This is a genomic window from Prosthecobacter sp., assembly GCF_044222565.1.
Taxonomy (GTDB): Bacteria; Verrucomicrobiota; Verrucomicrobiia; order Verrucomicrobiales; family Verrucomicrobiaceae; genus Prosthecobacter.
Genome location: NZ_JBGANA010000017.1, coordinates 1 through 114,949, shown reverse-complemented (window position 1 = coordinate 114,949; position 114,949 = coordinate 1). Strand labels below are relative to the sequence as shown.

Genomic DNA, 114,949 nt, shown 5'->3' with positions numbered 1-114,949 from the left:
CGTGGACATGTCCAGCATCTTCAGAATGGTGCCATCCCGTTCTCCCAGGGTCGGATGCTGAATTTTTTCCTGACGGCTGCTGATAATCTTGAAGCGGTTGATTGTGGTTCTCTGGCCGGGATCTGCGAAACCGAATTCCTCACCGACCTTCTGAAATTTGCTCACGGGTTTGCCTGGAACCGTCCGCGCAATCTGGAAGGAGCCTTCCGAACCACCCTTCAGCAACAAAATGTAGTCGTGGCTGATGCGCTTGGTCAGGAATAGCTTGTTCGTGTAGGGGGGATGGGACTCGGGATCACGCGGATCCGTCTTGCCGTTGAATTCCTCCAAGTTGAAGAACCCGTCGTTGTCCTCATCGAGATCGCCCACATTGGGAGAGTAGATGCCCGCAAGCTCCTTCTCCGGCGGCACCTTGGATTTGTCTCCCGTGAGGAAGATATTGGTCATGGGAGGACGGAGCATTGGCTCAGGCAGCGTGATGTCGAAGAGCGCGTTGTCCTTCATCAGAATCATCACCGACTTATTCAAGGGCACAGGCTTGCCGTTGCGCACAGGCGCAATCCACTGGTATTTCTTCTGGATGGTGGTGATGGCGTCCGCAACCTTTGCCTGGTCGGGAGGATTTAATTCATTTCTGGAGGTGGCCTGGCCGAGAACAAGGCCATCCTCAAATGCCTGCGATTCCAAGATCAAAAAGACCGCCACGCCAATGGCGAGGAGAGAAGAGATGATCAGGATAGTTTTTTCGTAGTTGCCCTTTCGATTCTGCATGGTGCTGTAAGGCTGCGGATTGGATGGTAAATGTTATCAGTTTCCGGCTGGAGCCTGGGCCGCAACTCCTCGGGCGGCAGGCAGAAATCTCACCAGATCGATCTCCATTCTGACTCTCAGAAGCTCGTTGCCAAAAACTGGAACGACATCCACCGGAGCAGCTGGCGGGGGCTTGATCTCGTCCGAAGGGGCCTCTGCCTTTTTGTTCGGGTCCTGGACCGGGCTTGCATTGTTGAGCTGTGTTTGATCTGGCGGGGCGATCCTGACATCTTTGCGCAGAGGCCCATTCTGCACCTGGCTCTCGATGCGCAGCAGCCGCAGGGTGGTGAAGTACTTCATGTCCTCGGGGTTTGTGAGCTTGCTCACCAGCAGCTGAAGCGGACCCTGATCCAAGGTCAGATTCAACACGATCTGCCGTTTGTCCAGAATGGGGGCCGCTGTCTGCATCGGCCGGCCAAAGTTGTTGTTGGCAGGCTGCACAGGCGCAGCGTTCTGAGTCTCAGCCGCCAGCCTCGACCGCTGAAGCAGATCCACTGACTTCACGCCCGATTTCATAAGGACCTGCACCAACTCATTGAGAGCGTCGAGGTAGCCGGAGAGTTCGGTGGCGGCTGCGGCGGAGATGGGCAGCTTGCCGGTGTATTCCTCAAATCCAAAGGCGAAGTCTTCCGGAAGCTGCAGACCGGCTGCCGCCGCCTGAGTGCGCGTTTCAGAGATTTTGGCTTTCAGCTTGGCCTGAAACTCGATTTCCTTGATCGGCTCCACTGCGGTCTCGAGAGTAACCAACGCTGTGCCGAGTCTGTTTACTTCGGTGGCATATGCCGCCACGGCTGCCTGCTTGCTCTTCAGATTGGCATCGGTGGGGGCGAGCTTTTCACTTTTCAGATTATTGATCTGAACGCCGACAGCCTGGTAGGTGTCGCTCGATTCGGAGTAACCGCTCCAGGAAGAAAAGACCATGTAGCCCAAGGCGAGGGAGCCGAGGAGGGTAACGCCAAGAATGGCTGCGAGGGGTTTGTTATCACGTATCCAGTCCATGGTGCTTTATTGAAATTGAATGGGCTTGCGCAGAGGCAGTTTGATTTCAAAATTATAGGCAAAACTCGCGCCATCGACGCCGCTGTCCACCTTGACGACATACTTCTCGCGTTTCGTCTCGAAATCCGGCATTTCGAAGAGGTCGAGCTTGGCAAGTTTGGCGGCATAATCATACACCACCTTCTGCTCACCTTCCTTGTTGGTGCGGTAAAGCCCCTTCAAGTGCAGCTTGTAAACCGGAGCCACCTGGGCGCCATTCCTGCTGGCATCTGCGGGAGCAACCTTTTTGTCCTCCGCGTTGCCCCAGAGGGGGGCTGTGATCGGCTTGTCGTCCTTGAGGATTTCAATGGTCGGCAGCCAGATCAAGTCATTGTCATACTGCTGATTGAGCTCGTTGAGGAGACGAACCCACCAGGAGCGGTCGGTCACAGCCTGCTCCAACTGCACGCTGCGCACACGAAGCTCCTCCTGCATGGCGTCCAGCTTGCGGATCTCCCCACTCAAGCGGGAAAGCTCGGCCTGCTCGATCTGCATTTTAGCCGTCCGGGTGTCGATGGCTTCTTTGGCGGTGCCGAACCAGTGGTTAGCAGCACCGAGAGTGCCGAGGATGCACAAGCCGGCGAGAACCAGTGCGGGCGCACGGCGGGAGGCGTCCCGCGAGGCAGCCAATGAATCTGGAACCAGTTCAATCTCGCAGGGGCAGGCGCCCATGCCACGCAAGGCGAGGCCGGCCAGCTCTCCGAGCGCTGGAGCGTCGATCTGAGCTGCGTCCGCGCTGACACCACGGTCCAGCTGCACTCCGCGGAGGCCATTGAAGACCTCCACCGGGAGCTTGAGTTTTTCGGTGAAGAATTCCGCGACGTATCCAGCCGCCGAACCACCGCCTGCGAGGAAGACGCGCTTCGGGGCGCTGCCGCCCTGCTGGCTGCGATAGAAGGTGATCGTGCGCATGATTTCGGCATGCAGACGAGTCATGGAATTGCGCATGACCTTGGACATGGCGTTCACGCCTTCATCGGGATGGTCCTCCACGGCTCCCCCGAGTGCGATGAAGCCCTGGGAGCGCTTCTGGTTTTCGGCCTCGGCGAACGAAATGCCGAATTCCTTGGCAATGGCGTTCGTGACCGCGCCGCCGCCGACGAGCAGATTACGGGTGAAAAAGCGCTCTCCGTCGATGAAAACGAGGTTTGTGGAACGAGCGCCCATGTCCACCACGAGGGAAGGCTCATCGACGTCCGGGTAGCTGTAGCGGAAGGCATTGTAGAGCGCGAGCGGCCCGACGTCCATGCCCACGACATTGACCCCAGCGGAGGCGACTTCCTGATGCAGCTCATTGAGCAGCTCACGCTTCATGGCGGCCAGCACCACTTCGATTTCTCCGACTTCGGCAACGACCTCGTAGTCCCAGGAGACTTCATCGAGCTGCCAGGGCACATTCTGGCGTGCTTCAAACTCGACGATTTGCGCCAGCTTGTCTCCCTTTACAGGGGGCAGCTTCACAAAGCGACTGAAAACGGGATGCCCAGGAACGCTGCACCACGTCTTCTGGCCCTTGATCTTCAGCTTTCCAATGAGCTCATCCAAGCCTGCCTTCAGCTTTGGCAGATTGTTGACGTCCAGCGTGGGATCACCGTACAAGTCAATGATTTCATAGCGCTTCAGGATGAGATCTCCTCCTGCCGTCTTGCCGAAGACCGCTCCGCCGACACGTTGGGAGCCAAGACTGATAACTGCGATGCTAGTGGGGTCTGCCATGCTGAAAAAGGTGAAAATCGCTGATCAATGGAAAGCTTGCGGGGACGCGGATGTCACTCACTTGACCCGCACCGGCACATCATAGTCGCCGAACACCGCCGCGAAGGGGGTCTGCATCTTGTTGAGTACCATGTTCGGCATCATCGCAAAAGCATCTTTGTTTTCTTCCCACCAAGGCTTGCCGGACTTCATCGGGATGCTCGACTTGGTGGCGACAACCTGACCTTCCGCGATGAATTCCACACCCCATCCCTGAATGTCAGAGGAGGCGGTCACGAAGTCTTTCTGGAAAATGGACTTCAGAGTGGCTGGAGCAATGTAGGCCAGTGCATGGCAGGGCTCATCAGCGGGGATGTCGAGCAGTTCCAAGGTGCCGGTAAGGACTTCGCGCTTCGGCGGGGTTTCCTTGGTCATGTGCTGCAGCACGACGTAAACATTCATCGTCATGCCGGCATAGGAGCCTTTTCTGCCGCCTGCGGACTCCGGCAGCTTGATGTCAAACTCGACATCGATCTCGATCCAGTTTTTGGGATTCCAGCGCTTCATCTTCACGTTGCTCACCTGAAGCATGGGGGTCTGCTGCTCCTCGACTTCCACGCCTTTGACGCGAACTTTGACACCCGGGAGTTTGTCAGCGGTCGCAGGGGCTTGTGCGTGCACGGCACCAGTGATGAGAAGAGAGGCGAGAAGCAGGCTGAGTGATTTCATAGTTGGGCTGGTTGTTCCTGTATTTTAAAGTTTTATCAGCAAAACACCCCGCGCATCAAGCAGGGATTCTCAGAAAGTCGCGAAATTACCTCTCCACAAGTCAATTCCCTTCGAGTGATGGTCATGGTTTGATGGTTCATCGCGAAAGGCTTGCGGACTGGGAGCGCGGAGTTTGGGACAATCCCACCAGAGTGCAAGCAAAAGACTGCCGGGCTTTTCATGAACATCTCAGGCTTGTGCTTGTCTGGCATTGGAGCCTAAAATGCCCTCTACCATGATGTTCTCCCGCCTCCGTCTCTCCGCATTGTTTTTTGCTCCTCTGATCCTGTCCGCCTGCGGCCCTTCGGATGAGGCTGTCGTGGAAAAAGCAGCCGCCGAACTGAAAAAGGACGGCGCGCAGAAGGCGGCGCCCGCAGAGTCCAATGGCGCAGCCCCCACCGGGCTGCTGGCCGCCACGGGTCTCGCCGCCAAGGACGAACGTGCCGAGATCATCCTCCTTCTGCCAGACACGCGCATTCCCCTGCAGGAGTTCCAGCGCAACGGTCTTTCCATGCTCGTGGGCAGGCAGGCGGGCTACCAGCTGACCACCCAGGACGCCGCCGGCAGCAGCGCACAGCAGATGGAGCAGTTCCGCCAGGCCATCGCGGCGAAACCTGCCGCCATTTTCATCAGTCCCATCGATCCTCCAGCGGTGGCGGCTCTCATTGTCGAGGCCAAGACTCATGGGATCACCGTGATCGGTCTCGACAAACGCATGCTCAACGAAGGGTGCGCCAGCATCGTTTACTGCGACCAGAAGCACGTGGGCCGCATGGCTGCGGACACGGTGATCGAGGCCCTGAAACGCAAGGCCGCCGAAGAAAAGCGCAGCGACGTCACCGGCCGTGTGGTCCAGCTTCGCGGGACTGCGGACAGCTTTGCAGCCAATGAACTTGCCGAAGGCTTCAGCGAAGGGCTGAAAACCCAGCCGGGCGTCATCCTCGTCCACGACGCCCCGGCGGACTGGAGCACTGAAAACGCCACCAAGCGGACTGCGGAAGCATTCGCGCTGCAGAAGAATTTCGACGCGGTCTTTGCCCACAATGACGCGATGGCCTCCGGCGCAGCCAAAGCGGCAGAAACCGCCGGGCAACGCGAAAACGTCTTCATCCTGGGCACCGACGGCCTCTCCGGCCAGAAGCGGGGCCTGGAGCTGGTACGCGTGGGGGAGCTGGACGCCACTGTCGTGCAGCCTGCGCTGGTCGATCTGGCCCTGCAGATCGTGATGAGGGTCCGCACGGACAAAACTTTCAAGCCACAGCCCTTCTATGAAATCGAGCCGGTGGTGATTCTCCCCAAGAATGTGGAGCAGTCCATCCGTGTAGGTACCTACAACCTGCCCAAGCTGTAAGCGCATCTACATTCCCCTCACCCTCCCTGCCCCACCCATGCCTGCCTCCCACTCTCCCGACATGCTGCGTCCACTTGCCACCGCCGCCCTGCTGTTTTTCGCCCTGGCAGACCTCCACGCTCAGGCGCCCGCGGCTCCCCAGCCCAGTGACAAGGGCGCGCCTGATGCCAAGGCGCAGATGGAAGCCGAGCAGAAGCTGGTGAAAAAGATCTCCCCCGGGGTGTACGACCTCAATGGCATCCAGATCACCGCCGCGACCCGCGAGATCCGCATTCCCTGCGACATTCTCCATCAGAAGCTACCCATCGAATACGCCCTCTGCCATGAGGCCGGAGAAAAGGTCCACGAGACGATCCTGGAGACCAAGGTGAAGCCCATCCAAGTGCAGCTGGCGCTGCTGCTGGCCAATTACCAGCCCGGCACCTTTGGGATCCTGGAAAAGCTCGACCCGAAGGAAGAACGCCCGTACCGGGCGGAGGATACCAAGCCCCAAACGCCGGGAGCGAACCGACTGGCGATCCACATCGAGTGGAAAGAGGGAGAGAAAACCAAGAACGTCCCCCTCTCCGACTTCATCCAGAACGTGGATACCCGCAAGACGCCTCCTGATCTCGACACCTGGATCTTCAATGGTTCGTTCATTGATGAAACGGGCTTCGCTGCAGAGCAGACGGGATCCATCATTTCCACGTATGTGGACCGGAGCGCGATCATCAACTCCGCCGCCAAAGGCAACCACCGCGACGATTTGTGGATCAGCATGCCTGCCAACATTCCCGCGGAAGAAACGAAGGTGACGATGATCATCACGCCGGGGAAGTAGATCCGCATTCTCCGTCTGCCGCCGCCCTTTTCCCGGACAAAAACCGCTCCTTTTTCCGCGTGGGTGGTCAGGAATTGTCCGCGCACGAAGAGGCGTCCCTTGCCCATTGACGGCGCTCTCTTTCCATATCCAGTTCTCTGCATCATGAAAATCCCAACCCTCCTCCTCACACTCGCGCTCGGCACCGCCACCGCATTTCCCCAGGCCGCAACGCAGGTCTCGCGCAATGAATCCCTCAAGCAGGAGCTCCGCCTGAGCGTGGAGCGCGGCCTGAATTTTATGAGGTCCAAGCAGAACCCCACCACCGGACAGTGGGGGGAGGCCGAGCCCGTGGCCATGACAGCACTCGGCATCATCGGTTTCATGCTGGACCCGAACCGCAAAGCTGGAGACGCCGTCCCCGCCGAAGTCGAGAAAGCCACCAAGTTTCTCGTCAGCCAGGCCAGGCCGGACGGCGGTATTTTCACCAAGGGGCGTGGCAACTACAACACCGCGATGGCACTGACCGCCCTCCTGCTCAATAACAAGCCGGAAAATGAGGAAGTGATGCTCAAGGCCCGACGCTATCTGGTCCACTGCCAGGTGGACCTGGATGAAAAGGGCAAGCAGGACAACCCGCTGGATGGCGGCGTGGGCTACGGCGACGAGAAAGGCATGCACGCGGACATGTCCAACCTCACTTTCGCACTCGAAGCCCTCTACTACTCCCAGTCCCTGCTCGCCGACAAAGGAGACGCGGCCAAGAACGAGCCGCAGCTCAATTACAGTGCTGCGATCGACTTCATCCAGCGCTGCCAGAACCGCCCTGAGAGCAACAAGTCCGCCTGGGTAAGCAAAGACCCGGACGACGCCGGCGGCTTCATCTACAACCCCGCTGAAACCCGTGGCGAAAAGGTCACGAACCCGGATGGCAGCATCTCGCTGCGCAGCTACGGCAGCATCAGCTATGCCGGGCTTCTGAGCTTCATCTATGCCGGTGTGGACAAAGACGACCCGCGTGTGAAAGCCGTGATCGAGTGGCTGCAGAACCACTACAACCCAGATGAAAACCCCGGCATGGGCGCCAAGGGCCTCTACTACTACTACCAGACGATGAGCAAGGCGCTCAGCATCGCCAAGATCGACTTCATCAAGACCAAGGACGGCAGGACCATCGACTGGCGCGCTGACATCTCCGCCAAGCTGCTCGGCCTCCAAAAAGGCGACGGCTCCTGGACCAACGCGGAAGGCCGCTGGATGGAGTCTGACCCCGTGCTCGTCACCAGCTACATGCTGATGGCGCTGGGGCGGATTCATCAGACGCTGTAAAAAGTTGCCGAGTTGCGCCGCAACTGGTGCCGTTCTTTCCAAACGCCGCGCTGTCCCCAGCGCGGCGTTTTTTTAGCGCCCTTCCGCCAAGCATGCCCACGAACAAATCAACCATTCTCTACGAATAACAAAACCTCGTAGAAGCACTCTGGACATCTCACCGAGCTTTCCGTTATCCTCCTCGGAATGTCGCATCGCGTCCGCTGCCTCTGCCTGTTTCTCGCACTCGCCCTGCTTACCCGAGCTCTGCAAGGACAGCCCCCCTTCGCTCCCCAATGGCCGGCTGCTGCCAGTGATGCACGAAAAATCGACCAGATCGTCATCCCTCACCTTCATTTCAAAGGAGCCACCCTTGAGCAGGCGGTTGATCTTCTCCGCGCCAAAAGTCGCGAGTTCGACAGATCGCCCTCTCCAGCCGGTCGAAAAGGCTTCAAAATCATCCTTCGCCAAGGCGATACTCCAAACAAGTCATCCATCAGCCAGGAATTTAAAGATGAGCGGCTATCCGAAATCCTCCGTTACGTCACCGAGCTTTCCGGCACCCAATACAGAGTCGAGGAGAATACCATTCTCATAGTCCCCATCTCGGAAGAGTTCGACAAGATTGATCCCAATCTCCACACCCGCACGTTCAAAGTGCCGCCGGATTTCCACTCCAATCCTGCCCTGGCGGCGGCTGATACTAGCACCGGTTCAGATCCATTCGCCCCGTCGTCTCCGGCACCAGCGCCTTTAGCAGATCCTTTCGCACCTCCTGCTCCCGAGGCCTCGCCATCTCCAGCGCCCGCCAAATCTGCCCCCGCCTCGCCAGCAAAACCTTTGCCCACCCGAACCCAGCAAGTTCTCGAAGACATGGGCATCCCCTTCCCCGAGGGAGCCAGCGCCAGTTTAAATCCGCTCACCAATCTCCTCACCGTCACCAACACATCGCGAAATCTCGACCTCATCGAGGCCTGGGTGGAGTACGAAAGGCAGCAGGCACCCGCCACAGTCGCATTTACCCTCACCATCATCGAAGGCCCCGGAGATCGCATCCGCCAGGCCAATGCTACAGCCACAAAAACCGCGGATGCTTCCCAAGAACTGGCCACACTGCTCGAATTAGCCAGGCAGCCCGGCTCGACCGTCCGCGTCATCGGCGAAGCCTTTCTCGAAACCCAATCCGGTGCGAGAGCCTCTGTGGAAGTCGTGCGCAGTCACAAACTTCCCGCCCTCAGCACACCCGACGTTAAAAGCGCCCCTCAGCCCCCGCAGGCTGAACCCCAGATCGGCCTGCGCCTGGAACTCGAACCCACGGTAAGCAACGACAAAAGAAGTCTGACCGTCTCCCCATCTCTCTGGTTCGCAGCCATTCCCACTTCACCGTCCCCTCCCACAGCGGGCGAGTCTCCTGCCGTAAATCATTCCCCGCCGCCACCTGCCGCAACAACTTTGGCCTCTTTCTCATCCACCAGTGTCAGCCTCAAAGCAGGCGGCACCAAGCTCATCGCCATCACCAAATCCGTCCGTGCGCCGCAGGAAAATGCAGACATCCTCTGCGCCGCTTTTCTCACGGCCACCCTGCGTCACGTCATTCCTTTGCCGGAACCTGCTCCCACAGCCTCCGCCCCTTCCTCCATCCCGTCTGGCATGATCTTCACCTCCTTCCCGGTGCCAGAAGGCTTGCTTGACGAATCGCCGGACCCCGCGACACCTGAAAACACTCTGCAGACCTCGCTGGCCCAGATGGGCCTCACCACCATTCCAGGCTCATCGTTCGATCATCGCGAGGGCATCGTGCGCCTCGTCAACACACCGGACAACGTCGCTCTCATCAAAACGCAAATAACTCATTGGCTCAACTGCACACCAAAAACAGTCTCCTGCACCCTGCACACTCTGGAGGCTCCCGCCCCCTTCCTCCGTGATCTCGCGCAGCGGTCCCTCGCCACGGCGGATGATGCCGCCATGCTCGCTGCCATCGAGGCCGCCGTCGCCCGCGGAGAGGCCCGGTTCATCAGTTCCAGCTTCTTGAACGGCAAGTCCGGCAATCGCACTTCTTTCCAATCCGCCCGTGAGCACTCCTGTTTGGATGAGATCAAGATCGATGCCCGCGGAAATTCCATCCCCCATTTCACCACACGCCTCGTCGGTTCCATCATCGAAATCGAACTCTACATCGGTGCAGACAGCCGCACAGTGGATCTTTCATTGAGTCATGAGCTTCATACCGACGCCCCGCTGACACACCGCCACGAGCTTCGGCTTCCTTCCTCGACTCAGCCCTTGGATGTGCCCGTCATCGATTTTAGCATCCAAAAAACCTCCACCTCACTCCGTCTCACCAAAGGCAGCACCAAGCTCATCTCGCTCAATGCTCCAGCAGGCCTTAACAAGACCGGCACCCTCTGGGCCACATTCCTGAAGTGCGATTTGAACCACGCCTTCAAAGCCAGAAAAAAACTTGCTCAGGTCCAGCCGCCAAAAGCGCCCTCTTCCCCGCAGCCTGAAAAAATGATCGTTCGGCGTTTTGGTGCCGAAGAGAGATGTCCGGAACTGTTGAACCATCCGGGCTTTCAGACCTCATATTTTCTTCCGAAACCACCTCCCCGGTCAAACAACGGTCTGGTGGTGCATGGTTACCGCCCGCCCACTTCCGAAACACTTCGGGCATCCTTTGTGTCAGCCGGCGTGGAGTTTCCCCCGGGAGCCTATGCGCAACTTCTGGATGACTCCGTTAGTTTCATCGTTCGCAACACCCCGGAAAACATCGCCAAAATTCAAGCCGCTTTCCAAAGGCCTGCCGTACCCACCACCGCCGCTTTCACCTTCCACGTCATCCAGGCTCCCGGTCCCTTGCTGCGCCGAATCACCGCTCAAGCAGCCACCACAAGCGATCACAGTGCCGTGCTCGCAGAACTCCTTGCTGCCGTAAAATCAGGCTCTGCCCAGGCACTCGATATCGCCCGTATCGAGACTCAGTCCGGCTCCCGCGCCACGTATCGAGTCGGGGCGGAACACCCCTCGCCTCCGAATGACAAAAGCACTCCAAAAGGCACACCAGCCCCCCGCACCACCGGCCTCAACCTCGAACTCGAACCCACGATCGGCGCAGATGGCGTCACCGTTGACCTCACCCTCGATCCCGAATTCCACACCGCCCCGCCCTTCGAACATCGCGAGCACATCATCGATACCCAGGGCCACCGCCTCGAATTTCCCCTCACCGACTACTTCACCGCCAAAGTCACCACCGGCATCACCATTCCCGCAGGCAGCGCTCGCCTGCTCTCCCTCCACAAACCCACCGGCAAACCTGAGTTCGAAAAGGAAGACATCCTTCAGGCCATTTTCATCACCTGCGATCTTCTGCGTGCCGAGAAGTAGTCTCGACATTCTCTAAGAGCATCCAGTAATGTCCCCGCATGCCGTTCCGCGCCTGTTTTCTTTTCCTGCTTCTGGTACTTGGCACGCCTTCCGAAGGTCAGGAAGCAGGCTGGGACAAAAAAGCCGCACCTGCAAACAACGCTGCTGCGGACTCGGAGGCGAAAGCAAGGCTGATGAAAAAAATGGATGAGATCATCATCCCTTCGGTTCATTTCAAGAATGCCACGCCTGAGCAGGCGCTCGAGTTTCTCCGCAAGAAGAGCCGTGAACTGGACAAGTCTCCCGAGGGTTCAGGTGCGAGAGGGGTGGACATCAATCTGCGCCAGCCGGGGCACAAGGACGGGCCGCGCATCACGCTCGATCTGAAAAATGTGACGCTGGCCAAAGCGCTGCTGGCGGTCGTGGAGAAGGCGGTGATGATTTACCGGGTGGAGGCGACGGGCGTGATGGTGGCCGACATGCATGCCTACCGGGATGAGAGGCACACGCGCTCTTTCAAGGTGCCGCCAGATTTCCTCGCTTCTGGTCAGACGAAGCCGGGCGAGACAGCTCCTGCTGATCCGTTCGCCGCGCAGCCGACCACCCCCTCCTCGAACTCCCCTGACGGCGAGAATAAATGGAAAACCGCGCAGCAAATTCTGGAAGCTGCGGGGATCCCTTTCCCGGAAAAAAGCAGCGCGTCCCTCAATCCGCTCACTAGCGAACTCACGGTGACCAACACGCTGCCCAATCTCGATCTCGTCGAGGCTTATGTCGAAACAGGGCATTCGCTTCGTGCTTCCGTCGCATACACCCTCTCCGTTTTTGAAGCACCCGGTGAACTCATCCGAGAGGCCTGCACGCAGGCTTCGTCAAACGGCGATGGCGCAGCAGCTCTGAGCAAATTGTATGAGATGGCGAAAAAGCCGGACTCCAAGGTCCGCGTCATCGGCGATGCGTTTCTCGAAACCAATTCCGGAACCCGAGCCGTCTGCGAGAATGTATGCGAGCACCGTTATTCAAAAGTTTGGTCGCTTGATGAGAAGGGCCGCGCCACGGTCGATCAGGAGACGCAGCAGATCGGACTGCATCTGGAGATCGAACCGTTCGTGGGAGCAGACGGGGTCACCATTGAAACCGATCTGGATTTGAAACTCAATGAGGCGGCACCGATCCAGCGGCAGAACAAGGTCAGCATCCCGCCCAGCGAGCACCTGGTAGATTTTCCATTCACCGATATTCCAGGAACGCAAATCAAGACTGGATTACGCATCCATGGTGGCGGCACCAAACTTGTCGGTGTGACGAAACCTGCGGGAGCGGCCCGGGAGCAGGAGGACGTACTCTGCGCCATGTTTCTCACTGCAACGGTGCGGCGTGTTGAACCTCTGCCAGGTGCACTGCTGAAGGCGGATGCACCAGCCCATGTGCCGTCTGGCATGATGTTTGCCGCCCTGCGCGCGCCAGACGCCTTGTTTGATGACGCGATGCTTGAGTGCAGCCCCCGGACGGTTCATGCGTACATGGCGCAGGCGGGCGTTTCGTTTCCGCAGGGCTCTGTTTTCGAGCACCACGACGGCGTGCTGCGTTGCATGAACACGCCGGACAACCTCGCGCTCATCATGGCGCTGGTAGAGCAAAGGCTTGCGGGCGCACCTAAAACAGTTGCCCTCACATTCCACACTGTTGAAGCGCCCGCCCAGCTGCTGCGCGATCTCTCGAGGAAGACTTCCGTCTCAGGCAACGACGCGGCCATTTTCGAGGCGGTGGAGGCTGCTGCAGGCCGTGGTGAGGCACGATTCATCAGCTCCACCTTTTTCGAATCCAAACCCGGCACCCGCACCGCGCAGCAGGCCACGCGCGAACATCGCCACCTCGAAAGCCTGGAAACGGACGCGAAGGGAAATCTCGTCTTCAGCTTTGAGACGCGGCGAGTTGGATCACTTTTTGAAGTGGAGCCGGTCGTGGAAGCAGACAGCCGCACGATCAAGCTGGTCCTCAGCCATGAACTCCATTCCGCCCCGCCTGCATTGCAGGTCCAGCGTCTGGCGAATCCAGGTTTGCAGCAACCCCAGGACATACCCACGACCGATTTCAGCATTCACAAGACCACGAGCAACATCAACCTCACTTCAGGAAGGACCCGACTGCTTTCACTCAACCCGCCAGCCGGTCGAAATGAAACCGGCGTGCTCTGGGCTACGTTTGTCAGATGCGATGTCGTTCCGCAGGTGGCGAGATCTCCTTACTTCCGGCTCACGCCTCCAGAGGCCGCCGCAGATGCCAAAGAAACGCACACCCGAGCCTACCGCGTGCCCCCTGATTTCATGGGTGCAGGAGCAGATGCCTCTGAGCCCGATAACCCGAAAAAAACTGCCACAGCCAAAGCGTTCCTTGAAGCGGCAGGCATCTCATTTCCACCGGGTACGGACGCCTCCTATGATGCGCCCACGAGCCGGCTGTTGGTCACCAACACGAACGAAAATCTCGGTCTGGTGGAAGCTTACGTAGGCGGAGGCTGCTACTTCCCTCAGCGGCCCGTGGCACTTTCCGTCCATGTCCTGCAAGGCCCTGGTCATCTCATGCGCCGCCTCACGGCTCTGGCGAGTGGGAAAAGCAACCACCGGGCGGAACTCGACGCGCTCCTTGCCGGAGTGAAAGCCGGCAACGTAAAGCATCTCGGCATGGCCCGTATCGAGACCAAGTCAGGCATCCTCGCCACTTCGAAACAGGCCACACAGCACGCTGCCATCACCGAAGTGGCCATGAACGAAAAAGGCGAGACGTTCTTTTTTCAGGATACGCGTGAAGTGGGGCTCGGCCTGGAACTCCAGCCATCCGTGGGAGCTGACTCCGCCACCGTGGATCTCACCTTCTCCGCCGAATTTCATACCGCGCCGCCGTTCGAACACCGGGAGCATTTCACCGACTCTCAAGGCCGCCGCCTGGAACTCCCGCTCACGGATTACTTTGCCTCGAAGCTTTCCTCCAACGTCATCATCCCCAGCGGCGCGGCGCGACTGATTTCGCTCTATAAACCGGCCGGCAAACCTGAATTTGAAAAGGAGGACATTCTGCAGGCCATCTTCGTCACCTGCGATGTTTTGCGCCCCGGGGAGTGATTCAACAGAACATCCTTCTCGACACCCAGGGTTGCTTCACAAAGAAGGAAAACCTCGACACCGAGCCGCTGCCGCCGGTAAAATCTCTTACATGCACGGCCTTCGCCTGTTTTTGCTCATGCTCTTCGCCGCTTCCTCCTTGGGAGCGACCAAGCCCGCGATGAAGTCTCGCACTTTCAAAGCTCCTCCTGATTTTCTTTATTGGACGGATTCGACGGACAAAAAATCTGCTGACAACGGAATCGACCCGTTCGGGCCGGCTCCAGTGCCAGCCACATCGCTTCCGGCCGACGCGCCGCTGAAGCATCCGGTTTCTGCCAGGGAGACGCTGGAAGCCGTGGGTATTTCGTTTCCGGAGGGAGCCACCGCGAGCTTCAATCCCTTTACGGGCGCACTCAACGTCACCAATACTCAGGACAATCTCGACCTCACCGAGATCTACATCGAATCTTTGCGGAAAGTCGAACCCGCCACGGTCGCCTTTGCGCTCACGGTTATTGAAGGTCCGGGAGACCTCATCCGGAAGACGAATGACGAAGTTTCCAAAGTGACGGATTGCTCCCCGCAGCTCGCCGCTTTGCTCAAGCAGGCCAAAGAGCCCGGATCCAAGATCCGCGTCATCGGAGACGCCTTTCTCGAGGGGAAGTCCGGCGTTCACGCCACGCTGGAAGCCGTATGCGAACACAGGCACGCCACCCAGTTTGCGCTGGATGCCAAAAGCCGCTCTTCCATCACTCAGGAGGTGCTGCCCATCGGCCTGCGGCTTGAGGTAGAGCCCATCGTAGGAGCCGACGGCAGCACCATTCAGACCAGGCTGGCGCTGAAGCTGAATGCGGCGCCGCCTGAACAAAGGAAGGTCAGCGCCGACGATCCTGCCACGGGGCATGCGGTGGAATTTCCCGTCACGGACTTTCCGGAGATCAACCTCTCGAACGAAATCAGCCTCGCCTCCGGGCACACCCGACTTATTGCCGTGGCCAAACCCGTAGGCACTGCGCAGGAGGGCGCGGACATCCTCTGCGCCGCATTTCTCACAGCCAAGGTACGCCGCCTGGAGGCTCTGCCCATGGCCCAGCTCAAGGTCGCAGCTCCATCCTCGCTGCCATCCGGCATGACCTTCGCTGCCCTGCCTGCCCCTGGCGTCTTCCTCGGCCCTGGCCTGGACGACCCTGAGCATGACTCCCTTGACGCATGGCTGACCAAACAAGGCGTCACCTTCCCGAAAGGTTCCTCGCTTGAGCATCGCGACAATACGCTGCGCTGCGTTAATACGCTCGACAACATTGCTCTCATCGCCGCCATCACTGAATGGGAGCTTGGCCTCCAGCCCCGGACAGTGGCCCTCACTCTCCACACCGTGGAAGCGCCTGAGCCTTTTCTGCGCGACCTCGCGCGTAAGACGCTCGCCGCAGCGGATGACTCGGCCATGCTGGAAGCTGTGGAGGCCGCCGCTGCGCGTGGAGAAGCCACCTTCATCAGTTCCGCCTTCCTCGAAACCAAATCCGGCAACCGGGCCACCTATGAGTCCAAACGCAATAACCACTACCTGGATGAGTTTGGCACCGATGCCCAGGGCCGCACCAAACTGACCTTTTTCTACCGACCTGTCGGCACCGTCTTTGAAGTCGAACCGGTCATCGGCGCTGACAACAGCACCGTGGAAATCAACTTCAGCGTCGAACTTCATCCCACGGCCCCCGCCATCCACCGGGCTCATTTCCGCGATCCCGCCTCGCAGCAAGCCTTCGACATTCCTCTGACGGATTTCAACGCCCACAAGACCGTCACCTCTCTGAGCCTCACCAAAGGCGGTGCCAAGCTTCTCTCTCTCAATGCGCCCACCGGCCGAGAAAAACCGGGCATGCTCTGGGCCACATTTCTGAAATGTGATGTGGTGCCGCAGCTGTCAAAGCCACGTCATGTCAAAGCCAAACCGGCCACCGCTCCCAAACCCGCCGCCGACCCGGAAGCCATCCATACCCGCAGCTTTCGTGTGCCGGCTGATTTTCTTTCGTGGGCGTCGGACTTCTACGCTAAGGACGGCAAGAAAAAAGCCACCTCCGCCAAAGCCCTCCTGGAGGAACACGGGATCCCATTTCCTGAAGGAGCCGCCGCCTTTTACGGCGCGCCAACGACAGTGCTCGTGGTTACCAACAAGAACAAGAACCTCGATCTCATTGAGATATACCTCGACTCCATTTCCGATTTTGCATCGCCTCCGACACTTGCCTTCACCACCCATGTCATTCAAGGCCCCGGTCCGCTGCTGCGCCATCTCACCGCACAAGCCGCGACGAAGTGCGATCACCGTGCTGAACTTAACGAACTACTCGCCGGTGTGAAAAGCGGCTCCGTGCAGCATCTCAACAGCGCACGCATTGAAACCCAGCCCGGCGCCCGTGCCACCTGCCAGCAGTCCAAGATGCACAACGCTTTCAGTGACATGCGCGTGAATGAGAAAGGCGAACTTGTGTTCGAACAAAAGACACAGCGCGTGGGACTGAACATTGATCTTGAGGCCACACTAGACAGCGACGGCCGCACTGTGGAGGTCAACCTCGCCCCCGAATTCCACACCGCGCCGCCGTTCGAACATCGGGAGCAGATCATCGACACGCAGGGGCGCCGCCTTGAGTTTCCCCTGACGGATTACTTTACCTCCAAAGTCACGACCGGCATCGCCATCCCCGATGGCGCGGCGAGGCTGGTCTCACTTTATAAACCCACGGGCAAAGCGGAATTTGAAAAGCAGGACGTGCTGCAGGCCATTTTCATCACGTGCGATGTCATCCGGCTAACGGAGTAGCGTCTCCATCTACCTTTGGCTCATGGCTCGCCGAACTCCGTGTAATGCCTCCTGCGCGGCGGCTCGGTGACGAGGGCTTTTTGTTTCCAGAAGGTGGCCTGGTTTGCATCCTTTTCGCACGCCACGCCTTCGAGATAGCACTGGGAGAGATTTTTCATGGCCTCAACCACGCCTTCCTCGGCGGCGGCTTTGATCGCGGCAAAGCCGGTCTTTCGCTCTCTAATGTTCTGACCGTGATTGAGCAGCACCATGCCGGCCAGATTTTTTGCCGGAGGAAACTGGGTGGCAACGCGTGAGAGCGAGTCATAGACTTCCTGCCAGAGCGCGGGATCGTGCTCGGCCTTGCGCCACAGGAGATGCGCGGCCAGATAGGCCTCCAGCGGATGTTTTGAGCGGCTCATGAAGGCGAGCACGAGAGCACCTGCTTTCTCGACGTCCTGCGGCACGCCGTTCCCCTGAAACAAGGCCTCCGCATAGTAGAAGCGCGCATCGCGCCGCTTTCCTGCTTCAAATGCTTTTTGATACATCGCCAGGCTGCGGGCGGCATCGCGAGGGCAGCCATAGCCGGCTGCGTGCAGGTGGCCCTCCAGCAGCATGGCCGAGATGCTTCCACGCTCCGCGAGCTGATGCACCGGCTCCGTCCACGAAACGTCCAGCCATTTGCCGTACATGAAAAGCTGCCGTGCCATGCGATCGCACAGATTGTCCGCAAAAGGCTGCCAGAAGGTTTCCTGCGGAAACTCATAGACTGCGTTCATGACGACGGTGAGGGCCGGCTTGAAATCTTCGGTCGCCTCCAGCCCGCGCATCTGCTCCAGGATTTCCAGGCGGCACTCCTCCACCTGCTCAGCCTGCGTGAAGGCGGGCTTGAGCTCATGCAGCGATGTCGCGCTCACGAACTGCTCCTTGCCCGGGAGCATTTCGCTCAGCTCGATTTTGTCGCTCGCCCCGGTGATCCGCCAGTGGTCCTCCACATCACGCTGTACCGAGCAGACGAGAAGACCTTTGCCACGCGCGATGCGCTCCCCGCGCTGCACTTCGAACTGAAATGGCTGCGTGACTTTGATCTGGTCAAAGGTCTCCACCTCGGCATTTGCTCCCGCAGCCACGCTGATGCGCCGCACGGGCCAGCGGGCGCGCATTTCCTCCTCCAAGCGCAGGAGCACCTCCAACGAAGGATGGTCCAGCATGAAAAACTTCCCCTGCCCCGCCGCGACCTGCTCCAGCAGCTTTGCCACAGACACTTCGTTCCATGAGCGCAAATACGCCGCCACACACTCCAGCGCCTCCTGCTTCGCCGAGAGTTTGCCAGCAGCGCGTTTGTCCCCTGCCTCACGCGCTTTTTCGTACGCGGCCAGGGCGAGCTTGATGTCGGGCTGGATGCCATTGCCGTGCTCGTAGCGCTCTCCCAGCGGCATCCAGGCGCTTTTCTCCCCCAGATCCGCCGCGAGCTGGAGCTGCCTGAACGCTGATTCTGAATACCGCGCTGGATTCTCTGGGTCATCCACCACGCTGACAAAATCTGCCAGCGCTTCGAGGCGGCCGCCAGCGACCGCCTGCTGCAGCAGCACCACGATCTCCTCTCCGAAGCTGCCGGTGGAACGCAGCGCAAGCGCCAGCTGCTGCATGGCCTTTAAATTTCCATTCTCAGCGAGGGGCATGAGCATTTGCGCCGCCAGCACCGGTGCTCCCAGGCGCAGCAGATCCTGGCATGCGCGCACCCGTTCTTCCGCCGGAACCTCGCGCAACACTTCCTGTGGTTTCTCAGTCACCACTGATCTGCCCTCAAACATGCGGTCCAGATGCTGCGGCCAATACACAATCGCTGCGATCATCACGCCGCATATCAGGAGGCCCGCTGTCAGGAGCGAGGAGGCGCCCTCTTCCTCGCGCTGGGAATTCGTTTGAGCAGCTTCCTCCATGGCCTCCTTCTGACCTAAGGCGGACGGACTTGCGCTTTCGGGTGTGAGCAAACTCAGCGCCGCAGGAGCCTGCGCAACCACAGCTTCAGGCGGCGGCGCAGGCGGCAATATCACCTCTCCCAATCGCTCGCCTCCGCGAGGCTTCAGGGTGATGGGCTTCAGCAAATAACCACGGCGGCTGGTACGTGGCCCTGCCGCCGGCGCTGCATTCTCGGCCGTGTTCTCAGATTTCGTGCCCGTTTCCGCCACCTCCCATTTTTCTTCTGGAAGCGCGTCCTGATCTTCCACCAGATCCATCTCAAAGACTTCTCCGCCGATGCCGAATTTAAACGGCACGTTTACTTCCAGCTCGCTCGATATCACGTCGTTCACGGAGAACTGCGCCGCAGCGAAGACACCGATGATCTGAAAAGTCCGCTCCGACGTCCGATAGAACACGCAATGTTTTGGCAGGATGCCGACGCCTTCAAATCTGAGGTCGCACTCCGCACTGCTGCCGAGCGTCAGCGAGCCCAGCAAGGGGCATGAAATCCGGTGCTCAGCATCTAGGCTGCGCAATGTCAGAACCGTCAGGGCCATCGCCTCAGTATGCTAAACAACTGTTTAGCGTCGAGTCGGCATTCCACGAAAAAAACCTCAGATGTCCTTACTTTCCAGCACCCAGCTCCTGGTAGTAGCGCTTCACGAGATCGCGAAATTCCGCTGGCACTGGATCACGGTCCACTGGAGCCAGATTTTTGCCCGCGTCCTTCTTTGAAAGCTCCTCGACCACGCGGTCACGAAGCTCAATCAGCGGCTGCGTGATGCGCGTGTTCAGGTGCGCCACCTGCGGAGCCTCGTTGCTGCGCTTGAGCTCGATGCGAAGAGAACGCGCGCGATCCAGCACCTTCGCCGCATCGTTGCGCAGTTCTGGATTGTTGAGCAGTTCCTCCACGTTGCGCAGGCGGTCGCTCCACTGCTCGTAACCGTTTCCGGTGAAGACACCGGTGTCTGGCTGCTCTTTGCTGTCTTCAAAAAACAGCGACTCGGGAACCGCTCCGCCGGCGATTTGAGGGCGCACGCGGTCGTTGTCTGAGTCCCGATCTCCAGTGCGACCAATTCCCATGTCGGCACCGGCGGTTTGCTGCGCCTGCCCTCTGCCCTTTCCAGGCTCCGCATTTCGGCCCTGCTGCTGGCGTTCGCCCGGCTTGCCGCCATTTTCTGCCGTTTGCGCTTCACCCTGCCCCTGGCCCTGACCCGGCTGCGTACCCTTTCCTTGGCCTTGCCCTTGTCCAGGCTGCTGCCCCGGCTGCTTTCCCTCGCCCTGCTGCGCTGAAGCCTGCTGCGGCATGCCCTGGCCCTGCCCCTGCCCCTGCCCTTGTCCGGGTTGCTGCCCTTCTTGTCCCTCACCCTGCCCGGGCTGCTGGCCTTCTTTTCCCTGCCCTTGTCCGGGTTGTTTGCCCTCCGCAGAGGCCTGCTGCTGCTGGCCTTTGGCCTGCCCTTGACCTGGCTGCTCCCCATCTTTGCCCTGCTCTCCGGGCTGCTGACCTTGTCCTTGGCCCGGCTTTTGGCCCTGGCCCTTCTCGGCGGTTTGCGCATCCTTGGGCTCACCCGCGCCCTCTTTTCCTTCCTGCCCCTGGCCGGGCTTCTGGCCTTGGCCGGCCATTTTGGGGTCTTGGCCTTCGCCCTGGCCTTCTTTGCCTTGCTGGGCTTCGCCGGGCTTGTCGCCTTTTTCACCATTCTGGCCTTTGTCCGCCGTCTTGGCGCCCTGCGGCTGACCCTGGCCCTCCTGCCCCTTCTGTCCTTGACCAGGCTGCTGCTTTTCCGCGTCCTGGGAATTTGCGGCTCCGGCCATCTTCTGGCCCTCCTGGCCCTTGGCTCCTTTTTCCCCTGGCTTTCCTTCCCCGGCAGCTTCCTGCTCCTGGGCTTCCTTGATCAGCTTGTCCAGTTCGGACTTGGCCACACGCAGTGCCTCGCTCTCGCTGCCCAGCACGCTCTCCGCGGCCTTCTCCACGCCTTTCCTGAGTTCTTCCACCGCATTGGCGGCCTTGCGCTCGGCGTCCTTGGCTTCCGCCTGCGAGCCGTATCGGAGTTGATCGCGCGCTTCCTGAAGGTTCTCTTCCAGCCCGCTCGTCTGCGCCTTGCGTACTGCATCGTAGAGGTTCCGGTGAAGGAGAGGCTCACTCTGCTCTGCCTGCTCGCTCAGCTGGCGCATGTCGTTCAGCAGCTTTTGGATGTTTTGCTGCTGCTCTCCCATCTGCCGGCTCTGCGCCGCATTCTGCATGTTCTTCTCGATGTCAGAGCCCGCCTCACGCTGGTTTTCCAACGACTCGCTGATCTTCTTCTCGTTCTCGGCGGCATCACGCGCCTGCTGGCGGATCTGCTTCACCTCTTCGGCGAATTTCTTTGAAGTCTTCTGGCGGAAATCCTCCTGCATTTTTTCCAGCTCGCGCTGCGCACGCGTGGCGGAGTTCGCGGCATCCGCGAGCTTTTCATCCTTGAGCTGTTCCGCCGCCTCCCGCACCTTTTCGCGGGTCTGCTCCAGCTGCTCCTTGGCCTCCGCCATGTTCTGCGCGTTTTCAGGTTTCTCCATGCGGTCCACGAGTTCGTCCGCATCCCTCAGCAGCTGCTCCTGCTCCGCTTGCAGGCGCTTGAGCTGATTGTCCAGCTCCTGCTTCTCCTGCTCTGTTTTGGCCTGCGCCATCTGGTTCTGCAGTTCCTTGATCTTCTCCGCCAGCGCCTCCTGGCGGCGCGCCAGTTCCTTCAGACGGTTCAACACCTGGAGGTTCTCCTGCTGCTCGGCGGTCTTCTCTTCAGCGGCGGCCTTTTCCTCTTCGTAGCGCTGCTCCTTCTGCTTCAGTTCCAGATCCATGATCTGGTTCTTGTTTGCCTGCTGCCCTGCTCCGGGCGGCGGCGGGCTGTTCTGGCGCATGACCTGGTGCTCGCGGCTCTGAGCGCGGTGCAGCCATTCCAGCGCCGTCTGTTCAAAGGTCAGCGCCTGGTTCAGCGGCGAGCGCTTCTTTTCCGCGGAGGCCTGCTGCAGCGGGGGCTGCGCATCTTTGAGGCTCTTCCACGCCTCCGTCAGCGACTGCTTCACCTCGGCATCCTCCGTCTTCTCCATGCCCTCCTTTACCTTCTCCATCGCGATCCCGGTGGACTGGTGCACCACGTCGATGTCCGGCGTCGCGGCTTCGATCACGCGTCCCGCGTTGGTGTCGCGGATGATCTTCCAGGTGGCATTCACAAGTTGTTTCACCAGGTCCACCAGCTCATCGCTCTGAGCCTTCGGCTGTCCTGGCTCGCCGGGCGGGGCCTCCATCTCGCGGAAGATGTCTTCAAAATGCCGCACGTCGGCAAAGAACATCTCGCTCATGTTGCGGCGCACTTCGCCCTTCGGCCCCGTGTCCTCGGCCCACACGTAGTAGCTGACCAGCTGTCGCGGCTCCGCATGTTCTTTCTCCAAGGCCAGCTCCGCCTTCACCGCCTCCTTCTTCAGCGGTGCCGTCACCGCATGCTTGAAGATGACCTCCTTGCTGTTGCCATTGATGCTGAAGACCGCGCCAGACTTCGTGACTCCCAGATCATCCGAGACCTTTGCCTCCACCGGAAGCTGCTGAATGCTGGACACCTGCAGGTCCCTCTTTGGAAACACCACCTCGATCTTTGCCAGCTGATTGGACTGCACCGACACCGTGAACCATGGCGGATTTTTGTTTCCACGCTCAGCCTCGTCCACCAGATGCAGGCGGTACTTCTGCGACTTCTCCGCCATCAGCTCGCCTTCCAGAACTGTGGGATCCGCCGCCGTTGGCTTCAGCGCGATCACGCTCTGGTCCTCGCCGAAAAGTTCCGCTGCAGTCAGGTGCGGAACAAAGGGCGAGACGTTTTTGCGGTCGGTGGCCTCCGCGTTCTCTTCTGCGTCCGCCAGCAACGGCTTGTTCACCTTGAGCTTCCACACAACCTTTGAGCCCTCCAGCGCCGAGACCTTCTGCGTTTTCTTTGTCTCCTTCGCCGGCAGCTTGGTGTACTCCGGCGGGGTCACCAGCACGTCGCTGCTCACCAGCCGCGGAAAGTCGAAGACCGAGACCGTGTGCATCTCCGACTTCTGCCCGGCAAACTCGGCGTGGTATTTTGTGTCATGATCTATTTTGCTGATCATGCCACCGTAAACCTGGGCATCCACGGTCAGCTTCATAGGCAGGCGCTCACGTTCCTTGCCATCCGCGTCGGACACCACCAGAACAGCATCCGCAGGCACCGGGCCGTTGAACTTGGCCTCGACGATCAGGTTTGTGCCGCGTTCCAATTCGGTATCCCCCGGGTTCAGCGTCGCCTTAAACTCGGTCGGCTTCGCGGAATCCTGCTGCTGTTCTGCTTTCACGACCGTGGTTTTGCGAGGCCAGGACTGCACACGCAGCGCCACATCCGTGGCCACAAAGGCGAGCACTGCCACCCACGCGGCGACCAAAGCGCGCATGTAGGGCTTGTGCGCCACCGTCACGGGCCAGTTCTGCGTGGCCGCGCGGCCGAGCGCATGGTCGATCAACCGCTCGTGCATGAAGCCGTCTGGCGACTCCTTGTCACGCTTATGCTCGATGGCGGTCAGCAGAAGAGCATCCAGCGAGGGATGTTTCTTCTCGATCACCCGCGCGATGTCGTGGTCGCTCCAGATGTTCCGCCGCCCTTTCAACCACGCGATGAAGACCAGCGCCAGCAGCACCAGCATCGACCACCGGTCGAGCTTTTTTGAAACATGAAATCCGTTCAGAGTCGCCAGCAGCAGGCTGCCCCGCACCAGAATGCCGATGGCAAAGACGGCGGCCAGATGGCGCAGCAGCCGCGCGCGTCTCAGCGCCTCGCGGACTTCAGCAATGCGGGCTTCGAGGATGTTGCGTGCGATCATGATCGGATGGTATTACGCGGTTTGGAGGACGGTCTGTCTCGCGCGACCTGCAAACCAGGTTTCGAGCAGGAGTACGGCCAAAAGCACGAGAAGAACATACCACCACGTCTGCTGCCGCTGCTCCGTGTCGGTGGAAGTAAGGCGCTGATCGGTGGCTTCCCCGCCTGCGGAACTGTCTTCGCTGCCGGCCAGCTTGATCCCGTATTCAGCCAGCTTTTGCGGTGCCAGCGGCAGCACCCGCCCCTCGTCTGGCGGAAGATTGACGGCCACCGTCCGTGTATGCGCGGCGTTTTCGACCTTGAACAGCCCGACCTCTTTGGCTGTGAAACTTTCGCCCGCTTTGAGGCGGTGGGTCTTGCCGCCGGGCTCTGTGACCGTGTGGGTCGCTGCGGAATCCAAAGGCAGAGCATCCCCCACCAGCAGGGTCGCCGCGGGATCATGGCTGAATCCTGCCGCGGCAAGCCAGCCGTAGAGCAGCGGCACAAACTTGGTGCTGAGCGCAAACTGGCTGTCCCCGGGGTGCCAGCCGGAAGCAAGAACCACAAGCGTGCCTTTGCCAATCCGCGCGCTGAGGATCGCCGGCAGGCCGTTGTCAAACTTCGCCAGCGTTTCCAGCTTGTCACCCGCATCTTTGAGCTCGATCTGGCGGTGCTTCCAGAAGCGCAGCTTGGTAAAGTCCCGCAGCTTTGGATCGCCAAACGGCCTGAGCAGCGGATGCTCCGTTTTGACATCCGCCAGCATCCGGTAGTCGTCGGATTCAGCTCCGTCTTTGACGGTGATTCCCGGAATGCCGGTGAGGGTTTGGAGCAGTGGCGCATCGGCTGGGGAGGTGGCGACCTCGATGAGGAACCCGCCAGACGTCACAAAGTCGCGCAGGGCGGCATGCCTGCCCGCAGGCGGCGTGCCGCCGGAAATCACCAGCAGGTCAGGAGCCTGCGCGGGCATCTCTTTGGCGGCCGTCAGCACGGGTGCGAGGGTCGCCGTCGGCTGGAGGGCGCGCGCCAGGTAGTACAGCGGAGCGGCCGCCTCGTCCCGCGTCGCTTCATCTCCCAGGAAATGGATGCGTACCGCACGCGGCTGAGGCGGCGCGATGTAAAGGCGGTTGTCAAAGTCATGCTTGTCCCCGCTGAGCGCCAGCAACGTGGCGTTGGTAGAATTGGGCGGCGCAGAAAAGATGCGCGAGGCTCCGGCCGGAATTTGAGCGCTGATGGCCTCGGCCTGCGGCGCCTTTTGCCACGCCAGCGTGAAGTCGCGCAACGCTGACTCGCGCGTGTTGCTCAGGCGCAGGCGCACCAGCGTGTCCGCCTTTGCCTCCTCGTCCCGAGCTGCGAGCGCGATGGAAAAGTTGTCGTTCGTGGCCGGGTCCAAACGCTGCACTTTGAGCGTGAGCTCCGCCGGCCATGCGATGGTGCGCAAGGCATCCAGCCGCGTGCCCTCCTGCAGATCTGTGATGAGATGGATGCGTTTTCTGAGCGTGGTCGTGCTGGAATCAAACGACGGCACCGCGGCGATCAGCGCACGATCCAACTGCGTGGCGCCCCAGCCCGGTGCCAGGTCCGCCAGCCGCGATTTGAGCGCCGTGCTGCGACTGGCTGGCGTGTTGCGATCCTCCTCGAAAGTCCAGACCGGCGTCAGTTCACCATCAAATACCGCCAGTGCCATACGGTCCGTGATTTTTGCCTCCTTGAAGAGCCGCTCTGCTTCATCCATCCCGCGCTTCCAGAGACCCTCCCGCCGCATCGAAGCACTGTGGTCCAGCAGGATCAGCGTTGCCTGATTTCCAGAGGTGGGCGCCGCGCTCTCACTTTGGATGAAGGGCCGAGCAAACATGAGCGCCAGCAGGATCAGCGCCAGGCAGCGGAGCAGCAGGAGGAGCCAGTTTTCCAGCCGCCTCTTGCTCACCGGCACCGGCGTGCTGGCATCCAGAAACATCAGCGTGCTGAACTCCACCCTGTCCTGCGGCGGCTTGCGCCTCAGATGCAGCAGGATGGGCGCGATGACCGCGGCGGCGCCTGCGAGATAGAAGGGAAAGAGCCAGGACATGCGAGGTGAAAGAGTAAATCAGAATGTCGAACGTCAAATCAGGCGGAAATGCGTGCCGCAGAGGATTTGGAGGCTTTTTTACGCTGACGCGCGCTGAGGAAGTCGAAGAGCACTTCTTCGAGCGGCTGGTCGGTGGGGCAGAAGTGATACTCGACGTTATGACGATCCGTCGCCGCCTGGATCGTTTCCCGGTGCGCCTGCAGCCGCTTTAAATAGTTCTCCCGGGCGAGCTGCGGATCGATGAACCGCTCCGCACCCGTTTCAGCATCGCGGAACTGGGCCGCCTTCTCAAAGGTGAAGTCGATTTCCGCGCGGTCCATCAGATGAAAGAGCACAAGGTCATGCCCCATCGCGCTCAGCAGGGCCAGCTGCTTTTCCAGATGCTCCACTGGTGCCAGCAGATCCGTGATGAGGCAGATCATGCCGCGCTTCCGCAGGAGATCCGCCAGCTGGCCCACTGAAACCGCCAGCGAGGTGCCCGCCGCCTTCGCGGGACGCTCCAGCTCGGTGATGATGCGCCGCAAATGCCCCGGCCGGTTCCGCGGCGGCAGATGCTCTTCAATGCCATCCGCAAAGGTCGTCAGTCCTGCTGCATCGCCCTGCTTCATGAGAAACGACGCCAGCGTCGCCCCCAGCGTGGCTGCATAATCCGCCTTCGTGTAGCCCGCCGAGCCAAACGTCATCGACTTGCTGTGATCGATGACCATCTGGCAGCGCAGGTTTGTCTCATCCTCAAATTTTTTTATGTAGGTGCGGTCGCTCCGGGCCAGCACCTTCCAGTCAATGTAGCGCGGATCATCTCCCTGCACATACGCGCGGTATTCGCTGAACTCGACCGAGAACCCATGATAAGGGCTCCGGTGCATGCCCTTCCAAAGCCCTTCGACCACGACCTTCGCACGGAGTTCGAGCGACTTGATGCGCATGAGCGCTGCGGGATCGAGAAAGGTGGTGGCAGAGCTCATGAGTTATGGATCTGCGTTTAGCCCTTCACATGCTCGATCAGCTTCCCGATCACCTTCTCCACCGTCACGCCTTCCGCTTCTGCTTTGTAATTCACCAGAATACGATGTCTGAACACCGGCAGAGCCATGGCGCGGATGTCTTCCACCGTTACGTGGGTACGATTGTGCAGCAGCACGCGGGTTTTGGCACCGAGCACCAGGTTCTGGCTGGCGCGCGTACCCGCGCCCCAGCTGATCCATTGGTTTACAAAATCAGGCACGCCTTCGCGTCCCGGCCGCGACGCCGCTGAGAGGCGCACCGCATAGCGAGCCACATCTTCGGCGATGGGAACTTTGCGCACCACCTGCTGGAAGGCCAGGAGTTCCTCTCCGCTGAACAGGCGCTGGACCGGCTCGCCCTTGCCGGACGTGGTTTTCGTCACCACGGCCACCTCGTCATCTTCACTGAGGTAGTCGATCACGATGTTCAGCATGAAGCGGTCCAGCTGCGCTTCAGGCAAAGGATAGGTGCCCTCCTGCTCGATGGGGTTCTGGGTCGCGAGCACAAAGAATGGCTCGGGCAAGTGCATCGTTTTGCCGTTCACCGTCACCTGGTGCTCCTGCATCGCCTCAAGCAGTGCCGCCTGCGTCTTGGGCGGCGTGCGGTTGATTTCATCCGCCAGGATCATGTTCGCAAACACCGGCCCCTTGCTGAACACCAGCTTGCGGCCCTCCGGGCTGTCTTCCAATATTTCCGTGCCGGTGATGTCCGATGGCATCAAATCCGGGGTGAACTGGATGCGCTGAAAGCTCAGATGGCACACGTCCGCCACCGTCTTGATGAGAAGCGTCTTGGCCAGTCCGGGCGCCCCGGTGATGAGGCAATGCCCGCCGCTGAGCAGCGCGATCAGCATCTCATCGATCACATGTTTCTGCCCTACGATCACCTTCCCCACTTCGGCAAAAATCCGCTGCCGCGCCGAGGAGAGCAGTTCGACGATCTGGCGTTCAGTGAGAGAGGCGGAAGACGGCGGAAGATCGGGAGGGGCGCTCATGGAGATGTGTGGTGTATCAAACAGCGCCCACGATGCCAAGTTTTCATTCACCACGCAGGAAGCCAAGAAACCCCGCCGCGTGAGTGAGGACCGGGATTGCACAGCCCGCTCTCTTTAAAGTGCCTGTGCACCTATTTCGACCACGCCGGCTCCGGCTCCCAGGACTTCTCCCCCTTGCCAACGCCGACCAGTTCTTCTTCCTCCACCTCCTCGGTTTCCTCCAGGAGGGGCGCAAACCTCTCTGACTTGAAGCCCAGTTCCTGCTTCACGCTCGAGTGAGGATCATCCGGATTGTTCAGCTCCTTCAGCAGCAGCAGGATGTCAAACTCTGCACCTGCCAGCTTGATCTCCGCGTCATCGTTCACGACAAACTGCGGATTCGACCGCCCTGCACGAATGGCCCGCACGGTGTAGATTTCGTCCTTCTTTGGCAGGGACTTGTACAAATCGAAAACCCAGGGGTCAAACTGGTCGTTGATGCAGACAACTTGCTGGCCGGTCTTGAACATGAATCGGGAATGAAAAAGGGGGTTGCGACTACACAAAGAAGATGCCGTGCTCTCCGGCGATCTCAACAAGGCGTGACATATCAGGTCCGCCCTCTTTCGCAAACTCCACCGCACAACGGTCAAAGAAGTCCTCAAAGCCTGATGGCACGGTGGTGATCAACATTTTGAGCGGCGTGCTGCCCGCATTGCGGAAGGCATGCACCACCCCTTTGGGCATGAACACCGCCGTTCCGGGCAGCACCGGCTTCCACTGGCCGTCCTGAAAAAACTCCGCGCTGCCCTCGATCACATAAAAGTTTTCGTCCTCCCGCGTGTGGTAATGCGGAGGAGGTCCGCCACCTGGATGCGTGGTCTCGATCCACTGCGTGAAACGGCCGCCCGACTGCGCGCCCGTGATCACAAACTCCACCTGATCTCCAAACACCGCCATGCCCCGGCCCTGACCGGGCTGGGTGATTACGGGGACTGCATCGTTTCCAATACTCATAGAGGCGAATCGTAGCATGCCACCTGCCCCAGGCAACTGCGGCGCAACTTCGCCCCGGCCCAAACGTTCAACAGCCAGATTCTCACCCTCCACCTCATGATCCGCCGCAGCTTCACCCTTCTCGCCTTTGCGACTCTGGCCCTTTCCCATCTCTGCCATGCGCAGGTTCAGCTCCCGGAAGGCGTGTCAAAGCTCGACCTCACCGTCGATGGCACCGCCCGCACCGGCTTCATCTACGCCCCCGCCACCGCGAAGGAGAAATCCACCCCCGTCATCTTTGTCTGGCACGGCCACGGTGGCACCGCGATGCAGGCAGGCCGCAGCTTCGCGATGTTCAAACACATGCCCGAGGCCATCTCCGTTTACCTTCAGGGCCTCAACACCCCCGGCCAGCTCACCGATCCTGAAGGCAAAAAACCTGGCTGGCAGCACGGGGCAGGTGCCGAAGGCGACCGCGACCTCAAGCTTTTCGATACCGCGCTCGCTCACCTCAAAGAGCACTACAAGGTGGACGGCAAACGCATCTTCTCCACCGGCCACTCCAATGGCGGCGGCTTCACCTATCTCCTCTGGCAGACACGTCCGGACATCCTTTGCGCCGTGGCCCCCTCCGCTGCCGCCTCCATCCGGCTCAAGGACACGCCCTTCAAGCCCAAGCCCTGCATGCACCTCGCCGGCACGGCAGATCCGCTTGTCAAATTCGAGTGGCAGCAGCTCGCCATCGCCAAGGTCAAAGAGATCAACCAGTGCGAGGCTGAGGGCAAACCTTGGGACAAAGAATGCACGCTCTACCCCTCCAAAGTCGGGGCACCGTTCGTGGCCTTCATCAAAGAGGGCGGCACGCACAAATTTCCCGAAGAAGCGCCGGCGCTCATCGCCAAGTTTTTCAAGGAGCAGGCGGCGGCGGTGAAGGAGTGACGCAGTCCCTGCTACAGCAGCGCAGCCTGCCACTCGGCTTCCTTGAAGCCGACGAGATGCGCTTTGCTCTTCGCATCGATGGCAAACGGGCGCTTCACGAGATTTCCGTTTCCCGCCAGCAGCGCCAGCGCTTCGTCCGCGCTCATCGCTGGCAGTTTGTCCTTCAGTCCGAGGCTTCGGTAGTCCATGCCGGAAACGTTGAACAGGCGGCGAAGATCGCCGTCATGCGCAGCCAGCACGGCCTTCAGCTCCGCCACTGAGGGTGGCGTCTCGCGGATCGCAAGTTCTTCGAAGGGGATTGAGTGCTGCTTGAGCCACTTGAGCGCGTTCTTGCAGGTGGAGCAGCCGGAGTAAGCGTAAACTTTGAGCATGGTATGAAAAGGGCGGGGCGCTAGCTTTGCACGCTTTTCAGCCAGGGTTCAAACTCCTCCGGCACTTTCGCCTCAAAGGCCATCGGCTGGTCATGGATGGGGTGGTTAAAAGAAAGCTTCCAGGCGTGCAGCATGAGCCGCGGCACCCGCACGCGCTGCTTGTTTGGCTGCGCGTAGATGGGGTCTCCGAGGATGGCGCATTGGAGCGCCTCCCGCATGTGCACCCGGATCTGGTGGGTGCGCCCCGTGAGGAGGCGGCACTGGATGAGCGCGCAGCCTTGGTCCACCGACAGGCGCTTCCACTCGGTGATGGCCTCTTTACCTGCCCCATCCAGGAGGATGGACATGCGCTTACGGTCCACCGGATGTCTCCCAATAAAATTCTGGATCCGACCGTTCTCATCTTTGGGCACCCCATTGACCACCGCCAGGTAGATCTTTGCGATCCTCCGTTCCGAAAAGGCCTCCGTCAGCCGACGGTGGGCCACATCATTCTTCGCCACCACCATGCAACCGCTCGTGTCCTTGTCCAGACGGTGCACGATTCCCGGGCGCATCTCGCCGCCGATGCCGCTGAGGTCGTCGATATGGTGCAGCAGCGCATTTACCAAGGTGCCGTCCGGATTCCCCTCCGCCGGATGCACCACCAGTCCCGAGGCCTTGTCCAGCACAACTATGTCGCTGTCTTCATACAAAATCGTCAGAGGAATGTTCTGGGCCTTGATCTCCACCTCCGCTACATCCGGCACCGTGAGACTCACCGCGTCCCCGTTTTTCAATGTCGCACCCGCCTTTGCCGCCTTCCCGTTCAGGGTGGCATGCCCCTCCTTGATGAGATCCTGCAGCCGTGAGCGCGACATTTCCGGCAAACGCCTTGCCAGGTGTTTGTCGAAACGATCTCCGATATCCATTGTTTCAGTGATGAGCCAGTCCACCCGACAAACTCTAGATTCAAATTAATAAGGCAAACTGTAATTTCTGGCATATCGAATGCGTCCACGTTAGGCATCCAGTCCCCTTTCCTTGATCCTCGCCCCTCCAGAACAGTCCTTTTTGAGCACCTGCCCGGTGTGTCAGCGGCAGATCGATGTCACGTCTCTGGAACCCTTTACGAAGCTTAAGTGTCCGTTCTGCGGCCAAATGGTGCGCGTCCGCCGCCGATTCGATCAGTTCATGATCATCCGCCAGATCGGCGAAGGCGGCATGAGCCGGGTGTTCGAGGCCGAGGACGAAACCCTCGGCCGGCGCGTGGCCCTTAAGATTCTCAACAGGCAGTACTCGCGCGACTCGATCCGGCTGGAGCAGTTCCGCCGGGAGGCCCACATCACCGCGAACGTCACCCATCCGAACGTCATCAAGCTTTACTCGGTGGGCTACGACCAGGGCTACTTCTACATCGCCATGGAACTCGTGGGCGGTGGCTCCCTGGAGCAGCGCATCCGGCGGGAGGGGCACCTCAAGGAGGCCGAGGCCTTGCGTATCGGCCGGGAGGTCGCCGAAGGCCTGCGTGCGGCCCAGCAGCTCACGCTCATTCATCGGGACGTCAAGCCTGCCAACATTCTCTTTACCGAGACCGGGACGGCCAAGGTCGTGGACTTTGGCCTCGCCCTCTTTGTGGACCGTGGCGGAGACCAGTCCGGGGAGATCTGGGCGACCCCTTACTACGTCGCCCCTGAAAAAGTCATCGAAAACAAAGAAGACTACCGCAGCGACATCTTCTCCCTCGGCGCCACCCTCTACCACGCCATGACCGGCAATCCGCCCCACAAGGCGGACAGCAACGCCATCGAAGACCTTCGCCGCATCAAATGCAAGCGCGTGGCCCTTGGCGAATCCGGCCTGCGCTTTTCCCCGCGGACCGAGCACGTCATCAATGGCATGCTCTCCTTCTCCCCGGAGGACCGCTTTGCCAACTACGCCGAAGTCGTGGAGGAAATGCGCCTCGCCGAAGGCCTCCTCGACCGCGGAAGCATCCGCCGCCGTCTTTTCTCCCGCCGTGCACGGCTCATCGGCTCCATCGCCGCCGCCATCGTCTTCGCCTACGCCATGGGCTGGCTCCTGCGCGAAGGCGGAGAGCGCCGCAACGCACGCACCATCCAGCTCTCCACCGCGAATGAAAGTGACCTCAACGGCACCGGTGTGACCCTGCAGGCCACGGACAAAAAAGGCCGCGACCGCAAGACCGTCTCCGAGCGGTTCACGGAAGCGCGCCACCGCATGCTCGACAAATTCGAGTTTGACCAAGCGCGCTTCGGGTTCACCGAGCTCGTCGATTCGAAAGACCTCCTCCAGCCCACGGAAAACTGGGCCCGCTTCAACGCGGCCCTGTGCTCCATCATTCTCAGAAGAAAAAAAGAGGCCGAAGAACAGTTCGCCCAGCTCGCCACCACCCCGGACCTCAACGGGCTGGCCCCGTTCTTTACCAAGCTGAAAAAACGCATGGCTGACGGCTTCGGCCTGGGCCTCACCACCGACTCACTCGGTTATGACGGCAGCAACGAGGAAATGCTGGGCTACCTGGTCCATGGCCTTGCTGAATGGCACCATGGAGACGCGATCCGCGGCGGAGAACACCTTCAGGCCTTCTGGGAGAATCTCGAAAAAATCCGAACCATCACTGCCGCCGATCCCGCCTCCCCCCAGGGCTGGCTCCTGCTCTACAAACCGCTCATCCAGCGCTATCTCCCGGACATCCCCCTCGTCCGCGCCGCCCTCCAGCAGCAGAAGTACAGCAGCGTTGCCGAGCTCCGCGCCGCACTCGCCGACCGCCAGCAGAAGTGCCGCGAAATCAAGACCTCGGGCCCCTTTCTAGACACCATCAAAGCCTTCGAGACCGGCTTGCAGCGTGAAATCTCCCGCATGACGCTCGAAGCCCAGCACTTGCAGATGGAAGAGGAGCAGAAGCACCGCAAGGCGGACTTGGAGCTCCTCGGCGAAGTTGACTCCATCGTGCCCTCCTTTGTCCAGGGTTACGACTATTCTCGTGCCATCGAAATTCTGACTGGCACCCATCTGGACACGGCGGACGTGCGCAATGCCCTCGACGGCCGGGTCTACCTCTACACCCAATCCCGCGATTTCATCCGCCAGCTGACCACCGATCTCACCACCAAAGGCTGGACCGGCACCATCACTCGGAAGGAGGGCGGCCAGCTCACCGGGCGCATCACCACCAATCCGCAAGGCACCACGATTACCATCACTCTCGACCGAGGCACACTCACCCTGCCTTTCGAAAGCCTCACCCCGGAAACCCTCGTCGAGATCGCCCAGTCCCTCGTCGCGCAGGTCACCGACTCTACCGAGTACTATCGCCGCCTCGAAAGCGCCGCCGCCTTTGCCCGCCTCAACGGCCTTACCCAGCTATCCACGACCATCGCCGCGCAGCTCAGGGAAGAAAACGCCTCCTTCCTCATGAGGTGGATGAAGGTGATGGCGGCTGGGATTTAAACTGTTTCAGGCGCTGTGCCCTGCAGCAGAGCATACGCCCCTCAACGACAGTCCACTCCCCAAGGAAAAACCCCGCCCGCCTCTCGGCGAACGGGGTTTTCAACGTTTATTTCACCGCATCACGGTTACTTGATCTCCTGCGCCCAGAAGATGTGCCAGTCATCCAGATTGTTGAGATCGACAGCGCCGGGATTGACGCTGCCGTCATCGGCGATGCCATCGGCATCGAGAATGGTTTTGCGTGTGGCGTCATCGTGAATGTAACCCGAGATCGACTGGTTGTGCTTGTAGATGTTCCCCTTGGTGAGGTTCACACCAGGCTGGGCCTTCACCCAGGCCTCAAGCTGCGGATAGCTCGGCTTCGTGGCGATGAAGGTCTTGAAGGTCTCGATGTTGATGCCGAGGGCGTCGAGCGTCATCTGATCGTAGCCGCAGCCGATGCCGGGATAGTCTTTGTGCAGCTTGCCGGCGGCCGCCAGGGAGGCCTTCTGCCAGAGGCGCGGGAGGTGGAGGACGCCGAGAGGGCCGGCGATGCCGGAACTGATAAGAGGAACAATCTGGCTCATGGTGATCAATGGGAGGTGGGTTGGAGTTTCAGAAACAGCATTCGCTGCTGCGAATGCACACGGGACTTTGACGAGTGCGCCGAACAGCGGCAAGAAGAAACGCTCCTTCGCAGTTTTCTTCGCCCCCTTTTCATGAAAAAGATCTGTCACCTCGCCCTGGCCGCCCTCCTTACGCACTTCTGCGCCGCCGCTGACGAAAAACCGGCAGCCGCGAAGGCTGCCAAGCCGGCCCCCATCAAATCCCCTCTGGAATTCCACCGCTGGTCCGGCGACCTCAATGTCCCTGATCCCGTGGCGGTCACTGTCGATCCCCAGGGGCGCATTTACGTCTCCGCCACCACGCGCCGGAAGGTGGCGGACCTGGACATCCGGGAACACACGCAGTGGATCCCGGATGATGTGGCGCTGACGAGTGTGGAGGAGAAGGAAGCCTTTCTCAAAAGTGAGCTGGCCCCCGGCAAGACACGCCTGCCACGCGGCGGACTGGCGGACCACAACAAGGACGGCATCATCGACTGGAAAGACCTGACCGTGCACAGCGAGCGCATCTACCAGCTGCGCGACACGGACCACGACGGCACGGCGGACAAGATGACGGTTTTTGCCGAGGGCTTTAACAGCGTGGTCACCGGCATCGCGGCGGGGATAACCCACCATGACGGCTGGGTGTATGTGACCGTGGCGCCTGACCTGGTGCGCCTGCGCGACACCAATGATGACGGCGTGGCGGATGAGCGCGAGATCGTGGCCCATGGATTTGGCATTCACATCGCCTACGCAGGGCATGACATGCACGGCCCGCGCATCGGCCCGGATGGGCGCATCTACTGGAGCATCGGAGACAAAGGCGTGAACGTGACCAGCAAGGAAGGCAAAAAATGGTACTACCCGCATGAAGGCTGCGTGATGCGCTGCGAGCCGGACGGCAGCGGATTCGAAGTCTTCGCCCACGGCCTGCGCAACGTGCAGGAGGTGGCGTTCGATGATTACGGCAACATGTTTGGCGTGGACAACGACGCCGACATGCCGGGAGAGCGCGAGCGCTTTGTGTACATCACCGAGCGCAGCGACTCGGGCTGGCGCTGCAGCCACCAGTACCAAAAGGCCGCCAGCCGCTGGATGCGCGACGGCATCTGGCAGCCTGCGCACGCAGGACAGCCGCTCTTCATCACGCCTCCGCTGGCGAATTATTCGAACGGTCCCGCGGGTTTTGTGCATGTTCCGGGCACCGCCTTGGGAGCTTCGCTTCGCGGCCATTTTATCCTCGATCAATTTCCCTCCGGGCAGATGACTGCGTTTCAGATCGAGCCTTCCGGCAGCACGTTTGCGATGAAGAACGAGCGGCTCATTCACAGCGGCCTGATGGGCATCGGTCTGGCCATGGCACCCACGGGCGAGCTCATCATCGCCGACTGGGACGGTGGCTATCCGCTGGATGAAAAGGGAGCTGTTTGGTTTGCGGATGATCCTGCTGGGAAGAACAGCACCGAGCGCCAGGAAACAAACAAGCTGCTGAATGCGGAGCTGGATGCCACGCACCTCGCGCACCGGGACCAGCGTGTGCGTTTGCGTGCGCAGTTTGCCCTCGTGAAGAAGGGCGAGTTTACTGAGCTGCAGGCCGTGGCTGAAGACAGGAAGGCAGCACAGCTCACTCGCATCCACGCCATCTGGGGGCTGGGCCAGGGGCTGCGTTCCGGCAAGGTGGATGCTGCGGTGCTGGTAAAACTGCTTGCGGATGCTGATCCTGAAATCATCACGCAAAGCGTCAAGATGCTCAGCGACGTGAAGACGAGCGGCGCGCCGCTGGTGCCACTGCTGGCGAATGCCTCCATCCGCGTGCGTTTTCATGCGGCCATCGCGCTGGGCAAGCTGGAAGAACGCAGCGCCGTGAAAGGCCTGCTGGCGATGGCGGCGAAGGAAGGTGCGGACCCCTACATGCGCCACGCCATCGTCACCGGGCTGGCGGGCTGTGCGGATGAAACAGCATTGGCCTCCCACCTTAAAGACAAGCAGGCCTTGTGCTGCCTGCTGGCCCTGGCGCGGCAGCGTTCCGCACGCGTGGCCGGCTTCCTGGGCCAGCCAACACTGGCGGATGAGGCGGAACGCGCCATCCACGATGACGCAGGCATTCCGGCCGCGCTGCCGGCCCTGACCCAGCGCGCTACCAGCCGCGGCTTGAATGCCTGCCTGCGTCTTGGCGTGGCGGAGCCGGTGATCGCCGCTGCGCTGAAGGCGACGCCCCTGCAGTCGGAAGCACTGGACGTGCTGCTCGTGTTCACCCAGCCTCCGCGCTTGGACCGCATCGACGGAGTGGCTCATGAGGTGGCTCCGCGAGATGCGAAGGCTTTTGCAGCGCTCGTGCAGCCGCATCTGGATGCCCTGCTGGACATCCAGGATGGTGAACTCAAGGCCAAGGCGGTGGAGCTTCTCACGCAGCTCCAGCTTCAGGTGAAGGCGGATGTGTTGCAGGAGATCATCGCGGACAAAGCCGCACGCGGCAGCCTGCGGGCCGAGGCGCTAAAACTCATGGCCTCCCAGCATGCAGCCACGCCGGAGTTTGCCACCACGCTGGATCTCGCGATGGACAAAGCCTCGCCTGCCGAGCTGCGCCGCGAGGCCCTGCGGCAGCTCTTTGCACACCAGCCCACGCGCGCCATCACGGAGGCCACCGCTGTGCTGGAGAAAGGGGACACCACCTCGCAGCAGCTCGCGCTGAGCCTGCTGGCCGCCTCCAAGGATGATGCGGTCATCACAGAGTGGCTGGACCGTCTGGCAGCAAAGAAAGCGCCCGCCGCCATCCAGCTGGACATCCTGGAAGCCGCAGCCACACGCGAGAGCCTGAAGGCAAAGCTGGCCGCCATCCAGACCGGCAACGCCGAACTCCTCGAAGGTGGAGACGCCACCCGCGGCAAAGACATCGTGACCAACAACCTCGCCGCCAACTGTCTGGCCTGCCACACTGTGGAGGCCAAGGAGGGCAGCCAGGTGGGGCCCAATTTGAAGACGCTGGGCAGCCAGAAAGATCGCGCCTACATCCTGGAAGCTCTGCTCAATCCGCTGGCCAAGATCGCTCCCGGTTACGGCCTGGTTTCAATCACCACCAAGGATGGCAAAACACAGTCCGCTGTGCTGGACAAGGAAGATGCCAAAGAGGTGACCCTGCGCCTGCCCGACGGCAAGAAGCAGACCATTCTGCGCGACCACATCGCCACCATGACTCCGCCCATGAGCGTCATGCCGCCGATGTTCGGCATCCTCACCAAGCCGCAGATCCGGGATGTGGTGGCGTATCTGGCGGGGTTGAAGGGGAAAAGCAGCAAGAAGAAGTGACCCGCTGCGCCGCAGATCACATTGCCCCGGGAGGAGTTTCCTGCTCCGCCACGGGGACGATGGCTGTGCTCGATGCCCCGGAGTTTTTTCCAAGCCGTCCGCTGTAAAGATCAATCGCCCGTTTGGCGATGATGTCGACCACCGCTGGCTGGAGGGTGCGGGCAGCCACGTTTGAAACGGCCATGCCGGCCCACATGATGGGAGATTTGAAGCGCAGCACCTGCCAGTAGGGCAGCAGGCGCTTGTACCACTTGTTCGCGGTTTGCATGCGCTCGTGCGTGGCGATCTTGTGGGTCATCTCCCAGGTCTTCAGGGCGGTACTGGCGCTGACATCTACGAGGCGGCCAATGGAACGAGTCTGCAAAAAGTCCGCCACGTCCATGGCGGCGAGGTGGACGGCTCGGGAGAACTGGCTGAGGCCGGGGGCCAGCAGCGCCTCCGCTTTGCCAGGGTGATAGATGGCCGCTATCTCGCGCACCAGCTTTGGCACCTCGTCCACCAGCGGCGGCAGCCACTCGGGATTGAGGTTTTTCTGCCAGCGCAGGCGGTTTTTGCAGGCCTCCACGGCGGCGTGGGCTTTTTCATCAGCCACACCGCACTCAGGATAGACGTAGCTGGCCAGAGCATGCCTGGCTGCACGCAGGTCGGCGGCGAAGCGCAGCAGCTTCCAGATCACGATTGAGGCTGCGCCGACGAGAGCACCGGCGAGAAAGGTCAGGATGTGGCCCCAAGGCATGGGTGTACCGGAGAGCACCACGGGCGGGGTGTCAAGATGACGAAAGTGGCGAGACAGCCCGCTTGCGATGGCGGAATGACACGCCATAGGTGCGCCCCTGACCATGTCCTCCACCTCCATTTTCGAACTCTTCTCTCTTCAAGGCAAAACCGCTGTTGTTATCGGCGGCACGGGCGAACTCTGTGGCGCGATCGCCGAAGGCTATGCTTCCGCAGGCGCGGAGGTCGTGCTCGTGGGGCGCGACCAGTCCAAGGCAGACAAACGCCTGGAAACCATCCAGGCCGCGGGAGGAAAAGCCTATTTCCTCTCCGCAGACGCCAGCCGCAAAGCGGATCTGCAGATCCTGCTGGACCAGGTGCTGGAGCGCTCCGGTGGCTGCGATATTTTGATCAATGGTGCTGGCGTGAACTCGGCCACGCCGTTCCTCGACATTTCTGAAGAGGAGTATGACCGGATCATGAACATCAACACCAAGGGCGTGTTTCTGGCCTGCCAGGTGTTTGGCAAATACTTCGTGGAAAACAAGGTCCCGGCCTCCATCATCAATCTTGGCTCCATGTCCGGACTGCTGCCGCTGAGCCGTGTGTTCACCTACTCCATGTCCAAAGGTGCGGTGCACAACCTCAGCAAGAACCTTGCCCGCGAGTGGGCTCCCCTGGGCATCCGCGTGAACACCCTCGTCCCTGGCTTCTTCCCCGCCGAGCAGAACAAGAAAGTGCTGACTCCTGACCGTGTGGCCAAGATCATGGGCCACACGCCGATGAACCGTTTCGGCGAAGCCAAGGAACTCGTGGCCGCAGCGCTGCTGCTCGCAGGTGCTGGCAGCTCCTTCATCACCGGCCATGAGATGGTGGTGGATGGCGGGTATTCTTCGCAGACTATTTGATATCACTGCACCTCAGCAAATCATGCCGAAGCCCGAACGATGAGTTCGGGCTTCGTTATTTTCCACCCGGTGCGATAAAAACGCAGAATGGCGTCCGTACTGCCAGTGGTAAGACCTCTAACCACATGGCATTTTCATCCATCAAACCTCAGCGCAGCCTCGTGGAGGAGGTGTGTGCACGCATTGCCACGGAAGTCCGCGACGGAGGAGGTGCTGGCGATGGCTGGCTGCCGCCGGAACGAGATCTGGCTCTGAAACTGGGCGTGAGCAGGCCGGTGGTGCGGGAGGCGACGAAGCGGCTGGAACTGCAAGGCCTGCTGGAGGTAAAGCATGGCGTGGGCACCAAGGTGGTGGACAAGCTGCACAAGCCCCTGAATGGCTCCCTGGCGCTGCTGATTCCCGATGAAGCGGAGCGGCTGCGGCAGCTGGTGCAGGTGCGCTTCATGCTGGAGCCGGAAAATGCGCGACTGGCGGCGGATAACGCCACGGTGGCCCAGATTCGCAAGCTGCGTGCAGCCTTGAAGGAGCTGGAAGCAACCACGGACTTCTCCACCGCGGTGGAGGCGGACATGGCGTTTCATTGCGAGCTGGCGGCGGCTTCGGGCAATCAGATCGCCACGCTGCTGCTGCATTCACTTTCCGAACTGATGCAGGCGAGCCTGACGCATGGCTACAGCCGCACCTCCACGGACAATGCGGTGCGTCAGCATGCGGCGGTGCTCAATGCCATCGAGAAACGCGACCCCGCCGCAGCCGCGAAAGCCATGCGCGAGCACCTGCTCACTGCCGAGACCGATCTGGCCCTGCCGAAAAAATCCTCCAAGAAAGCCGCCTGAGCATGAAGCCCCTTCCCTTTCTCTTATTGTTGATCGCCGGCAGCAGAGCGCTCGCGGTGGAATCTGAAAACGCGAAGCTGTTTCATGAGCAGGTCGCGCCGATCTTGGTGAAGAACTGTGTGGAGTGCCACAATGACGTGACGACCAAGGGCGGACTGAACATGAGCACGCTGGCGGATGTGCTCAAAGGCGGTGATGATGGTCCAGCCATCGTGCCGGGCAAGGCGGTCGAGTCTGCGCTCTACACGATGATCGTGCCCGAGTCTGCAGGTGCGAAGCCGGAGATGCCCAAGAAGAAACCATCTCTTTCCGCAGCAGAAACTGACCTGATCAAACGCTGGATTGACCAGGGCGCGGCGTGGCCTACGGAAATTGTTCTCAAGGAGAAGCCAAAGGGGGATGTGACGCACTGGTCGCTGCTGCCGCTGAAACCTGCGGCGCAGGGTTCCATCGATGGCTTTATCAACGCCAAGCTGAAGGAAAAGAGCCTCACGATGAATCCTGCGGCAGATGCGCGCACCTTCATCCGACGCGCGAGCTTTGATCTCATCGGCCTGCCGCCCACGCCGGAAGAAGCGACGGCTTTTGAGAAGGAATTCGCGCAGGACCAAGCAGGTGCCACCCAACGGCTGATTGATCGACTGCTGGCATCGCCGCGCTATGGCGAGCGCTGGGCGCGGCACTGGCTGGATGTGGTGCGCTTTGCGGAGAGCCATGGGTTTGAAATGAACCGCGCACGGCCCACTGCGTGGCCCTACCGCGATTACGTCATCCAGGCCTTCAATGCAGACAAGCCGTATGACCAGTTTGTGCGTGAGCAGATCGCGGGCGATCAACTGGGCGCGGATGCAGCCACGGGCTTCCTGGTGGCGGGCGCGTGGGATCAGGTGAAGGGCGCGGACCCGGTGCTGCGGGCCAATCAGCGCGCGGATGAAATGCACGATCTGGTCAGCACCACGGGCAGCACCTTCCTCGGCATGACGATTGGCTGTGCGCGCTGCCATGACCATAAGTTTGATCCCATCCCGCAGACGGACTACTACCGTGTACGCGCCATTTTCGAAGGGGTGCAGCATGCGGAGCGGGAACTGAAGCCGGCCGATGCGGAGCAGCGTACGAAGCAGGCGGACGGATTGAAAAAGGAGATCGCGGCACTGGATGAGGCGCTGGCGCGTTTCCAGCCACGTGCGCAGCTGACCCGGCGTGTGCTGGTGGATGATGACCTGCCGCCGCCGACGAAACCGGATGCCATCGGCTGCGTGCAGATCGAGCAGCCAACGAATGGCAAGCCGATCGAATACTCGCCGGGCACAGAGTTTGGTCAGGCCAATGATCCCGGTGATTCCACGCGACTGCCGAATCTGGGCGAAAGCTACCGCTACTGGAAGGCGGAGAAAGATGCTGAACCACAAGACTTCTTTTCGTGGAATCCGCGCGTCACCGGCAGGCAGCGCGTGTGGATCTCCTGGGCGGCGTGGACCACGCATGCCAGGGACGCACGCTACATCCTCGATCTGGATGGCGATGCGAACACCACGAAAGACCAGAAGGAGATCGCCACTGTGGATCAAAGCAAGTTTGCCGATGGCAGCGGCGCCATCCCGGGGCAGAAGCGCTGGAGCGGCTTCAAGTCTGCAGGCACGCATGCGCTGACGCAGGACTCCATCCTCATCCTGCGCAGCGGCAGGCTCGGCGGCCCCACGGTGGCCGATGCGGTGCTGTTTGAAGAAGCGGATGGCAACCAGCCATCCTCACAGCCCCATCTGCGCGCGCCAGTGACGCATCTGGCCAATCAGGAAAGCTTTGATGCGCTGAAGGCGAAGTTTGTGCGCTTCACCATCCGTGCCGCGGCGGGTGCCCAGCCCTGCATTGATGAACTGGAAGTCTTCTCCGCAAACCCGAAGCCGCACAATGTGGCGCTGGCGAGAAATGGAGCCAAGGTAACGGCCTCGGATGTATTCAGCGATGGGTCAAATCCCATCCACCAGATCGCGCATGCGAATGACGGGCAGTATGGCAATGCAAAAAGCTGGATCTCCAAGAACGCGGGTAAGGGCTGGCTGCAGATCGAGTTTCCACGCGAGGAGCGCATCAACAGTGTGGTATGGAGCCGTGATCGCGGAGACAGCAAGAAAGGCAAGGTCTATCAAGACCGCCTTCCCACCGACTACGTGATCGAGACTTCACTCGATGGAAAAACATGGCAGGCCGTGGCTTCATCCGCTGACCGGCTGGGCGTGGAGTATCGCGATCGCATCCGCGACATTCCGACACTGAGCGGCGTTTCCGCAGAGGATGCGACCACGGTGAAAAAGCACAGCGAGGAGCGGGCTGTCTTGCAGCGCAGACTGAAGGAGCTGACAAATTTCCCCATGGCTTACCTCGGAAAATTTGAGCAGCCGGGACCGACGTTCCGCCTGCAGCGCGGCGACCCGATGACGCCGCAGGAAGAGGTAGCTCCAGGGGCGCTGACGCAGATCGGTTCGAAGCTGGATCTGGCCAAGGACACGCCGGAAGCCGAGCGGCGCGTGGCTTTGGCCAAATGGCTGAGCGACCCGCAGAACCCGCTCACCGCACGCGTGATAGTGAACCGCCTGTGGCATTATCATTTTGGCGCAGGCCTCGTCGACACGCCGAGCGATCTGGGCTACAACGGCGGCAAGCCTTCGCATCCGGAGCTGCTAGACTGGCTGGCAGCGCAGTTCATGCAGCACGGCTGGAGCATGAAAGAGATGCACCGGCTCATCATGAACTCGGCTGCTTACCGGCAGTCGAGCGCCTCGAATGAAGCCGGCATGAAAGCAGATTCGGGAGCGCGGCTGCTGTGGCGCTTTCCCACACGCCGCATCGAAGCGGAGCCGCTGCGCGACACGATTCTCATGGTGAGCGGTGTGCTGGATCTCACGATGGGCGGGCCGGGCTTTGACCTTTTCGTGCCGAATGACAACTACGTGAAGGTGTACCAGTCGAAGCAGGAGTTTGGGCCGGACACCTTCCGGCGCATGGTGTACCAGAGCAAGCCGCGCGTGCAGCTGGACGATACCTTTGGCGCGTTTGATGTGCCGGATGCCGGGCAGATAGCACCAAGACGCACTTCGAGCACCACACCGCTGCAGGCGCTGAATTTCCTGAACAGCTCCTTTGCCATGCAGCAGAGCGAACTGCTGGCGGCACGCCTGGAAAAGGAGGCGGGCAAAGCGGCGGATGCGCAGGTGAAGCGAGCCTTTGCACTGGCCTACCAGCGTGAGCCGCGGGCGGAGGAACTGACGGCCGCAGTGGAGCTGATCTCCGAGCATGGGCTGGCGATGTTCTGCCGTGCGCTGCTGAACACGAGCGAATTTATGACCCTTTATTGAACACCGTTATGCAAAGCCACCTTCTCTCACGTCGGAATTTCCTGGGTCAAAGTGTCAGCGGATTGGGCAGCATTGCGCTGACTTCATTGCTGGCGCAGAAGGGACTGCTGGCGAATGACCCGATCCGTCCGCGCATTGATCCCGCGCATCCGTATGCGCCCAGGCCGCCGCACTTTGAGCCGCGTGCCAAAAACGTGCTCGTCATTTTTTGCTCGGGCGCGCTGAGCCATGTGGACACGTTTGACTACAAGCCGGAGCTGGTGAAACGCCACGGCATGCCGCTGCCGGGCGCGGCGGACCTCATCACCTTCCAGGGTGCGCAGGGAAATCTGGTGAAGCCGATCTGGGAGTTCAAACCACGCGGACAGAGCGGCAAGATGATCAGCGATCTGGTGCCGAACATTGCCGAATTTGCAGACGAGATGTGCTTCATCCATTCGATGACGGCAAAGTCGAACACGCATGGCCCGGCGGAAAACCAGATGAGCACCGGCTTCATCCTTGATGGCTTTCCCGGCATCGGCTCGTGGGTCACGTATGCATTGGGCTCGGAGTGCGATGACATGCCCGCCTTTGTGGCCATCCCGGATCCGCGCGGCGTGCCGCAGATCGGGCCGCGGCATTGGAATTCCGGCTTCCTCCCCGCCGCGTTTCAAGGCACGGCTTTCAATGCCAGCAAGCCGATCCCGAACCTGATCCGGCCGGCGAGTGTCAGCGAGGCCGCAGACCGGGATACGCGTGCGTTTGTGAATTTGCTGAACAAGCGCCAGGCGCAGGAGCACCCGGCGGACAGCGACCTCGCGGCGCGCATCTCCTCCTACGAACTCGCCGCCCGCATGCAGATCGCGGCGTCTGAGGTGGGCAATCTATCCGGCGAGAGCAAGGCCACGCTGGACCTCTATGGCGTGAACGACAGCAACGAGACAAAGGCCGGCTTTGCTAAAAACTGCCTCCTGGCGCGGCGGCTCATCGAGCGCGGAGTGCGCTTTGTGCAGCTTTTCAACGGCTCCTACGCCATGGGCGAGGGCGTGGGCAACTGGGACGGGCACAAGACGATCGAGAAGCAGTATTCCGTGCACGGCCCGATCCTGGACCAGCCGGTGGCCGGACTGCTGAAAGACCTGAAAGCGCGCGGACTGCTTCAGGACACCCTGGTGGCCTTTGTGACGGAATTTGGGCGCATGCCCACCTTCCAAAAAGGGGCTAATGGGCGCGACCACAACCCCAAGGGCTTCACGGTGTGGATGGCCGGGGCCGGGGTGAAAAAGGGCTTTTCCTACGGTGCCACGGACGAATTTGGCTACAAAGCCGCCGAGAACGTGAGCACCATTTACGACCTGCACGCCACGATTTTACACCTGCTGGGCATCGACCACGAGCGTCTGAGCTACTATAATAACGGCATCGAAAGACGGCTCACAGATGTGCATGGGCATGTCTTGAAAGCCGTCCTGGCCTGAGCCCGATGGAGAAAGAGGGGGAAAAACCGTTTGATTTCCTTCTTAAAGTCTCCACCATGCGCCTCCCCAAAACCTGACCCCACCCCCCGTACCCGTATCATGGCAGTTGTCATCCGTCTCCGTCAAGAAGGCCAGAAAGGCCGCCCCGTCTTCCGTATCGTTGCGGCTGACCAGCGCTTCCCCAAGGAAGGTCGCTTCCTCGAAATCCTTGGCACCTACGATCCTCAAAAGGGCGTCAAAGGTGCATCCGTGAAGCTTGATCGCGTCAATGCCTGGATCTCCCAGGGCGCCAAGCCCTCCCCCACGGTGAAGAGCCTCATCAAGCACGCCGCTTCCGCAGTCTCGGCCTAAAAAATCATGGACGCGCCGGAAGCCCTCCGCGAGTTCCTTTCCTATGTGGTGGCGAATTTGATCGACCACCCGCAGCAGGCGACGATTGCCATTGGAACCAACGTCAATGGTGCCGTCGCCTACCGTGTGCAGCTGGCACCGGAAGATGTGCGCCATGTCATTGGCAAGAATGGCATGACGATCAGTGCGATCCGCTCCTTGCTCAATACAGCGGCCGCCAAGCACGGGATCAAGATCTCCCTCAAAGTGGGCTCCGCGCGCGAAGAAGACGCGGAAGCTGGAGCGGGAGCCGCCGAGCCTCAGACCGAGGCTTGATTCGCTCAGCCGTGCACACGATGCATGGGTCTGCCCGTCAAGCCATCCTGCTGCCTGCCCACCATCCGAGAGCGGCGGCGGTGATGCCGAGAACGATACTGCCCACGGCATTGAGCAGCGCCAGCCAGGAGTGCTGATTGAGCAGCAGGAGCCATGAGTCGTTCGCGAAGGTGGAAAAAGTCGTGTAGCCGCCCAGCACACCCGTGGCGGCAAACAGCCAGGGGCCGCTGCCTTTGTCCTTCATGGCAGGCAGGGCAAAGAGAAAGCCGATGACGAAGCTGCCGAGAATGTTGGCGGTGAAGACTCCCCAGGGAAAATAGGATTTGGGAAGCAGCCGAGCCATGCCGATGACGGTGGCGTAGCGCAGCACGGACCCGAGACCGCCCCCGAGAAAAACCAGCACAACATTCTTCATGCGCGACTAACGACGCAGCCTCGCGCTTGTGTCAATCTCTCACTCCGCTCATATCGCCGCAGCAGCCTCTTCCCCACGTCTGGAGCCACCCACTGTCTGCGGCGCGATCCGCGCACGCCATACGTAGCGCTGGAAGAGAACCTTGACGGAAGCAGTGAGCGGCACCGCCAGGATGGCACCGAGCAGGCCGCCCAGCAGGAGACCCCACACAAACACCGAAACGATCACTGTCATGGGGTGCAGGCCCACGGCCTCTCCCACGATGCGCGGCGTGATGAATAGGGCATCGATTTGCTGCACCAGGGCAAACACCCCTGTGACCACCAGTGGCATGGCCCACCACGGATCTCCGGGGACCAGCGCACTGCCACCCTGCACGGAGGCAATGATCACCGCCGGAATCCAGCACAGAGCGATGCCGAGATAGGGAATGATCCCCATCAAACACAAGGCCAGGCCGATGAGCAGGCCAAAGTCCAGGCCCACAATCATGAGCCCGATGCCCGTGGCGATGCCATTGATCACACTCACAAAAAGCTGGCCGCGGAAGAAGGCCACGAGGTAGCTGTTGATTTCATTGAGACAGCTCACCAACTCATCTTTAAAAGCGGAAGCCCGCAGCGGCAGGTAGTCCGACCAGCGCGCCTGAATCTTGGCGCTCTCAATGAGGAAATAGTAGAGGTAGAGCGGCACGATGATGAAGGAGAGCATGAAGCCGAAGACGCCGAGGAATCCACCCACGCTCGTCCGCAGAAAGCCCCAGACATAGCCCGGCAATTTGGGCAGGTTTGTCTTCACCCAGTCGCCACGGAGCAGGGTCTGAATGTCAAAATCATTGTCCGTCATGGCGCCGTCTTTGGTCTTGGCCGCCTCGGTGGCAGGCGCAGAGGGTGTGGTAGTAGTCGCATTTCCGCCGCCGTTCTGGGCGTTGGCCGCTGCTGCGGCAGGAGCCCGAACATCAGTCGGTGGAGCGGCATTTTCAGCGCTGTCCTTGGCCGCCTTGGCGGGAGACGCCTTGGCATCCCCACTTGGAGCAGCGGGAGCATTTCCCGTGGCTTCCACGGCGGGCAGCAGCTTGATGTTATACTCCTTTTCAATCTTCTCGGAGAAATCGAGAACCGCCTTCTGCGCCTTGGAGTAATAGACCGGGACGCGCTCGGCCAGATGCCTCGTGGGATCCCCGAGCTTCACCACGATCCACCACCCCAGACCGCCGATCGCCAGAGTGAAGACCGCAAAGGCCAGCAGCACTGAGCGCTGGCGGTTCAGCCCGCGCCGCTCCAGCCAGTCCACACCCGGCTCCAGCAGGTAGGCCAGCACACCAGCCACGGCAAACGGCACCAAAATGGGCTGCAGAAAGGCCAGGACCTGAGTCGCCTGATTGATCAGCCAGATGGCCAGCACCCCGATGACGGTGATCGACAAGGCAGTGATGGCAGTCCAAAGCACCTGGCGTTGAAAAGCAGTGGGAAGATTTTTCATCGGGAGAATGGCGCGCACCCTAGCAGGACGCCGTAGATTGGGAACTCCAAAGATGGTCGCAAATTGGACAGCACCCGCTCGTGGCGTATCTTGACGAATCATGTCACGTCCCCAGCCCCAGCCAGTAGATCCCGCTGAACTCCCGCAGCTCGCCCAGGCCACCATGCGCGCGGCGAAATTCCCCATGCTGGCCACGGTGGACGTAGATCAGCCGCGGCTGCGCCCTGTGTCGCCCGTGCGCACGGATGGCTTCATTGTGTATGTGGCCAATCTGCGCCGCTACGGCAAGACCCATGAGCTTGCGGCCAATCCCAAAGCGGAGCTGTGCTACAAGGATGATCAGGACAATCAGGTTCGCATCACTGCCAGTGCTGAGGTGCTCACGGAGCGCCCGCTGCTTGAGGAAATCTGGGCGGCGAATCCCCTGCTCCGGGCCTATCTCGGCAGCATCGACAATCCGGAGCTGATCATCTATCGCTTCGTGCCGACACAGGTGCGCTACATGCGGGAGTGGGCGCTGGAGTACTTTGAGGTGCCGTTTTCGGCACATTCCTGAAGTTGGTTCCACTCTTGGCCTGAGCCATGCGTTACGACCGAGGGTGTCTCCTCGTTCGAATGACTGTGAATAACCTTCACCAATGTGAATAAGTTCTTGCCAGCCACTCCACGTTCTGACACTCTCCAACAATTACCGTGATTCATACAAATAATCACATTTCGGGTTCGGTATGCTTGGCATCACCCAGTGCCAAAGAAAAGCTGACCCCGCCTTATTCAACGCAGGCAACCACTACACCCACTAAACTATCATGGACCGTGACGACCACCCAGCATCGGTAATCTCCCCTGTCATTTCCACCCGCACTGCCGATTCTGGGCCTGTTTCTGTGAACTCTGCCTCCCCTTCCTCCTCCCGACGCCGACGCACTGGCACCCCCACGGCCACCAAAACGTTCGTTCTCGACACCAACGTGCTGCTGCACGATCCCGCGTGCATCCACCGCTTCGCGGAGCACCACATCTGCATCCCCGTAGATGTGCTCAGCGAGCTGGACCGCTTTAAGAATGAGATGACGGAGCGCGGCTCCAACGCCCGCGAAGTGCACCGGGCGCTGATGAAAATCTTCACCAACAAGGGCGCCTCAGTGACCAGCGGCGTGCCCACGGACGGCGGAGGCAGCATCCGCGTGGCGGTGTATGATCCCGTGGAGGCCCGGAAGCACGCCAGCGTGCAGAGCTTTGAGCGCATTTTTCATGACCTGGACAAGGCGGACCACCGCATCCTGGCCTGCACCCTGTGGCTGAGCGAGCAGGTGTCTCCGCCCGTGATCCTCGTCAGCAAGGACCTCAACATGCAGCTGAAGGCACGCGCCGTGGGCATCGAGTGCGAGGACTATCTGCACGATAAAGTGGAGCCGCGCGAAGTGGCAAATTTTGACATCGCCCGGGTGGAGATCAGCCAGCATGAGCTGCAGCGCTTTGCCAGCAGCGGACGGCTTGCCCTGCCCGAAACCCGCACCGTGGGAATGGTGGTGAACGACTACGCTCTGCTCTGCGCCGGAGACAAAGCCACGATGCCCGCGAAGCTGAGCACGAATGGCGAATTTGTGCGCCTGCTCCACACCCCCGAGTCCATCAAGGTGGGCCAGGGCCGCGCGATCAAGCCGATGAACCTCGGCCAGGCCTGCTTCCTGGATGCACTGCTGGATCCTGACATCAGCCTTGTGACCTGCTACGGACAGGCCGGCACCGGCAAGACTCTGCTGGCCGTCGCGGCAGCGCTGCAGCAGGTGTTCAACCGCACCTACCACGGGCTGACGGTCAGCCGCCCCATCGTGGCCATGGGACAGACCGTGGGCTTCCTCCCCGGATCCTTGCAGGAAAAGATGCGCCCCTGGCTGCAGCCGGTGTATGACGCGCTGGATCTCCTCATGCGGCCCATGGAGGGCACGCAGCAGGGGCCGGCGCGCAAAAAGAACCGCTTCATGCCGGAGCCGCAGCAGCAGATCGCAGCCCCCGCCGCGCCGTATGATCCTCTCATTCAGCAGGGGGTCATCGAGGTGGAGGCCCTGTGCTACATCCGCGGACGCAGCATTCCGGACCGCTTTTTCGTGCTGGACGAGGCGCAGCAGCTCACGCCGCTGGAAGCCAAGACCATCGTCACCCGCATGTCCCGCGGGTCCAAGCTGGTGCTCGTGGGAGACCCGGCGCAGATCGACAATCCTTATGTGGACAGCCGCAGCAACGGACTGGTTTACACCCGGCAGCGCATGCGCGGGCAGACCTTTGCGGCGCACGTTCCGCTGGTGAAAGGGGAGCGCAGCGCCCTGGCGGAAGCCGCGGCCCGGCTGCTGTGAGCTGTACTCATTACAGAAATTCACCGCCGAAAAATTCCTTCACAAAAAATTGAAACGGATTCACCCTCCTTCCGTTTAACACGACCACGCGCAGAATTGGCACGATATCAAGAGCCGCGACTGCGCATTTCAACAACCCAACATCGACACACATGAAAGCTATCACCTCCGCCCTCGCCCTTCTGGCCATCGCCACCGTCACCTCCTTCGGCGCTGACGAGCCCAAGAAAGAAGGCGAGAAGCCAAAGATGACCCCGGAACAAATGTTCACCAAAAAGGACGCCGACAAGGACGGCAAGATCTCGAAGGAAGAATTCCTGAAGGGCTCCAAGGATGCCGCCAAGTCCGAAGCCTCATTCGCCAAGAAAGACGCGAACAAGGACGGCTTCCTCTCCAAGGAAGAGTTCACCGCTGCTCCAAAAAAGAAGGCCGCCTGATCCGCGCTCTGACTTGATCTGAAAAGTCATCACGCCGCACCCGCCCCGCGCGAGTGCGGCGTTTTTTTATGCCGCCATGCAAAATCGTCGATAATTTATCGAAACGAAATCAGCGCGTTCTCGTTTAACACGGCCACGCGCAGATTTGGGACACCCAAAATCCCGCGGTCATCAATCCACAACACAACATCGACCCACATGAAAGTCATCACCTCACTTCTCGCCATTCTGGCCCTTTCCGCCGTCACATCCTTCGCTGCTGATGGTGACGCCCCCAAGAAGGCCGAAGGCGACAAGGGCAAGCCCAAGTTCAGCCCAGAAGAAATGTTCGCCAAACTGGACACCGACAAAGACGGCAAGATCTCCAAGGCAGAATTCATGGCCTCCCCTGGAGCCAAGAAGGATGAAGCCAAGGCCGCCGAGCGCTTCGGCAAGATGGACAAGAACAGCGACGGCTCCCTCACCAAGGACGAAATGACCCCGAAGAAAAAGAAGGACGCGTGAGCCGTCTGACTCTTTGACTCCCCCCAGTCAACCGAAACCGCACCCGCTCCGAGCGAGTGCGGTTTTTTGTGCCCGCATCCGCCAGAATGCGGAAGGAGGCCGCAACTGCTGAACGTATTCCCCTTTCCGAATGCTCCGCTGCACGCTCATCCCACTCCTCCTTTTCACCGTCGCCAGTGAGGCGGCGGTGGATTACACCACGCAGATCAAGCCCCTGCTGCAGCAGCATTGCGTGAAATGCCACGGTGCCACCACGCAGAAATCTCAGCTGAAGCTCGACACCGCAGCCGCTGCGCGCACGGGTGGAAAACGCGGCCCCGCCCTGCCCGAACTTCTGGTGCAGGTCATTTCAGGTGCGCATGGTGAAGTCCCGCAGATGCCCTACAAGCGCGGGCCGCTGGATTCCGCACAGATCGCACTGATCAAGCAGTGGGTGGCAGAAGGTGCCCACGCTCCTGCGGAGGAAAAGCCGAGCGATGACCGCCACTGGGCTTACATCGCTCCAGTGAAGGCGCCGCTGCCGCAAAACGGCGCCACACATTCCATCGATGCCTTCATTCGTGCCGGCCTGAGCAAGGCGGGACTGGAACCTTCTCCCCCTGCTGCGCCAGCCACGGTCATTCGCCGGCTGCATCTTGACATCACCGGCCTGCCGCCAACGCCCGCCGAAGTGGAAGCGTTTATCAAGAAGCCAGACGTCAAAGAAACTGCCACGAGACTACTCGCCTCCAAACACTACGGCGAGCGCTGGGGCCGCTGGTGGCTGGACCAGGCGCGATACGGCGACAGCAATGGCTACAGCATCGATGCCCCCCGCAGCATGTGGCCGTACCGCGACTACGTCATCAACTCGCTGAACCAGAACAAACCCTTCGACCAGTTCACGCTCGAGCAGCTTGCCGGAGACATGCTGCCCAAGCCCTCGCGCGAGCAGGTCATCGCGACGGGATTCCACCGCAACACGCAGATCAATCAGGAGGGAGGCATCGACAAAGAGCAGTTCCGGATCGAGAGCATCTTTGATCGCGTAGCCACCACCGGCACCGTCTGGCTCGGCCTCACGATCGGCTGCGCGCAATGCCACGACCACAAGTTTGACGCCATCAGCCAGCGTGAGTACTACCAGATCTTTGCCTTTTTAAACAATCAGGACGAGCCCACCCTGCCGGTGCCGGATCCGGGCCAGGATCTGGACAAGCTCAAGGCTGAACACACCCAGGTGCTCAAGCAAATCGACGCCCACGTCAAGGCACGGCTCGATGTGCTGGTGGAGTGGGAAAAGACGCTCGGAGACAAATCCAAAAAACTGATCGACGCCGAAGCTGCAAAGTCGCTCACCAAGCCCGCGAGCAAACGTGGCACAGCGGACCAGCGCATCCTTTTCAAGGCCATGACGGGGACGTCTGACAGTGTCTTCAATCCGCTCTATGACCGCCACCTTGAGCTCGACAACATCTTCAAGAACGGCACCACGACCCTCGTGATGAAAGAGCTGCCGCAGCCGCGCAAGACCACGCTCTTCATCAAAGGAGACTTCACCCGCCCTGCCGAGGAAGTCACGCCAGGCGTGCTCTCCGTGCTGCCGCCACTGCCAGCGGGAGCCAAAGCGGACCGGCTCGCGCTGGCGCACTGGATTGTCGATCCAAAAAACCCGCTCACGGCGCGTGTCATCGTGAACCGCGTGTGGCAGCAGTATTTTGGCCGCGGCTTGGTGGAAACGGAAAACGACTTTGGCACCATGGGTCGCCTGCCCAGCCACCCCGAACTGCTCGACTGGCTTGCCGTGGATTTCATGGAGCACCACTGGAGCCTCAAGCATCTGCACGAACTCATCGTGACGAGCGCGACGTATCAGCAGTCTTCCTTCATCCGCCCCGACGCCGCAGCCGTTGATGCCAACAACTACCTGCTCTGGCGCCAGAACCGACTCCGCCTCGATGCTGAAGTCGTGCGCGATGTCTGCCTGGCCACCAGCGGCCTTCTTTCTCCCAAGATGGGCGGCGCGCCGGTCTATCCGCCCATCCCTGAAGGCGTCATGTCATTGGGCCAGGTCAAGCGCGGCTGGCCGCTCAGCAAAGGCAGCGACCGCTACCGCCGCGGCATCTACACCTTCATCTTCCGTGCCACGCCTCCGCCCGCGCTCAGTGTGTTTGACGCACCAGACGGCTTCAGCACCTGCACCCGCCGCATTCGCAGCAACACACCGCTGCAGGCGCTGACGCTGCTCAATGACAGCGCCTACGTGGAATTCGCCCAAGCCCTGGCCGCACGTTTGATCAAAGAGGCTAAGACGGATGACGCACGCCTCAGCCGCGCGTATGACCTTTGTCTTTCCCGCCCTCCCCTTGAGAAAGAACGCGCGCCTTTGCTACGCCTCCTTCAAGCAGAACGGAAAGCGAACGCCACAGAGCCTGAGGCCTGGCAGGCGGTGGCACGTGTGATGCTTAATCTGGACGAGACGATCACGCGGGAGTGAGGGCAAATACGACGACGCCCGTTTAGGACCGCCGTCTTTGCTGCGGTTCCAGCATTTCATCCATCGGTGCAGATGAATCCTTCATCCTGGAAGCGCATTGGAAAAACTGGCTGGTGAAAAAATACGCGGGGCTCAAATGCTCTCCCAAGCCCGATCGCCCACGGGATCGCGGCCTTCGTCATACTCAATGTGATCGATCAGGGTCTCGATGGGTTTTCCTTCCAGACCACTGTCACGAATGCGCTGCGGCAGCACCGCGGAGCGTTCGTCGCGCCAGCCAAGCTTGGCGATGAAGCGGTTCCACACGTGGCATTCCTCATCCGTGCGGGTGGTGCCACTGGCGTGCGCCAAGATCAGAATCTCTTCATCCTTGTCGCCTTCCAAGGCGAGCTTTCGCACCGTCTCATACGGTACTCCGAGAAAGCGGCAGCAACGTCCGTCCAACGTGAAAAACTGCGCGTCTCCGAGCTGCGCCAGATAATCCGCCGGCAGCTTTCCAGCCGCATGAAGACGGATCTTGTCGAGCATGCGGCCAAAATAGATGAGGCGGCCAACCTTGGCGTAGCAACTGCGGAGACCTGGAACGTGAGGCATGCAGGACCTTGATCACCGCCACCCCTTTGGCAAGTCTCTGCATGCTAGATGCGCAGGATCTCAAGGCGGCGGCAGCGGAACGTCATTCACTCGCGGAGCCGCGGGCTGGGCCTGATTTCCCGCAGAGGCTGGCACCGCGGGCGGTGGCAGAATGGGATTGGGCGGCAACCCAGTGGCAGGCGGAACCAGGGGGGCATGGGCGTTCATGTTGCCACGCTGCTGTATGGCTGAATTTGCGCCTGGGGCCTGCTGCGTGGGGATGACCGCACGCTGAACTGTCTCGGAAGGAGGCGCTGCCGGATCCGCAATCCCCACCCATCCGACCTGATCCCCCTTTTGCAGCTGGATGCGCGTCTTTTCCATCGTCGCTCCAGGCTTCACCGCACGCACCTTGATGCCCATCTCGTTCTCCGAGCCAATACGCGCCTCGATGACCTGGGAAGTGATCCGGTCCACCAGGACGGCCACCAATCCGCCATCGATTTCATAGGTGCCGGAGAGACTCAGGCTGTCGGCAAAGTTGGGGCCGGTGGGCGCATCCGGAGAAGGCAGGTCCTTCGTGGTGAAAATGGAGCGCTCCCAAAGGGCGGCGAAGTGTTCCAGCTGGGGAAACGGCACGGGGGCCTCGTCCTTGGTCGCGGGTTCCTGGGCAGACACGAGCGTGGTGATCATCACCAGGCTGAAAACGGCGGGCAGTCGGGTAAAGAGTTTCATAGCTAGTTCGCTTTGCTGACCTTGGGCGTTGATTTTTCACGGTAGAACTGCGTGAACTCGACTTCGGCATTGATGGTCTTGTTTGAGCCGCTGGGGTTGATCTGCATGCGCGTGATCCCCAGAAAGCTCTGCGGCTTCTGCAGCGCATGCAGCCAGGCATAAAAGGTTTTCTCTGGGACACCAGCAAGAGTGATCTTCACCGCGGACTTGTCAAAATAGCCGAGGTCTTCCTCCAGCGGCAGACCATCCGGCCCGAGCACGCGCACGGCATCGATAAATTCTTTGCCGCCAATGCTGAGTCCGATTTTGTCAGCCTCGCCGACGATGAGCTCCAGCAGCTTGGCAGAAGCCTCCTGCCGGCTGGTGAAGTTCGGGCAGTGCTCCTCCAGCCAGCCATGCTTGGCAGCCCACTCCGCCCCCTGGGAGATCGCCAGATTCATCTCCGCCAGGCGGTCGCGCAGCGAATCGTTCTCATTGCGGATGGCCATGTAGTTCCTGAAGGCATAGGTCAGTCCTCCTCCGCCCACGATGGCCAGGAACAAAAAGGCAAAGACTCCCAGAAGCACTTTCTCGCTCTTCTTCATTCGCCCTTCCCTCCTTTCAGCTCAAAGGTGGCGCTGTCATCGCTGGCAATGACCGGTGGCGGACCATCGAGCGCCAGAGGTGCGAGCGCTTCGATGGACTTGAGCGCCTGGGTGTACTCGATGGCCAGGGAGAACTTCGGCATGCGCCCGCGCATGCTCACGTGCTCCGGAGTCCACTCCCAGTGGGTGATCGAGGCTTCTTTGGAAGACTCCGGCTCCATGAAATGCAGCAGCATCTGCTGCGGCCATGTTCTGGGGTCCACCGCCGGCGCGGCCTCATTCCATGCTTTCTTGTGGTCCATCACGCGCGACGCACGCGGCGTGAGGCCCGCTACTTTTTCACGCAGAAGATTGCGCTCCTGCATGGCCAGCGAGGTCATGGTGGCCACCAGGGCGATCGCCGCGGCGATTACCGTCCCACTCACGAGTGCGATGAGCCGCGTCTTTGACCGGCGCGTCTGGCTCTGCCTCTCCGCGGTCAGATCCTGCGGCATGAGCAGGCTGGAGCCGCGCTCCGGCATGGTTGGCGCCGGCATGTCGCAGCGGTAGGCGGCCAGTCCCGTGACACGCTGGATCTGCGCCGGATCTCCTTCTTCGATCCAGAGCACGATGCTTTCCAGCCGCCCGAGCACGCCCTGGAAGCCGAGCTGCAGACAGATGTTGTTGAGCTCCGCCAGCGCATTGCCATCCAGCCTGCTGGCGGACAAGGGCGTGCAATAAATCAACTGGGTGCCGCTGGTGATGGCGACGACGAGGCGCCCCAGCTCGCGAAAAATCGTTAGGCTGTTCTGCACCAGCGGATAGCAGAGCGCATGCAGCGTCACTTCATCCGGCAGCCTTGTGGTGTTCGTCAGCGGCACCGGCATGTCCTTGAGAGACAGGATGCGCGTGAGATACGCGCCCTCCTTCCCCTGCATGTTGCGCACCTGCACACTGGCTTCGTCATCCTCAGCCTTGATGCCCATGCGCTCCAGGTGGAGAAGCGCCATGCTGCGCAAATGCTCGGGCTGACCTTTCAGCCACGCAGGCAGCGCCCAGAAATGAACGGCGGGCAGAGCCAGCACTCGCCGTTGCGCCTCTTTGCCAAAGGCAGCTCCGTCGCTGGTTTGCTCTCCTTGCAGGTGGCACGCGGCGCCCTCCGCACCCGTCCAGCTTTGCCAGACTTGTGCGCCGGGGAGCAGCAGCTCGCAGGGTTGTTTACGTGTTTTTGCCATGGGCGGGGATTTCACCGCGCCAGACGGCCCTGCCGTCCTGCGTGATGAGGATGAGTTTGCGTTGAAGCGGTCCGAGAGAGCCCGTGCTCTCAATGCGACGGATCGGACCGGCGAATTGAATCCATTGCGTGAGCTGTGCGACAGTCTGCGGCTGAAACACGCCGAGCAACTGGGCCACCTGCGGCACGCTGCTGAGCCTCACGTCGTCCTGGGTATGCTGCGCGCCATCGCGTCCGGCCCGCAGCCGCAGCAGCGGCTGCAGACGCTCCATGGGCACATCTGCCAGCAGTGCGATGAGCTCGGGCCGTGCATCATTCACGTCCACCCGGCCGTCTCCATAGACCGTGAACCACTCGCGCCAGTCCGGCCGTTCGGCATTGACGACCTCCATGCCGCGCACATGCAGCATGTCCTCCACCTCTTTGAAGGGACGGTTGAAGGGCATTCCTTCAAACCCCATCTTCAGGTACTCACGCTTCTCCGCGCCATTGAGGCTGACGTTTTCATCCGCATCCGTCCAGTCTTTCAGCGCAGCGCACAGTGCGGAGACGAATTCCTCCTTGAAACCCCAGCTGGTGAACAGGCGGCGCAGCAGCACCTTGTCCCCCGATTGCAGCAGATGGTTCACATTCAGCCGCGCTTCTTCAGACACGAGCTTCACCTGATAACCACCGCCACTGTCCGCGCTGAAATGCAGCAGAGGGTCGTCCTCGCGCATGGCGGGGTGGCGCGCCACCTCGATGCCCATCTCCGCGTAGCGCTTGGCAAAAATCCGTCCCCGCATGAGGCGCGTGTACTGGGAATCCGCCTGCAGGGCCTTGGCTCCCGCAAACATCACCATGCCGAGGATTGCGATCATCCAAAACACCACGATGAGAGCGGAGCCGCGCTGCGATGCTGCACGACGCATGCAAGGCAGCGAAAGCATGACGAAGCCCGTGTGACGGGCGCGGACCTTCCGGCGGGCATTGCTGTCCGCTTTCCGGTCCTGGGTCATGGAGGGTTCGTTCATCATGGCTCCGTTGTCATTGCGGTCCGGGCGCCGCCTGCGGGGGGCTGGCCTCCGCCAGATCATTCGCGATCCAAAAAGTGTACTCGTGCTCCCGCGGGTCCGACGTGAAGGCAAACTTCAGCTTCATGAACAGCGGCGGCCGCGGCCTCTTTTTCGGATCCCAGCTGGAGAACCATTTCTTGTCCTCCGGCTCATAGAACTGCCACTGCATCTGCTTCAGTCCTTCCAGAATCGGCAGCTCAGAGATGGTTTCATACTCGACGATACCGCGGGATTTGGGGTTCACCTTGAGATGGCGCACCACCAGGCTGAGATCCCTCCTCTCGCGGTTGCGCACCACGCCGAACTCCACGCCATCGGCCAGCTGCAGATGGCGCTCCCAGGCAAAAGGCATGCGGCCTCCGGCGATGAACAGATTTCCCGAAGCACCGCGCGCCACCTTCTCCACATCGGCCGTGAGCTGGATCCCCGGCTCCATGGTTTCCATGTAGTCGCGCCACTGGGAGACGAAGTTGCTGATGCGCGTTTCCGCCACGCGCGCGTTGCTCATGGATTTCCCAATCTGCATGGTGCCGCTGGCCACGCCATAGCTGGCGCTCAGGACGAAACCAATGAGCGCCAAGGCCATGATGACCTCGATCAGCGTGAACGCGGATTTAGATCGGGCTGCGTGGTGAATAAACATAGGTTTCCATGCTGCGTTTCATGCGCCGCGTGCGCCCGTCATTGATCCATGCTTCGGCGCGGATGCGAAACATGTGGTCGAGCTCGACCTTGTCCTTGGTGATGAGTTTGACCTTTTCGATCGTGGCGCTGGCATCGATGTGATCCGCAGTGGGATTGAAGGAGATGCTTGCGGCTTTGAACTCAGGCTGGTGCGCCACCTCGGCCAGCACCGACTCCAGCACCCGCAGCACCTGGGCCTCCTGCCGCGCAGAAGTCGAGGCCTTGGCGATCTCCTCGACCGCGCGCGTCATGCTCACGGCCACGAGCGCAAAAAGCGCAAGCGCGAGAATGATTTCGAACAAAGCGAAACCAGAGGAAGCAGAGGATGTGCGGGTGTGTTTCATCCTTTGACCTGAATGGATTTGCGTCTGGCACAGGCCGTGAGCGGATCAAAACCGATCTCGATCTGTCCGGCTGGACCGCTGATGCGGACTTCGATGGGTTCACAGATGCCGCTGGGGCTGAAGTCCCAGGACTCACCGCGGCGTGGCTTGCGAAACACGCTCTCCCCATACCGGCGCACCAGCAGCATGCCGCCAAATTCATCGCCCGCTCCAAATGATCCGGCAGAGAGCTGCATGCGTACGGTCTGCTGGGTATTGAGTGCCTGCAGCAGATTTTGGCGCGCAGTGGTTTCGATCATGGCCGCAGCGCGGCGCAGCTTGTCCTCCGCAAGCACGCCTGAGATGCTGGGAATGGCGATGGCGATGATCAGCAAGGTCAGAGACATGGCCACGATGATCTCCAGCAGGGTGAAGCCCGCGGAACTGGAATGACGAGCCGGGCGCAGCGAATCAACGGCCCGGTGTGCATTCGGCACAGCGGGCGCGGCATTCACGATGTTTCTGACATTCGTCATTCGAGTCTCGTTATTTCATCAGTTTTCCCAGTTGCCGATGTCATCCGCATTGTCGGCGATTCCATCCGGACCGGAGGAATAGACATCGAAGCCGGTCTTGTCTTTGACACCCGGGCGGCGGTAGTGATAGGCGTTCCCCCAGGGATCGATGGGGAGCTTTGTGAGCTTCTTGCTCCAGCTCGCAGGCACCGGGCGGCTTGCGGGTTTCTCCACGAGGGCGGAGAGACCCTGCTCCGTCGTGGGCAGGAACATGTTGTCCACTTCGTAGGCACGCAGAGCCGAGGAGATGCTGCTGATGTTGCCTTTCGTCGTGGTCTTTTTGCCGCCTTCCAGCACACCGCTGAAGTTCACAATGGCTGCGCCCACAAGGAGCGCCACGATGGCGAGCACGAGGATCATCTCGACGAGCGTGAAGCCGGACGTCGGGAGGCGAGGTTGGGTTTGGGTATGTTTCATGGGGAGGGTGGATGCTGGCTATTTGTTGATGCTGGAAATGGTCTGGAAGATGGTGGTCATCATGAGGTAGGCCATGAGTCCGACCATGGCGGCCATGAGGCAGACGATCATGGGCTGGATGAGCGCGGCGAGGGTGTCGATCTTCTTGGTGAGTTCGCGGTCAAAGCGCTCGGCTGCGCGGGCGAGTGCGGCGGGCATGTCGCCGGTCTGCTCCCCCACGTTCACCATGTCGATCAGCAGCGGCGGGAACTGCGCGCTGCGGTCCAGCGCACGCGAAAGCGCCACACCTTCCCCCACATTTCGCATCACGCTTTCAAAGCCCTGCTGCAGGTAGGGATTGTCGATGGCCTGGTGCGTGAGCTGCATGGCCTGCACCATGGTGAGGCCGTTGCCCAGAAGGTTCGCCATCGTCTCCAGAAACTGCACATAGAACCGCGCACGGAAGATGCCGCCAAAAAGCGGCAGGCGAAGTTTGAAATGCCCCCACGGAATCGCCGACTCAGGACGCGAGATCCATGCCTTGCCGAGAATGTAGGCCACAATGCCGCCCAGGATGATCATCCACCAGGTGGCTTTGAAAGTATCGCTGATCTTCAGGATGATCTGCGCGGCCAGAGGCAGCGAGCCGCCGGTGGAGTCGAGCATCTCCGTGAGCTTCGGAATGAGATAGACGACAAACAGCAGCGTCACCGATACCGCCGCCACAATAAGAAACGCCGGATACATCAATGCCGAAAGCACCTTGGACTTCAGCGCCTGGAGGGAACGCATGTACTGCGCCTGGCGCTTCAAGATGGTTCCCAGCGAGCCGCTGGCCTCCCCTGCGGAGACAAGCGCGCAGAAAAGTTTGCCGAAGCTCGGACTCGTGGCCGCAATCGCTTTCGAAAAAGCCATGCCATCTCGCACCTTGCCACGCAGAACGGTGGCGAGCGTTTTGATGCCCGAGAGTTCACGACGGCGCTCCATGGTGGCGAGCGCAGGCTCAAGCTGAATGCCCGCGCCGACGAGATCGGCAAGCTCTTCCACGAACAGCACAACCTGCGGGAGCTTCAGTTTGATGGGTCCGCCTGGGATGACTTCGTCAGCCGCCATACTCTGCCGAGATTTGGCAGCCGTTCCGGCGGATGCCTTGGCATCTCCCGCAGCTTCCAGCTTGATGGGCTGGATTTTCTTTTTCCCCAGCAGTGCAAACGCCTCGCTGCGGTCTGACGCAGCGAGCTCTCCGGTGATGACACCGGAAGGTCCGTGGGCGCTGTAAACGAAGGTGGGCATGAGATCAGGCGGCTAAGCGTTTGGGAGGCTGTAGGGATGTCGTCTGTGGAGTGTGGTGGCGGTCCGCCGCGGCGGTGACGCTGAGCACTTCCTCGATGGTGGTCTCTCCGCTGAGCACTTTCTGGAAGCCGTAGCCGCGCATGGGGATGTACCCGTCCTTGATGGCCTGCTTGTGAAACTCCGCGGGATGCGCGCGGCTGTTGATGAGATGCTGCAGCGCAGGCGTGACAAGGCAGACCTCATAGATGGAAAGCCGGCCTTGGAAGCCGCTGCCACGGCAGGCCTCGCAGCCCACGGCACGCATGATTTTGCCCGGAAGGTGAGATGGAAAGGCGATTGTCCTGAGATAAGTCTCCTCCACCTGCGTCGGCGTTTTGCACTGCGGGCATAGCTTGCGCACGAGGCGCTGCGCAAAGAAGGCCCGCACCGCACTCGAAACCAGGAAGGGCTCCACACCCATGTCAATCAGGCGCGTGATGCCGCCCAGCGCGTCATTCGTGTGCAGCGTGCTCAAAACAAGATGTCCCGTCAGCGCCGCACGCACGGCGATCTCCGTCGTTTCCAGATCGCGCATTTCACCGATCATGACCACATTCGGATCTCCACGCAAAATGCTGCGCAGTCCTGCTGCAAATGTCAGGCCAATCTCCGGCTTCACCGCGATCTGCACCACACCAGGCATCTTATACTCCACCGGATCTTCAATCGTCACGATACGACGATGCGTTTGGTTCAGCTCCGTGAGGAAGGCATACAGCGAGGTCGATTTGCCACTGCCCGTAGGCCCAGTGATGAGGATGATGCCGTTCGGCAGCTTCAGAAGTTCATCCACCAGCGGGCGAATGTTGTCCGTCAGCCCCAGCCGGTTCACCGTCACCTGCTGCTGCGCCAGCAGACGCAGACTCACGCTCTCTCCTTCCACCGAAGGAATCGTCGCCACACGCACGTCGATCGAAAGGCCATCCAGTTCCAAACCGATGCGCCCATCCTGCGGCAGACGCTTCTCCGCAATGTCCAGCCGCGCCATGATCTTCAATCGCGCAATCACCGAAGCCTGCAGCGACTTGATGTTCTCAGGCACCGCCAGCTCTTCCAGCCGTCCGTCAATGCGGTAACGGATGCGCAGCCGGTCCTGCTGCGGCTCCACATGAATGTCCGTCGCACGCTGCTCCAGCCCACGGCGGATGATCTGGTTCACGAACCGCACCACCGAGGCCTCTTCATCCTCAGGCTCATCCAGCACAGTCACTTCATCCTTCAAATCTTCCGCTCCCCAGTCCGCGCGCCCACGCAAAATTTTCTCAAACGTGTCCGCACCCAGACCATAGAGCTTCTGCAAACCTTCCACGATGCGCGTCCGCTGCCCCACATGCCACACCACGGGCATGGACAGGCTCGCGGCCACACGCTGATGCGCGATCAAACTGAGCGGATCAAACGTGGCAATGTGCAGCGTGCGTTCCGCATCGCGACCATCATCGCTTTTCGTCTCTTCGGTAAACACAGGCAGCAGCCGATGCCGCAGCGCAATCTCCGCCGGCAGCATCCTTCGCATCCCCTGCTCCGTCGGCTGATCCTCCTCCTTTGGCTCCCACCAAGGCAGGCTCAGTGTTTTTGCCAGAGCCGTCAGAAAGTCGCGTTCCCGCACGCCTTCACAATCCAGCACCGCATCCACAAACGACGTCTGATTAAAACACGCCTCCTCCACCGCCTGCCGCACAGCAGGAAGATCGGCACAACCCGAGTCTTTGAGGATCTGATCGATGAGTGGAAGCATGAGTTCTGAGACGCCTAAATCCGGCCTTATAATAACGTATATTTATGGTTTTTCATAGAAATGGCAAGTTTTTAATACATCCGAACCATTTAGAGAGCCAAAAATTCAGCCCCGCCCCTGCCCCGATGGCACCCCTTTAGGGCTGTAAGGACCTGATTGCGGACTGGGCGACCAGGAAAATCAACGCCGTCCACCGACACCCAAGAAGGAACATTCGATGGTTCCAACATCCCGCAGGAACCACGACCATCGCGACAGCGCACCAAGGAAGAGCAGCGATCATCAGCCAGAACAATAATCCATCGCTAGGAGACCCGGTGACGACTTCGTAAATCCCACCCGCCAGCACGAGAGCCATCAAAGCAACCCACAGCCCGAGACCCACACATTCGGCAAAACGCACGACGTAACGCCGCCCTTTTTCAGATAACACTCTACTTCGCCGTCCCTTGTGCCGCAAGAACCTGCGCCACCATTGCATCCAGCGACCCGTTTTTGATCGCAATCACACCCTTCGGATCAATCAGATATAACGTGGGAAAGTTGCGCAGATTGTAGAGGGAGGTGTTGGGACCACTGCTGGTGTTGTCCAGCACATTGCGGAAGCTCACCTGGTAATCGGTCAGCGCCTTTTTCGCCTCCGTCTCGATGTCCGTGTTCACTCCGATCACGATCCCGTTCTTGTCCTTCAGCTGCGCAGCCGCCTGGTTCATCAGCGGCAGGGTTCCATGACACGCATGGCACCATCCGCCCCAGAATATCACGATCACATACTTGCCACGATAGTCGCTCAGCTTGAACGGCACCCCGTCCGCGTCCTTCCCCTCGATCTCAGGGGCTTCACATCCCACCTGCAGGTTCGTCATTTCAAACAGCATCTTCGCCACAAAGTCAGACAGCTTAAAACCCTGAATGGTCACATCAAAATAATCAGCCGTAAGCTGCCCAAAGCATTCCAGCGCTTTGAGCTTCGAGGCTGCCGCGGAGGCGCGATCCGCCGAGGCATCGAAGTTCTTGAAGTGAATCGCCCCCAGGGCATACAGCGCCGCAGCCTTCTCGTCACGGTTCTTGTTTTTCTCGATCACCGCCCTCAGCACCGGTTCCGCAGGCAGACCTTGGAACTCCAGATTTTTCACCGACTCCGCAATGCCCGCACGATCCGCGAACGTGGTGCCCAGCATTTTCAGCGCCTCCTGTCCTTCAGGAAAGCCCGCCGCGCCCATCACCAGCCAGTTCACACCCTTCACCACATCCGGCTGATCAAGGTTTGCCTGCACCAGTGTCATCATCTTGGTGGCATAGGGGCCGGCGCTGGGAATGCTGGCGCGGTATTTGTTCTTCTCCTCTTCGGTGGAAGCGGCGATGAGCTTCTGCGTGTTGGCACGCACCGTGTTTTCGTATTCATCAATGATCGCACGGATTTCCGTGGCGAGCGGCGATGCGGGGACCTGCGCCAAAGTGGAAACGGCCGACAGAAGCAGAAGAAGGATGGATCTCATGGCGGTTCAAAAAGGAGAACGACGTGTGCGAAAAGCGAGCGATGCCAGACCGGCGGCCAGACAAAGCATGAGGCTGGCCGGCTCAGGCACCACGGCGAATGACTCATAGACATTGTCATAGACCAGCACCGAAACGCCGTAGTTATCCGTGTGCTCGGTGAGCGTGAATGTCTTGGGCGCGAGTCCGGTATCCGGCGCCTCCACACGGTAAACCGTGCCATCCGTCAGACCGGTGAGGGTGATGTTGTATCCGCCCGCGCTGTTGCTGAAGCCACTCGCCACGAGAATGCCAGTGGCGTCGTTGTAAACATTGACTGCTTCACCCCCGAGTCCTTCCCCCGGTGTGTAAAAGGCGTCCGCCAGCACGGTGTCTTGGTAGATCGAACCCGTCAGAATGGCGTCAGAAATGTAGCTGGCGCCGTCAAAGCGGAACTGCGAGGCCAGATGCTCGGTGATCACATACGGCCCGATGGCCGTCGTATTGCCACCCGGAATCGCCACACTTTGAAATCCGATGCCGATCTCCTTCATGGCGGAGTTCAGCAGCAGATCGCGGTGTCCGGCGGGATTTTGAATGCCATTGCCATAGCCTGCAGTCGAGCCATTGCCATCTCCCCAGTCGATCACGAAGGCACCGTGGGCATGGAACGGCGAGTCTGCCGAGGCAAACAAGTTTTCACCGACGTTCAGCCAGTTTGCCCCGTAGCCGCCATTTTGAATGCGCTGATCGAGGGTCAATCCGTCCAGACCGTGAGCCTGCTGGTCGGATGTCACCATCAGGTTGGAGTAGCTGGTGGCAGAGGTGTTAAGGGCGCTGTTCCATGCCAGCGGGGGCGCTGCCGAGAGACTGGAGAACTGCGAAGCCAGGGCCGAGGCGCTGGTGCCGAAATAGTTCAACGCATAGGCGATGCTCGGATCGTCCGACTTGGTCCCCGCCCATACACCCGGCGAGGAAAAGTTGACCAGATTGGCCAGTTCTCCCTGTGGATCGGCGCGGAATCGATTCGTCAGTTCGAGCATGTACTGCTGGTCTGCCGTCGGATCATTGCCACGCGCCGCGTCGGGGAGAAGTGCCATGCCACACAGCATAAACACCCCCGTTCGCCAAAGCGCGGGAAGGTTTTTGGAAGATGTTGGCACCGGATAGTTCACCTCTCTTAACTTATGGTAATTATATTAAACTGCCAAGCCTGAAGCAGTGGAAATGTCACTTTGCAGCACAAAGTTTACTTGCAGGCGTTCACTTTGGCCCACAAAGTAACTTCATGAGCACGACTGAAGCTGCCTTGGAGAATCTCCGCATCATCCGTTCATTGATGGAAAAGGCGCACATCTATCGCGCTGTCTCCGCGCCCGCAGCACTCACCGGAGGCTTGCTGGCCCTCGTCGCTTCAGCATGGCCCGTGTGGCATGCCTTGAAGAACAATGGCGATGCCGTGATGTGCGACCGCTGCTTTCTGACCACCTGGCTCCTGATCCTCGGGACTGCCTCGGCCTTGAATACTTTTCTCCTTTTCAAAGAGGCGCGCCGCCGCAGCCAGCCCTTCATCTCTGCCGGCATGCGCATGGCGTTGCGGTCCTTTGTGCCGCCGATGCTCGTGGGGGGCTGTGTCGGCATCGGCCTGATTGTGTTTCTGCAAAATCTGACGCTCGCCGCTCTCATCTGGGCGCTCTGCTACGGCCTCGCTCTGATCAGCACCGCCAGCTTCTCCCCCCGGTCGCTCATCCGCCTCGGCTGGGCTTTCGTGGTCACGGGCTTGCTGATCTTCTTTGCCTGGGCGGCCTGCAGCGATGTGCGTCTGCTCTCGAACGATCTCGCCCCAGCTTCGTTGGTTATGGGAGTCACCTTCGGCCTGCTGCATGTGGTGTATGCCCTGGCAGTCTTCTTCAGCGCCCACCCCAGGGAGGAGCAGCCGAAATGATCGACTTCGATCAAATCGACAAGCTCATTCATGAGAAGGGCCGCCTGTCCATCATGACGTTGCTCTCCACACGGGGCGAGTGGGCCTTTCAGGATCTCAAAGCAGAACTCAGCATGAGCGACGGCAATCTCATCTCCCATCTCCGCACCCTGGGCACCGCCGGATACATCAAAGAGAATCGCGACGAGTCCGGCCCTCGCCCGCGCACCAGCTACGAACTCACCGATGCCGGACGCAAGGCCTTCAAAGACTACGTCGAGGTGCTCGGCGAGATCGTCAAAGCCGCCCAGCAGAGCTGAGCCCGTTTCTTTCTACCCATTCACTTTGTCCCACAAAGCTAATCAGCCAAGAACAAGGAACCACGAACAGAGAACAGAAAATGAACATCATCCTCGCTCAACATCACGGCATGTGCTTCGGCGTCCGCGACGCCCTGCGCAGCACTCACACGGCCGCCCTGCGCGCGCCTCTCACCATTCTCGGCCAGCTCGTTCACAACCCTCTCGTTGACCGCCACCTCGCTGCAGTAGGCGCGCAGCGCGGTGATCTTGATGACTTAACCAGCGCCACCACTCAGCAGGTCGCCATCACAGCCCACGGCGCTTCGGACCAGCACCGCCAGGCCTGGCAAAAGGCGGGCCACACTGTCATCGACACCACCTGCCCTCTCGTCAAAAAAGCGCATCAGGCGCTGGCCATGCTGGTGAACGATGGCTACCAGCCCATTGTCATCGGTCAGCAGCAGCACGTCGAAGTGCGCGGCCTTATCGGCGATTTTCCCGCCGCCGTCGTTGTGCTGGAAGAGGCGGACCTCGAACTCATTCCCGCGCATCCGCAACTGGGCATCGTATCCCAAACCACGCAGCCGGTCGATGCCACTCTGCGGCTGGTCGATGCCATCAAACGTCGTCATCCAAGTTCCGAAGTCCGCTTCATCGATACCATTTGCCATCCCACCAAGCAGCGCCAGACCGCGATGGACGAGCTGGTGCGTGAGTGCGACCACATCGTGGTCATCGGCGGCCGCAACAGCAACAACACACGCCAGCTCGCACAAAAAGCCATCGCCCACGGCCGGCGCACCCTGCAGATCGAGCGGCCCGAGGAACTGGATCCCGCGTGGTTTTGCGACGCCCGCAACGTGGGCGTTACCGCAGGCACATCCACGCTGGATGAAACGGTGGACGCCGTCATGCAGCGGCTCCGCCAGATCTCAGCCGAACTCCGCAGCAGCCCTGTGCACGAATTTCTCCGCTCCATGCTCCACGCCGCCTAACCCCAAAACTGAACATCATGAACACTCAACACTGGATCAGCCACTTCGAAGCCAACACACGCCTTAACCACGCACTGCCGCTGCCAGACACGGCCTGCACTCTGCCTGAACTCGATCGCGTCGCCATTGCCCGTTCCATTGCCATCTTCCAGCTGGGAGAAAGCGGTGGTGGCACCCGCCTCCGGCGCTACACCCACAGCATCGCCTCGCTGGAATGCCTGAAAGGGTATCAGCGCGCCGTCGATCTCTTCGTGGCTGAGGAGCAGAGCCACGCCGCCCTGCTGGCACGGCTGGTCACACATCTGCACGGCACCCTGCTGCAGAAGCAATGGACAAACTCCATCTTCCGCTGGATGCGTGATCTGGTGAACCTCGAGTTCAACATCCAGGTACTCCTCACTGCGGAACTCATCGCCGAGGTTTACTTTGGACTCCTCTCCCTGCGTTGCAGCGATCCCGCCGTGCAAACCGTGGCCAAAAAAATCCTGCGCGATGAGATGGGGCATCTTTCCTTCCAGCGCGACTTCCTCTTCGAGCGCCTCAAAGAACTCACTCCCGCCGTGCAACGCCTCTGGCGCTGGCAGTTCCAGTTCATTCACTCCGCCACCGCCTGGGTCGTCGCCTGGGACCACCGCGACTGCCTGCGCAGCCTGAAAGTCACCCCCGCCGACTTCCGCGCCCGCGCCGCTCGCTGCTGGGAGAGCTTTCAGTCGCGGCTGGAGAAGAGATTGTCTGCGGACGCATCCTGGACTTCCCCCACAGGCAGCCCCCTGTCGCGCCCAACATGACACACTGGGACAGGGTCTCCCTGTTTTTGCGTGGCAAACGGCAGTGCATGAGCGCAACGAAGGCCGAAGGTGCGAAGTGATGTCTACGTGAGCGGGCTACCGCTCCCACACGCTCATACCCCCAGCCCTCCACGCGCCATGACCTCGCTGCTTCCCAAACACGACTCCCGCCGCCAGTCGCTGCGGGAGTATGGCTTGAGCCGTTCCTGTGCTCCCATGGAGAAGCCAGGTGTAGACCCCTCAGCCCTGCGTCTGGCCCTCATTTTGCTGGCCACCTTGTCCGTCATCACCGCCGCACTCCTTTCGGCGGCCGGGATGTGAGTCTCATTCACGCCCGCCACGCCGCGGCATCCACTCCAGGATACAGCCGCTCCAGCAGCGCCACCATGCAGTCACCAGTGAGCTGGCGGGCCTGGCGGGAAAGCGTTGCAGGCTGCGTGTCTTTTTGCACGCCGGCCTTCCATAGAAGATCTATGGCATCTGAGTACAGATCTGTCACGGCATCCACGGCTTCACGCCAGAGCTGAGGCTGCTCGCTTTCCTTCCATTCGCCGCGCCCACGTCCGAAGTGGCAGATGGCCAGGTAAGTGAGAAATGACAGCTTCACCTGCTCGCGGAAATGCTCGCGCGACCAGCGCAGCCGCTGATCGCTGCCACGCACAAGATTGTAGCTGCGGATCAAGGCGTACGCGCCGATGCCCGAGGCGATCCCGCCCAGCAGCGCACCGCCGCCAAAGGTCATGCCGCCGAGCTTGAGATCGGCAATGAGACCGCCCATGGCACCTCCTGCAAAGCTGCCGAGCACGCCCCAGATGTTTTCAGAAACGGCCTGCGGCAGATGAAAATGCTCTCGCGCCACCTGGCTCAGTTCGTGTTCCGCCTGACCTTTCAGGCCATGTGCCTCGATGAGATTGTTCGTAGTCTGCTCAATGCGGTCCGCGAGCTGAGTGGCCAGCTTTTGCCGCGCCTCATTGTATTCCCTGTTCAAATCATCGCGCTGCCAGCCCACGCGCTCCAGCAGCGTTTCAGAGCGCACCTCCACACCGTCAAACAGCGCCGCGGTCAGCTGCTCGGAGATGAGGCGCACAGACGTCTGGAAGACGCCCACATTGCGCTGCGCCCAGGCACGTTTAATCTGCTGGAAAGTGGGAATCTTCGAGCCCTGCATCAGCGGCGCCAGCGAGTCCATGAGAATGTCCTCCTGCACCCAGCAGCGCGCAAAGGCATCCAGCGTCAGCACTTCGCGCACGATCTCAAACTGCTTCAAATGCGTGCGCCAGGATTCCAGCTCCGTGGCCTCCAGCAGCGAACTGCCTGGCAGTCCGGTCTGATTCAGCAGCACCACCACGGGCTTCTCCACCCAGCCGAGAATTTCCATCTCGGGGCCGATGTAACTGGCTGCATCAGGCGGCTCGGCGGCATTGACGAGGTAGAGCACCACGTCGGCCTCATCGCGCACATTTTTGAGCGCCTGCTGGCTGCACCACAGCGGGCGGTCCGTGATGCGGTCCCAAGTCTGGGACAGAAACCAAAGCACAGGGCTGCGCTCGCGCTTCAGGCGCTTCATCAGCCGCGCGCTGTCTCCAAAGCCCGGTGTATCCCACAGGCGCAGCATGAAGCCGCCTGTTTCGAGCAGAGTGTGCGATTCATTGAACAGAGTGACGTGCGGCGCATCACGCACCTCTCCCACATCGCTGCGCAGCAGAGTACGGGCGAGCGTCGTCTTGCCTGCATTCGTATGCGAAATGAGGCTCAGCGTCACAATGTCCGAGGCATCGCGCACGTTCAGCTCCCCCGCCTGTTTGTCAGGCGTGCTGGTGGATTTGTTTTTGGAGAAAAGTGCGGGCACTAGGGACGAAAACTTCATGAACATTACGATGCCTGAGGCTTTGCGCGTGCGGATTCTTTACGCACGGCCACAATCACATCAGAGGCCAGACCTTCGACCATCTCTGACCACAGCTGCTCCCGGCCGGCGATCTTTTCCGGGGACCAGCGGCCCGCGAGACTGGTGCCGTCCAGCAGCACCACGAGTTCCGGATCGGCATGCTTCGTCAGCAGGCGCTGGCGCACGTCTGAAACGAGGCGGCGCTGCACTTCCGCTTCGGGCGTGGTGGCCATGTTGAAAAGCATGACCAGATTGGCACACACAGGCTGCCAGGCTGCGGCAAACTCATCCTCCTCACCGGCAGGAATGCGCAGGTACTCAGCACGCGCCATGCCGCCAAAGCGCTCCCTCACGCCACGATCCCACACCTCACGATGCGCAGGCGTGGGCTCGATGGCGTGCACGAGCACCTGGATGCGCTCGCTCCCGCCCTCCACGGCGCGCAGCAGCGTCCGCAGGTAATTGCCCCAATGCAACGCACGGGCCGGCCTGGCCAGGGTCCGGCTGCAGCGTGCCGCACCGATGCCGGCCAGCAATAGGCGCGGCACTACGATCAGCACGAGCAGCGTTCCTGCATACAAATGAATCCACGCCAGGGCTGGCGCAGGGCTTTTCACCCGGCCGGAGGAGCGGTGCATGCCCTCGATCTGGTCCATCGGGATGCGAGTTCCCAGAACCTTTGAAGCTGGCGTGAACAGCGCCTCGAAAAACGTCCTGGCAGGTCCCACTTCGAGCACGGTGCTTTCCCAGACGGCACGGTATTCATGCGACCAGCCGCGCGCATAAAGTGCCACTGCCCCGCCGATGGCCATGAGCGCCGCAGCCACATGCAGCCACATGCGCAGCCGCATTTGCAAACGCTTCCAGGCCAGCGGCCAGGCGAGTTCTTCAAAGCGCTTTTGCACCGTGTCAGCCACACCGCTGGTCACTTCCTTGGTGGCTCTTCCCATCCGTGAAATACCATGGGCCAGAATTTCGGCCATCCATCCGCCACGCCCTGCCAGCGAAGAGGCGGGCATCAGTTCGCAGAAGAGGCCCAGCACGATCACCACCGCATTCCATGCCAGCAGTCCCACCAGCGGCAGGGCCAGCAAATTGAACTCGCTCGACTGGCCCAAGTCCGAAAGAGCGTAACCGGTGATCAGCGCCAGAGCCCAGCCGGCCAGCGCCAGCGCCCAGCGCCCCTGCGGCACACAAAGAAGCTCCAGCACGCGGATCAAATCCCCCCGCCAGCCCACCGCCTCGCGCTCCAGCCACTCCGCGCGTTTGTCCAGAAACGACTCGGACCGCTCATCCAGCACCTCCCCCTTGATCTCCTCGGACCCCAGCCCGGCGCGGGTGTGGGCCGTGGCCTCGCGACGACGCTCCGCATTGACGAGAACGCCATCGGTGTCGCCTTCTTCGAGTGCGCGCCATTTCAGCACGCGCTGCCAGTCATTCCAATCCATTCAGGGGGGGTGTTTCCGGGAAACTAAACGCAGCTTTGGCGGGATTCCACCGACTCCGTGCATTTTCACCACAGGGATCTTTCACGAATACGGCTTATATGGCATCCTCCACCCATGTTTCACCATCCTTTTTCCCACGTCCGGTCTGTGCTGGGTACCATGGCGGCTCTGCTGCTCTGCGCGGGCTGGCTGCAGGCCTCATCTCTGGCGCCAACCAGTGAGCAGGAGGATGTCAAAGCAGCACTGGGCATCTGCACAGGCAGGATCACCAGCCTGGAGAGCTTCCGGCACCCGCTGCGCGGCGGCATTTTCACGCGGGTGAAGATTTCCGTCACCGAAGCGATCAAAGGGCGCTTCCCGGCCTCCATCACCCTCATCCAGCGTGGCGGCTCCCTGGATGGCGAGAGCGAATCCACCGGTCTGGCGGGGGCGTTTGCCGTGGGCGAGGAGCGCCTGTTTTATGTGACAAAGCGTGCGGATGGGTCGCTGGAACTGCTGCGCGGCTTTGCCAGCGCCGAAAACATTGGCTCCGCCCTGCCACGGCACGGCTTTGCCAGCATGCTCAAACTCCGCCGGCTGCGTCTTCTGGCGGCAGCGGCGGGTACGACCCAGACGGCGCCGGTCTCCGGCGGAGATTTCAGCAGTCAGGCCGGCGTGCAGCAGGCAAACTCAGGCACGCCCTCCAGTGCCGTCGGTCTGCTGGTGGATGGCAACAATATCCCTGCGCGGCTGCTGGCACCGGACCGTGGAGAGCAAATCGGTTACCTGGTGGATGTGCAGGCGCTGCCGACCGGAATCTCCCAGGTGCAGGCGCTCAATGCGGTGACGCAGGCGCTCGCGGCCTGGAGCGCTGTCACGGGAATCAGCTTTCGATTTGACGGACTGCAAGATTTCGGCCAGTCGGCGGCGTCGGTCAGCATCGACGATGAGAGGCTGCGCATCCAGCTGCACGATTTGTATGGAGAAATCTCCGGCGCCACGACGCTCGGCGTGGGCGGCCGCGCCACGACGAATGTCAGCAATGATTTTACCACCACTGGTGGCGGGGGCGGGCAGGTCAGCGGTCTGGAGTTTCACAAGACCACCCGGGGATATGTGGTGCTGAAACATACCGCCACCTCCATGCAGACCTTGAGCACCTTTGCTGAAGTGCTCTGCCATGAGGTGGGCCACTCGCTGGGCATGGCGCACTCCAGCGAAAACGCCTCTGAAACCGACACCACCCTGAAGCAGGCCGTCATGTATTTCCAGGCCCATGCAGACGGCCGCGGAGCCACACTGGGCACCTACGATGGCCCGGTGATTCAGAAGGTGCATCCGCCGACGGACACGCCCCCCTATTCCTACGACCGCATCATGCCCATGGTCACCGCACCTTCCGCCATCACCACCGTGGCTGGAATCAATGAGCTCCAGCTTTTCGGCTGTGATCTGCAGACCGCCTCGGCAGCGCTCACGCTCGTCACCACCGGTCCTTCCTCGGGAGGCGGTGGCACTCTGAGCTTCAGCGGCAGCACCGTGACGGCGACCCAGGCAGGCTACTTCAGCGATGGCAGTGTCGATCCCGCCAGCACGTCCTTCTATGTGCTCAAGTGGGTGCGCTTCTCAGACGGCGTCAATGCCTCGCCGTGGACGCGGGTCCGCATCACCTCCATCTATGCCGACTCCAGACCCTCCGGCGCGGCTGACGGCCTGCCTGACAGTTGGATGACCACCTACTTTGGCTCCATCACCCCAAGCGCCGCCAACCTCAGCCGGGCGACTGATGACAAAGACAAGGACGGCCTGAGCAACCTCACGGAATTTCTTCTCGGCACCAGTCCCATCGATGCCAATTCCCGCCTGAAGACGACCTCCTTCGATGGCGCTTCTTTGCAATGGTCCGCCACGCCTTACCTGCTCTATTACGTGGAGTCATCGCCAGATGCGACCACCTGGACGCGCTTTGGCAATCCCGTCCTTCCAACCACCACCACCGGTCTTTCCAGCGGCACTTTCATTCCTGCCGCGACGGCCCGGAAGTTTTATCGCGTTCACTTTGCACCTTGATCAACCACGAGCTGGCCGGCCTTCATGCGCAGGTGCAGAGTGCCCAGCGCCGCCGCCTCACTGGTGGAATGGGTGACGTGCAAAACGGTCAGCCCATGCTCCTGCTGCACACGCTGCAGCAGCAGCATAGCCTCGGCTCTCATGCTTTCATCCAGCGCGGAGAGAGGCTCATCCAGCAGCAGCAGCTTTGGCTTTGCCGCCAGCGCGCGGGCCAGGGCCACGCGCTGCTTTTCACCACCAGACAGCATGTCTGGCAGACGGTCCAGCAGCGGAGAAATGCCAAACTTTTCGGCGAGGCTTCTCACGCATTGCTCCACCTCCGCGGGCGGCATGCCGCGCAGCTTCGGCGCGAAGCCGATCTGCTCCCGCACGCGCAGTCCTGGAAACAGCGCCAGATCCTGGGGCACGTAGCCAATCCCTCGCTCCCGTGGCTCCAAAGCAGTGACGTCTTTGCCGTCCAGCAGCACGCGTCCCAAAGTGGGCTTCCGCAGGCCGCAGATGATTTCCAGCAGGGAGGTCTTGCCGCAGCCGGTCGAGCCCATGAGCACCGCATAAGTGCCGGACGGGATGGCGACATCCACCCCCTCGAGGATCGTCCGGCCTGAAACTTTCCAGGTAAGCTGTTCGAGCTGGATCATACTTTTTCCCCCGTCGCACGCACCGCCACCAGCACCAGCACGGCCAGCAGTACCATGAACAAACTCACCGCCACGGCGGCATCGAGATTTCCCACGCTGAGTTCCAGCCAGACCGTCGTCGGCAGCACCTCCGTCTTCATGCGCGTGGCGCCGGCAAAGACGAGGATCGGGCCAAACTCCCCAAGGCTGCGTGCCCAGGCGACGCAAAACGCCCCCACCATGCCGCGCCTTGCCGCCGGCAGCGCCACATGCCACAACGCCTGAAACCGCGTGCAACCCAGCGTCAGTGCCACTTCCTCCGGCCGCGCGGAAAGGTGCTGGAACGTGCCGCGCATCGTCCGGATCGCAAACGCTGCGGCCACCACAAACTGCGCCAGCACCACCCCGCTGACTTCATAGGTGAAGGGAATCGCCATCTCAATGACCTTGCCAATCTTCGTTTGGAAAAAGATCAGCAGACACAAACCCACGACCAGCGGCGGCAGGATAATCGGAATGTCCAGCGCGGCATCCAGCCAGGATTTGCCGCGAAACTCCAGCCGCGTCATCAAATAACCCACCGGCACCGCCAGCAGCAGCGCAAAACCCGCCGCGATCGTGCACGTCATCAGGCTCAAAAAAGTAGCATGCAGGATGTTCGGCGACCGCAGCACCTGCAGCCAGGAATCCGGCGTGCTGTACGTCGCCGTGGCTCCGAGCAGAAGCCCCCAGAAAAGGAGATACCCCGCTGTGATCAACGCCAGAGCCAGCCAGCAAAAGTTCGAACGATTTAGGCGCATGGAGTTACTCGGGCTTCCTAAGCCACAGCGATTGCCGCAAGCGATCAGGATCCTGGGCACCATGGAAGATTGCATAAACGACCACGACACCTCCGGTATATTCATAATAAATCGTGTAAGGAAACCGGCGCATTTTGAAATGTCGGAAATCATCCATGGCCTTGCCATATCCTTCCGGCATCTGGCAGATCGCAACCAATGCCGCATCGAGGCACCGTAAAAAATCTTTTCCGAGACCCTCTCCCCGTCGCTCCAGCCAATGGTAGGCATCCGCGATCTCCTGGTCGGCCTCGGGCAAAATGATCGACTCAGCGGCCATCGCTTCCGAGCAGAGATTTTTTCACCTCATCCCACGAACGGCCCTGGCTTGCACCACTGGCATGGGCCGCCTTGCGACGGGTTAGTTCTTCGCGCTGTCCGGCAGTGAGCGTGGGCGGCTCTTCAGATAACGCGATGCGGTCCCACATGTCTTCGACAAGTTGAATCTGCTGCGCTGGCTCCAAGAGGGTGAATGCCTGAAGGATGGCTTCCGTGCTCATGCCCGCACTGTGAGGCAAGACGCAGGGATTTCAACCAGCCATCCATTTCCGCCCTCACCAGTCCACATCCTGCCCGATCTTTTCATCCAGCCACTTGCGCAGCTTGTCGAGGCCTTCGCCGGTTTCGGCGGAAACGGGGTGGATTTTGATGCGCTTAAAGCGCTCCTTGAAGTTGGCGAGGTGATCCTGGCTCTCGGGGAGGTCGATTTTGTTGGCGATGATGCACCAGGGGCGCTTGGCCAGTTCCTTGGAGTACAGGGACACCTCCTTGCGCACGATTTCCAAATCGGAGACGGGGTCGCGGCCTTCGGTGCCTGCCGTGTCCACCACGAAGAGCAGCACTCGGCAGCGCATGATGTGGCGCAGGAAATCATGGCCGAGGCCGATGTTTTCATGCGCGCCTTCGATGAGTCCGGGAATGTCCGCCAGGCTGCCGCGGCGGTTGGGGCCAAACTCGATCACCCCGACCATCGGCTGCAGCGTGGTGAAGGGGTAGTTGGCGATCTTGGGCTTGGCAGCGCTCAGCTTGGAGAGCAGTGTGGATTTGCCAGCGTTCGGCGCGCCGACGAATCCGGCATCCGCGATGCTGCGCATCTCGAAGTGGAACTCGCCCTCCTCCCCAGGAGTGCCTGGAGTAAACTCGCGCGGGGCCTGGTGCGTGGAGGTTTTGAAATGCACGTTCCCCTTCCCGCCTTTGCCGCCTTTGCATAGGACGTAAGTGGAGTTGGTCTCAGTCAGGTCGGCCACCGGCTCATAGCGGGTTACGAGCTCATTCGTCTCGTTGTCGTACTCATGGATGACCCGGCTGACCAGTGTTCCAGGCGGAACTTTGTACACCACGTCCTTGCCGCTGCGGCCGGTACACTGGGTGGCGCCGCCTTTGGCACCATCTTCGGCAAAGAGCCGGTTGTTGAAGACGTAGTTGCGCAGGCTGTCCGTGCTGGGGTCCACCAGCAGGATGAGGCTGCCACCGTTTCCGCCGTCGCCGCCGTCAGGGCCGCCTTTGGGACGAAATTTTCCGCGGTGAAAGTGCGCACTGCCATCGCCGCCTTTTCCGGCGCGCGCTTGGACTTTGATTTGATCGACAAACATGGGTTGTTCAGTTAGCCGGGGTTGGGCCCGGGGGCAAGGGCCAGCTTCTGCAGCCTTCGCCCCCTACTGCCCGGCCGCCTCCCTGGTCTCAGCCGGATAAAACAGCTGCATGGCACGCCGGATCTCCGGGCATTTCAAACTTGCGGCGTAGATCGCGTCCGGCACCTTGCGGTGTTTGACGAGCAAGTGGTAGGAACCAAGAGCCTCAAAACCCGCATTGAGCGCTCCTTCCATGGGCAGGTAGCTGCGGCCATCCACCTCGATGTTTTCGACCATGCCCCAGGGTGGGAAATAGCTCGCCTTCTCCATGCGTTCCAGCAGCTCATACGTCTCCGAGGTCTGCACATGCAGCGAGCCGGACATCAGGATGTAGTGCGGGTGGATGAGCTTCTGATCCGGCAGATCCACTCCGCCGACGTAGTAGCCGTTGCCTGCCTGATTTTCACCAGCGGAAAGGCCAAAGATACCGTTGCGCGCCGCCTGGGACTGCGGCCAGCGTTTCGGGATGTAGGCACGCTGCGCTCCCAGCATGGCACGGCGCACGCTGAGCCAGCGCACCCCGTCGTGCGCATCGGGTGCATCGCTGTCAAAGTCAGGGTAAAACAGGCTTTGCAGTTCGGTGATGAAGCCTGTGCCTTGCCAGGCCTTGCCCGGACTGCGCATGGGCGGCGGACGAAAGTCGGGACGCGCGATGCCCTCCATGAGCGTCACCAAAGCAGTTTCCCCGCCCCAGTCCTGCCAGCCATGCGGCAGGAGCGTCTTGGCGTCATCGCTCAGGCCATGGGAAAGCTGGCCATCCGGGAGATGCAGGTGATTAAATTCGATGGCCTGAATCTGCTGCACCAGTTCTTGAGCGACGAGCGGCACATCCAGCATGATGGCCGCCAGGAGCATGGACTGCGCATAGATGGCCGTGTCCACCGTACTGTACTCGGTGCCCGGGTGGATGCAGTATTTGTCGTCGTGCTTGTGCACAAAGTGCGGCAGCAGTCCGCGCCCGGTCTTGAGTTTCTTCATGGCCTCGTGCGTACGGGCCAGCACCCAGCGCGCATAATCCGGGCTCACAATGCCCAGGTTTTCCTGCGCCGCCGCCGCCGAAGCGAGGACGTACATGCCGGTGGCGGAGACGGACTCAAAAGCTCCTTCTTCAATGTGGGCACGGTCGCGGACAAAACCCGTGTCGATGGAATAACTGCGGGCGATCTTCGCATACGAAGCCAGGAAGGTGTAAAGGTCCCACGGCATCTGCGGCAGTTCGATGCCGAGGAACAGGCCTGAGACCTTGACCTCGGCCCCAGGTTCCGCCGTCCAGATGAGGGTCTTGCCGTCCTGCACCGCCTCAGGGGCCACCGCATGCACAAACATGTGATACTGCGGCTCCGTGAGTTCGATCATCTGCGACCAGCGCTCCTCGTTGGTGGGAGATTTGATTTCGAGCTTGATCTTCCCCCGTCCGGCAGCCCTGACCATCACCGCAGTCACGCGCGGCTGGTACCGGGCGGAGATGGGTGCCGGATAGGCGTGCGTGAAATTCATCACGCGGTTCGCATTGCGCGCCTGCCCTGCCAGGCTGTGCCACATGCCGGCCCAGGCCTCCGGCTGCTGGCCGAGATGCACCACCACTTCATCCGTCAGCCACTCCATCTCATGCTCCGCCGGCCCGTGGAAGCCGAAGTCAGTGCCTATGTGAGTGTAGGCCGTGAATGAATTCAGCCGCTTGGTGCCCGCGAGCACCTGCTGATTTTCATCCCGATGAATGAAATACTCCTGCACCGGCTGCCACACAAGTCGTGTGGCCGGCTGCCCCGCCGCTTGCGTGCATAGCAGCGCAGCAGCGGCTCCGATGGTTGGAAAGAGACGCATAAAAGCTTCTACGATAGTGGCAAGCGCAAGGTTTTGCCACCTTTCCAACCTTAAACTTTATCTTAGTCGGGCGATCAGCGCTCCTCGATCGGCACCACCTTCTGGCCATACGGCTTGCCGACGTAGGCACTCAGAGGGCGGAACAGGCGGTTTTCGCTCCACTGTTCCAGCACGTGGGCGGTCCAGCCGCTCATGCGGGCGATGGCGAAGATCGGGGTGAAAAGATCGGTCGGAATGCCAAGGCTGTAGTAAACCGTGGCACTGTAGAAGTCCACGTTGGCGTTGAGGCCCTTCTGCTCGCGCATGATCTGGGCGATGCGCTCGGACATCTGGATCCACTTGGACTCGCCGAGCTGGCTGGTGAGCTGGATGGCCATCTCACGCAGATGCGGAGCGCGGGGGTCGAGCACCTTGTAAACGCGATGGCCGATGCCCATGATCTTCTTCTTCTGCGCCAGAGCGTCAGCCACCCAGGCGTCCACCTTGTCAGGCGAGCCGATCTCTTCCAGCATGTGGATCACGCCTTCATTGGCGCCGCCGTGAAGAGGGCCTTTGAGCGCGCCAATGGCGGCGCTGATGGCGGAGAACATGTCGCTCAATGTGGAGGCGACGACGCGGGCGGTGAAGGTGGAGGCATTGAATCCGTGCTCCGCATGCAGGATGTAGGCGATGTCGAGAGTCTTCTCGGCCTCCTTGCTCGGCACTTCGCCGTTCATCAGGTAAAGGAAATGGGCGGCTTCGCTAAGGTCTTTGCGCACAGGTGGCAGTTCCAGGCCCTGACGGGCGCGGTGGAAGTAGGCGGCGATGACGCCGATCTGCGAGGTCAGGCGGATGGCGTTGGCCAGATTTTCACTGACTTCGATGTCGTGGCGCTTCTGATCATAGCAGCCGAGCATGGACACCGCGGTGCGCATGATGTCGATCGGCTTGGCCGTTTTCGGCGCAGTCTTCAGGAAGTCGATCACGCCCTGCGGAAGTTCACGCTCCGCACGCAGCGCCGTGGTGAGTTTCTCCAGCTCTCCCTTGTTGGGAAGCTTGTTGTAGTAGAGCAGGTACACCACTTCTTCGTAGCTGACTTTGACGAGCTCGTTGATGTCGTACCCACAATAGAACAAAACGCCCTCCGCTCCTTTCACCTCCCCAAGACGGGTTTCAGCAGCGATGATACCTTCGAGACCTTTGGATACAACAGACATGGGGGTGGGCGTGGGGGTTTTGAGTTGGATAGCAAATAGCGTGCTCAAACTACGGCTCAACCAAAGACTCGTTCACAGGAAAAGAAATCTTCCATCGGGGATGGGCGGCATCCCCTGCGGACAGGAGGCGGTTTTTGTTTGTGCATGGCTCGTCATTGGCCTAGCTGCACGCATGTCAGCCCCCTTCCGCCTGCTGTTTGTCTGCCTGGGCAATATCTGCCGCTCCCCTGCGGCGGAGGGCGTCATGCGGTCATTGATCGAGCGCGAGGGCCTGGCGGATCGGGTGACCATCCGCTCGGCCGGCACAGGCGGCTGGCATGTAGGCAAACTCCCCGACCAAAGAATGCGCACTGCAGCACAAAACAGGGGCTATGATCTCAGCAGCCGCGCCCGGCAGGTGACTCAAAACGACTTGCGCGACTACGACCTCGTACTCGTCATGGACAATCAAAACATGCGCGACATACGCACCTACGATCTCTCTTCCCAGTTCGGCTCGAAAATCCGGCTCTTCTGCGAATTCTGCTCTCACCATAAAGACCGGGAAGTGCCTGATCCTTACTACGGCGGCGAGCAGGGTTTTGAGCTGGTGCTGGACCTTCTGGAAGACGGCTGCCGTGGTGTGCTGGCGCACATTCGCTCAGCCCTCCCGTAAAATCGCCTCGGCCACGCGCATGCCATCGGCCGCTGCGGAGATGATGCCGCCAGCATAGCCCGCGCCTTCACCTGCTGGGTAGAAATGTTTCACGCTGACGCACTCCATTGTTTTCACATCCCTCGGAATGCGGACCGGTGAGGAACTGCGGGTCTCCACTCCGGTGAGCACCGCATCCTCCAGCGCAAAGCCCGGCAGGCTTTTGTCGATGCGCGGGATCGCTTCCTGAATCGTCTCTATCGTATATTCCGGCAGGCATTCGGTCAGGTTGGACCACACCACGCCCGGCTCGTAGGAGGGCTTCACCTTGCCAGGCCCCGTCGAGGCGCGTCCCGCCAGGAAGTCGCCCAGAAGCTGCGCCGGGGCGTGGTAGTTGCTGCCACCAAGCACGAATGCTTTGCGCTCCAGATTGCGCTGAAACTCGATGCCGCCGAGCACATCTCCCGCAGGCATGTCCTCCGGCCGCACGTCCACCATGAAGCCGCTGTTGGCGTTCGACTCCGCGCGCGCATAGCTGCTCATGCCATTCGTCACCACCATGCCCGGCTCCGAGCTGGCGGCCACGACGAGACCGCCGGGACACATGCAAAAGCTGTAGGCCGCGCGGCCCGTGCCGCAGTGCGCCACAAATTTATATGGCGCCGATCCCAGCCGCGCGTGCCCGGCCCATTTCCCGTACAAACTGCGGTCGATCAACGTCTGCGGATGCTCGATGCGCACGCCAATGGAAAAGGGCTTGGCCTCAAACGGCACGCCATGACGATGCAGCATGGAAAACGTGTCCCGCGAGCTGTGCCCGATGCCAAAGACGAAGCGCGAGCCTTCGATGGTTTCGCCGTCAGCCAGCGTCACCGCACGCATCACGCCGTCTTCGATCACGACATCCGCCACACGCGCGCCAAACCGCACCTCTCCTCCTAGGGCGATGATCTCCTCACGCACATGCCTCACCACTTTGATGAGGCGGTCCGTGCCAATGTGCGGCCTGCTTTTGATCAAGATGTCCTCCGGCGCCCCGGCAGCCACCATCTCCCGCAGCAGCCAGGGGATGCGGTGCTCGCGATCCCGGATCTGCGTGTAGAGCTTGCCGTCTGAGAAGGTGCCCGCACCGCCTTCGCCGAACTGCACGTTGGATTCCGCATTGAAATCCCAGCCGCGCCGCCAGAAGCCGGTCACGTCACGCGCCCTGTCCCCCGCCGCCTTGCCTCGCTCCAGCAGCAGGGGCTTCAGCCCCGCACGTGCCAGCAGCAGTCCGCAAAACAGTCCGCAAGGCCCCGTGCCGACCACCACAGGCCGTGCACCCGCGGCGCGCACCACGTTCTGCGCCACTTCCCGATACTCCTCCTCCGACGCCGGACCGATGCGCGGATTTTTGCCGATGCGCTTGAGCACCCGCGCCTCGTCCTTCACTTCGGCCAGCAGCGTGAAGCTGAACTCCACGTGGCCGCGGCGTGCATCGATGGCCCGCTGCTTCACCTTCAGGGTGATCACATCTTCATCGCGCGCACCCAGCAGCTTCACCACCGCACGGCGCAGGTCATCGTCCTGATGATCGACGGGGAGGAGAACCTGGGAAAGCTGGAGCATTGGAGGGGACGGGATTTGGCGGCAGTGCCAATAGCCCGTGCCAACGCCATATCAACCCTACTTCGTGTTTGCCGGCTTCTCCACCGGCGGAGCATACCACCCGAAAACCTTGTCTCCGTTAAAAAGCTTGTGGTGCTCTGGCGTGATGCCGCCGTAATCGGCGATGACGCCTCCCGGCTCCACCGTGCCGACGCGCAGGTTGGCATACACGTCGCCTTCGTCATACAGGACATGCAGCGGATCGCGTGGATTGAGCTGCACTCCCTTCACCGGTTTCACGACCGTAAATCGCCAGGTGGTATCGATGTGCTGGATGGCCCCCAGCTCACGGTAGGTCAACGCCTTGGGCACATTTTTCAGGTCGTACTGCGCCGCATTGTTGGTGCGCCAAGGGTCATAGGCCAGGCTGCCCGGATTGGAATAATCCCCCGCCCACATGGCCTGGTAGGGGATCGGGTCTGGCTGGTTCGCACGAATGGCTGCGGGCGACTGCGTCACGGGAAAGCTGGGATACACCGGCAGCGGATCGACCCGGTCCACGATTTTGCCCACGAGCGAGAACACATCGGTGACCCGGCCATAGGTGAAGAACTGGTGGGAGTCGATCATCTCAGAGGTGGCCACCCTTGTCTTCTTGATCGTGAGCCGGTGCTCATTGGAGGTGGTGAACAAATTAAAGCTCAGCAGGTAATCCACGTCCTTGTCCAGCACGGAGATCCGGCCCTGAACATCCTTCGGCAGGGCCAGCGTCTGCGTACCGTTCTTGGTCTCCTCCGTGGTCAGGTTAAACACACGCATCTGGCCGCGGCGCAGCAGGTTCGTGCTGATGCTGTCCGCCAGCGCCCGGCCCAGATCAGGGCGGCGCGTACCGTCCACTGTCACATCCTCGGCGTAGATCGCGACCTTGGGCTTCTCCGCACTTTTCACACTCCAGTCGTCTACGGCATGCAGTTTCGCGCTAAATACCGTGCTCAGGAGAGCCGCCGTGAATAGGGTGAGTCGGTGCTGATACATGGCCTATTGGAGTTTGGCCGATGTTAAGGGTTCAAAAATCGCTTGGGAAGCGATATTTTGTCATCCCATTCTTCTAAAACATCCTAAGGATTCCAAAGATTCTGTTTTTGGAACCACTCCCGCACCAGACGGAACACCTCATCGCGCATCGTCTGGTCGATCGGGTGCCCCTGGCCGTCGGCCACGAGGCGGTCATTGGGCACGTGATTCTTGTCCAGCACCTGCTTGAAGTTGGCGGACTGCTCCGGGCGCACGGTGTTGTCATTGCCACCATGCAGCATGAGAAAAGGCACTCGGATCTTTTCCGCCGCCGCATGGGAGGGCGCGGCATAGCCCTCCTGCGGCGAGATGCCGCTGCCGGTGATCGCCGCAGCTTTCAGCCCGGCGGGAGCCGTGGCCGCCAGACCGATGGTGACGAAACCGCCCATGCTGTGGCCATAAGCCGCCAGCCTCGTGGCATCGACCTCCGGCATGCTGCGCAAAATGGCCAGGCAGGTCTGCGCTCGGCGGATGTTTTCCTCGCTCGCGCCAAACTGGGCGCGGTCTCCGCCCGCGGTGCCTGCGTGCGTGTAGTTCGGCGCGATGCACACCATGCCCCACTGCACCATCTCGCTTGCTTTCATTCCGCCAAATCCCTGCGCATTGCCACCCATGCCATGGCTGATCAGCACCGCAGGGAACGGCCCCTTCCCCGCTGGCTTCATGAAAATGCCGTCCATGGTGAAGTCACCGTCTCGATAGGTCCAGCGCTCGCCATCGAGCTGAAATCCCTTCAGGGCGGCACCGGTGCCACCTTTCGGCGCCGGTGCGCTGGCCGGCGGATTCTGCGCCGGAGCCGCTGGTGGCGACGGGGCGCCGTCGCTCTCTTCACGTGTGATGATGCCGTCGTTGTTTTTGTCGAGCAGCCGGAAGAGCGGCGGCGGGCCGCTGAACTCCTCACGCGTGACCTTGCCATCCTTGTTTTTGTCATCACGTCCGGAGATTACCTCCCAGGGGATGCCACGCCGTGCTCCGCCCTGCGGCATGCCTTTGCGCGGATCGCGCTCCATCGCCGCGGCATCGGCGGTGCTTTCCGTGGCCAGCGCTTCGACCTTGGCGCTGCTGCTTTTGAGCCTCTCCTCAAAGAAAGTCCCGACCATGTCGTCGATGTTTTTGCCCGCGAATCCCGGGCCGCCATGCCCTGCTCCATGAATGGTGTGAAAGTGCGCGCTCACCTCGCTCTTTCGCAGCGCGTCAAACAGCATCTGGCTCTGATTGATCGGCACCGTGGGGTCCTTGTCTCCATGCACGATGAGAAAGGGCGGTTCATCTTTGGTCACATACGTGATGGGGTTCATCCGCGCGGCCTTCTCCTTGTTTTGCATCACCGCGCCACCGATCAGCCTGGCCTCTGGCGAGGCATCCGTTGCATGACTCTCATAGCCCGGTGTGGTGACGAATGCGGTGAAATCCGTCGGGCCGAAATAATCGCACACGGCCTGCACACGGCTGGACTGGTCCAGGTTTGCCCCCACATCAAACTCCTTCACATCTCCGCTGGTGCCGAGCAATGCCACCAGATGCCCGCCCGCGGAACTGCCCCACACACCGAAGCGCTTGGGATCGAGTGAATACTTCTCCGCATGCGCCCGCAGCCAGCGAATGGCCGCCTTGCAGTCTTCAATCTGCGCAGGAAACACCGCGTGACCGCTCAGGCGGTAGTTGATGCTGGCCACCGCATACCCCTTCCCGACATAGCCTCCGCGCAATGGCGGACAGCCATCCTTGCTGCCGTTCTGCCAGCCACCCCCATGCACCCAGATGATGAGCGGAAGCGGGCCTTCGGCTTTCTCCGGCAGATAAAGGTCCAGTTTGTGCCGCTCATGCCCGCCTTCCACATAGGTCAGATCGCGCAGCTCTTTGACTCCGGCCGGAGCGCGCAGCTGCTGCGCCCAGACGCTGGTGAATGATGCGGCAAACAGGATAAAGCAAAGGATGGGTTTCATGGGGTGCTCGGCGGTTGTGTTGGGTTCGGGAAAATCAGTTCTGGCGGTTCTCGTCCTGCGTCAGGCCGGCGATGATTCGCTTCAACATGCTGGAGACCTGACCGGCCTCACCGGGCTTAAGGCCCTGCTCCACGGCGGCCACTACTCGCCGGTGCAGTTCACGCACCCGTGGCTCGATCTCACGTCCTTTGGCGGTCAGTCGCACCCGCACCGCACGTCCGTCCTGCGCACATGTCCGCAGGGTGACCACGCCTGATTTTTCCAGGCGGCCCAGCAGGGAGTTCAGCGCTGCGGCCGAACGCTGCGTCCGCCCGGCAAGCTCCTTGATGATGCAGCCATCCTGCTCATACAGCGCGAAAAGCACCGGCGCCATTCCCGGCCGCAGCAGACGGTCCAGTTTCAGCTCTGCCAGCGTGCGTTCCACCAGCCCCTGAAAGTGGATGTTCGTCCGCGCGATCAGCGCCGGCAGATCCTCCAGCGGCGATGCTGCGGCGGCCTTGAGCGGGCTCGAATTGTTTTTCGGCAAACGGGTGCTGGCAGCCATAATACTTCAGGGGTGAAGCATCGAACCGCGCTGCTGCGCAGAAGTTGCAAAAAAATTCAGGGCTTCCTCACCAGCGCCCTGACCTCCGCCGCACCGATGGCGTGGTGAAACACCATCTGGGTGCCGAGCGGCTGGCTGGAGGCCGCCGCTGTTGCGGCCCCCTCTTTTTTCTTCCGTCCTGGCAGCGGATCTTCCAGCACCGTCTGAATCTCGGACACATGACCGACCCCATTGCCAAACTGGTCGATCAGCGCCGAACCGCTCGATCCAGGGGCCCAGTCAGTCGTGGTTTCCAGCCAGACAGGTTTCGCCACGGTGGCGCCCTCAGGCAGCTTGTCTGCCTCCTTCTTGCGCATGAAGGATCGTTTCACAAACCGGCTCACGATGCCTTCGCTGAAGTACCCACGTTTGCCTGCGGGATCGCTGAAACACCACACGGAATCCCCCGGACTCACGTCCAGGCTGAGCGGCAGCGCTGTGAGCGGCTGCTCGGACTTCACACGCAGAATTGCGCTGTCGGTGCCGATGTTGCACGCCAGCACTTCAGTCACCGGCAGCAGCACATCCTCTTCCGTGGCCACCACGAGCCAGCCTTCCTTCATGTTCGGCGGCGGGGCGATGACATGCGCACAAGTGGCCACCGCCCCATCGGCGGTGATGGCATAGCCACCGGCGAGATCGAGGTGCCATTTGTCACATTTCGAGCACAGGTAAAACTGCCCCACGCGCAGGTGCGCCATGCGTGCCCGCTGCCAGCGCTCGCGGGCTGTCAGTGGCTTGGACTCCGCCGCTGGCAGTGCCAGATCGCACTGCGCCCGCTGCGCCTGCTCTGTGGCCTTCGTCATTGAGAGCAGCTCGGAAGCACCTTGCAGTTTCTTCGCCTGCTCCATCAGCGCCGCATTCGGTCTGGCCCCACGCCCTTCGGCATACACCGGCACTCCCGGAGCCTGCGCATGGGCGGCGGCCGCCCCTGCCAGCAAGACGAAAAGTGTGCAGATGTGTTTCATGGGCTTCAGCCGATTTTCTCGGCTCCAAAATGGCTTCTCAGGGCTTCCGGGATCTGAATGCTGCCGTCCGCCTGCTGATACGTTTCCACGAGTGCGACGAACAAACGTGCGAGCGCCGTGCCGGAGCCGTTCAGCGTGTGCGGGATGCGGTTCTTGCCGTTTTCATCCTTGTAGCGCAGGTTCATGCGGCGCGCCTGGTAGTCGCCAAAGTTCGAGCAGCTGGACACTTCAAGGTAGGTCCCCTGCCCCGGCGCCCAGACTTCGATGTCATAGGTCTTGGCCGAGCCAAAGCCGATGTCTCCCGTGCAAAGCTCGATCACGCGATAGTGCAGGCCCAGAAGCTGCAGCACTTTTTCCGCGTTCGCGGTCAGGCTTTCCAGCTCCGCCATGCTCGTCTCCGGCGTGGTGATCTTCACCAGCTCCACCTTGTCAAACTGGTGCATGCGGATCAGTCCGCGTGTACCCAGGCCCGCGCTGCCGGCCTCACGACGGAAGCAGGGCGTGTAAGCCGCGTAGTTCACCGGCAGCTTTTCCAGCGGCAGGATTTCATCACGATGCAGATTCGTCACCGGCACCTCGGCAGTCGGAATGAGGTACAAATCATCCGTGGCGCTGTGGTACACCTGGTCGCCAAATTTCGGCAACTGGCCGGTGCCCACAAGGCACTCCGACTTCACCAGCAGCGGCGGGCTGATTTCCTCATAACCGTGCTGCGTCGTGTGCAGGTCCAGCAGGAAACTGATCAAGGCGCGCTCCAAGCGTGCGCCTGCGCCGCGATACACCACAAAGGCGCTGCCCGAGATCTTCGCCCCGGCTTCGAAATCCAGCATGCCATGGGCGGCACCGAGGGCTGTGTGGTCCTTTGGCTGAAAGTCATAGGCAGGCTTGGTGCCCCACACACGCACTTCGGGATTTTCTTCCGCCGTGCTGCCCACCGGGCAGGCCTCATGCGGCAGATTGGGCAGGCTCAGAAGAAGGTCACGCTGCCGGATGTCCGCCGCATCGGCCTCACGACCGATCTCTTCAATTCTCGCGCCAATGCCGCGGACCTCCGCCTCGATGGCGCTGGTGTCCTGCCCGTTCTTTTTGGCGATTCCGATTTCCTTGCTGATGCGGTTGCGGTCGCTCTGCAGCTTCTGCCGCTCCGTCTCCGCGGCCCGGCGCTGGGTGTCTATGGACTGCACCTCATCCACCACGGACGCGAAGTCGCCGCTCCGGTTGGCGAGGCGTTGTTTGACCTGATCTGGGTTGTCACGAATGAGGCGGATGTCGAGCATAGGGGCGGGGAGGTTAGCGGGAGTGGGCGGCTTGTCGAGTGCAGGAAGGGACATTGACAGCGGGAATAGTGGTCCGACCTTCCAGCCGTGATCTACCTCGACGCCAACGCCACCACGCCGGTCGATCCAGCAGTGCTGGAGGCCATGCTGCCGTTTCTGCGCGAGCACTACGCCAATCCCTCCGCCAGCTATGCCGCCGGCCGCAGGGTGCGCCGCGCCATCGAGCAGGCTCGCGCCGAGGTGGCCTCCCTTCTGGGCGCGCGTACGGGCGAGATCACCTTCACCAGCGGAGGCACCGAATCCATCAATGCCGTGCATGCCTCCGTCCGCGACCTCTGGCCGGAAAAGCCCGAGCTCATCATCACCGGCACGGAGCACGCAGCCGTCCTCGAATCCGCCCGCCGCTGGCAGGTTCAGGGGGGGCAGGTGGTGACCGCTCCCGTGCATGCAGACGGGCGTGTCGATCTCGCGGCGCTGCGGTCGCTTCTGCGCCCCGGAACCACCGCGCTCGTGTCCATCATGTGGGCCAACAATGAGACCGGCGTTCTCGCCCCCATGCATGAGATCGTGGCGCTGGCTCATGCAGCCGGTGCCCTGGTGCATACGGACGCCGTGCAGGCAGTGGGAAAAATTCACCTCGATGTCAAGGCCACACCCGTCGATTTCCTCAGTCTGAGCGGCCACAAAATGCACGCGCCCAAGGGCATCGGCGCGCTTTACATCAGCCAGCGCGCACGCTTTACCCCTCTTCTCGTCGGTGGTGGGCAGGAAACCGAACGCCGCAGCGGCACCGAAAATGTGCCGGGGATCGTCGCTCTCGGCAAAGCGGCGGAGCTCGCCCGCCAGCATCTTGAAAACGGCACCAAAGCCAGGATCAAAGCCCTGCGCGACCGCTTCGAGCATCTGGTCCACGCAGCGCTGCCGGAGATGCACATCCACGGCTGTCCCGCGCACCGCCTTTGCACCACGAGCTCATTCTGCCTGCCCGGAGTCGATGCCGCGGGCATGCTCATCCTGCTTGACCAGGCGGGCATCGCCTGCTCCGCCGGTTCCGCCTGCCACACCGGAGCGCTGCATGCCTCTCCGGCGCTGGAGGCCATGGGCGTCAGCGCGCGAGAAGCCGCCTGCACCCTGCGCTTCTCCTTCAGCCGTTTCAATGCCAAGCCCGATGCCGAAGCCGCCGCGCATGCCGTCATCAATGCCGCCCACAAACTGCACGAGGCGCAGGGCAGCGAGCTTGCCGTCCTGGCTCATTGAGGCTGCACCCCGCCACCCCATGATATCTTTCCCCCGCCTGTGCCTGCTGCTGCCGTTGCTCCTTCTCTCCGGCTGCTCTGCCGGAGGATTGAGCCGCGCGCTCCCCGGACAGTCGCTCACGCTGAGCTACGATGATTTCGGCCCTGAGCGCGGCGCCTCCCGCTTCCTCGGGCCGCGTGGCTCGCATACCGTGATCGTCGCCCATTACGGTTTCAACGACATCACGCCTTCAGGCCCCGAGGACGTGCGTTACGTCAATGTCCTGCAAAGCCTGAACTTCCTCCGCGCTGAAGTACGCGCCCTGCCGCGCACCGCGGCCAATGAGCCGCTGCGCCAGCGCCTGCGCGCCACCTATGCGCGCCTCTACCCCATGCAGCTCCAGCGTTACAACCTCGCCATGATCTCCGCCAACAACCAGCCCTTTGGCGGCATGAACCGCCGCCTCATGCTCCCTGCCCTGCCACCTCCGGAGATCTAATCCTCCCCGACACTCGTTTGAGTATCCAGTATTTAGCATCCAGTATCCAGCAACTAGCACCCAGCATGCCCCACCGCTTCACCTGCACAGAACGCGTCCAGTTCGCCGAAACCGACATGGCCGGCATCGTCCATTTCTCCAATTTCTTCCGCTACATGGAGCGCGTGGAGCATGCCTTTTTCCGCAGCCTCGGCTTCTCCATTGTGGATCAGCCGGTGCAGGGTGAAGAGCGCGTCGGCTGGCCCCGCGTGCACGCCTCCTGCGACTACATGGCCCCGCTGCGGGTGGAGGAGGAGTTCGAATGCGAACTCCTGGTGGAGGAAGTACGCAGCAAGGTCCTCCGCCACCTCATCCGCTTTTGGAAGAAGGATGGCACCCTCTGCGCCGAAGGCCGCATCACCGCCGCCTGCGTGCGCAAAGATCGCGAGACCGGGCAGATGAAGGCCGTCGTGATCCCCCAGCGCTTCCGTGACAAAATCGAAGCCGCTCCAGCGGAGTTGTTGAAGAAGCCGGAGCGGAAATAGAGCGTCGGCTTGGCCTGGACCTGTGACTGGCTCTGAGCCTATGCAAAAAATGAACAAAGCCGTTGTGACGGGCGTTTTTCACAGGCAATTCATTGTTCCTTACTCCACCCTTATCGTGAACGCCCAACCCCGATCCAAAATCATGCAGACCTGGCTTCTTTACGCTCTCCTCACCGTGCTCTCCTGGGGCGTTTACGGCGTCATTCTTCATGCCGCCCGCTCCAAGATGCCCATGGGTGCAGAGACTCCCAATGCCAGCCTGAAAGCATTCCTCTTTGTCTGCATCGCCTACGCCCTAATCGGCATCGTGACAGCCCTCGTGCTCAAGGCCCGCGGCACCAACTGGAGCTTCACCGGAGACACCGGCAGCGGCATTCCGCTCAGTCTCATCGCCGGCATGGCCGGGGCTCTGGGTGCTCTCACACTCGTGCTCGCCCTCGGTGCTGCGGCCACTCCCATCATCAAAGGCGGCGGCGGCTTCGGTGTCGCGGCAGCGGCGGCCGTCATGCCCATCGTTTTTGGTGGCGCCCCCTTGGTCAACACCGTCACGGCCATGCTGCTGCACCGTCCGGAAAAGTCGCTCCCTCCGCAGTTCATCATCGGCTGCGTTTTGGCCATCGTCGGCACCGTCTTGGTGGCCAAATACGCGCCTTCCAACAACCCGGGCACCGCCGCTCCCCACGGCCCGGCTTCCGCTCCTGCCGCCGCAGAATCCAAGCCCCATTGAGAAAATGGCACGCCTGCTCCTTTTCGATATCGACGGTACGCTGATTGACAGCAATGGTGCCGGCGGTGCCGCTATTTTGGATGCGGCGGAGGAACACTTCGGCATCCAGCGCGATCATTTGCCGCCGCTTCAGCTCGCGGGTTCCACTGATCCCGCAATCGCCATGGATGTCTTCGGGCACATGAACGTGGTGCACACTCAGGCGGATGTCGCCGCCTTCCTTGAGCGCTACCTTTCCCACCTCCAGCGCCGCCTGCAGGCGGAAGATTTCAGCGGCTACACCCTGCCCGGCGTGAAGGAACTCCTGCACGCCCTGCGCGCTGAGAGCGAAGCCCACATCGGCCTGCTGACCGGCAACGTGCGTCGCGGCGCCGTGATCAAGCTCTCCCGCCACGGCATCTATGAGCATTTCCTGGATGGCGGGTTCGGCAGCGATCACCATGACCGCAACGAACTCGGCCCCGTGGCTTTGAAGCGCATGCAGGAGGCCACCGGTGCCACCTACCACATCGACGACGTCATCGTCATCGGAGACACTCCGAAGGACATTCGCTGCGCCGAGGCCTTTGGCGCCAAATGCCTCGCCGTCGCCACGGGTCAGTATTCTCACGCTGAACTCAGCGCGCTCAATCCCTGGCGCTGCGTCGAATCGTTTGCCGATGTGCCCGCGGTCATTGAGATGCTGCTGCGTCACTGATTTTTCATGAGCGCCACCTCCGATGCCACGCGTGCCATGCGGCTCTCGCTCGCCATCGGGTTTCTCATGCTCGTGCTCAAAGTGGGCGCTTATGTGCTGACGGGCTCGGCCGCCATCCTCGGCGATGCCGCGGAGTCTGTGGTCCATGTGGCCGCGGTGATGTTTGCCACATTCAGTCTCGGCCTGCTTCACAAGCCCGCGGACGATGACCATCCCTACGGCCACAGCAAGATCGCCTTCTTCTCCGCCGGCATAGAGGGCGGCCTCATCATCGTGGCCGCCTTGTTCATCATTTACGAGTCGGTGCGCCGTCTGCTGCTTCACCTCCCCCCTGCCAATCTCGATGCAGGTCTGTCTCTCACTGCGCTGACGATCGCCATCAATGCCGCCCTCGGCGTGTATCTCATTCGCACCGGAAAGAAGCAGGGCTCACTGATTCTCGAATCCAACGGCAAGCATGTGCTCACGGATGTCTGGACCAGTCTCGGTGCCATCATCGGTCTCGGCCTCGTCGCTTTGACGGGCTGGCACAGCTGGGACTCCATCTGCGGACTCATCATGGCCGCCAACATCATCTGGACCGGCTACGGCCTCATGCGCCAGAGCGTCGGCGGCCTCATGGACACGGCCGATGCCAAACTGAACGCCATCCTCGATGCTGCGCTGCGCCGCGAAACCGAAAAGCACGGCCTCAAATTCCACGCCCTGCGCCACCGTGACGCCGGCGAGATGCACTACGTGGAGGTTCATCTTCTTTTCCAGGATGACATCATGCTGCGGGACGCCCACCGCATCGCCACGGAAATCGAAACCGCCGTTCAGGCCAGCGTGGCCAATCCCGTGCTCATCACCACCCACCTCGAATGCCAGGGCGATCACGATGAACTCCACCAGCACGGCGAGGCCAGCGACCCCCATCGCATCCGCGCATGATCCCTCTGGACGCCAGCGCCCTGCAAGATGACACCCTTCCCTGGCGCATCACCGTGCTGGATGAAGTCGGCTCCACCAGCGACTGGCTCAAGCAAAACGCCGCCACCCTCCCCGTCGGCACCGTGGTCTTCACCGAATCTCAGACCGCAGGCCGGGGCCGCCGTGAGAACCGCTGGATCGCCCCACGAGGCAAAGATTTGATGTTTTCGCTGCTGCTGCAACCCGCCGCACCCCTGGAAAAATGGCCGCGTCTTACCACCCTGGCCGCGCTCTCCATCTGCAAAGCCATCGAAGCCGAGCTGCCCCTTCAGCCACGAATCAAGTGGCCGAACGACATCTACCTCAATGATCTCAAGGTCTCCGGCCTGCTTGCAGAAACCGTCTCCACTCCAAATGGCTTGCGCATGGTGCTGGGCATCGGCCTGAACGTGAACACGATGGAGTTCCCGCCGGAGCTTAGTGCCACTTCGCTGCTGCGCTCGGTGGCAAGCCCTGTGGTCAATGAAGTCGATCGCAATGCCATCGGGGCCCGCCTCCTGACCTGCCTGCATGCCGAATTTGCCCATCTGGAAGATGATTTCAGCGCTGCCATTGCCGAAGTCCGCGAGCGCAGCTGGCTCATGCATCGCCAGATCCGTGCCCGCGCGCCACAGGGCGACGTCTTTGGCCGTGTGCTCGATTTGAATGAGGAGGGCCACCTGCTTCTCCAGTTTCCAGATGGCACGACCCACACGCTGACCAGCGCCGACGAGGTCCGCCGGGTGTAATTCCGCGTTCGACTTTCGCCATTCGGCATCCAAAATGCGCGCCCCCATGTTTCGCGCCATTCTCACGTCCCGTCTCCAAGCCGCCTTCACAGCCGCAGGCATCTCCCTACCCGAAGGTTTCACCCCCGGTGTGGTCATCGCCTCAGACACCCGCTATGGCGACTACCAGAGCAATGCCGCGATGATCCTGGCCAAGCAGCTCAAGACAAACCCACGCGCCCTTGCCGAGCAGATCAAGGCCGCCCTGCAAGTCGAAGACCTGTGCGAAAAAATCACCGTGGACGGCCCCGGCTTCCTGAACTTCACCCTCAGTGCCCCCGCGCTTGCCCAGCGTCTTTCCGTCATCGTCAAAGACGACCACGTCGGCGTGCCACAAGTGGATAAGGCGAAGACCATCGTGGTCGATTTCTCCGCGCCCAACATCGCCAAGCCCATGCACGTGGGCCATATCAGGAGCACCTTCATCGGCGACTCTCTCGCCCGCGTCGCCCGCTTCATCGGTCACAAGGTCATCACCGACAACCACGTCGGCGACTGGGGCACCCAGTTCGGCATGATCATCCACGGCTGGAAAACCCAGCTCGATCAGTCCAAACTCAAAGCCGACCCCATCCACGAACTCGTCAGCGTTTACAAAGCCGTGAACGCCGCCACCAAGGCAGACGAATCCGTCCTCGAAACCTGCAAAGGCGAGCTCGTGAAACTTCAGCAAGGCGATGCCGAAAACCTCGCCATCTGGAAGGAATGCGTGCGCCTCACTCTCGAACAGCTCGAAAAAGTTTACGGCGCTCTCGACATCAAGTTCGACCACTACCTCGGCGAAAGCTTCTACAACGACGCCCTCGCTCCCCTCGTGGCAGACATGCTCAATCAGGGCATCGCCACCATCAGCGAAGGTGCCACTGTGGTCTTCAGCGATGGCAGCGTGAAACCCGAGAACGACCCCTTCCTCATACGCGAAAAAGACGAATGGAAAGCCGCCCCCTGCATCATCCGCAAAGGCGACGGCGGCTACCTCTACGCCACAACCGACCTCGCCACCATCGACTACCGCGTCAAAGAGTGGAAGGCCGATGAAATCTGGTACGTCGTCGGCGCACCACAGCAGCTCCATTTCCGCCAGGTCTTCGCGGCCGCCCAGCGCCGTGGCATCACCACCAAGATGATCCACATCGCCTTCGGCAGCATCCTTGGCCCCGATGGCAAAATGTTCAAAACCCGCAGCGGCGAAACCGTCGGCCTTCTCGAGGTCATCGACGAAGCCATCGAGCGCTCCCGTGCCGCTGCCGATGAAAAAGAGCAAGGCCTCACCGATGCCGAAAAAGACGAAATCGCCCGCATCATCGGCGGCGGCTCCGTCAAATACGCCGAGCTCAGCCAGAACCGCCTCACCGACTACAAGTTCAGCTGGGACAAAATGCTGAGCCTGCAAGGCAACACCGCGCCCTACCTCATCAACGCCTACGTCCGCACTCGCGCCATCTTCCGCAAGCTCGACGGTGAAGTCACACTCACGGAGGATCTCGCCATCACCGAAACCGCCGAACGTGCCCTCGCGATGAAGCTCGCTCAGTTCGCCGAAAACGCCCACGACATCCTCGACGATCATCGTCCGAACCTGCTGGCGAACTACCTCTACGAACTCGCAAACACCTACCACAGCTTCTACGAAGCCTGCAACGTGCTGCGCTCCGAAGGCACCGTCCGCAACACCCGCCTCACCCTCTGCGAAGCCACCAGCCGCGTCCTCAAAACCGGCCTCGGCCTCCTGGGCATCCAGACGACGGAGCGGATGTGAGACCTTGACGATTCCACGGAATCCATCATCCTTACAGTCTTATGACGGCTGTGGCTGCCAAACTCATTCCGCTTCTCGAACCGCTGGAAGCTTCTGACCGCGCCGAACTGGCCTCCTGGCTGTTTGACTCGATTGATGACACGCTGGCGGAACCGGATGCCGCTTATGAGCAAGCTTGGGTGCAGGAGATCGAAAGAAGATCGCAGGAAATTCATTCCGGAGCCGTGATTGGAATCCCTGCGGAAGAAGTCTTTGCCGAGATCCGTCGAAAATATTTGTGAAGTGAAGCCCGTCATCTTCCACCCAGAAGCCATTCAGGAACTGGACGACGCAGTGGCATATTCCTTCAAGGCAGCCTCCGCCTTTGAGGCGGCCATCGAAGCCGGAGTAAATTCCGTCGCCCAAAATGCAAGCCGCCATGCTTATTTTTGCGACACCAGCAAACGAGCATTCCGTCTGGCCCGGTTTCCTTTATCTGATCATCTATGAGGAGCGGCCAGGTCATGTCTGGGTTAATGCCGTTGCTCATGAGCGCCGCCATCCCGATTACTGGAAAAACAGGAAGGCGCGAGATCAATAGACCTTCGTCCAAAAACATGCATCGCCTCTTTTTTCTCCTCCTCATCGGCCTCAGCCTCTCCGCAGCCACAGCAGAGGAACTCGCCTTCCCCGAAGCCGCCGGCTTCGGCGCCTTCTCCAAAGGAGGCAAAGGCGGCAAGGTCATCGAAGTCACCCGCCTCGACGACGATCTGAAAAACCCACCTGAAGGCTCCTTCCGCTGGGCGGTGCTGCAGAAAGGGCCGCGCATTGTGAAGTTCAAAGTGGCAGGAACCATTCTCCTTCAAGACGAAGTCGAAATCACCGAGCCATTCATCACCATCGACGGCAGCGATGCTCCAGGAATGGGCGTCTGCCTGCGTGGCGGCTCACTTGAGTTCAATCGCACGCACGACATCATCGTTCGCTACATCCGCGTGCGGCTGGGCGATGAGACAACGAAGCGCAAGAACCGCGAGCAAAACCTCAAGCGCCCCGAGCACTCAAACGCCCTCGACTGCATCGGCCTCTCACGTTGCCATGACGCCATCATCGATCACGTTTCCACCTCCTGGAGCTGCGATGAACTTTTCAGCGTCGTGCATTGCCAGAATGTCACGGTGCAGTGGTGCATCCTGGCCGAGCCGCTGAGCAATCCCGAGCTGCACCCCTATGGCGACAACCACGCCTTCTGCTTCAATTCAAGCGCGGACACCATGAGCGTGCATCACTGCCTCTTCGCCCGCTACGTCATGCGCGGCCCTCAATTTGAAGCGAATGACATGCGCAAAGGCGATGACTACGCCGTGCAGATGGAGGCGGTGAACAACGTGATGTTCAACTACGAAAAGTCCGGCTCGCGTTACACCACCGGCATTGAAGATCACAAAGATGAAGCCACCGACAAAGGTTACGCCTTCCAGTTCATCGGCAATGTCTATCTCGGCGATCCGAAAAAGCCCGCCATCGAGGCCGTGATGAAGCACGAGGTGCATGGAGGCGTGCGCGCTTTTGTGGACGACCGGAAACAAGTGAAACTCAGCGACACCCAAGGCCGCGAAAAACTCATGGACGCTGCCCTGAAGCAGTTGCAGACCACACCCGTCTTCACCTCCCCCACCCCCATCCCTTCGCAAAGCGCAGACGAAGTCCTGCGCAGCGTTCTGGAAAGCGCCGGCTGCTCCCACAGCCGGGACACGGTCGATCAGCGCGTCATCACCAGCGTGCGGGAAAAGACATTCCTCCCTATCGTCCGCTCCCAAAACGACGTGGGCGGCTGGCCAAAGCTCGGCGAATAAGGAATCGCTGGCACCGCAGCCATTCGTCATTCATCATTCCGCCTTCGTCATTTCCAGCCGCCATGCCCGTCCCACTCCTCGACGTCAACGCCCAGAACCACCCCCTCGAATCCGAACTCCAGGCTGCCTTCACCCAGGTGCTGCATCATGGGAGATTCATCATGGGGCCGGAGATGGAGACGTTTGAGGCCGAGATCGCGGCAATGGTCGGGGTGAAGCATGCCCTTTCCGTTTCCTCCGGCACCGATGCCCTGCTGCTGGCCCTCATGGCTCTCGACATCAAAGCCGGAGACGAAGTCCTCTGCCCCGCCTTCACCTTCTTTGCCACCGCAGGTGCCGTCTCACGTCTTGGCGCCATCCCGGTCTTCACCGATGTCTGCCCCGTCTGCTTCAACATGGACGTGAACGACGCGCGGAAAAAGATCACCGCGAAAACGCGCGCAATCATTCCTGTTCATCTCTTCGGCCAGTGTGCGGACATGATTCCCATCCTTGCCTTGGCCAAGGAACACGGCCTCAAGGTGATCGAGGACGCCGCGCAGTCCATCGGGGCCAAATACCGTGGCACCAGCAGCGGCACCTTGGGCGACTTCGGCACTTACAGCTTCTTCCCCAGCAAAAACCTCGGCGGTTTCGGCGACGGCGGCATGCTCGTCACAAATGATGACGCACTGGCCGAATACGCCCGTGTGCTGCGCGTGCACGGCGGCAAGCCCAAATACTACCACCACTACGTCGGTGGCAATTTCCGCATGGACACGCTGCAGTGCGCCCTGCTGAGCGTGAAAGTGAAACGCTACGCACAGTACACCGCCGACCGCCAGCGCAATGCGGCCCATTACATCGAGGTCCTGTCAAAGATCCCCGGCGTGGTTCAGGCCAATCCGGAACATTGCAAATGCGTCAGCACCCAGGACACCTGGCTGACCACCCAGCACGCCAAAATCGTACTGCCAGTCAGTTACGAGCACAACGAACACATCTGGAATCAGTTCACCATCCGTGTGCTCTCGGGCCAGCGCGACGCGCTTCGCGATCATCTTGTGGCGAAAAAGATCGGCTGCGACATCTACTACCCCGTCACGCTGGATCAGCAGACCTGCTTCGCGGATCTGCCCGCCACTTCGCTCTTCGGCTGCGAGGTTTCCCATCGCGTTGCCAGCGAGGTGCTGAGCATTCCGATCTACGGCGAACTTAGCGAGGCGCAACGCGAAGAGGTTATCGGAGCGATCCGTGAGTGGGTGCTTGCGGCATCTTGACGCAGCAAAAGCGAAAGCCTTGGCGCCAGGGATCATTTTGATCCCGGTTTTGGAAGAATCCTGTCGAACCACCGCCGAGGGATCGCAGATCCATCGCTAGGTCACAGCCTGATCCGTGAAGACCAGATCAGGGCTTGACCGGTGCTGGCGCAGGCGCAGCAGGCGGTGCCGCAGGAGCCGGAGCGTTAGCACTTGGCGCTGGCGGTGGAGTCGGTACAGCAGGTGCAGGTGTCACTGGCGTAGGCGTAGGCACAGGTGCCGGGGTTGTAGCCGCTGCAGGCGGAGGAGTTACCGGTGTCGGAGCCGAGGCTGGCACAATTGGGGCCGGCATTGGAGCAGCGGGAACTGGAGGAGCCGTTGGTGTTGGCGTTGCTGCTGGAGCAGTCGGAGCAGGAGCAGGAGCAGGCACTGCAGGTGTGGTCACGGCTGGAGCGGGAGCACCAGGTGGAGTGATCATGGCTGGAATCGGAGGCGCGCCAGCAGGATTGAGCGTGGCACCGATGCCGCCTGGAGGAGAGTTCAGCTTCATGTTGGGCAGGCCTGGGACGGGAGCTGGCACTGGTTTGGGCTCTACTTTCGGCGCTGGCGGCGGATCGACTTCCTTGGTCGGCAGGGATGCGGCGAGCCAGCCGAGGCGGCTCTGGCTGATGTCTTGGAACCCTGGCAGATCAGGGAACTTCACGGCAACGTCCTCATAGACTTTCTTGGCCTCATCGGCCTTGCCCTGAGCCCAGAGCAGATCGCCCAGGCGCACCTGCGCAAGTGGAGCAGCTTCACTGGAGGTAAACTCTTTGACCACACGTTCAAACACAGACTGTGCCTCCTTGCCGTCTCCCATGGCATCCAGCTTGGAGCCGAGGCTCAGCAGCGCGTAGGCCACCAGCGGGCTGCTGGCATCCTTGGTGGTGAAGTCCTTCAGCGCGTCCACTGCGGACGACTTTTTGTTTTGATCCCACAGCAGGTCGGCCTTCAGCAGCAGCGCATCGGCAGCGGCATTGGTGCCCGGATAGCGAGAGATGACCAGATCGCAGTCATCCACAGTCTTGGCACTGGTGAAGGCTTCAGACGCCTCGTTGGCCTTGGCTTTGTTCTGGGAATGGATAACAGCACCCGCAATGAGTGCGACCACCACAAGTATGAAGCCCCAGACGAGCTTGCGGAAATTTTCCTCGACGAACTTCTCCATGCCGGTGGAGGGAACTTCTTGGGATGCGGAATCAAGTTGAGACATAAAAGGGTGGTATTGGAGTCGAAGAAAATGGCGGGCTGGGAAAATGACGGAGAAGGAAGCCGTTACACGCTCTGACTCGGGTGTTTTCTGGCTTCCTTCGTCATTCTTTGCTCGTCATTGCAAAGCTTACGCTCCCACTTGGGCGCGGGCTTCATCCGCCAGCGCGGTGGAGAGGTAACGCTCGCCGGTGGAGCAGGCGACGGTGACGATCAGCTTGCCCGCGTTTTCAGGACGCTTGGCCACTTCAATGGCGGCAAGGACGTTGGCCCCGGTGCTGATGCCGACGAGGATGCCCTCTTCCTTGGCCAGGCGGCGTGCCATGGCAAATGCGGCGTCGTTGCTGATCTTGATGCACTCGGTGATCTGAGGATTGCCGGCGCTGTCCTTGAGATGCAGGTTGGCGGGGACGAATCCCGCGCCGGTGCCCTGAATCTTGTGCGGACCGGGCTGCACAGGCTGGCCGGCAAGGGTCTGATTGATGACCGGGGAGGCTTCTGGCTCAACGGCAATGGCCTGGAAGCTGGGCTTGCGCGGCTTGAGGACTTCCGTCACGCCGGTAATGGTGCCGCCGGTTCCCACAGCAGCCACAAGGATGTCGATCTTGCCGTCCGTGTCTGCCCACAGCTCTTCAGCGGTGGTCTTCGAGTGGATGGCAGGATTGGCGGGGTTTTCAAACTGCTGCGGCATCCATGCATTCGGCGTGGTGGAGACGAGTTCGGTCGCTTTGGCGATCGCACCCTTCATGCCCTGCGCCCCTGGCGTGAGCACCAGTTCCGCACCCAGCAGAGCCAGCAGCGTACGGCGTTCCAGAGACATCGTCTCAGGCATTGTCAGGATGAGCTTGTAGCCCTTCGCTGCCGCGACAAACGCGAGAGCGATGCCAGTGTTGCCGCTGGTAGGCTCCACAATGACGGTTTCCTTGGTCAAAATGCCGCGCTTCTCCGCGTCTTCGATCATGGCGGCACCGATACGGTCCTTCACGCTGCCCAGCGGATTGAAGAATTCGCACTTCAAAGCGATGGTGGCATTGAGGCCGGCGGTGACTTTGTTGAGCTTCACCAGCGGGGTTTTGCCAACGGTTTCGACGATGTTGTTGTAGATGCCCATGATCGTGTTCGGTTTAAGGTTGATTGCGGAGGTTTGCCGTAGTTGGCGGTGGGTTGCCTGGATTAGTGCTGATTGCAGAACTCTTCGAAGCGGTCCATGCCGGCGTTGATCACGTCCAGGCCGGTGGCGTAGCTGAAGCGCACCGTGTGCTCCGCTCCGAAAGCCACGCCGGGGACGATGGCGACCTTCTGCTTGCTCAGCAGCTTCTCGCAGAAGTTCACGCTCTTGATCTGTGTGGGCTCGATGTCCACCAGGAAGTAGAAGGCGCCCATCGGCTCCACCACGCGGATGTTCTTGATGTTGTTCAGGCGGCCCAGCATGTACTGGCGGCGCACGTCGAACTCATCACGCATGTCGCTGACGATCTGCTGGTCCATCTGCAGCGCGGCCAGGGCGCCGTACTGGGCAAAGCTGGTTGGATTGCTGGTGGTGTGGCTCTGAATCGTGTCGATGGCGTCGGCGATCTTCTTCGGCGCGGCGGTGTAGCCCAGACGCCAGCCGGTCATCGCATAGGCCTTGGAGAAGCCGTTGATGGTGATGGTGTGGTCGTAGATCTCCTTGCTCAGGGAGGCGATGCTGACGTGCTCATGGCCGCCATACACCAGCTTCTCATAGATTTCGTCAGAAAGGATCACGATGCCCTCGCCCACGGCGATCTCGGCCAGAGCCTTGAGCTCATCCTTGGAGTAGATGGAGCCGGTCGGGTTGCCCGGAGTGTTCAGGATGATCATCTTCGTCATCGGGGACATGGCGTCCTCAAATTCATCAGGAGTGAGCTTCCAGCCGTTTTCGCGCTTCGTTTCCACGATCACCGGGATGCCACCGACGATGCGCACCATCTCAGGGTAGCTGGTCCAGTAAGGGGCGGGGATGATCACTTCGTCGCCCGGATTCACGCAGGCCAGGATGGCGTTGTAGCAGGAGTGCTTGGCACCGCAGTTCACGCTGATCTGGGAGGGGTCATACTGCACGTTGTTGTCCACCATCAGCTTGGCGGCGATGGATTCGCGCAGCTCCAGGATGCCGGCGCTCTCCGTGTAGCGGGTCTTGCCGCTGGTAAGCGCCTTGGTGGCGGCCTCAATGATCGGAGCCGGAGTGTCAAAGTCAGGCTCGCCGGCTCCGAAGCTCAGCACGTCCACACCCTGCTTCTTCAATGCCTTCGCCTGGGCGGTGATGGACAGGGTCATTGAAGGAGCTACTTCGGCGATGTTCTTGGCGATAAAATCCATGGTCTGGGGTGGTTGGGCGGGTGAAAATGGCGGGGGGCCAACTATAAAGGCGGGGGCGGGAAGTTTGTCAATCATTCCTCCCACCGCAGAGAAAGGGCGGCTTGTGTCCTGCGCCGTGCCGCCTTAGTCGTGGACACCCATGAGCCAGCCACGCCAGTCCTCCCCTTCCCGCCCGCCCGCCGTCCCCATCCGAGGCATGGTGCTGGATGTTTTGGGCGAATGGGCCAAAGGAGAACGCTTTGCCGCAGACCTGATGGACCACATTCAGCGGGACAACGGCCTCAGCCTGCCCGACACCGCCTTTTTGCGCGACATCGTCCTCACCACCCTGCGCAATCTTTCCCTGCTGGACCATTGGATTGACGTCATCACCGAGGGCAAGCACCTCGACCACCGCAGCCGTTGGGGTCTGCGCATCGGCCTCTGTCAGGTGTTGATTCTCAAGGTTTCAGAATATGCCGCCGTAAACGAAACCGTGGCCGCCACCGGCCGGGCACGAAGCCTCATCAATGCCGTGCTCCGTCGTGCCTGCCGGGAATCCGAAGAGCTGCTGGCCATGGTGTCCACGCTGCCACTGGAAACCCGGACTTCCCACCCCAAATGGCTCATTGAGCACTGGCTCGCCCTCTACGGCGAAGCCAAAACCACCGCCCTTTGCGAATGGAATCAAATCCCTGCCCCGATCTGCGCCCGCATCAACCGTCTCTATCCCCAGCTGACCGACACAACGGACGACTTCATCGTCTGCGAAAGTCTGCCGCGGGAGGATTTGAGCGTCGGAAAAGTGTACATGCAGGACCCCAGCACAGCCGTGGCCCCGCGTCTGCTGGCCCCGCAGCCCGGCCAGCGTGTGCTCGATGCCTGCGCCGCCCCCGGTGGCAAGACCGCCCTGCTCGCCCAGCTCATGGAAAACACCGGCGAAATCATCGCCTGTGACGTCGCCCCCGATCCCCGCCTTCGCCAAAGCCGGCTTTGACCGCATCCTCCTCGATGTCCCCTGCTCCAATACCGGCGTCATGCGCCGCCGCGTGGACGTCCGCTGGCGTCTGGAGCCCGCGGACATCACCGCCCAGGTGGAAACCCAGACACTTCTGCTCAAAAACTGCCTCCGTGTTCTCAAACCCGGCGGCATCCTCGTTTACAGCACCTGCAGCATCGAACCCGCCGAAAACGAGCTCCTCGTCTCCAGCGTCCTCGAATCAACCCTTGGCTACGAACTCCTCACCACCCGCCACAGCTTTCCTCCAGAAGATCAAATGGACGGCGCCTTCGCCGCAGCGATCCGGCGGGTTTGAAGTTCGTGCGTGACATTCCAGCCTTCATTCTTCAACAATCCGTTCCTCTATCCATGAAACTCACCTCCCTCCTTCTCGTCCTCGGCTTCGCGGCTCAAACCTTCGCCGCTGATGCTCCTAACGCCGCCGGTTTGCAGCTCTACAGTCTGCGCAGCCAGTTCAAGCTGCGTGGGGTGCCCTGGACGCTGGATCAGGTGAAGCAGTTCGGCATCAAGGAGGTGGAGCTTGCAGGCACCTACGATCTGACGGCCGAACAGTTCAAAGCCGAGCTGGAAAAGCGCGAGCTGAAAGCGGTGAGCAGCCACTTCCCCTACGCTCGTTACAAGAACGATCTCGATAATGTTGTGAAGGAAGCAAAGACGCTGGGCCTCAAGTATGCCGGCTGCGCCTGGATCGACCACAAGGACAAGTTTGACGAAGCGGAGTGCCGCGATGCCATCGCGGTTTTTAACAAAGCGGGTGAGGCTTTGGCAAAGGAAGGCATCACGATGTTTTACCATGCCCATGGTTTCGAGTTTGAGCCCTATGGCGACGGCACGTTGCTGGACCTCTTCCTGAAGGAGACGAAGCCTGAATTTGTATCCATGCAGATGGACATTCTGTGGATCGTCTTCCCTGGCCAGGATCCGGTGAAGTTGCTGGAGAAATACAGCGGCCGCTGGAAGCTCATGCACCTCAAAGACCTCAAAAAAGGCGTGGCCACCGGCTTCCTCACGGGTAAGACGGACGTGGAAAACGATGTCGTTCTCGGCACGGGCCAGATGGACTGGGCTGCCATCTTTGCCGCCGCGCGCAAAAATGGCATCAAGCACTACTTCATCGAGGACGAGTCTTCCACCTCGCAGGAGCAGATCCCGCAGAGCCTGAAGTTCCTGCGCGCCAACGGCTTCGAGTGATCTCACTCTCATGTCCCGCCGCCTCCACGCCATCGTCCTGCATGGCGTTTTCATCCTTTCGGGCATATCTGCGCTGATTTACCAGCTCGTATGGCAGCGCGCGCTGCTGACGATCTACGGCAGCAACGTGGAATCCGTGGCGATGGTGGTTGCGGCCTTCCTGGCAGGACTTGGCATCGGCAGCATCGCGGGCGGGTGGATTTCCAAATCCAGCCGTGCTCCGCTGGTGCTGCTGTTTGGCCTGGCAGAGCTGGGTGTGGGGGCTTACGGCCTCATCTCACTGAAGCTGTTTGATGCCGTGGGTGCGCATACTTCCGTGCAATCGCATGGTTTGATCACAGGTGCGCTGGTTTTCCTCCTGGTGTTTCTGCCCACCCTGCTCATGGGAGCCACTCTGCCGCTGCTGGTGGCGCATCAGGTGCGCGATACAGCGCACGTGGGGGAAAGTGTGAGCAGGCTGTATTTTGTGAATACGCTGGGCGCTGCGCTCGGCTCCTTCATTGCCGCGCACTGGCTGCTTGGCAGCTTTGGCATGAGCGGAACGACGCGCATCGCTGCCTGTTTGAATGCCACGGCGGCGCTGATTGTGCTGCTGGTCTTGAGAAAACCACCTTCGGAGACCACGAACGATGGAGCACCAGCAGTCAGCACGGCATGCGAGATCCCTTTTCGCACCGCATTGCAATGGTCGGCACTTTCTGGATTTTTGGCGCTGTCCTGGGAAATCATCTGGTCGCGGGTCTTTAACTTTGCCAGCGCCTCCAAGGCCCCTGTGTTTGGGTACATGCTTGGCAGCTATCTGCTTGGTCTCGCACTCGGATCGTTGTTGAGTCCGCGCATTTTGAAGCAAGGCGGTGAACTGCGTGGAAAACTGGCGCGCTGGGTGGCCATTTCGAGTGTCGGAGGTTTCCTCGTGGCACCGCTGACGGCAGAGGCGGCATGCTATCTGTCCTGGGAGCTGGGGTATCTTTTTGTCATCTTCGCCGGAGCCTTGATCGGCCTTACCTTTCCGCTGCTTTGTCATGCGGCGATTCCTGCTGGGAATGACACAGGTAGCCAGCTTTCCAAGCTCTACCTTGCCAACATCATTGGCTCAGGCGCGGGCAGCCTGCTTACAGGCTTCCTCTTTATGGAATGGATGAGTCTGCATGCGCTCAGCTATGCGCTTCTTTTCGTTTCGTTGCTATGGGTCAAAAACATTGCACCGGGCCGCGAGAACAAGGTTTTAACAGCGAAGGTCCTGGCTGCCACAGGGCTGTTTGTGGGGTCCTTTGTCTGGCTGTATGAGAAACTGCAGTACAAACACGAGTTCCAAGGCAGCATGCGCTTCGCTCAGACCATTGAATCACGCCACGGCGTGATCACGGTGGACACCAGCAATGCGGTCTATGGCAACGGCGCCTACGACGGAATGATTGGCACCAAACTGGAGCCGAAGGCGTGGCTGGTGCGGCCGTATTTTCTTTCGGCGGTGCGGGATCGCATTGAAAATGTGCTGGTTATTGGGGTGGCCAGCGGATCGTGGACGCAGATTTTGGTCAATCATCCCCAAGTGAAGAAAGTGACGGCCATTGAGCTGAGTCATGGGTATCTGGATCTGATAAGGGCGCGGCCGGAAGTCGCCAGCCTGCTGACCAATCCGAAGCTGGAACTGGTGATCGATGACGGTAGGCGCTGGCTGCGGCAACACCCTGAGGCGCGTTTTGACGCCATTGTGATGAATACCACGCATCATTGGCGCGAGTTTGCCTCCGCGCTGCTTTCGCGGGAGTTTTTGACGGAGGTCAAAGCGCACCTCACGCCCGAAGGCATCGCCTTTTGGAACTGCACGGAATCGCAACGCGCTGCACGAACAGGCATGGAAGTGTTTCCAGAGACCATGATGGTCATGAACCACTGCCTGGCCAGCAATGCTCCGCTGGAGCCAGACCGTGACCGATGGCGGAAAATCCTGGCAGAATACCACATCGACGGGAAACCCGTCGTTCCTGCCGATCAGATCGAGGACGTGCTGGACTTTCTCAAAGGAGAGGCCCTGCCAGCGCCAGGCGACATGTGGCACTGGTGCCGCCGCCCGGCCATGGAGGCGGCCTGGGGAGACGCGAAGATCATCACGGATGACAATTTAGGGCATGAGTATCCTTGAGGAGTGTGCAGGTGTTTACTCCTGACACATAGACAAAGCATGCCGAACAAGAGCTTCGCTGAGGCGAAATTTGGCACGAATGCGCAAATCTTCGATGACGGGGCGAATAGCCGGCAGGTGACCGGCCTTGCGAGCCTGAATGAGAATACCCACAATGCCGATGGTTCGCAGGCCATGAGCCTGCGCGACGGCACGCCCTTCGCTCTCATCCATCAGCAATGCGTCCGCATGCAGTTCAATAGCGAGACTGATGGCTGCAGATTCGCCAGGGTCGAGCAGCTTGAGGATTTCATCGGTGAGGCGTGTCTGTTGCCACGATTTCACCTGGACCCAGTCTGGCAGAATAAGTCCTGCAAAACGACCGTTGGTCGCAGCCAACCTCTCAAACTCGGCCTTAACCGCAGGTGGAATGATGACGGTACCAAACAACAGCCTTAAAAGCTGAAGCTGACCTACCAAGTCGAGATTCAGCAGCACCGAGGTGTCGGCTATGACAATCATGCAGGCAGCAAGGTTTGGAGGGACTCCATGTCTTTCTCCAAATCAGTGGTGGAATAGTGGACGGGTATGTCCCGGTCACAGAGAGCTGCCTGAAAATCCATCCGTTCCAATTCGGCCATACGTGCCCCCTGGGACATGCTTATGCGCTTCCTTGCATAAAGCGCGCAGGCCAGCTCAAGCTGCAAGTCTTTGGGGCTGAAGGAAGCGGTCACTGGATCGTCTGGCAAAACGAGTGTCATAAGGTCATAATACTACGCTGGATTTGGGTTGTCCAATCGGGTATTGCATGCCGAGGTGCGGGGTTGCAAGAACATGTTCTTCCGTGCATAACAGTGCACTCATGCCCGACCTCGCCACCATCTCGCCCGCTGCCATGATTGAACTTGTGCGTGAAAATGTCCTGCCGGATCTGCCGGCTGATTTTGGGACGGAGGCTGACTTCTTTGAAGCGGGGCTGGATTCGATGGGGGTGATGCAGCTGGTGATGTTTCTGGAGGAACAGTATGGAAAGAAAGTGGAACCGACGGAACTGAGCCGCGCGAATTTCCGCAGTGGTCAGGCGATGGCGGCGCTGGTGATGGGACAAGCGGCAGCGGCATGAGCACCCCGGCCATTCCCCAGTTTCCCATCTCGGGCACCGACGGCTTTGTCGTGGCACTGGACTACCTGGCACGGTCCGCGGACGGACGTGGGCTGGATGCTTTGAGCGAGATTCAGGTGAGCGGGCGGCCGGATGAAGAGCGCCTGCGCTGGCTGGCGGCGGAGCTGCCGAAACGGATGCCGCTGCTGCATGCCACTCTGTGCAAGGACGGGCTGTTTGGGGTGCCGTATTGGGAGTGCTCGGGAGAGGCTGTGGGTGTTCCGATTGAGTTTCATCGTGTCAGAGGGGTGGAAGGGGAAGAGTCGGTGATTGAGTCGATTTCTGAACTGCGTGGCAAAAGGATGCAGGGACATGCACGGAGTTCCCTGGGACCACCTCATGTGCGGCTGGATGTGGTGCGGACGAGTGACGAAACGTGGTCGATGCTGATGAACTGGTCCCACCTGCTGCTGGATGGCACCGGGGTGGAGCTACTTTTCAAGCACATGGATGAACTGTGGCAGAACCCGCAGGCGGCCTCGCCTCAGCAGCCGGTGGTGAAGAATGACAAGCCGTGGTGGAAGCTGTTTCAGGAAAGTGAGAGCTGCGGAAGGCACCTCATGGCACTGGGAGTGGAGCCGTTTGTTTCGGCAAGCCGTGGCAAGGTGGTCAGCGGAAGGCGCTGCTGCCTGTGGGAGACTTTTTCCAAGGAGGAGACGGCCCGGGTCAGGACCACGCTGGGGAAGATCGGCGGGGACATGATGAGGACGTTTTTTTATGCGGGACTTGCCGCAAGATGCCATCAGGCGGTGTTTCATGCGCGCGGATGCAGAAATCTGTCCTATGCGGTGACGATGCCGGTGCAGCAGCGGCCAAAGGATGGGGCGGGAAAGACGGCGATTTTTCAGAATCACATGTCGATGTTCTTTTTCATTTTGAAGGATGAGGACCTGAAGGATCTTGGAGTGGCAAGCCGGGTGCTGATGAGGCAGCACATGGAACATCTGAAGCTGAAGCGGCATCTGTCGTTCAACTCGCTGCAGCTGCTGACGCGGCGCATGCCGGGGAAAAGCATGCTGGATATGGTCAGACTGGCGCAACGGGGGGAAATAGCGTCCTGCTACCATGCCTATACGGGCAACTTTGGGGAGGGCATGACGACTTTCTGCGGGGGGGAGATTGTGAATGCGATCCACATGCCGACGGTGAATGCGCCGCCGGGGAGCGGGGTGTTTGTGAGTGAGTGCCGGGAGCAGCTTACGGTGACCTTAAGCTACCTGGACACGTGCCTGAGCGAGGCGGAGACGGAACTCGTCAGGGAGCGCTGGCGTTCTGATCTTCTGGGAGGATGATGGAGGCATGAATCCGGATGTGCTCATCATCGGTGGGGGCAGCGCAGGCGTGGCGGCGGCGCTGGCGGCTGCACGTTGTGGCAAGGAGTCGCTTCTGGTGGAAAGACATGGAATGCTGGGCGGCGCGGGGACGGCCTCGCTGGTGCATTCGTTCTGCGGACTGTATGAACTACCGGCGACGGCGGAAGCGGTGGCGCGGGTGGCCAATCCGGGGGTGCCGGTGGAGTTCGAACGGGAGCTGCTGGCGCGAGGGATCGGGCATGGTCCGGTGAGGATGGGGCGGGTGGATGTGCTGCTGCATGCGCCGCAAAAACTGGCGGGTTATCTTGATGTTGTGTGTCGGATTCAGCAAAAACTTAAGGTTTGTTTACATACTGAAGTGACCGGATGCGGGGTGGACGGAAAACGCGTTTCGGAAGTGACGCTGCAGTGCCGGGGGGCGGTCTGGAAAGTGCAGCCGCGGATGGTGGTGGATGCGAGCGGCGATGCGGTGGTGGCGGCGCTGACGGGGCACCCATGGGAGCAGACGCCAGCACATGAGCTGCAGCGTCCGGCTTACATTGTGGGAATGGGGGGCGTGGACGGGGAGGCGATGAAGGGGGACGGGCCGCTGAAGATCGCCGGATGTCTGGCGAGGGCGATCAAGGAGGGCAAGCTGCCGGTGGAAGCGGCAGGGGCGCACTTCCGAGGAGGGGTGGGTTTGAACGAGGTGTTTCTGACGCTGGATCTGCCGGGGGATGCGATGGACGTGGAGGGACTGACGCTGACTGAGATGCAGGGACGTGAGGTGACGTTTGCGATTGTGGATTATTTGAAGGGGCATTTGGAAGGCTTTGGCCTGGCGTGGATCTCGACACTGCCGGTGAGGGCGGGTGTTCGTGAGAGCCGGAGGTGGGTGGGGGAAGTGACGGTGACGGAGGAGGACATTCTGGAGAGCCGGAGGGATGAGCATGCGGTGGCGAATGCGACGTGGCCGATGGAGTTGCGGGAGACGGCGCGGGGGCCGAGGCTGCTTTATCCGAAGGAAGCGAAGGCGTGCGGCATTCCGCTGGGGGCGCTGCGGGCGCGGGATCTGAAGAATGTGTTTATTGCCGGGAGGTGCATTTCAACGACGCACCGGGCGCAGGCGAGCGCGCGGGTGATGGGAACGGCGCTGGCGACTGGACAGGCGGCGGGAATCGCAGCCACTATGGATGAACAAGACACCGCAAGATTGGCGCAGCATGTGTGCGCGATCCTGGGTCAACTGGAACAAGCGAAGTGAACATAGTCGATCTTATCTTTGAACGCAGCACGGCCACGCACTCCGCGGTGGTGAGTCCGGAACTGCAGCTGACGTTTGGTGAGCTGGAGGCGCGCATGAAGGAGTGCGGGCGGAGGCTGATGGAGGATGCGAACTGGCCGAAGAAGGAGAGATCGCGCATCGGGCTGAATGCGCCGAGCGGGGCGGACTACATTGTGGTGGCGCTGGCGATTCTGCAGCAGGGCGCGTGCTTTGTGCCCATTCCGAATGAGCTGACGGCGAGCGAGCGGGTGCAGCTGGCGAAGGCGACGGCGCTGGATGCGCTGGTGCATGCGCAGAGTGCGGAGGAATGGCGCGTGGAGGCGGTGGTGCAGGATGCAGCGCCGTCTTTTGATGAGGCGGCACTGGTGGCGCTGAATCCGGCGTTTATTCGGTTTAGCAGCGGGACGACCGGAGCCTCGAAGGGGATTGTGATTTCGCATGAGACGCTGTTAGGGCGCATCACGGCGGCAAATGAGGGGCTGCGCATCGGACCGGAGGACCGGGTGCTGTGGGTACTGCCGATGGCGCATCACTTTGCGGTTTCGATTGTGCTATATCTTTATCATGGAGCGACGACGATCCTGGCGCCGGCGAGTGACCCGAAGGTGATGATCGAGATGATGGAGGCGCATGGAGCGACGGTGATGTATGGCTCGCCGTATCATTACACGATGCTCTCGGGGCAGCCGAATGCGGCGCAGCTGGGGTCGCTTAGGCTGGCGGTCTCGACGGCGTTTGCGCTGACGAACGAGGTGGCGGAGCTGTTTGCGAGCAAGACGGGGCTGCACCTGACGCAAGGCATGGGCATCATCGAGGCGGGACTGCCGATTTTGAATTTAAAGCATGCGAAGGACAAGCCGACTTCCATCGGGCAGCCGCTGCCGGCGTTTGAGGTGAAGCTGGAGGATGGAGAACTGATGCTGCGCGGGCCGGGAATCTTTGATGCTTATCTGACGCCGTGGCAGCCGCGTGAGGCGGTGCTGCGGGATGGGTGGTTTGCGACGGGGGACATAGCGGAGCAGGATGAGGACGGCTGTTTCTACCTGCGAGGACGGGTGCGCAGTGTGATCAATGTGGGCGGATTGAAATGCTTTCCAGAAGAGGTGGAGGCGGTGCTGTGCAGCCATGCGGGGGTGAAGGCCGCGCGGGTGAGCGGGCGGGCGCATCCTGCGCTGGGAGCGATGCCTGCGGCGGAGATCATTCCAAACAACGCCGAGGAGCCGCCCAAGGTGATTGAACTGAGAAAGCTTTGCCAGGAGCGGCTCTCCGCCTACAAGGTGCCGCTGTTCTACACTTTTGTTTCCGAACTACCGCTGACTGCGAGCGGCAAACTCCGACGCTACTGATTCATGAGCCAACCTCCACGCATCGCCATTCTCGGAGCCGGTCCCGCCGGCAGCGCCCTTGCCGCACTGCTGGCGAAACAAGGCATTAAAACGCTGGTCTATGATGATGAAAAACGACCCGCGCTGCTGGTGGGTGAATCGCTGATCCCGGCGATCGTGGCGATACTGCAGCGCATGGGGATCGAAGACCGGGTGGCGAAGATCTCGCAGTTCAAGCCGGGGGCGAGTTTCATCCACCACCTGGGGACGCGGATGAATTTCAATTTCAGGTCCGTGGAAGGGCGGCTGCCGCCGTATGCATATAATGTGCCGCGCCCGGCCTTTGACGACGTGCTGAAGGATTACGCGAAGGAGCTGGGAGTGACGTTTGTGAAGCACCGGGCCGGACTGGTGGCGAAGCCGGGAGGCAAGCCGGGAGGCAAGCCGGGAGGCAAGCCGGAGCTGGAACTGGATGCGGACGCGCTGGAGGCGGGGGGGTATCGCGATGGCGCGAAGCCGGACCTGATCATCGACTGCAGCGGGCGGGCGCGCACGTCTGCGAAGCTGCTGGGGATCAAGGCGGCGACAGGGCCGCGGCGGGATACGGCGCACTTTGCGCACTTCCACGGCATTGAGCATCCGTATGAGCCGGGGCAGATCGTGATCATGTATCATCCGTGGGGATGGAGCTGGCGCATTCCGCTGCCGGACAAGCTGAGCTTTGGCATGGTGATGAATCCGAAGGCGCTGCCGGAGTTTGGTGCCAACGGCGAAGAGCGGCTGGACAAGGTGCTGGCGACGGATCCGGTGCTGGCACCGCTGGCGGTGAACCGGAAGCGGGTGACGGATGTGTTTACGTACACGAATTACCAGCTCATTTCAGACCGGGCGCAGGGTCCGGGATGGGTGAGTGCGGGGGATGCGTTTGGGTTTGTGGATCCGATGCTTTCACCGGGGGTGTTTCTGGCGCTGGATTCGGCGGAAGCGCTCAGCGGGATGTTTGCGAAGCATGGGGAGAAGCTGCTGGATGCGCCGGAGCTGCTGGCGAAGGAGCTGGAGCGATATGAGAAGCGCCAGCGTGCGTGGCATGAGGCGTGGCACGAGCTGATCGAGTACTTTTATGACGGGCGGATCGTGGCGTTTTATGAGCGCGGCACGCAGCTGAGCAAGGATTATCCGGGACGGTTCAGCAACATGATGGAGTGGATCTCGAACCGGGTGATCGCGCTGATGGCGACGGGTGCGGGGACGCTGTCGTTTTGGAACCGGATGTATTTGAAGGGGTGCTCGAAGTGGCTGCTGAATGGGGACCGGGCGAAGGATCTGGCGCTGCCGTGAGGGGGTAAGAAAGGGAGAAGAGATTTAACACCGCAGAGATTGGAAAAACGCAGAGATGAGATTTGAAGGCGGATGTGTGGTGAAGTGGAGAGAGTGGGGTATTTGAATGGTTTGTTTTTTGGCAAAGGAATGGGGGATCCTATTGAGGGGTGCTCAATAGACTGACGTGGATGGAATCCGTGTAGAGGCTGGAGCTGTAGCCGGGACGTGACGTTTAGACCAACTCTCAAAAATCTTGTCACATTGCCCGGACGGCGGAGCGGCCCCATTGGCTGCGTTAGTCGCTTGCCTGTTATTTTCAAATAGCAGGCGGCGCTCCCGCCTTGCCACTGGGACCGCTGCGCTCGCCGGTCAAAATGACAATCTTTTCGAGAACTGGTCTACCTGGGACGCTGGCTCTCCGCGGCGGATTGGCCGGGAGACGCTTCTGGAAGACGGGCTGTGCGAAGTGGATGATGGATTCGCTTTCCGGACTGGGTGGCGGAACCCAGGGGAGCACTCGCTAACGCTCGGCAGCTCTGGGCGGCATGACGGATGGCCTATGGCCTTCAGGACGAAGCAGTCAGTCTGTGATGCAAATCTCGATAAGGGTGGGGATTTTCATCCAGGATACTTTCAGGGCTTCGCGCATCTCGAGTACGCGCATTCAGGCCGGAGGCCGGGCGTGTTTGGCGTCGAAAGCGTTCCTCGTTCCATCGCTTCTCCGCCAAACCGCACGACTTCGAGGACGTTCGTATGCGATGGAGTTTGCAGCGCGCTCGCAGACGGGCGGGCTGTCGCCACGACCGTCCTACGTCCATGCTTGCGCCGCGCGGGCTGTGCTCTTGACTCATTGAGGAAGCCTCTTTGGTATGCACCTGCCCAGGCTCGTTTTCAATTGTCGGCTCTGTTATTGAGGATTGCGCAATAGACTGACACGCATGGAGCGCATGTGCATGCAGGAGCCGGGGCGTTGCGTGCGGCGGAGACACATGCTGCCTGCTTCGGCGTGGCGGGAGGACGCTGCTGGGGGACGCGGTGTGTGAAGAAGGCGCTGGGTTTGCTGCGCTGCTGCTGGTGCTGAACCCAGGGCGGCGCTCGCCAAGGCTCGCTGGCCCTGGGCTACGCTAGGCCGCACCTTCGGTGCTAGACCAACTCTCAAAAATCTTGTCACATTGCCCGGACGGCGGAGCGGCCCCATTGGCTGCGTTGGTCGCTTGCCTGTTATTTTCAAATAGCAGGCGGCGCTCCCGCCTTGCCACTGGGACCGCTGCGCTCGCCGGTCAAAATGACAATCTTTTCGAGAACTGGTCTAAAAGCTGAAGGCAAAGCCGACGATAACCCAACGTAATCAAGTGCCACGTCAGTCTATTGTGCAACTCTCAATAAGGACTTAGGACTTCAAGGACTTAAAGGACGCCGGAGTTGATGGGCGGAGGCAGTGAGGAAGGAGGAGAGTGGTCGATGCTTTTTGGGTCATGCGCAGCACAGGCGTTGAGGCACGACACGTTGTTTGCATTTCTTTGTGAGTGTGAGAAGTGCGGGGTAACCTGACCGACCTGATTTGATCTGATGTTTGCGCGACTGAGAGCCTCCTCCACCGCAGCTTATATGCTGCCGCTGCTGCTGTTCCAAGTGCTTGGGGCGGTGGCAGGGTTGTTTCGGGTGAAAAATCCGGAGCTGCCGTGGTATGTGCGGGCGCCGGAGCATTGGGTGTATCCGATGCAGACGGTGGTATGTGCTATGGTGCTGCTGTGGTTCCGAAAGCACTACACGCTGAGGCCGTGGCGAGGGCTGGGGCTGGCGTTTGTGCTGGGCGTCGTCGGGATTGCCGTGTGGGTGGCGCCGGCGGTGCTGAGGGAGTTTCTCGTGCAGCAGGGACATGAACCGGCGTCGTGGTGGAAGTGGCTGGGGCTGGCGGAACGCAGGGATGGGTTTGACCCGATGATCGCGAAGGATTCAGCGCTGTGGTTTGGGCTGGATGTGGGAATGCGGTTTGCGCGCATGATGCTGGTGGTGCCGTTTGTGGAGGAGCTGTTCTGGCGGGGCTTTCTGATGCGCTTTCTACTGGTGGATGACGGGGATTTTGAGAGGGTGCCGTTTGGCACGCACCGGTGGAAGGCGTTCTGGATTGTGACGCTGGCGGTGATGGTGATCCACAACACGGAGGACTATGTGGGCGCGTTTGTGTGGGGGGCGCTGATGTATTTCGTGGCGGTGCGGACGAAGAGCCTGGGGGCGTGTGTGGTGATGCACGCGGTGGGGAATCTGGCGCTGGGGGTGTATGTGATGAAGACGCAGCAGTGGGGGTTTTGGTGAAGGGGGTGGGCGGAGGGTTTTGATTGGAGGGGGGAGTGGCATGATTGGTGAGCGCACTTGCCAGTGGGGGATGGGAGGACCCCTCACCTTGGGCTTTGGGGTGATGCGGTGAGGAGGGATGTGGCGGAGCGCTGGCCCAGAGCGGCATCGGAGTGCCGCGCTCCCAGGGGGGCTATGCTGTGAGACACGCGCCGTGGCGTAGGCACGTCAGTCTGTGAGTGGGCTGCGTGCGCCATGGAGTAGAGATATCCTCGCAACCGGGCGGTTTGGCGAAGAGCGCGGTGGGGAATCTGGCGATGGGGGATGTATGTGATGAAGACGCAGGCTTGGGGGTTTTGGTGATTTTTTTTGGATGGCGGGGTTTTGATAATGGGACGCTGGGGTGTTCGGGAAATGGTTTGAGGCAGAGGGGCTTTTGATGGATTGCAGGGAGAAGTGTGTCTGCGGTTTGTGTGGTGTGGACGGTTTGTGGTTTCGGTTTTTCCGCAGTGAAAGGACGGCGAACGTTTTTGGGTGCCTGAGATGCGGCAGACCCGGAATTTGGGACCCGACGCAGCCTAACTTTTACCCACAAGTTTAAGAAACCCGGCCTGTACAAAAACCATAACGACTAAACTGTGGGTGATGATATCAACAGCGTCATCGCAAGGTTTGGGCAAGGGACAGGCAGAGATGCCGGGCTG

The 114,949-nt window shown here is 60.7% G+C and carries 100 protein-coding genes (1 of these 100 cut by a window edge); 49 read left to right on the top strand and 51 right to left on the bottom strand.

What is annotated here, in order from left to right; all coding sequences use genetic code 11:
* The 4 genes in view from ACILSR_RS22655 to ACILSR_RS22640 are tightly spaced (at most 57 nt apart) and all read right to left on the bottom strand, a layout consistent with a single transcriptional unit that may run on beyond the window.
* Positions 1-771, bottom strand: partial view of an Amuc_1099 family pilus-like system protein gene (locus ACILSR_RS22655; RefSeq protein ID WP_395752081.1) — the 5' portion only. 243 nt of this gene lie to the left of the window's left edge; only the first 771 of its 1,014 coding nucleotides appear in the window; it begins with the start codon at positions 769-771; its stop codon lies off the left edge, out of view.
* A 36-nt stretch (positions 772-807) separates the two neighbouring features.
* Positions 808-1,809 carry an Amuc_1100 family pilus-like protein gene (locus ACILSR_RS22650; RefSeq protein ID WP_395752080.1) on the bottom strand — a complete coding sequence of 334 codons (1,002 nt, stop codon included), beginning with the start codon at positions 1,807-1,809 and terminating at the stop codon, positions 808-810.
* Between the two features lie 6 nt (positions 1,810-1,815).
* Complete coding sequence (locus tag ACILSR_RS22645; protein ID WP_395752079.1) at positions 1,816-3,564, bottom strand: Amuc_1101 family PilM-like pilus complex protein; 1,749 nt, start codon at positions 3,562-3,564, stop codon at positions 1,816-1,818.
* A 57-nt stretch (positions 3,565-3,621) separates the two neighbouring features.
* Positions 3,622-4,272 (bottom strand): Amuc_1102 family pilus-like protein, encoded by a 651-nt coding sequence (locus ACILSR_RS22640; protein ID WP_395752078.1) that lies wholly within the window; start codon positions 4,270-4,272, stop codon positions 3,622-3,624.
* A 274-nt stretch (positions 4,273-4,546) separates the two neighbouring features.
* Here ACILSR_RS22640 and ACILSR_RS22635 point away from each other — a divergent pair, with 274 nt between their 5' ends.
* The 3 genes from ACILSR_RS22635 to ACILSR_RS22625 all read left to right on the top strand — a co-directional run bounded on the left by ACILSR_RS22635 (position 4,547) and on the right by ACILSR_RS22625 (position 7,793).
* Positions 4,547-5,662, top strand: a complete 1,116-nt coding sequence (locus ACILSR_RS22635; protein WP_395752077.1) for a sugar ABC transporter substrate-binding protein — start codon at positions 4,547-4,549, stop codon at positions 5,660-5,662.
* Between the two features lie 37 nt (positions 5,663-5,699).
* A complete protein-coding gene (locus tag ACILSR_RS22630; protein WP_395752076.1) occupies positions 5,700-6,485 on the top strand; it encodes a YdjY domain-containing protein in 786 nt (261 codons plus the stop codon).
* Positions 6,486-6,629: 144 nt separating this feature from the next.
* Positions 6,630-7,793, top strand: coding sequence for a prenyltransferase/squalene oxidase repeat-containing protein (locus ACILSR_RS22625; RefSeq protein ID WP_395752075.1), 1,164 nt, complete (start codon positions 6,630-6,632; stop codon positions 7,791-7,793).
* Positions 7,794-7,865: 72 nt separating this feature from the next.
* Here the strand turns inward: ACILSR_RS22625 and ACILSR_RS22620 are convergent, their stop codons facing one another.
* The gene (locus tag ACILSR_RS22620; protein ID WP_395752074.1) at positions 7,866-8,243 is read right to left on the bottom strand and encodes a hypothetical protein; all 378 of its coding nucleotides are present in this window, start codon (positions 8,241-8,243) and stop codon (positions 7,866-7,868) included.
* Positions 8,244-8,612: 369 nt separating this feature from the next.
* Here ACILSR_RS22620 and ACILSR_RS22615 point away from each other — a divergent pair, with 369 nt between their 5' ends.
* The 3 genes from ACILSR_RS22615 to ACILSR_RS22605 all read left to right on the top strand — a co-directional run bounded on the left by ACILSR_RS22615 (position 8,613) and on the right by ACILSR_RS22605 (position 17,066).
* On the top strand, positions 8,613-11,159 hold the full coding sequence (locus tag ACILSR_RS22615; RefSeq protein ID WP_395752073.1) for a hypothetical protein: 2,547 nt from the start codon (positions 8,613-8,615) through the stop codon (positions 11,157-11,159).
* A gap of 38 nt (positions 11,160-11,197) precedes the next feature.
* Positions 11,198-14,260: a hypothetical protein gene (locus ACILSR_RS22610; RefSeq protein WP_395752072.1), complete on the top strand. Its 3,063-nt coding sequence runs from the start codon at positions 11,198-11,200 to the stop codon at positions 14,258-14,260.
* A 91-nt stretch (positions 14,261-14,351) separates the two neighbouring features.
* Positions 14,352-17,066, top strand: a complete 2,715-nt coding sequence (locus tag ACILSR_RS22605) for a hypothetical protein (RefSeq protein ID WP_395752071.1) — start codon at positions 14,352-14,354, stop codon at positions 17,064-17,066.
* A 20-nt stretch (positions 17,067-17,086) separates the two neighbouring features.
* Here the strand turns inward: ACILSR_RS22605 and ACILSR_RS22600 are convergent, their stop codons facing one another.
* The 7 genes from ACILSR_RS22600 to ACILSR_RS22570 all read right to left on the bottom strand — a co-directional run bounded on the left by ACILSR_RS22600 (position 17,087) and on the right by ACILSR_RS22570 (position 28,908).
* Entirely contained in the window at positions 17,087-19,567 is a 2,481-nt protein-coding gene (locus ACILSR_RS22600; RefSeq protein WP_395752070.1) for a hypothetical protein, read from the bottom strand.
* A gap of 67 nt (positions 19,568-19,634) precedes the next feature.
* Complete coding sequence (locus ACILSR_RS22595; protein WP_395752069.1) at positions 19,635-23,870, bottom strand: hypothetical protein; 4,236 nt, start codon at positions 23,868-23,870, stop codon at positions 19,635-19,637.
* Positions 23,871-23,882: 12 nt separating this feature from the next.
* Positions 23,883-25,913 carry a BatA domain-containing protein gene (locus ACILSR_RS22590; protein ID WP_395752068.1) on the bottom strand — a complete coding sequence of 677 codons (2,031 nt, stop codon included), beginning with the start codon at positions 25,911-25,913 and terminating at the stop codon, positions 23,883-23,885.
* Positions 25,914-25,951: 38 nt separating this feature from the next.
* Complete coding sequence (locus tag ACILSR_RS22585) at positions 25,952-26,878, bottom strand: DUF58 domain-containing protein (protein ID WP_395752067.1); 927 nt, start codon at positions 26,876-26,878, stop codon at positions 25,952-25,954.
* A 17-nt stretch (positions 26,879-26,895) separates the two neighbouring features.
* Positions 26,896-27,912 (bottom strand): AAA family ATPase, encoded by a 1,017-nt coding sequence (locus ACILSR_RS22580; RefSeq protein WP_395752066.1) that lies wholly within the window; start codon positions 27,910-27,912, stop codon positions 26,896-26,898.
* 131 nt (positions 27,913-28,043) lie between these two features.
* The gene (locus ACILSR_RS22575) at positions 28,044-28,421 is read right to left on the bottom strand and encodes a hypothetical protein (RefSeq protein WP_395744225.1); all 378 of its coding nucleotides are present in this window, start codon (positions 28,419-28,421) and stop codon (positions 28,044-28,046) included.
* Between the two features lie 28 nt (positions 28,422-28,449).
* The gene (locus tag ACILSR_RS22570) at positions 28,450-28,908 is read right to left on the bottom strand and encodes a cupin domain-containing protein (RefSeq protein ID WP_395752065.1); all 459 of its coding nucleotides are present in this window, start codon (positions 28,906-28,908) and stop codon (positions 28,450-28,452) included.
* A gap of 96 nt (positions 28,909-29,004) precedes the next feature.
* Between ACILSR_RS22570 and ACILSR_RS22565 the strand changes: the two genes are divergently transcribed.
* Positions 29,005-29,826, top strand: coding sequence for an alpha/beta hydrolase family esterase (locus tag ACILSR_RS22565; RefSeq protein WP_395752064.1), 822 nt, complete (start codon positions 29,005-29,007; stop codon positions 29,824-29,826).
* A gap of 11 nt (positions 29,827-29,837) precedes the next feature.
* Here ACILSR_RS22565 and ACILSR_RS22560 read toward each other — a convergent pair whose 3' ends face one another.
* Positions 29,838-30,197 (bottom strand): arsenate reductase family protein, encoded by a 360-nt coding sequence (locus ACILSR_RS22560; RefSeq protein WP_395752063.1) that lies wholly within the window; start codon positions 30,195-30,197, stop codon positions 29,838-29,840.
* Positions 30,198-30,217: 20 nt separating this feature from the next.
* On the bottom strand, positions 30,218-31,108 hold the full coding sequence (locus ACILSR_RS22555) for an RluA family pseudouridine synthase (protein WP_395752062.1): 891 nt from the start codon (positions 31,106-31,108) through the stop codon (positions 30,218-30,220).
* A 262-nt stretch (positions 31,109-31,370) separates the two neighbouring features.
* On the opposite strand from ACILSR_RS22555, the gene ACILSR_RS22550 reads away from it, so the two are divergent.
* A complete protein-coding gene (locus ACILSR_RS22550) occupies positions 31,371-33,647 on the top strand; it encodes a serine/threonine-protein kinase (protein WP_395752061.1) in 2,277 nt (758 codons plus the stop codon).
* A gap of 125 nt (positions 33,648-33,772) precedes the next feature.
* Here the strand turns inward: ACILSR_RS22550 and ACILSR_RS22545 are convergent, their stop codons facing one another.
* On the bottom strand, positions 33,773-34,213 hold the full coding sequence (locus ACILSR_RS22545; RefSeq protein ID WP_395752060.1) for a DUF5069 domain-containing protein: 441 nt from the start codon (positions 34,211-34,213) through the stop codon (positions 33,773-33,775).
* A gap of 132 nt (positions 34,214-34,345) precedes the next feature.
* On the opposite strand from ACILSR_RS22545, the gene ACILSR_RS22540 reads away from it, so the two are divergent.
* Entirely contained in the window at positions 34,346-37,543 is a 3,198-nt protein-coding gene (locus ACILSR_RS22540) for a PVC-type heme-binding CxxCH protein (RefSeq protein ID WP_395752059.1), read from the top strand.
* 16 nt (positions 37,544-37,559) lie between these two features.
* Here the strand turns inward: ACILSR_RS22540 and ACILSR_RS22535 are convergent, their stop codons facing one another.
* On the bottom strand, positions 37,560-38,279 hold the full coding sequence (locus ACILSR_RS22535; protein ID WP_395752058.1) for a hypothetical protein: 720 nt from the start codon (positions 38,277-38,279) through the stop codon (positions 37,560-37,562).
* Positions 38,280-38,382: 103 nt separating this feature from the next.
* Between ACILSR_RS22535 and ACILSR_RS22530 the strand changes: the two genes are divergently transcribed.
* From ACILSR_RS22530 to ACILSR_RS22505, 6 genes are all read left to right on the top strand, one after another.
* Complete coding sequence (locus ACILSR_RS22530) at positions 38,383-39,165, top strand: SDR family oxidoreductase (RefSeq protein WP_395752057.1); 783 nt, start codon at positions 38,383-38,385, stop codon at positions 39,163-39,165.
* Positions 39,166-39,290: 125 nt separating this feature from the next.
* Positions 39,291-40,001 carry a FadR/GntR family transcriptional regulator gene (locus ACILSR_RS22525; protein WP_395752056.1) on the top strand — a complete coding sequence of 237 codons (711 nt, stop codon included), beginning with the start codon at positions 39,291-39,293 and terminating at the stop codon, positions 39,999-40,001.
* A gap of 2 nt (positions 40,002-40,003) precedes the next feature.
* Positions 40,004-43,357 carry a DUF1553 domain-containing protein gene (locus ACILSR_RS22520; protein WP_395752055.1) on the top strand — a complete coding sequence of 1,118 codons (3,354 nt, stop codon included), beginning with the start codon at positions 40,004-40,006 and terminating at the stop codon, positions 43,355-43,357.
* An 8-nt stretch (positions 43,358-43,365) separates the two neighbouring features.
* Positions 43,366-44,817: a DUF1501 domain-containing protein gene (locus tag ACILSR_RS22515; protein WP_395752054.1), complete on the top strand. Its 1,452-nt coding sequence runs from the start codon at positions 43,366-43,368 to the stop codon at positions 44,815-44,817.
* A gap of 99 nt (positions 44,818-44,916) precedes the next feature.
* Positions 44,917-45,168, top strand: a complete 252-nt coding sequence (rpsP, locus tag ACILSR_RS22510) for a 30S ribosomal protein S16 (protein WP_395752053.1) — start codon at positions 44,917-44,919, stop codon at positions 45,166-45,168.
* 6 nt (positions 45,169-45,174) lie between these two features.
* Positions 45,175-45,483, top strand: coding sequence for a KH domain-containing protein (locus ACILSR_RS22505; protein ID WP_395752052.1), 309 nt, complete (start codon positions 45,175-45,177; stop codon positions 45,481-45,483).
* 37 nt (positions 45,484-45,520) lie between these two features.
* Here ACILSR_RS22505 and crcB read toward each other — a convergent pair whose 3' ends face one another.
* Complete coding sequence (gene crcB / locus ACILSR_RS22500) at positions 45,521-45,898, bottom strand: fluoride efflux transporter CrcB (RefSeq protein ID WP_395752051.1); 378 nt, start codon at positions 45,896-45,898, stop codon at positions 45,521-45,523.
* A 48-nt stretch (positions 45,899-45,946) separates the two neighbouring features.
* A complete protein-coding gene (locus tag ACILSR_RS22495) occupies positions 45,947-47,380 on the bottom strand; it encodes an AI-2E family transporter (protein WP_395752050.1) in 1,434 nt (477 codons plus the stop codon).
* Between the two features lie 100 nt (positions 47,381-47,480).
* Here ACILSR_RS22495 and ACILSR_RS22490 point away from each other — a divergent pair, with 100 nt between their 5' ends.
* The 5 genes from ACILSR_RS22490 (at position 47,481) to ACILSR_RS22470 (ending at position 53,154) form a co-directional block, all read left to right on the top strand.
* Complete coding sequence (locus ACILSR_RS22490) at positions 47,481-47,936, top strand: pyridoxamine 5'-phosphate oxidase family protein (RefSeq protein ID WP_395752049.1); 456 nt, start codon at positions 47,481-47,483, stop codon at positions 47,934-47,936.
* Between the two features lie 331 nt (positions 47,937-48,267).
* On the top strand, positions 48,268-49,737 hold the full coding sequence (locus ACILSR_RS22485; RefSeq protein ID WP_395752048.1) for a PhoH family protein: 1,470 nt from the start codon (positions 48,268-48,270) through the stop codon (positions 49,735-49,737).
* 152 nt (positions 49,738-49,889) lie between these two features.
* Positions 49,890-50,174 carry an EF-hand domain-containing protein gene (locus ACILSR_RS22480; RefSeq protein ID WP_395752047.1) on the top strand — a complete coding sequence of 95 codons (285 nt, stop codon included), beginning with the start codon at positions 49,890-49,892 and terminating at the stop codon, positions 50,172-50,174.
* A 198-nt stretch (positions 50,175-50,372) separates the two neighbouring features.
* On the top strand, positions 50,373-50,678 hold the full coding sequence (locus ACILSR_RS22475) for an EF-hand domain-containing protein (protein WP_395752046.1): 306 nt from the start codon (positions 50,373-50,375) through the stop codon (positions 50,676-50,678).
* Positions 50,679-50,808: 130 nt separating this feature from the next.
* Positions 50,809-53,154, top strand: coding sequence for a PSD1 and planctomycete cytochrome C domain-containing protein (locus ACILSR_RS22470; RefSeq protein WP_395752045.1), 2,346 nt, complete (start codon positions 50,809-50,811; stop codon positions 53,152-53,154).
* A 132-nt stretch (positions 53,155-53,286) separates the two neighbouring features.
* Here ACILSR_RS22470 and ACILSR_RS22465 read toward each other — a convergent pair whose 3' ends face one another.
* From ACILSR_RS22465 to ACILSR_RS22405, 13 genes are all read right to left on the bottom strand, one after another.
* Positions 53,287-53,748, bottom strand: a complete 462-nt coding sequence (locus ACILSR_RS22465) for a DUF5069 domain-containing protein (RefSeq protein ID WP_395752044.1) — start codon at positions 53,746-53,748, stop codon at positions 53,287-53,289.
* A gap of 60 nt (positions 53,749-53,808) precedes the next feature.
* On the bottom strand, positions 53,809-54,462 hold the full coding sequence (locus ACILSR_RS22460; RefSeq protein WP_395752043.1) for a hypothetical protein: 654 nt from the start codon (positions 54,460-54,462) through the stop codon (positions 53,809-53,811).
* Between the two features lie 2 nt (positions 54,463-54,464).
* Complete coding sequence (locus ACILSR_RS22455; RefSeq protein ID WP_395752042.1) at positions 54,465-55,046, bottom strand: hypothetical protein; 582 nt, start codon at positions 55,044-55,046, stop codon at positions 54,465-54,467.
* Positions 55,043-56,260, bottom strand: a complete 1,218-nt coding sequence (locus tag ACILSR_RS22450) for a hypothetical protein (protein WP_395752041.1) — start codon at positions 56,258-56,260, stop codon at positions 55,043-55,045. Before ACILSR_RS22450 ends, ACILSR_RS22455 begins: the two co-directional genes overlap by 4 nt.
* The gene (locus tag ACILSR_RS22445) at positions 56,244-57,275 is read right to left on the bottom strand and encodes a general secretion pathway protein GspK (protein ID WP_395752040.1); all 1,032 of its coding nucleotides are present in this window, start codon (positions 57,273-57,275) and stop codon (positions 56,244-56,246) included. The genes ACILSR_RS22450 and ACILSR_RS22445 overlap by 17 nt, the downstream gene beginning before the upstream one ends.
* A 10-nt stretch (positions 57,276-57,285) precedes the next feature.
* Positions 57,286-57,957, bottom strand: a complete 672-nt coding sequence (locus tag ACILSR_RS22440) for a type II secretion system protein (RefSeq protein ID WP_395752039.1) — start codon at positions 57,955-57,957, stop codon at positions 57,286-57,288.
* Complete coding sequence (locus tag ACILSR_RS22435) at positions 57,929-58,342, bottom strand: hypothetical protein (RefSeq protein ID WP_395752038.1); 414 nt, start codon at positions 58,340-58,342, stop codon at positions 57,929-57,931. Before ACILSR_RS22435 ends, ACILSR_RS22440 begins: the two co-directional genes overlap by 29 nt.
* A complete protein-coding gene (locus tag ACILSR_RS22430; RefSeq protein WP_395752037.1) occupies positions 58,339-58,857 on the bottom strand; it encodes a prepilin-type N-terminal cleavage/methylation domain-containing protein in 519 nt (172 codons plus the stop codon). Before ACILSR_RS22430 ends, ACILSR_RS22435 begins: the two co-directional genes overlap by 4 nt.
* 18 nt (positions 58,858-58,875) lie before the next feature.
* Positions 58,876-59,313 carry a type II secretion system major pseudopilin GspG gene (gene gspG / locus ACILSR_RS22425; RefSeq protein ID WP_395752036.1) on the bottom strand — a complete coding sequence of 146 codons (438 nt, stop codon included), beginning with the start codon at positions 59,311-59,313 and terminating at the stop codon, positions 58,876-58,878.
* 18 nt (positions 59,314-59,331) lie between these two features.
* The gene (locus ACILSR_RS22420; protein WP_395752035.1) at positions 59,332-60,585 is read right to left on the bottom strand and encodes a type II secretion system F family protein; all 1,254 of its coding nucleotides are present in this window, start codon (positions 60,583-60,585) and stop codon (positions 59,332-59,334) included.
* A 4-nt stretch (positions 60,586-60,589) separates the two neighbouring features.
* On the bottom strand, positions 60,590-62,362 hold the full coding sequence (locus ACILSR_RS22415; protein WP_395752034.1) for a GspE/PulE family protein: 1,773 nt from the start codon (positions 62,360-62,362) through the stop codon (positions 60,590-60,592).
* A gap of 434 nt (positions 62,363-62,796) precedes the next feature.
* A complete protein-coding gene (locus tag ACILSR_RS22410; protein ID WP_395752033.1) occupies positions 62,797-63,861 on the bottom strand; it encodes a peroxiredoxin family protein in 1,065 nt (354 codons plus the stop codon).
* A 6-nt stretch (positions 63,862-63,867) separates the two neighbouring features.
* Positions 63,868-64,938 carry a CAP domain-containing protein gene (locus tag ACILSR_RS22405; protein ID WP_395752032.1) on the bottom strand — a complete coding sequence of 357 codons (1,071 nt, stop codon included), beginning with the start codon at positions 64,936-64,938 and terminating at the stop codon, positions 63,868-63,870.
* A gap of 188 nt (positions 64,939-65,126) precedes the next feature.
* On the opposite strand from ACILSR_RS22405, the gene ACILSR_RS22400 reads away from it, so the two are divergent.
* The 5 genes from ACILSR_RS22400 to ACILSR_RS22380 all read left to right on the top strand — a co-directional run bounded on the left by ACILSR_RS22400 (position 65,127) and on the right by ACILSR_RS22380 (position 68,168).
* A complete protein-coding gene (locus tag ACILSR_RS22400; RefSeq protein WP_395752031.1) occupies positions 65,127-65,783 on the top strand; it encodes a hypothetical protein in 657 nt (218 codons plus the stop codon).
* A complete protein-coding gene (locus tag ACILSR_RS22395) occupies positions 65,780-66,082 on the top strand; it encodes a transcriptional regulator (protein WP_395752030.1) in 303 nt (100 codons plus the stop codon). The genes ACILSR_RS22400 and ACILSR_RS22395 overlap by 4 nt, the downstream gene beginning before the upstream one ends.
* 80 nt (positions 66,083-66,162) lie before the next feature.
* Positions 66,163-67,059, top strand: coding sequence for a 4-hydroxy-3-methylbut-2-enyl diphosphate reductase (gene ispH / locus ACILSR_RS22390; protein WP_395752029.1), 897 nt, complete (start codon positions 66,163-66,165; stop codon positions 67,057-67,059).
* Between the two features lie 17 nt (positions 67,060-67,076).
* Complete coding sequence (locus ACILSR_RS22385; protein ID WP_395752028.1) at positions 67,077-67,847, top strand: hypothetical protein; 771 nt, start codon at positions 67,077-67,079, stop codon at positions 67,845-67,847.
* Positions 67,848-67,985: 138 nt separating this feature from the next.
* Positions 67,986-68,168 carry a hypothetical protein gene (locus ACILSR_RS22380; RefSeq protein ID WP_395752027.1) on the top strand — a complete coding sequence of 61 codons (183 nt, stop codon included), beginning with the start codon at positions 67,986-67,988 and terminating at the stop codon, positions 68,166-68,168.
* 7 nt (positions 68,169-68,175) lie between these two features.
* On the opposite strand, the gene ACILSR_RS22375 is transcribed toward ACILSR_RS22380, so the two are convergent.
* Together ACILSR_RS22375 and ACILSR_RS22370 are read right to left on the bottom strand one after the other, a co-directional pair.
* Entirely contained in the window at positions 68,176-69,714 is a 1,539-nt protein-coding gene (locus ACILSR_RS22375) for a GTPase domain-containing protein (protein WP_395752026.1), read from the bottom strand.
* 5 nt (positions 69,715-69,719) lie between these two features.
* Positions 69,720-71,183: a DUF2868 domain-containing protein gene (locus ACILSR_RS22370; protein ID WP_395752025.1), complete on the bottom strand. Its 1,464-nt coding sequence runs from the start codon at positions 71,181-71,183 to the stop codon at positions 69,720-69,722.
* 114 nt (positions 71,184-71,297) lie between these two features.
* Here ACILSR_RS22370 and ACILSR_RS22365 point away from each other — a divergent pair, with 114 nt between their 5' ends.
* Positions 71,298-73,232, top strand: coding sequence for a matrixin family metalloprotease (locus tag ACILSR_RS22365; protein WP_395752024.1), 1,935 nt, complete (start codon positions 71,298-71,300; stop codon positions 73,230-73,232).
* On the opposite strand, the gene ACILSR_RS22360 is transcribed toward ACILSR_RS22365, so the two are convergent.
* The 7 genes from ACILSR_RS22360 to ACILSR_RS22330 form a co-directional block, all read right to left on the bottom strand.
* The gene (locus ACILSR_RS22360; protein ID WP_395752023.1) at positions 73,217-73,870 is read right to left on the bottom strand and encodes an ATP-binding cassette domain-containing protein; all 654 of its coding nucleotides are present in this window, start codon (positions 73,868-73,870) and stop codon (positions 73,217-73,219) included. The two genes, ACILSR_RS22365 and ACILSR_RS22360, sit on opposite strands and share 16 nt — an antisense overlap.
* Complete coding sequence (locus tag ACILSR_RS22355) at positions 73,867-74,649, bottom strand: ABC transporter permease (RefSeq protein WP_395752022.1); 783 nt, start codon at positions 74,647-74,649, stop codon at positions 73,867-73,869. Before ACILSR_RS22355 ends, ACILSR_RS22360 begins: the two co-directional genes overlap by 4 nt.
* A 4-nt stretch (positions 74,650-74,653) precedes the next feature.
* On the bottom strand, positions 74,654-74,968 hold the full coding sequence (locus ACILSR_RS22350; RefSeq protein ID WP_395752021.1) for a type II toxin-antitoxin system RelE/ParE family toxin: 315 nt from the start codon (positions 74,966-74,968) through the stop codon (positions 74,654-74,656).
* Positions 74,958-75,188: an addiction module protein gene (locus tag ACILSR_RS22345; RefSeq protein WP_395752020.1), complete on the bottom strand. Its 231-nt coding sequence runs from the start codon at positions 75,186-75,188 to the stop codon at positions 74,958-74,960. The genes ACILSR_RS22350 and ACILSR_RS22345 overlap by 11 nt, the downstream gene beginning before the upstream one ends.
* Before the next feature lie 54 nt (positions 75,189-75,242).
* The gene (gene obgE / locus ACILSR_RS22340; RefSeq protein WP_395752019.1) at positions 75,243-76,280 is read right to left on the bottom strand and encodes a GTPase ObgE; all 1,038 of its coding nucleotides are present in this window, start codon (positions 76,278-76,280) and stop codon (positions 75,243-75,245) included.
* 63 nt (positions 76,281-76,343) lie between these two features.
* Positions 76,344-78,143: a hypothetical protein gene (locus ACILSR_RS22335; protein WP_395752018.1), complete on the bottom strand. Its 1,800-nt coding sequence runs from the start codon at positions 78,141-78,143 to the stop codon at positions 76,344-76,346.
* Between the two features lie 74 nt (positions 78,144-78,217).
* Entirely contained in the window at positions 78,218-79,339 is a 1,122-nt protein-coding gene (locus ACILSR_RS22330; RefSeq protein WP_395752017.1) for a citrate synthase, read from the bottom strand.
* A gap of 172 nt (positions 79,340-79,511) precedes the next feature.
* Here ACILSR_RS22330 and ACILSR_RS22325 point away from each other — a divergent pair, with 172 nt between their 5' ends.
* Positions 79,512-79,994, top strand: coding sequence for a low molecular weight protein-tyrosine-phosphatase (locus tag ACILSR_RS22325; protein ID WP_395752016.1), 483 nt, complete (start codon positions 79,512-79,514; stop codon positions 79,992-79,994).
* Here ACILSR_RS22325 and ACILSR_RS22320 read toward each other — a convergent pair.
* The 6 genes from ACILSR_RS22320 to serS all read right to left on the bottom strand — a co-directional run bounded on the left by ACILSR_RS22320 (position 79,980) and on the right by serS (position 87,408).
* Entirely contained in the window at positions 79,980-81,581 is a 1,602-nt protein-coding gene (locus ACILSR_RS22320) for an NAD(P)/FAD-dependent oxidoreductase (protein WP_395752015.1), read from the bottom strand. The two genes, ACILSR_RS22325 and ACILSR_RS22320, sit on opposite strands and share 15 nt — an antisense overlap.
* 57 nt (positions 81,582-81,638) lie before the next feature.
* Positions 81,639-82,595, bottom strand: coding sequence for a hypothetical protein (locus ACILSR_RS22315; protein ID WP_395752014.1), 957 nt, complete (start codon positions 82,593-82,595; stop codon positions 81,639-81,641).
* 83 nt (positions 82,596-82,678) lie between these two features.
* On the bottom strand, positions 82,679-84,580 hold the full coding sequence (locus ACILSR_RS22310) for a prolyl oligopeptidase family serine peptidase (protein WP_395752013.1): 1,902 nt from the start codon (positions 84,578-84,580) through the stop codon (positions 82,679-82,681).
* Positions 84,581-84,614: 34 nt separating this feature from the next.
* Positions 84,615-85,124 carry a MarR family winged helix-turn-helix transcriptional regulator gene (locus ACILSR_RS22305; RefSeq protein WP_395752012.1) on the bottom strand — a complete coding sequence of 170 codons (510 nt, stop codon included), beginning with the start codon at positions 85,122-85,124 and terminating at the stop codon, positions 84,615-84,617.
* A 56-nt stretch (positions 85,125-85,180) separates the two neighbouring features.
* A complete protein-coding gene (locus ACILSR_RS22300; protein WP_395752011.1) occupies positions 85,181-86,131 on the bottom strand; it encodes a serine protease in 951 nt (316 codons plus the stop codon).
* 5 nt (positions 86,132-86,136) lie between these two features.
* A complete protein-coding gene (gene serS / locus ACILSR_RS22295) occupies positions 86,137-87,408 on the bottom strand; it encodes a serine--tRNA ligase (protein ID WP_395752129.1) in 1,272 nt (423 codons plus the stop codon).
* An 87-nt stretch (positions 87,409-87,495) separates the two neighbouring features.
* On the opposite strand from serS, the gene ACILSR_RS22290 reads away from it, so the two are divergent.
* From ACILSR_RS22290 to ACILSR_RS22235, 12 genes are all read left to right on the top strand, one after another.
* Complete coding sequence (locus ACILSR_RS22290) at positions 87,496-88,665, top strand: cysteine desulfurase family protein (protein WP_395752010.1); 1,170 nt, start codon at positions 87,496-87,498, stop codon at positions 88,663-88,665.
* 19 nt (positions 88,666-88,684) lie between these two features.
* Positions 88,685-89,143, top strand: a complete 459-nt coding sequence (locus tag ACILSR_RS22285; protein WP_395752009.1) for a hypothetical protein — start codon at positions 88,685-88,687, stop codon at positions 89,141-89,143.
* 65 nt (positions 89,144-89,208) lie between these two features.
* Positions 89,209-89,667 carry an acyl-CoA thioesterase gene (locus ACILSR_RS22280; protein WP_395752008.1) on the top strand — a complete coding sequence of 153 codons (459 nt, stop codon included), beginning with the start codon at positions 89,209-89,211 and terminating at the stop codon, positions 89,665-89,667.
* Between the two features lie 142 nt (positions 89,668-89,809).
* Positions 89,810-90,394 (top strand): hypothetical protein, encoded by a 585-nt coding sequence (locus ACILSR_RS22275; protein ID WP_395752007.1) that lies wholly within the window; start codon positions 89,810-89,812, stop codon positions 90,392-90,394.
* 4 nt (positions 90,395-90,398) lie between these two features.
* On the top strand, positions 90,399-91,091 hold the full coding sequence (locus ACILSR_RS22270; RefSeq protein ID WP_395752006.1) for an HAD family hydrolase: 693 nt from the start codon (positions 90,399-90,401) through the stop codon (positions 91,089-91,091).
* A 6-nt stretch (positions 91,092-91,097) separates the two neighbouring features.
* Positions 91,098-92,024: a cation diffusion facilitator family transporter gene (locus ACILSR_RS22265; RefSeq protein ID WP_395752005.1), complete on the top strand. Its 927-nt coding sequence runs from the start codon at positions 91,098-91,100 to the stop codon at positions 92,022-92,024.
* The gene (locus ACILSR_RS22260) at positions 92,021-92,791 is read left to right on the top strand and encodes a biotin--[acetyl-CoA-carboxylase] ligase (protein WP_395752004.1); all 771 of its coding nucleotides are present in this window, start codon (positions 92,021-92,023) and stop codon (positions 92,789-92,791) included. Before ACILSR_RS22265 ends, ACILSR_RS22260 begins: the two co-directional genes overlap by 4 nt.
* A 46-nt stretch (positions 92,792-92,837) precedes the next feature.
* Positions 92,838-94,589, top strand: a complete 1,752-nt coding sequence (argS, locus tag ACILSR_RS22255) for an arginine--tRNA ligase (RefSeq protein ID WP_395752003.1) — start codon at positions 92,838-92,840, stop codon at positions 94,587-94,589.
* Positions 94,590-94,639: 50 nt separating this feature from the next.
* Positions 94,640-94,870, top strand: a complete 231-nt coding sequence (locus ACILSR_RS22250) for an addiction module protein (RefSeq protein WP_395752002.1) — start codon at positions 94,640-94,642, stop codon at positions 94,868-94,870.
* Between the two features lies 1 nt (position 94,871).
* The gene (locus ACILSR_RS22245; RefSeq protein ID WP_395752001.1) at positions 94,872-95,078 is read left to right on the top strand and encodes a hypothetical protein; all 207 of its coding nucleotides are present in this window, start codon (positions 94,872-94,874) and stop codon (positions 95,076-95,078) included.
* A gap of 107 nt (positions 95,079-95,185) precedes the next feature.
* Positions 95,186-96,424 (top strand): hypothetical protein, encoded by a 1,239-nt coding sequence (locus tag ACILSR_RS22240; RefSeq protein ID WP_395752000.1) that lies wholly within the window; start codon positions 95,186-95,188, stop codon positions 96,422-96,424.
* Between the two features lie 62 nt (positions 96,425-96,486).
* A complete protein-coding gene (locus ACILSR_RS22235; RefSeq protein ID WP_395751999.1) occupies positions 96,487-97,683 on the top strand; it encodes a DegT/DnrJ/EryC1/StrS family aminotransferase in 1,197 nt (398 codons plus the stop codon).
* A 127-nt stretch (positions 97,684-97,810) separates the two neighbouring features.
* Here ACILSR_RS22235 and ACILSR_RS22230 read toward each other — a convergent pair whose 3' ends face one another.
* From ACILSR_RS22230 to ACILSR_RS22220, 3 genes are all read right to left on the bottom strand, one after another.
* The gene (locus tag ACILSR_RS22230) at positions 97,811-98,914 is read right to left on the bottom strand and encodes a tol-pal system YbgF family protein (protein WP_395751998.1); all 1,104 of its coding nucleotides are present in this window, start codon (positions 98,912-98,914) and stop codon (positions 97,811-97,813) included.
* A gap of 126 nt (positions 98,915-99,040) precedes the next feature.
* Entirely contained in the window at positions 99,041-100,021 is a 981-nt protein-coding gene (cysK, locus tag ACILSR_RS22225; protein WP_395751997.1) for a cysteine synthase A, read from the bottom strand.
* 62 nt (positions 100,022-100,083) lie between these two features.
* Positions 100,084-101,250: a pyridoxal phosphate-dependent aminotransferase gene (locus ACILSR_RS22220; RefSeq protein WP_395751996.1), complete on the bottom strand. Its 1,167-nt coding sequence runs from the start codon at positions 101,248-101,250 to the stop codon at positions 100,084-100,086.
* A 139-nt stretch (positions 101,251-101,389) separates the two neighbouring features.
* On the opposite strand from ACILSR_RS22220, the gene ACILSR_RS22215 reads away from it, so the two are divergent.
* From ACILSR_RS22215 to ACILSR_RS22200, 4 genes are read left to right on the top strand one after another with little or no spacing between them, the layout of a single operon-like run.
* Entirely contained in the window at positions 101,390-102,226 is an 837-nt protein-coding gene (locus ACILSR_RS22215) for a transcription antitermination factor NusB (protein WP_395751995.1), read from the top strand.
* Positions 102,183-102,545 carry a hypothetical protein gene (locus ACILSR_RS22210; RefSeq protein ID WP_395751994.1) on the top strand — a complete coding sequence of 121 codons (363 nt, stop codon included), beginning with the start codon at positions 102,183-102,185 and terminating at the stop codon, positions 102,543-102,545. The genes ACILSR_RS22215 and ACILSR_RS22210 overlap by 44 nt, the downstream gene beginning before the upstream one ends.
* Before the next feature lie 53 nt (positions 102,546-102,598).
* On the top strand, positions 102,599-103,441 hold the full coding sequence (locus tag ACILSR_RS22205; protein WP_395751993.1) for a sugar phosphate isomerase/epimerase family protein: 843 nt from the start codon (positions 102,599-102,601) through the stop codon (positions 103,439-103,441).
* A gap of 10 nt (positions 103,442-103,451) precedes the next feature.
* The gene (locus ACILSR_RS22200; RefSeq protein ID WP_395751992.1) at positions 103,452-105,587 is read left to right on the top strand and encodes a fused MFS/spermidine synthase; all 2,136 of its coding nucleotides are present in this window, start codon (positions 103,452-103,454) and stop codon (positions 105,585-105,587) included.
* Between the two features lie 15 nt (positions 105,588-105,602).
* Here the strand turns inward: ACILSR_RS22200 and ACILSR_RS22195 are convergent, their stop codons facing one another.
* Both ACILSR_RS22195 and ACILSR_RS22190 read right to left on the bottom strand, forming a co-directional pair.
* A complete protein-coding gene (locus tag ACILSR_RS22195; protein WP_395751991.1) occupies positions 105,603-106,088 on the bottom strand; it encodes a DUF3368 domain-containing protein in 486 nt (161 codons plus the stop codon).
* Positions 106,085-106,327: a UPF0175 family protein gene (locus tag ACILSR_RS22190; RefSeq protein WP_395751990.1), complete on the bottom strand. Its 243-nt coding sequence runs from the start codon at positions 106,325-106,327 to the stop codon at positions 106,085-106,087. The genes ACILSR_RS22195 and ACILSR_RS22190 overlap by 4 nt, the downstream gene beginning before the upstream one ends.
* Before the next feature lie 101 nt (positions 106,328-106,428).
* Between ACILSR_RS22190 and ACILSR_RS22185 the strand changes: the two genes are divergently transcribed.
* The 6 genes from ACILSR_RS22185 (at position 106,429) to ACILSR_RS22160 (ending at position 114,266) form a co-directional block, all read left to right on the top strand.
* Positions 106,429-106,689 (top strand): acyl carrier protein, encoded by a 261-nt coding sequence (locus ACILSR_RS22185; protein ID WP_395751989.1) that lies wholly within the window; start codon positions 106,429-106,431, stop codon positions 106,687-106,689.
* Positions 106,686-108,020, top strand: coding sequence for a hypothetical protein (locus ACILSR_RS22180; RefSeq protein WP_395751988.1), 1,335 nt, complete (start codon positions 106,686-106,688; stop codon positions 108,018-108,020). Before ACILSR_RS22185 ends, ACILSR_RS22180 begins: the two co-directional genes overlap by 4 nt.
* Positions 108,021-108,027: 7 nt before the next feature.
* Entirely contained in the window at positions 108,028-109,284 is a 1,257-nt protein-coding gene (locus tag ACILSR_RS22175) for an FAD-dependent oxidoreductase (RefSeq protein ID WP_395751987.1), read from the top strand.
* Entirely contained in the window at positions 109,281-110,651 is a 1,371-nt protein-coding gene (locus ACILSR_RS22170; RefSeq protein WP_395751986.1) for a class I adenylate-forming enzyme family protein, read from the top strand. Before ACILSR_RS22175 ends, ACILSR_RS22170 begins: the two co-directional genes overlap by 4 nt.
* A 3-nt stretch (positions 110,652-110,654) precedes the next feature.
* Positions 110,655-111,968: an NAD(P)/FAD-dependent oxidoreductase gene (locus tag ACILSR_RS22165; protein ID WP_395751985.1), complete on the top strand. Its 1,314-nt coding sequence runs from the start codon at positions 110,655-110,657 to the stop codon at positions 111,966-111,968.
* A gap of 1,551 nt (positions 111,969-113,519) precedes the next feature.
* Complete coding sequence (locus ACILSR_RS22160; protein ID WP_395751984.1) at positions 113,520-114,266, top strand: CAAX prenyl protease-related protein; 747 nt, start codon at positions 113,520-113,522, stop codon at positions 114,264-114,266.
* The last annotated feature ends 683 nt before the right edge of the window (positions 114,267-114,949 follow it).

Excerpts from the sequence above, each read along its gene's own strand:
- ACILSR_RS22650 (WP_395752080.1), bottom strand. The coding sequence starts at position 1,809 with ATGGACTGGATACGTGATAACAAACCCCTCGCAGCCATTCTTGGCGTT.
- ACILSR_RS22645 (WP_395752079.1), bottom strand. The coding sequence starts at position 3,564 with ATGGCAGACCCCACTAGCATCGCAGTTATCAGTCTTGGCTCCCAACGT.
- ACILSR_RS22640 (WP_395752078.1), bottom strand. The coding sequence starts at position 4,272 with ATGAAATCACTCAGCCTGCTTCTCGCCTCTCTTCTCATCACTGGTGCC.
- ACILSR_RS22635 (WP_395752077.1), top strand. The coding sequence starts at position 4,547 with ATGATGTTCTCCCGCCTCCGTCTCTCCGCATTGTTTTTTGCTCCTCTG.
- ACILSR_RS22630 (WP_395752076.1), top strand. The coding sequence starts at position 5,700 with ATGCCTGCCTCCCACTCTCCCGACATGCTGCGTCCACTTGCCACCGCC.
- ACILSR_RS22625 (WP_395752075.1), top strand. The coding sequence starts at position 6,630 with ATGAAAATCCCAACCCTCCTCCTCACACTCGCGCTCGGCACCGCCACC.
- ACILSR_RS22610 (WP_395752072.1), top strand. The coding sequence starts at position 11,198 with ATGCCGTTCCGCGCCTGTTTTCTTTTCCTGCTTCTGGTACTTGGCACG.
- ACILSR_RS22605 (WP_395752071.1), top strand. The coding sequence starts at position 14,352 with ATGCACGGCCTTCGCCTGTTTTTGCTCATGCTCTTCGCCGCTTCCTCC.
- ACILSR_RS22600 (WP_395752070.1), bottom strand. The coding sequence starts at position 19,567 with ATGGCCCTGACGGTTCTGACATTGCGCAGCCTAGATGCTGAGCACCGG.
- ACILSR_RS22595 (WP_395752069.1), bottom strand. The coding sequence starts at position 23,870 with ATGATCGCACGCAACATCCTCGAAGCCCGCATTGCTGAAGTCCGCGAG.
- ACILSR_RS22590 (WP_395752068.1), bottom strand. The coding sequence starts at position 25,913 with ATGTCCTGGCTCTTTCCCTTCTATCTCGCAGGCGCCGCCGCGGTCATC.
- ACILSR_RS22585 (WP_395752067.1), bottom strand. The coding sequence starts at position 26,878 with ATGAGCTCTGCCACCACCTTTCTCGATCCCGCAGCGCTCATGCGCATC.
- ACILSR_RS22580 (WP_395752066.1), bottom strand. The coding sequence starts at position 27,912 with ATGAGCGCCCCTCCCGATCTTCCGCCGTCTTCCGCCTCTCTCACTGAA.
- ACILSR_RS22575 (WP_395744225.1), bottom strand. The coding sequence starts at position 28,421 with ATGTTCAAGACCGGCCAGCAAGTTGTCTGCATCAACGACCAGTTTGAC.
- ACILSR_RS22570 (WP_395752065.1), bottom strand. The coding sequence starts at position 28,908 with ATGAGTATTGGAAACGATGCAGTCCCCGTAATCACCCAGCCCGGTCAG.
- ACILSR_RS22565 (WP_395752064.1), top strand. The coding sequence starts at position 29,005 with ATGATCCGCCGCAGCTTCACCCTTCTCGCCTTTGCGACTCTGGCCCTT.
- ACILSR_RS22560 (WP_395752063.1), bottom strand. The coding sequence starts at position 30,197 with ATGCTCAAAGTTTACGCTTACTCCGGCTGCTCCACCTGCAAGAACGCG.
- ACILSR_RS22555 (WP_395752062.1), bottom strand. The coding sequence starts at position 31,108 with ATGGATATCGGAGATCGTTTCGACAAACACCTGGCAAGGCGTTTGCCG.
- ACILSR_RS22550 (WP_395752061.1), top strand. The coding sequence starts at position 31,371 with ATGATCATCCGCCAGATCGGCGAAGGCGGCATGAGCCGGGTGTTCGAG.
- ACILSR_RS22545 (WP_395752060.1), bottom strand. The coding sequence starts at position 34,213 with ATGAGCCAGATTGTTCCTCTTATCAGTTCCGGCATCGCCGGCCCTCTC.
- ACILSR_RS22540 (WP_395752059.1), top strand. The coding sequence starts at position 34,346 with ATGAAAAAGATCTGTCACCTCGCCCTGGCCGCCCTCCTTACGCACTTC.
- ACILSR_RS22535 (WP_395752058.1), bottom strand. The coding sequence starts at position 38,279 with ATGCCTTGGGGCCACATCCTGACCTTTCTCGCCGGTGCTCTCGTCGGC.
- ACILSR_RS22530 (WP_395752057.1), top strand. The coding sequence starts at position 38,383 with ATGTCCTCCACCTCCATTTTCGAACTCTTCTCTCTTCAAGGCAAAACC.
- ACILSR_RS22525 (WP_395752056.1), top strand. The coding sequence starts at position 39,291 with ATGGCATTTTCATCCATCAAACCTCAGCGCAGCCTCGTGGAGGAGGTG.
- ACILSR_RS22520 (WP_395752055.1), top strand. The coding sequence starts at position 40,004 with ATGAAGCCCCTTCCCTTTCTCTTATTGTTGATCGCCGGCAGCAGAGCG.
- ACILSR_RS22515 (WP_395752054.1), top strand. The coding sequence starts at position 43,366 with ATGCAAAGCCACCTTCTCTCACGTCGGAATTTCCTGGGTCAAAGTGTC.
- rpsP (WP_395752053.1), top strand. The coding sequence starts at position 44,917 with ATGGCAGTTGTCATCCGTCTCCGTCAAGAAGGCCAGAAAGGCCGCCCC.
- ACILSR_RS22505 (WP_395752052.1), top strand. The coding sequence starts at position 45,175 with ATGGACGCGCCGGAAGCCCTCCGCGAGTTCCTTTCCTATGTGGTGGCG.
- crcB (WP_395752051.1), bottom strand. The coding sequence starts at position 45,898 with ATGAAGAATGTTGTGCTGGTTTTTCTCGGGGGCGGTCTCGGGTCCGTG.
- ACILSR_RS22495 (WP_395752050.1), bottom strand. The coding sequence starts at position 47,380 with ATGAAAAATCTTCCCACTGCTTTTCAACGCCAGGTGCTTTGGACTGCC.
- ACILSR_RS22490 (WP_395752049.1), top strand. The coding sequence starts at position 47,481 with ATGTCACGTCCCCAGCCCCAGCCAGTAGATCCCGCTGAACTCCCGCAG.
- ACILSR_RS22480 (WP_395752047.1), top strand. The coding sequence starts at position 49,890 with ATGAAAGCTATCACCTCCGCCCTCGCCCTTCTGGCCATCGCCACCGTC.
- ACILSR_RS22475 (WP_395752046.1), top strand. The coding sequence starts at position 50,373 with ATGAAAGTCATCACCTCACTTCTCGCCATTCTGGCCCTTTCCGCCGTC.
- ACILSR_RS22470 (WP_395752045.1), top strand. The coding sequence starts at position 50,809 with ATGCTCCGCTGCACGCTCATCCCACTCCTCCTTTTCACCGTCGCCAGT.
- ACILSR_RS22465 (WP_395752044.1), bottom strand. The coding sequence starts at position 53,748 with ATGCCTCACGTTCCAGGTCTCCGCAGTTGCTACGCCAAGGTTGGCCGC.
- ACILSR_RS22460 (WP_395752043.1), bottom strand. The coding sequence starts at position 54,462 with ATGAAACTCTTTACCCGACTGCCCGCCGTTTTCAGCCTGGTGATGATC.
- ACILSR_RS22455 (WP_395752042.1), bottom strand. The coding sequence starts at position 55,046 with ATGAAGAAGAGCGAGAAAGTGCTTCTGGGAGTCTTTGCCTTTTTGTTC.
- ACILSR_RS22450 (WP_395752041.1), bottom strand. The coding sequence starts at position 56,260 with ATGGCAAAAACACGTAAACAACCCTGCGAGCTGCTGCTCCCCGGCGCA.
- ACILSR_RS22445 (WP_395752040.1), bottom strand. The coding sequence starts at position 57,275 with ATGATGAACGAACCCTCCATGACCCAGGACCGGAAAGCGGACAGCAAT.
- ACILSR_RS22440 (WP_395752039.1), bottom strand. The coding sequence starts at position 57,957 with ATGTTTATTCACCACGCAGCCCGATCTAAATCCGCGTTCACGCTGATC.
- ACILSR_RS22435 (WP_395752038.1), bottom strand. The coding sequence starts at position 58,342 with ATGAAACACACCCGCACATCCTCTGCTTCCTCTGGTTTCGCTTTGTTC.
- ACILSR_RS22430 (WP_395752037.1), bottom strand. The coding sequence starts at position 58,857 with ATGACGAATGTCAGAAACATCGTGAATGCCGCGCCCGCTGTGCCGAAT.
- gspG (WP_395752036.1), bottom strand. The coding sequence starts at position 59,313 with ATGAAACATACCCAAACCCAACCTCGCCTCCCGACGTCCGGCTTCACG.
- ACILSR_RS22420 (WP_395752035.1), bottom strand. The coding sequence starts at position 60,585 with ATGCCCACCTTCGTTTACAGCGCCCACGGACCTTCCGGTGTCATCACC.
- ACILSR_RS22415 (WP_395752034.1), bottom strand. The coding sequence starts at position 62,362 with ATGCTTCCACTCATCGATCAGATCCTCAAAGACTCGGGTTGTGCCGAT.
- ACILSR_RS22410 (WP_395752033.1), bottom strand. The coding sequence starts at position 63,861 with ATGAGATCCATCCTTCTTCTGCTTCTGTCGGCCGTTTCCACTTTGGCG.
- ACILSR_RS22405 (WP_395752032.1), bottom strand. The coding sequence starts at position 64,938 with ATGGCACTTCTCCCCGACGCGGCGCGTGGCAATGATCCGACGGCAGAC.
- ACILSR_RS22400 (WP_395752031.1), top strand. The coding sequence starts at position 65,127 with ATGAGCACGACTGAAGCTGCCTTGGAGAATCTCCGCATCATCCGTTCA.
- ACILSR_RS22395 (WP_395752030.1), top strand. The coding sequence starts at position 65,780 with ATGATCGACTTCGATCAAATCGACAAGCTCATTCATGAGAAGGGCCGC.
- ispH (WP_395752029.1), top strand. The coding sequence starts at position 66,163 with ATGAACATCATCCTCGCTCAACATCACGGCATGTGCTTCGGCGTCCGC.
- ACILSR_RS22385 (WP_395752028.1), top strand. The coding sequence starts at position 67,077 with ATGAACACTCAACACTGGATCAGCCACTTCGAAGCCAACACACGCCTT.
- ACILSR_RS22380 (WP_395752027.1), top strand. The coding sequence starts at position 67,986 with ATGACCTCGCTGCTTCCCAAACACGACTCCCGCCGCCAGTCGCTGCGG.
- ACILSR_RS22375 (WP_395752026.1), bottom strand. The coding sequence starts at position 69,714 with ATGAAGTTTTCGTCCCTAGTGCCCGCACTTTTCTCCAAAAACAAATCC.
- ACILSR_RS22370 (WP_395752025.1), bottom strand. The coding sequence starts at position 71,183 with ATGGATTGGAATGACTGGCAGCGCGTGCTGAAATGGCGCGCACTCGAA.
- ACILSR_RS22365 (WP_395752024.1), top strand. The coding sequence starts at position 71,298 with ATGTTTCACCATCCTTTTTCCCACGTCCGGTCTGTGCTGGGTACCATG.
- ACILSR_RS22360 (WP_395752023.1), bottom strand. The coding sequence starts at position 73,870 with ATGATCCAGCTCGAACAGCTTACCTGGAAAGTTTCAGGCCGGACGATC.
- ACILSR_RS22355 (WP_395752022.1), bottom strand. The coding sequence starts at position 74,649 with ATGCGCCTAAATCGTTCGAACTTTTGCTGGCTGGCTCTGGCGTTGATC.
- ACILSR_RS22350 (WP_395752021.1), bottom strand. The coding sequence starts at position 74,968 with ATGGCCGCTGAGTCGATCATTTTGCCCGAGGCCGACCAGGAGATCGCG.
- ACILSR_RS22345 (WP_395752020.1), bottom strand. The coding sequence starts at position 75,188 with ATGAGCACGGAAGCCATCCTTCAGGCATTCACCCTCTTGGAGCCAGCG.
- obgE (WP_395752019.1), bottom strand. The coding sequence starts at position 76,280 with ATGTTTGTCGATCAAATCAAAGTCCAAGCGCGCGCCGGAAAAGGCGGC.
- ACILSR_RS22335 (WP_395752018.1), bottom strand. The coding sequence starts at position 78,143 with ATGCGTCTCTTTCCAACCATCGGAGCCGCTGCTGCGCTGCTATGCACG.
- ACILSR_RS22330 (WP_395752017.1), bottom strand. The coding sequence starts at position 79,339 with ATGTCTGTTGTATCCAAAGGTCTCGAAGGTATCATCGCTGCTGAAACC.
- ACILSR_RS22325 (WP_395752016.1), top strand. The coding sequence starts at position 79,512 with ATGTCAGCCCCCTTCCGCCTGCTGTTTGTCTGCCTGGGCAATATCTGC.
- ACILSR_RS22320 (WP_395752015.1), bottom strand. The coding sequence starts at position 81,581 with ATGCTCCAGCTTTCCCAGGTTCTCCTCCCCGTCGATCATCAGGACGAT.
- ACILSR_RS22315 (WP_395752014.1), bottom strand. The coding sequence starts at position 82,595 with ATGTATCAGCACCGACTCACCCTATTCACGGCGGCTCTCCTGAGCACG.
- ACILSR_RS22310 (WP_395752013.1), bottom strand. The coding sequence starts at position 84,580 with ATGAAACCCATCCTTTGCTTTATCCTGTTTGCCGCATCATTCACCAGC.
- ACILSR_RS22305 (WP_395752012.1), bottom strand. The coding sequence starts at position 85,124 with ATGGCTGCCAGCACCCGTTTGCCGAAAAACAATTCGAGCCCGCTCAAG.
- ACILSR_RS22300 (WP_395752011.1), bottom strand. The coding sequence starts at position 86,131 with ATGAAACACATCTGCACACTTTTCGTCTTGCTGGCAGGGGCGGCCGCC.
- serS (WP_395752129.1), bottom strand. The coding sequence starts at position 87,408 with ATGCTCGACATCCGCCTCATTCGTGACAACCCAGATCAGGTCAAACAA.
- ACILSR_RS22285 (WP_395752009.1), top strand. The coding sequence starts at position 88,685 with ATGATATCTTTCCCCCGCCTGTGCCTGCTGCTGCCGTTGCTCCTTCTC.
- ACILSR_RS22280 (WP_395752008.1), top strand. The coding sequence starts at position 89,209 with ATGCCCCACCGCTTCACCTGCACAGAACGCGTCCAGTTCGCCGAAACC.
- ACILSR_RS22275 (WP_395752007.1), top strand. The coding sequence starts at position 89,810 with ATGCAGACCTGGCTTCTTTACGCTCTCCTCACCGTGCTCTCCTGGGGC.
- ACILSR_RS22270 (WP_395752006.1), top strand. The coding sequence starts at position 90,399 with ATGGCACGCCTGCTCCTTTTCGATATCGACGGTACGCTGATTGACAGC.
- ACILSR_RS22265 (WP_395752005.1), top strand. The coding sequence starts at position 91,098 with ATGAGCGCCACCTCCGATGCCACGCGTGCCATGCGGCTCTCGCTCGCC.
- ACILSR_RS22260 (WP_395752004.1), top strand. The coding sequence starts at position 92,021 with ATGATCCCTCTGGACGCCAGCGCCCTGCAAGATGACACCCTTCCCTGG.
- argS (WP_395752003.1), top strand. The coding sequence starts at position 92,838 with ATGTTTCGCGCCATTCTCACGTCCCGTCTCCAAGCCGCCTTCACAGCC.
- ACILSR_RS22240 (WP_395752000.1), top strand. The coding sequence starts at position 95,186 with ATGCATCGCCTCTTTTTTCTCCTCCTCATCGGCCTCAGCCTCTCCGCA.
- ACILSR_RS22235 (WP_395751999.1), top strand. The coding sequence starts at position 96,487 with ATGCCCGTCCCACTCCTCGACGTCAACGCCCAGAACCACCCCCTCGAA.
- ACILSR_RS22230 (WP_395751998.1), bottom strand. The coding sequence starts at position 98,914 with ATGTCTCAACTTGATTCCGCATCCCAAGAAGTTCCCTCCACCGGCATG.
- cysK (WP_395751997.1), bottom strand. The coding sequence starts at position 100,021 with ATGGGCATCTACAACAACATCGTCGAAACCGTTGGCAAAACCCCGCTG.
- ACILSR_RS22220 (WP_395751996.1), bottom strand. The coding sequence starts at position 101,250 with ATGGATTTTATCGCCAAGAACATCGCCGAAGTAGCTCCTTCAATGACC.
- ACILSR_RS22215 (WP_395751995.1), top strand. The coding sequence starts at position 101,390 with ATGAGCCAGCCACGCCAGTCCTCCCCTTCCCGCCCGCCCGCCGTCCCC.
- ACILSR_RS22205 (WP_395751993.1), top strand. The coding sequence starts at position 102,599 with ATGAAACTCACCTCCCTCCTTCTCGTCCTCGGCTTCGCGGCTCAAACC.
- ACILSR_RS22200 (WP_395751992.1), top strand. The coding sequence starts at position 103,452 with ATGTCCCGCCGCCTCCACGCCATCGTCCTGCATGGCGTTTTCATCCTT.
- ACILSR_RS22195 (WP_395751991.1), bottom strand. The coding sequence starts at position 106,088 with ATGATTGTCATAGCCGACACCTCGGTGCTGCTGAATCTCGACTTGGTA.
- ACILSR_RS22190 (WP_395751990.1), bottom strand. The coding sequence starts at position 106,327 with ATGACACTCGTTTTGCCAGACGATCCAGTGACCGCTTCCTTCAGCCCC.
- ACILSR_RS22185 (WP_395751989.1), top strand. The coding sequence starts at position 106,429 with ATGCCCGACCTCGCCACCATCTCGCCCGCTGCCATGATTGAACTTGTG.
- ACILSR_RS22180 (WP_395751988.1), top strand. The coding sequence starts at position 106,686 with ATGAGCACCCCGGCCATTCCCCAGTTTCCCATCTCGGGCACCGACGGC.
- ACILSR_RS22175 (WP_395751987.1), top strand. The coding sequence starts at position 108,028 with ATGAATCCGGATGTGCTCATCATCGGTGGGGGCAGCGCAGGCGTGGCG.
- ACILSR_RS22165 (WP_395751985.1), top strand. The coding sequence starts at position 110,655 with ATGAGCCAACCTCCACGCATCGCCATTCTCGGAGCCGGTCCCGCCGGC.
- ACILSR_RS22160 (WP_395751984.1), top strand. The coding sequence starts at position 113,520 with ATGTTTGCGCGACTGAGAGCCTCCTCCACCGCAGCTTATATGCTGCCG.